Source organism: Isoptericola aurantiacus, assembly GCF_044769875.1.
Classification (GTDB): Bacteria; Actinomycetota; Actinomycetes; order Actinomycetales; family Cellulomonadaceae; genus Isoptericola; species Isoptericola aurantiacus.
This window is the reverse complement of sequence record NZ_JBJBAE010000002.1, coordinates 225,779-336,810: the sequence shown is the minus strand read 5'-3', so window position 1 is coordinate 336,810 and position 111,032 is coordinate 225,779. Positions and strand designations below refer to the sequence as shown.

At 73.5% G+C, this 111,032-nt stretch carries 119 protein-coding genes and 1 riboswitch (2 of these 120 running past the window's edge); of the genes, 36 read left to right on the top strand and 83 right to left on the bottom strand.

The features are described 5' to 3' along the window. On the bottom strand, positions 1-997 hold the 5' portion of the coding sequence (gene ald / locus ACIQLL_RS08380) for an alanine dehydrogenase (RefSeq protein WP_402465423.1). 116 nt of this gene lie to the left of the window's left edge; only the first 997 of its 1,113 coding nucleotides appear in the window; it begins with the start codon at positions 995-997; its stop codon lies off the left edge, out of view. Positions 998-1,206: 209 nt separating this feature from the next. Between ald and ACIQLL_RS08375 the strand changes: the two genes are divergently transcribed. Beyond that, positions 1,207-1,680 carry an Lrp/AsnC family transcriptional regulator gene (locus tag ACIQLL_RS08375; RefSeq protein WP_402465421.1) on the top strand — a complete coding sequence of 158 codons (474 nt, stop codon included), beginning with the start codon at positions 1,207-1,209 and terminating at the stop codon, positions 1,678-1,680. Between the two features lie 25 nt (positions 1,681-1,705). Here ACIQLL_RS08375 and ACIQLL_RS08370 read toward each other — a convergent pair whose 3' ends face one another. The 5 genes from ACIQLL_RS08370 to ACIQLL_RS08350 all read right to left on the bottom strand — a co-directional run bounded on the left by ACIQLL_RS08370 (position 1,706) and on the right by ACIQLL_RS08350 (position 6,501). Continuing rightward, positions 1,706-2,596: an alpha/beta fold hydrolase gene (locus ACIQLL_RS08370; RefSeq protein ID WP_402465418.1), complete on the bottom strand. Its 891-nt coding sequence runs from the start codon at positions 2,594-2,596 to the stop codon at positions 1,706-1,708. Continuing rightward, positions 2,593-3,594 carry a DNA-binding protein gene (locus ACIQLL_RS08365; RefSeq protein ID WP_402465417.1) on the bottom strand — a complete coding sequence of 334 codons (1,002 nt, stop codon included), beginning with the start codon at positions 3,592-3,594 and terminating at the stop codon, positions 2,593-2,595. Before ACIQLL_RS08365 ends, ACIQLL_RS08370 begins: the two co-directional genes overlap by 4 nt. 135 nt (positions 3,595-3,729) lie before the next feature. Then, on the bottom strand, positions 3,730-5,187 hold the full coding sequence (locus tag ACIQLL_RS08360) for a tyrosine-type recombinase/integrase (RefSeq protein WP_402465414.1): 1,458 nt from the start codon (positions 5,185-5,187) through the stop codon (positions 3,730-3,732). A gap of 56 nt (positions 5,188-5,243) precedes the next feature. After that, positions 5,244-5,918 carry a hypothetical protein gene (locus ACIQLL_RS08355; RefSeq protein ID WP_402465412.1) on the bottom strand — a complete coding sequence of 225 codons (675 nt, stop codon included), beginning with the start codon at positions 5,916-5,918 and terminating at the stop codon, positions 5,244-5,246. A gap of 55 nt (positions 5,919-5,973) precedes the next feature. After that, positions 5,974-6,501 (bottom strand): GNAT family N-acetyltransferase, encoded by a 528-nt coding sequence (locus ACIQLL_RS08350; RefSeq protein WP_402465409.1) that lies wholly within the window; start codon positions 6,499-6,501, stop codon positions 5,974-5,976. Here ACIQLL_RS08350 and ACIQLL_RS08345 point away from each other — a divergent pair. From ACIQLL_RS08345 to ACIQLL_RS08335, 3 genes are all read left to right on the top strand, one after another. Further along, positions 6,500-7,000: a DUF3291 domain-containing protein gene (locus ACIQLL_RS08345; protein ID WP_402465406.1), complete on the top strand. Its 501-nt coding sequence runs from the start codon at positions 6,500-6,502 to the stop codon at positions 6,998-7,000. The genes ACIQLL_RS08350 and ACIQLL_RS08345 overlap by 2 nt on opposite strands. Positions 7,001-7,089: 89 nt before the next feature. Beyond that, positions 7,090-7,911, top strand: coding sequence for an alpha/beta fold hydrolase (locus ACIQLL_RS08340; protein WP_402465404.1), 822 nt, complete (start codon positions 7,090-7,092; stop codon positions 7,909-7,911). Continuing rightward, positions 7,908-9,362 carry a PP2C family protein-serine/threonine phosphatase gene (locus tag ACIQLL_RS08335; RefSeq protein ID WP_402465401.1) on the top strand — a complete coding sequence of 485 codons (1,455 nt, stop codon included), beginning with the start codon at positions 7,908-7,910 and terminating at the stop codon, positions 9,360-9,362. Before ACIQLL_RS08340 ends, ACIQLL_RS08335 begins: the two co-directional genes overlap by 4 nt. A gap of 2 nt (positions 9,363-9,364) precedes the next feature. Here the strand turns inward: ACIQLL_RS08335 and ACIQLL_RS08330 are convergent, their stop codons facing one another. Next, complete coding sequence (locus ACIQLL_RS08330) at positions 9,365-10,156, bottom strand: alpha/beta fold hydrolase (protein WP_402465399.1); 792 nt, start codon at positions 10,154-10,156, stop codon at positions 9,365-9,367. 101 nt (positions 10,157-10,257) lie between these two features. On the opposite strand from ACIQLL_RS08330, the gene ACIQLL_RS08325 reads away from it, so the two are divergent. Further along, complete coding sequence (locus ACIQLL_RS08325; RefSeq protein ID WP_402466275.1) at positions 10,258-11,277, top strand: LLM class flavin-dependent oxidoreductase; 1,020 nt, start codon at positions 10,258-10,260, stop codon at positions 11,275-11,277. 17 nt (positions 11,278-11,294) lie between these two features. Here ACIQLL_RS08325 and ACIQLL_RS08320 read toward each other — a convergent pair whose 3' ends face one another. Continuing rightward, a complete protein-coding gene (locus ACIQLL_RS08320) occupies positions 11,295-12,161 on the bottom strand; it encodes a phosphotransferase (protein ID WP_402465396.1) in 867 nt (288 codons plus the stop codon). A 168-nt stretch (positions 12,162-12,329) separates the two neighbouring features. Here ACIQLL_RS08320 and ACIQLL_RS08315 point away from each other — a divergent pair, with 168 nt between their 5' ends. The 11 genes from ACIQLL_RS08315 to ACIQLL_RS08265 all read left to right on the top strand — a co-directional run bounded on the left by ACIQLL_RS08315 (position 12,330) and on the right by ACIQLL_RS08265 (position 21,328). Continuing rightward, a complete protein-coding gene (locus ACIQLL_RS08315) occupies positions 12,330-13,712 on the top strand; it encodes an NAD-dependent malic enzyme (RefSeq protein ID WP_402465394.1) in 1,383 nt (460 codons plus the stop codon). Between the two features lie 19 nt (positions 13,713-13,731). Next, positions 13,732-14,151, top strand: coding sequence for an META domain-containing protein (locus ACIQLL_RS08310; protein ID WP_402465392.1), 420 nt, complete (start codon positions 13,732-13,734; stop codon positions 14,149-14,151). Next, positions 14,148-15,095: a methylenetetrahydrofolate reductase gene (locus ACIQLL_RS08305; protein WP_402465389.1), complete on the top strand. Its 948-nt coding sequence runs from the start codon at positions 14,148-14,150 to the stop codon at positions 15,093-15,095. The genes ACIQLL_RS08310 and ACIQLL_RS08305 overlap by 4 nt, the downstream gene beginning before the upstream one ends. A 97-nt stretch (positions 15,096-15,192) precedes the next feature. After that, the gene (locus ACIQLL_RS08300) at positions 15,193-15,834 is read left to right on the top strand and encodes a YitT family protein (RefSeq protein WP_402465387.1); all 642 of its coding nucleotides are present in this window, start codon (positions 15,193-15,195) and stop codon (positions 15,832-15,834) included. A gap of 50 nt (positions 15,835-15,884) precedes the next feature. Beyond that, a complete protein-coding gene (locus tag ACIQLL_RS08295; RefSeq protein ID WP_402465384.1) occupies positions 15,885-16,328 on the top strand; it encodes a helix-turn-helix transcriptional regulator in 444 nt (147 codons plus the stop codon). Positions 16,329-16,338: 10 nt separating this feature from the next. Next, entirely contained in the window at positions 16,339-16,749 is a 411-nt protein-coding gene (locus ACIQLL_RS08290; protein ID WP_402465381.1) for a VOC family protein, read from the top strand. 55 nt (positions 16,750-16,804) lie between these two features. Then, the gene (locus ACIQLL_RS08285) at positions 16,805-19,195 is read left to right on the top strand and encodes an ATP-binding cassette domain-containing protein (RefSeq protein WP_402465378.1); all 2,391 of its coding nucleotides are present in this window, start codon (positions 16,805-16,807) and stop codon (positions 19,193-19,195) included. Then, positions 19,192-19,704, top strand: coding sequence for a GNAT family N-acetyltransferase (locus ACIQLL_RS08280; protein WP_402465376.1), 513 nt, complete (start codon positions 19,192-19,194; stop codon positions 19,702-19,704). Before ACIQLL_RS08285 ends, ACIQLL_RS08280 begins: the two co-directional genes overlap by 4 nt. A 4-nt stretch (positions 19,705-19,708) precedes the next feature. Then, entirely contained in the window at positions 19,709-20,581 is an 873-nt protein-coding gene (locus tag ACIQLL_RS08275) for a phosphotransferase family protein (protein ID WP_402465373.1), read from the top strand. Between the two features lie 67 nt (positions 20,582-20,648). Beyond that, complete coding sequence (locus tag ACIQLL_RS08270; protein WP_402465370.1) at positions 20,649-20,942, top strand: ArsR/SmtB family transcription factor; 294 nt, start codon at positions 20,649-20,651, stop codon at positions 20,940-20,942. Further along, the gene (locus ACIQLL_RS08265) at positions 20,939-21,328 is read left to right on the top strand and encodes a VOC family protein (protein ID WP_402465368.1); all 390 of its coding nucleotides are present in this window, start codon (positions 20,939-20,941) and stop codon (positions 21,326-21,328) included. The genes ACIQLL_RS08270 and ACIQLL_RS08265 overlap by 4 nt, the downstream gene beginning before the upstream one ends. Before the next feature lie 15 nt (positions 21,329-21,343). Here the strand turns inward: ACIQLL_RS08265 and ACIQLL_RS08260 are convergent, their stop codons facing one another. Together ACIQLL_RS08260 and ACIQLL_RS08255 are read right to left on the bottom strand one after the other, a co-directional pair. After that, a complete protein-coding gene (locus ACIQLL_RS08260; RefSeq protein ID WP_402465365.1) occupies positions 21,344-21,715 on the bottom strand; it encodes a VOC family protein in 372 nt (123 codons plus the stop codon). Between the two features lie 61 nt (positions 21,716-21,776). Beyond that, positions 21,777-22,166 (bottom strand): DUF6578 domain-containing protein, encoded by a 390-nt coding sequence (locus ACIQLL_RS08255; RefSeq protein ID WP_402465362.1) that lies wholly within the window; start codon positions 22,164-22,166, stop codon positions 21,777-21,779. A gap of 113 nt (positions 22,167-22,279) precedes the next feature. Between ACIQLL_RS08255 and ACIQLL_RS08250 the strand changes: the two genes are divergently transcribed. After that, positions 22,280-22,621 (top strand): YciI family protein, encoded by a 342-nt coding sequence (locus tag ACIQLL_RS08250; RefSeq protein ID WP_402465359.1) that lies wholly within the window; start codon positions 22,280-22,282, stop codon positions 22,619-22,621. A gap of 95 nt (positions 22,622-22,716) precedes the next feature. Here ACIQLL_RS08250 and ACIQLL_RS08245 read toward each other — a convergent pair whose 3' ends face one another. Continuing rightward, positions 22,717-23,034 carry a DMT family transporter gene (locus ACIQLL_RS08245; protein ID WP_402465356.1) on the bottom strand — a complete coding sequence of 106 codons (318 nt, stop codon included), beginning with the start codon at positions 23,032-23,034 and terminating at the stop codon, positions 22,717-22,719. A 12-nt stretch (positions 23,035-23,046) separates the two neighbouring features. Beyond that, positions 23,047-23,110: riboswitch (guanidine-III (ykkC-III) riboswitch) on the bottom strand. Between the two features lie 218 nt (positions 23,111-23,328). Here ACIQLL_RS08245 and ACIQLL_RS08240 point away from each other — a divergent pair. Both ACIQLL_RS08240 and ACIQLL_RS08235 read left to right on the top strand, forming a co-directional pair. After that, on the top strand, positions 23,329-24,453 hold the full coding sequence (locus ACIQLL_RS08240; protein ID WP_402465353.1) for a tyrosine-type recombinase/integrase: 1,125 nt from the start codon (positions 23,329-23,331) through the stop codon (positions 24,451-24,453). 4 nt (positions 24,454-24,457) lie between these two features. Further along, entirely contained in the window at positions 24,458-25,741 is a 1,284-nt protein-coding gene (locus ACIQLL_RS08235; protein WP_402465350.1) for a phospholipase D-like domain-containing protein, read from the top strand. A gap of 120 nt (positions 25,742-25,861) precedes the next feature. Here the strand turns inward: ACIQLL_RS08235 and ACIQLL_RS08230 are convergent, their stop codons facing one another. The 8 genes from ACIQLL_RS08230 to ACIQLL_RS08195 all read right to left on the bottom strand — a co-directional run bounded on the left by ACIQLL_RS08230 (position 25,862) and on the right by ACIQLL_RS08195 (position 31,566). Beyond that, on the bottom strand, positions 25,862-26,452 hold the full coding sequence (locus ACIQLL_RS08230) for a MerR family transcriptional regulator (RefSeq protein ID WP_402465347.1): 591 nt from the start codon (positions 26,450-26,452) through the stop codon (positions 25,862-25,864). Positions 26,453-26,638: 186 nt separating this feature from the next. Further along, on the bottom strand, positions 26,639-27,151 hold the full coding sequence (locus tag ACIQLL_RS08225) for a bifunctional nuclease family protein (protein ID WP_402466272.1): 513 nt from the start codon (positions 27,149-27,151) through the stop codon (positions 26,639-26,641). A gap of 87 nt (positions 27,152-27,238) precedes the next feature. Further along, entirely contained in the window at positions 27,239-27,895 is a 657-nt protein-coding gene (gene ftsR / locus ACIQLL_RS08220) for a transcriptional regulator FtsR (protein ID WP_402465345.1), read from the bottom strand. A gap of 83 nt (positions 27,896-27,978) precedes the next feature. Beyond that, positions 27,979-28,455 (bottom strand): FHA domain-containing protein, encoded by a 477-nt coding sequence (locus tag ACIQLL_RS08215; protein ID WP_402465343.1) that lies wholly within the window; start codon positions 28,453-28,455, stop codon positions 27,979-27,981. Positions 28,456-28,545: 90 nt separating this feature from the next. Continuing rightward, on the bottom strand, positions 28,546-29,787 hold the full coding sequence (locus ACIQLL_RS08210) for a DUF881 domain-containing protein (protein WP_402465340.1): 1,242 nt from the start codon (positions 29,785-29,787) through the stop codon (positions 28,546-28,548). 2 nt (positions 29,788-29,789) lie between these two features. Beyond that, on the bottom strand, positions 29,790-30,122 hold the full coding sequence (locus ACIQLL_RS08205) for a small basic family protein (RefSeq protein WP_402465337.1): 333 nt from the start codon (positions 30,120-30,122) through the stop codon (positions 29,790-29,792). Further along, the gene (locus tag ACIQLL_RS08200; protein WP_402465334.1) at positions 30,119-30,988 is read right to left on the bottom strand and encodes a DUF881 domain-containing protein; all 870 of its coding nucleotides are present in this window, start codon (positions 30,986-30,988) and stop codon (positions 30,119-30,121) included. Before ACIQLL_RS08200 ends, ACIQLL_RS08205 begins: the two co-directional genes overlap by 4 nt. Next, complete coding sequence (locus tag ACIQLL_RS08195; protein WP_402465332.1) at positions 30,985-31,566, bottom strand: CDP-alcohol phosphatidyltransferase family protein; 582 nt, start codon at positions 31,564-31,566, stop codon at positions 30,985-30,987. The genes ACIQLL_RS08200 and ACIQLL_RS08195 overlap by 4 nt, the downstream gene beginning before the upstream one ends. Before the next feature lie 305 nt (positions 31,567-31,871). On the opposite strand from ACIQLL_RS08195, the gene ACIQLL_RS08190 reads away from it, so the two are divergent. Continuing rightward, positions 31,872-33,650, top strand: a complete 1,779-nt coding sequence (locus ACIQLL_RS08190; protein WP_402465329.1) for a DEAD/DEAH box helicase — start codon at positions 31,872-31,874, stop codon at positions 33,648-33,650. A gap of 12 nt (positions 33,651-33,662) precedes the next feature. Here ACIQLL_RS08190 and ACIQLL_RS08185 read toward each other — a convergent pair whose 3' ends face one another. The 5 genes from ACIQLL_RS08185 to rpe all read right to left on the bottom strand — a co-directional run bounded on the left by ACIQLL_RS08185 (position 33,663) and on the right by rpe (position 36,336). Beyond that, a complete protein-coding gene (locus tag ACIQLL_RS08185) occupies positions 33,663-34,121 on the bottom strand; it encodes a PH domain-containing protein (RefSeq protein ID WP_402465327.1) in 459 nt (152 codons plus the stop codon). Positions 34,122-34,123: 2 nt separating this feature from the next. Then, positions 34,124-34,972 carry an ATP phosphoribosyltransferase gene (gene hisG, locus ACIQLL_RS08180; protein WP_402465324.1) on the bottom strand — a complete coding sequence of 283 codons (849 nt, stop codon included), beginning with the start codon at positions 34,970-34,972 and terminating at the stop codon, positions 34,124-34,126. Between the two features lie 94 nt (positions 34,973-35,066). Beyond that, positions 35,067-35,330, bottom strand: a complete 264-nt coding sequence (locus ACIQLL_RS08175; protein ID WP_402465322.1) for a phosphoribosyl-ATP diphosphatase — start codon at positions 35,328-35,330, stop codon at positions 35,067-35,069. Positions 35,331-35,415: 85 nt separating this feature from the next. Then, positions 35,416-35,634 carry a hypothetical protein gene (locus ACIQLL_RS08170; RefSeq protein WP_402465319.1) on the bottom strand — a complete coding sequence of 73 codons (219 nt, stop codon included), beginning with the start codon at positions 35,632-35,634 and terminating at the stop codon, positions 35,416-35,418. Positions 35,635-35,673: 39 nt separating this feature from the next. Further along, positions 35,674-36,336 carry a ribulose-phosphate 3-epimerase gene (gene rpe, locus ACIQLL_RS08165; protein WP_402465316.1) on the bottom strand — a complete coding sequence of 221 codons (663 nt, stop codon included), beginning with the start codon at positions 36,334-36,336 and terminating at the stop codon, positions 35,674-35,676. A 53-nt stretch (positions 36,337-36,389) separates the two neighbouring features. Between rpe and ACIQLL_RS08160 the strand changes: the two genes are divergently transcribed. Further along, on the top strand, positions 36,390-36,815 hold the full coding sequence (locus tag ACIQLL_RS08160; RefSeq protein ID WP_402465313.1) for a DUF1761 domain-containing protein: 426 nt from the start codon (positions 36,390-36,392) through the stop codon (positions 36,813-36,815). On the opposite strand, the gene ACIQLL_RS08155 is transcribed toward ACIQLL_RS08160, so the two are convergent. After that, positions 36,812-37,993, bottom strand: a complete 1,182-nt coding sequence (locus tag ACIQLL_RS08155; protein ID WP_402465309.1) for an RNA polymerase sigma factor — start codon at positions 37,991-37,993, stop codon at positions 36,812-36,814. The two genes, ACIQLL_RS08160 and ACIQLL_RS08155, sit on opposite strands and share 4 nt — an antisense overlap. A gap of 6 nt (positions 37,994-37,999) precedes the next feature. Continuing rightward, positions 38,000-38,407 (bottom strand): YciI family protein, encoded by a 408-nt coding sequence (locus ACIQLL_RS08150; protein WP_402465307.1) that lies wholly within the window; start codon positions 38,405-38,407, stop codon positions 38,000-38,002. A 122-nt stretch (positions 38,408-38,529) separates the two neighbouring features. On the opposite strand from ACIQLL_RS08150, the gene ACIQLL_RS08145 reads away from it, so the two are divergent. Then, the gene (locus tag ACIQLL_RS08145) at positions 38,530-39,075 is read left to right on the top strand and encodes a GNAT family N-acetyltransferase (protein WP_402465304.1); all 546 of its coding nucleotides are present in this window, start codon (positions 38,530-38,532) and stop codon (positions 39,073-39,075) included. A 19-nt stretch (positions 39,076-39,094) separates the two neighbouring features. Here the strand turns inward: ACIQLL_RS08145 and ACIQLL_RS08140 are convergent, their stop codons facing one another. The 23 genes from ACIQLL_RS08140 to ACIQLL_RS08030 form a co-directional block, all read right to left on the bottom strand. Continuing rightward, positions 39,095-40,375 carry a type II toxin-antitoxin system HipA family toxin gene (locus tag ACIQLL_RS08140; RefSeq protein WP_402465303.1) on the bottom strand — a complete coding sequence of 427 codons (1,281 nt, stop codon included), beginning with the start codon at positions 40,373-40,375 and terminating at the stop codon, positions 39,095-39,097. Continuing rightward, entirely contained in the window at positions 40,362-40,610 is a 249-nt protein-coding gene (locus ACIQLL_RS08135; protein WP_402465301.1) for a helix-turn-helix transcriptional regulator, read from the bottom strand. The genes ACIQLL_RS08140 and ACIQLL_RS08135 overlap by 14 nt, the downstream gene beginning before the upstream one ends. A 94-nt stretch (positions 40,611-40,704) precedes the next feature. Next, positions 40,705-42,243 carry an RsmB/NOP family class I SAM-dependent RNA methyltransferase gene (locus ACIQLL_RS08130; RefSeq protein WP_402465299.1) on the bottom strand — a complete coding sequence of 513 codons (1,539 nt, stop codon included), beginning with the start codon at positions 42,241-42,243 and terminating at the stop codon, positions 40,705-40,707. Continuing rightward, positions 42,240-43,193 (bottom strand): methionyl-tRNA formyltransferase, encoded by a 954-nt coding sequence (gene fmt / locus ACIQLL_RS08125; protein ID WP_402465296.1) that lies wholly within the window; start codon positions 43,191-43,193, stop codon positions 42,240-42,242. The genes ACIQLL_RS08130 and fmt overlap by 4 nt, the downstream gene beginning before the upstream one ends. Positions 43,194-43,223: 30 nt before the next feature. Next, entirely contained in the window at positions 43,224-43,901 is a 678-nt protein-coding gene (locus ACIQLL_RS08120) for an HAD family hydrolase (protein ID WP_402465294.1), read from the bottom strand. After that, the gene (locus ACIQLL_RS08115; protein ID WP_402465292.1) at positions 43,901-46,021 is read right to left on the bottom strand and encodes a primosomal protein N' family DNA-binding protein; all 2,121 of its coding nucleotides are present in this window, start codon (positions 46,019-46,021) and stop codon (positions 43,901-43,903) included. Before ACIQLL_RS08115 ends, ACIQLL_RS08120 begins: the two co-directional genes overlap by 1 nt. Positions 46,022-46,077: 56 nt before the next feature. Beyond that, complete coding sequence (gene metK / locus ACIQLL_RS08110) at positions 46,078-47,286, bottom strand: methionine adenosyltransferase (protein ID WP_402465289.1); 1,209 nt, start codon at positions 47,284-47,286, stop codon at positions 46,078-46,080. A gap of 75 nt (positions 47,287-47,361) precedes the next feature. Further along, entirely contained in the window at positions 47,362-48,594 is a 1,233-nt protein-coding gene (gene coaBC, locus ACIQLL_RS08105; protein ID WP_402465286.1) for a bifunctional phosphopantothenoylcysteine decarboxylase/phosphopantothenate--cysteine ligase CoaBC, read from the bottom strand. Positions 48,595-48,610: 16 nt separating this feature from the next. Then, complete coding sequence (rpoZ, locus tag ACIQLL_RS08100) at positions 48,611-48,964, bottom strand: DNA-directed RNA polymerase subunit omega (protein WP_402465283.1); 354 nt, start codon at positions 48,962-48,964, stop codon at positions 48,611-48,613. Positions 48,965-49,050: 86 nt separating this feature from the next. Further along, a complete protein-coding gene (gene gmk, locus ACIQLL_RS08095) occupies positions 49,051-49,701 on the bottom strand; it encodes a guanylate kinase (protein WP_402465280.1) in 651 nt (216 codons plus the stop codon). A gap of 22 nt (positions 49,702-49,723) precedes the next feature. Next, positions 49,724-50,035, bottom strand: a complete 312-nt coding sequence (mihF, locus tag ACIQLL_RS08090) for an integration host factor, actinobacterial type (protein ID WP_402465277.1) — start codon at positions 50,033-50,035, stop codon at positions 49,724-49,726. A gap of 207 nt (positions 50,036-50,242) precedes the next feature. Next, positions 50,243-51,061 (bottom strand): orotidine-5'-phosphate decarboxylase, encoded by an 819-nt coding sequence (gene pyrF / locus ACIQLL_RS08085; protein WP_402466270.1) that lies wholly within the window; start codon positions 51,059-51,061, stop codon positions 50,243-50,245. A 32-nt stretch (positions 51,062-51,093) separates the two neighbouring features. After that, entirely contained in the window at positions 51,094-54,513 is a 3,420-nt protein-coding gene (gene carB, locus ACIQLL_RS08080) for a carbamoyl-phosphate synthase large subunit (RefSeq protein WP_402465275.1), read from the bottom strand. Then, positions 54,513-55,790, bottom strand: coding sequence for a glutamine-hydrolyzing carbamoyl-phosphate synthase small subunit (gene carA, locus ACIQLL_RS08075; protein ID WP_402465272.1), 1,278 nt, complete (start codon positions 55,788-55,790; stop codon positions 54,513-54,515). Before carA ends, carB begins: the two co-directional genes overlap by 1 nt. Then, positions 55,787-56,359, bottom strand: a complete 573-nt coding sequence (locus ACIQLL_RS08070; RefSeq protein WP_402465269.1) for a PH-like domain-containing protein — start codon at positions 56,357-56,359, stop codon at positions 55,787-55,789. Before ACIQLL_RS08070 ends, carA begins: the two co-directional genes overlap by 4 nt. Then, entirely contained in the window at positions 56,356-57,699 is a 1,344-nt protein-coding gene (locus ACIQLL_RS08065) for a dihydroorotase (protein WP_402465268.1), read from the bottom strand. The genes ACIQLL_RS08070 and ACIQLL_RS08065 overlap by 4 nt, the downstream gene beginning before the upstream one ends. Next, complete coding sequence (locus ACIQLL_RS08060; RefSeq protein WP_402465265.1) at positions 57,696-58,697, bottom strand: aspartate carbamoyltransferase catalytic subunit; 1,002 nt, start codon at positions 58,695-58,697, stop codon at positions 57,696-57,698. Before ACIQLL_RS08060 ends, ACIQLL_RS08065 begins: the two co-directional genes overlap by 4 nt. Beyond that, positions 58,694-59,305: a bifunctional pyr operon transcriptional regulator/uracil phosphoribosyltransferase PyrR gene (pyrR, locus tag ACIQLL_RS08055; protein WP_402465264.1), complete on the bottom strand. Its 612-nt coding sequence runs from the start codon at positions 59,303-59,305 to the stop codon at positions 58,694-58,696. Before pyrR ends, ACIQLL_RS08060 begins: the two co-directional genes overlap by 4 nt. 219 nt (positions 59,306-59,524) lie before the next feature. Further along, positions 59,525-59,941 carry a transcription antitermination factor NusB gene (gene nusB, locus ACIQLL_RS08050; RefSeq protein WP_402465261.1) on the bottom strand — a complete coding sequence of 139 codons (417 nt, stop codon included), beginning with the start codon at positions 59,939-59,941 and terminating at the stop codon, positions 59,525-59,527. A gap of 1 nt (position 59,942) precedes the next feature. Beyond that, positions 59,943-60,506, bottom strand: coding sequence for an elongation factor P (gene efp, locus ACIQLL_RS08045; protein WP_402465258.1), 564 nt, complete (start codon positions 60,504-60,506; stop codon positions 59,943-59,945). A 63-nt stretch (positions 60,507-60,569) separates the two neighbouring features. Continuing rightward, positions 60,570-60,941, bottom strand: coding sequence for a hypothetical protein (locus ACIQLL_RS08040; RefSeq protein WP_402465256.1), 372 nt, complete (start codon positions 60,939-60,941; stop codon positions 60,570-60,572). Then, a complete protein-coding gene (locus ACIQLL_RS08035; protein ID WP_402465253.1) occupies positions 60,934-61,629 on the bottom strand; it encodes a hypothetical protein in 696 nt (231 codons plus the stop codon). The genes ACIQLL_RS08040 and ACIQLL_RS08035 overlap by 8 nt, the downstream gene beginning before the upstream one ends. A 66-nt stretch (positions 61,630-61,695) precedes the next feature. Continuing rightward, positions 61,696-62,148: a type II 3-dehydroquinate dehydratase gene (locus ACIQLL_RS08030; RefSeq protein WP_402465250.1), complete on the bottom strand. Its 453-nt coding sequence runs from the start codon at positions 62,146-62,148 to the stop codon at positions 61,696-61,698. A 171-nt stretch (positions 62,149-62,319) separates the two neighbouring features. Here ACIQLL_RS08030 and ACIQLL_RS08025 point away from each other — a divergent pair, with 171 nt between their 5' ends. After that, a complete protein-coding gene (locus ACIQLL_RS08025) occupies positions 62,320-63,708 on the top strand; it encodes an FAD-binding oxidoreductase (protein ID WP_402465247.1) in 1,389 nt (462 codons plus the stop codon). A gap of 14 nt (positions 63,709-63,722) precedes the next feature. Here the strand turns inward: ACIQLL_RS08025 and ACIQLL_RS08020 are convergent, their stop codons facing one another. Genes ACIQLL_RS08020 through ACIQLL_RS08005 form a run of 4 tightly spaced genes read right to left on the bottom strand, consistent with a single transcriptional unit; the run spans position 63,723 to position 65,999 of the window. After that, entirely contained in the window at positions 63,723-64,154 is a 432-nt protein-coding gene (locus tag ACIQLL_RS08020) for a TIGR03668 family PPOX class F420-dependent oxidoreductase (protein ID WP_402466267.1), read from the bottom strand. A 2-nt stretch (positions 64,155-64,156) separates the two neighbouring features. After that, positions 64,157-64,513: an iron chaperone gene (locus tag ACIQLL_RS08015; RefSeq protein WP_402465246.1), complete on the bottom strand. Its 357-nt coding sequence runs from the start codon at positions 64,511-64,513 to the stop codon at positions 64,157-64,159. A gap of 43 nt (positions 64,514-64,556) precedes the next feature. Further along, on the bottom strand, positions 64,557-64,808 hold the full coding sequence (locus ACIQLL_RS08010) for a hypothetical protein (protein WP_402465243.1): 252 nt from the start codon (positions 64,806-64,808) through the stop codon (positions 64,557-64,559). A gap of 15 nt (positions 64,809-64,823) precedes the next feature. Then, positions 64,824-65,999, bottom strand: a complete 1,176-nt coding sequence (locus ACIQLL_RS08005; protein WP_402465240.1) for an inorganic phosphate transporter — start codon at positions 65,997-65,999, stop codon at positions 64,824-64,826. 89 nt (positions 66,000-66,088) lie between these two features. Here ACIQLL_RS08005 and ACIQLL_RS08000 point away from each other — a divergent pair, with 89 nt between their 5' ends. Then, entirely contained in the window at positions 66,089-67,066 is a 978-nt protein-coding gene (locus ACIQLL_RS08000; RefSeq protein WP_402465238.1) for a sigma-70 family RNA polymerase sigma factor, read from the top strand. Here the strand turns inward: ACIQLL_RS08000 and ACIQLL_RS07995 are convergent. Further along, positions 67,032-68,411, bottom strand: coding sequence for an MFS transporter (locus ACIQLL_RS07995; RefSeq protein WP_402465236.1), 1,380 nt, complete (start codon positions 68,409-68,411; stop codon positions 67,032-67,034). The two genes, ACIQLL_RS08000 and ACIQLL_RS07995, sit on opposite strands and share 35 nt — an antisense overlap. Positions 68,412-68,501: 90 nt before the next feature. Here ACIQLL_RS07995 and ACIQLL_RS07990 point away from each other — a divergent pair, with 90 nt between their 5' ends. After that, positions 68,502-69,518: an alpha/beta hydrolase gene (locus ACIQLL_RS07990; protein WP_402465234.1), complete on the top strand. Its 1,017-nt coding sequence runs from the start codon at positions 68,502-68,504 to the stop codon at positions 69,516-69,518. After that, a complete protein-coding gene (locus ACIQLL_RS07985) occupies positions 69,515-70,330 on the top strand; it encodes a glycerophosphodiester phosphodiesterase family protein (protein ID WP_402465231.1) in 816 nt (271 codons plus the stop codon). Before ACIQLL_RS07990 ends, ACIQLL_RS07985 begins: the two co-directional genes overlap by 4 nt. A gap of 2 nt (positions 70,331-70,332) precedes the next feature. On the opposite strand, the gene ACIQLL_RS07980 is transcribed toward ACIQLL_RS07985, so the two are convergent. The 12 genes from ACIQLL_RS07980 to ACIQLL_RS07925 all read right to left on the bottom strand — a co-directional run bounded on the left by ACIQLL_RS07980 (position 70,333) and on the right by ACIQLL_RS07925 (position 82,696). Beyond that, a complete protein-coding gene (locus tag ACIQLL_RS07980; protein ID WP_402465228.1) occupies positions 70,333-71,241 on the bottom strand; it encodes an oxygenase MpaB family protein in 909 nt (302 codons plus the stop codon). A 63-nt stretch (positions 71,242-71,304) separates the two neighbouring features. Next, positions 71,305-72,447 (bottom strand): 3-dehydroquinate synthase, encoded by a 1,143-nt coding sequence (gene aroB / locus ACIQLL_RS07975; RefSeq protein ID WP_402465225.1) that lies wholly within the window; start codon positions 72,445-72,447, stop codon positions 71,305-71,307. Further along, positions 72,444-72,971 carry a shikimate kinase gene (locus ACIQLL_RS07970; RefSeq protein WP_402465223.1) on the bottom strand — a complete coding sequence of 176 codons (528 nt, stop codon included), beginning with the start codon at positions 72,969-72,971 and terminating at the stop codon, positions 72,444-72,446. Before ACIQLL_RS07970 ends, aroB begins: the two co-directional genes overlap by 4 nt. Continuing rightward, a complete protein-coding gene (aroC, locus tag ACIQLL_RS07965) occupies positions 72,968-74,185 on the bottom strand; it encodes a chorismate synthase (protein ID WP_402465221.1) in 1,218 nt (405 codons plus the stop codon). Before aroC ends, ACIQLL_RS07970 begins: the two co-directional genes overlap by 4 nt. 81 nt (positions 74,186-74,266) lie before the next feature. Continuing rightward, a complete protein-coding gene (locus tag ACIQLL_RS07960; protein WP_402465218.1) occupies positions 74,267-75,148 on the bottom strand; it encodes a shikimate dehydrogenase in 882 nt (293 codons plus the stop codon). Next, positions 75,148-76,299: an endolytic transglycosylase MltG gene (gene mltG, locus ACIQLL_RS07955; protein WP_402465216.1), complete on the bottom strand. Its 1,152-nt coding sequence runs from the start codon at positions 76,297-76,299 to the stop codon at positions 75,148-75,150. The genes ACIQLL_RS07960 and mltG overlap by 1 nt, the downstream gene beginning before the upstream one ends. Before the next feature lie 63 nt (positions 76,300-76,362). Further along, positions 76,363-76,869, bottom strand: coding sequence for a Holliday junction resolvase RuvX (gene ruvX, locus ACIQLL_RS07950; protein ID WP_402465214.1), 507 nt, complete (start codon positions 76,867-76,869; stop codon positions 76,363-76,365). After that, positions 76,862-79,558, bottom strand: coding sequence for an alanine--tRNA ligase (alaS, locus tag ACIQLL_RS07945; protein WP_402465211.1), 2,697 nt, complete (start codon positions 79,556-79,558; stop codon positions 76,862-76,864). Before alaS ends, ruvX begins: the two co-directional genes overlap by 8 nt. 87 nt (positions 79,559-79,645) lie before the next feature. Further along, positions 79,646-79,999: a hypothetical protein gene (locus tag ACIQLL_RS07940; protein WP_402465208.1), complete on the bottom strand. Its 354-nt coding sequence runs from the start codon at positions 79,997-79,999 to the stop codon at positions 79,646-79,648. Beyond that, positions 79,996-80,379 carry a DUF948 domain-containing protein gene (locus ACIQLL_RS07935; RefSeq protein ID WP_402465205.1) on the bottom strand — a complete coding sequence of 128 codons (384 nt, stop codon included), beginning with the start codon at positions 80,377-80,379 and terminating at the stop codon, positions 79,996-79,998. The genes ACIQLL_RS07940 and ACIQLL_RS07935 overlap by 4 nt, the downstream gene beginning before the upstream one ends. A 104-nt stretch (positions 80,380-80,483) precedes the next feature. After that, positions 80,484-81,110, bottom strand: coding sequence for a 30S ribosomal protein S4 (gene rpsD / locus ACIQLL_RS07930; protein WP_402465202.1), 627 nt, complete (start codon positions 81,108-81,110; stop codon positions 80,484-80,486). Between the two features lie 188 nt (positions 81,111-81,298). Further along, positions 81,299-82,696 carry a replication-associated recombination protein A gene (locus tag ACIQLL_RS07925; protein ID WP_402465199.1) on the bottom strand — a complete coding sequence of 466 codons (1,398 nt, stop codon included), beginning with the start codon at positions 82,694-82,696 and terminating at the stop codon, positions 81,299-81,301. A gap of 178 nt (positions 82,697-82,874) precedes the next feature. Here ACIQLL_RS07925 and ACIQLL_RS07920 point away from each other — a divergent pair, with 178 nt between their 5' ends. From ACIQLL_RS07920 to ACIQLL_RS07910, 3 genes are read left to right on the top strand one after another with little or no spacing between them, the layout of a single operon-like run. Continuing rightward, the gene (locus ACIQLL_RS07920; protein WP_402465196.1) at positions 82,875-84,656 is read left to right on the top strand and encodes an SLC13 family permease; all 1,782 of its coding nucleotides are present in this window, start codon (positions 82,875-82,877) and stop codon (positions 84,654-84,656) included. 10 nt (positions 84,657-84,666) lie between these two features. Next, complete coding sequence (locus tag ACIQLL_RS07915; RefSeq protein WP_402465193.1) at positions 84,667-84,948, top strand: FAD-dependent monooxygenase; 282 nt, start codon at positions 84,667-84,669, stop codon at positions 84,946-84,948. Then, positions 84,900-85,181, top strand: a complete 282-nt coding sequence (locus ACIQLL_RS07910) for a hypothetical protein (protein ID WP_402466304.1) — start codon at positions 84,900-84,902, stop codon at positions 85,179-85,181. The genes ACIQLL_RS07915 and ACIQLL_RS07910 overlap by 49 nt, the downstream gene beginning before the upstream one ends. Positions 85,182-85,185: 4 nt before the next feature. Here the strand turns inward: ACIQLL_RS07910 and aspS are convergent, their stop codons facing one another. After that, a complete protein-coding gene (aspS, locus tag ACIQLL_RS07905; protein ID WP_402465190.1) occupies positions 85,186-86,967 on the bottom strand; it encodes an aspartate--tRNA ligase in 1,782 nt (593 codons plus the stop codon). 116 nt (positions 86,968-87,083) lie between these two features. On the opposite strand from aspS, the gene ACIQLL_RS07900 reads away from it, so the two are divergent. Beyond that, positions 87,084-87,557, top strand: a complete 474-nt coding sequence (locus tag ACIQLL_RS07900) for a PPOX class F420-dependent oxidoreductase (protein ID WP_402465188.1) — start codon at positions 87,084-87,086, stop codon at positions 87,555-87,557. A gap of 21 nt (positions 87,558-87,578) precedes the next feature. On the opposite strand, the gene ACIQLL_RS07895 is transcribed toward ACIQLL_RS07900, so the two are convergent. After that, positions 87,579-88,649: a hypothetical protein gene (locus tag ACIQLL_RS07895; RefSeq protein WP_402465185.1), complete on the bottom strand. Its 1,071-nt coding sequence runs from the start codon at positions 88,647-88,649 to the stop codon at positions 87,579-87,581. A 43-nt stretch (positions 88,650-88,692) separates the two neighbouring features. Further along, entirely contained in the window at positions 88,693-89,802 is a 1,110-nt protein-coding gene (locus tag ACIQLL_RS07890; RefSeq protein WP_402465182.1) for an Rv2578c family radical SAM protein, read from the bottom strand. 121 nt (positions 89,803-89,923) lie between these two features. Here ACIQLL_RS07890 and ACIQLL_RS07885 point away from each other — a divergent pair, with 121 nt between their 5' ends. Continuing rightward, positions 89,924-90,307 (top strand): VOC family protein, encoded by a 384-nt coding sequence (locus tag ACIQLL_RS07885; protein ID WP_402465180.1) that lies wholly within the window; start codon positions 89,924-89,926, stop codon positions 90,305-90,307. A gap of 39 nt (positions 90,308-90,346) precedes the next feature. Here ACIQLL_RS07885 and hisS read toward each other — a convergent pair whose 3' ends face one another. Both hisS and ACIQLL_RS07875 read right to left on the bottom strand, forming a co-directional pair. Beyond that, complete coding sequence (gene hisS, locus ACIQLL_RS07880) at positions 90,347-91,717, bottom strand: histidine--tRNA ligase (RefSeq protein ID WP_402465176.1); 1,371 nt, start codon at positions 91,715-91,717, stop codon at positions 90,347-90,349. Between the two features lie 53 nt (positions 91,718-91,770). Then, positions 91,771-92,517: an MBL fold metallo-hydrolase gene (locus tag ACIQLL_RS07875; RefSeq protein ID WP_402465173.1), complete on the bottom strand. Its 747-nt coding sequence runs from the start codon at positions 92,515-92,517 to the stop codon at positions 91,771-91,773. A gap of 183 nt (positions 92,518-92,700) precedes the next feature. On the opposite strand from ACIQLL_RS07875, the gene ACIQLL_RS07870 reads away from it, so the two are divergent. The 4 genes from ACIQLL_RS07870 (at position 92,701) to ligD (ending at position 96,955) form a co-directional block, all read left to right on the top strand. Beyond that, positions 92,701-93,498 carry a peptidylprolyl isomerase gene (locus ACIQLL_RS07870; RefSeq protein WP_402465170.1) on the top strand — a complete coding sequence of 266 codons (798 nt, stop codon included), beginning with the start codon at positions 92,701-92,703 and terminating at the stop codon, positions 93,496-93,498. Beyond that, entirely contained in the window at positions 93,495-95,126 is a 1,632-nt protein-coding gene (locus ACIQLL_RS07865; RefSeq protein WP_402465167.1) for a DUF349 domain-containing protein, read from the top strand. The genes ACIQLL_RS07870 and ACIQLL_RS07865 overlap by 4 nt, the downstream gene beginning before the upstream one ends. A gap of 115 nt (positions 95,127-95,241) precedes the next feature. Further along, positions 95,242-95,871, top strand: coding sequence for a hypothetical protein (locus tag ACIQLL_RS07860; protein ID WP_402465164.1), 630 nt, complete (start codon positions 95,242-95,244; stop codon positions 95,869-95,871). 10 nt (positions 95,872-95,881) lie between these two features. Continuing rightward, positions 95,882-96,955: a non-homologous end-joining DNA ligase gene (gene ligD / locus ACIQLL_RS07855; protein ID WP_402465161.1), complete on the top strand. Its 1,074-nt coding sequence runs from the start codon at positions 95,882-95,884 to the stop codon at positions 96,953-96,955. A gap of 4 nt (positions 96,956-96,959) precedes the next feature. Here the strand turns inward: ligD and ACIQLL_RS07850 are convergent, their stop codons facing one another. From ACIQLL_RS07850 to pdxT, 12 genes are all read right to left on the bottom strand, one after another. Continuing rightward, the gene (locus ACIQLL_RS07850; RefSeq protein ID WP_402465159.1) at positions 96,960-97,508 is read right to left on the bottom strand and encodes a dihydrofolate reductase family protein; all 549 of its coding nucleotides are present in this window, start codon (positions 97,506-97,508) and stop codon (positions 96,960-96,962) included. 30 nt (positions 97,509-97,538) lie between these two features. Then, positions 97,539-98,705 carry an ATP-dependent DNA ligase gene (locus tag ACIQLL_RS07845; protein ID WP_402465157.1) on the bottom strand — a complete coding sequence of 389 codons (1,167 nt, stop codon included), beginning with the start codon at positions 98,703-98,705 and terminating at the stop codon, positions 97,539-97,541. A gap of 40 nt (positions 98,706-98,745) precedes the next feature. After that, positions 98,746-101,073, bottom strand: a complete 2,328-nt coding sequence (locus tag ACIQLL_RS07840; RefSeq protein ID WP_402466265.1) for a RelA/SpoT family protein — start codon at positions 101,071-101,073, stop codon at positions 98,746-98,748. Between the two features lie 59 nt (positions 101,074-101,132). Beyond that, entirely contained in the window at positions 101,133-101,726 is a 594-nt protein-coding gene (locus ACIQLL_RS07835; RefSeq protein ID WP_402465155.1) for an adenine phosphoribosyltransferase, read from the bottom strand. Then, positions 101,723-102,826 carry a protein translocase subunit SecF gene (gene secF / locus ACIQLL_RS07830; RefSeq protein ID WP_402465153.1) on the bottom strand — a complete coding sequence of 368 codons (1,104 nt, stop codon included), beginning with the start codon at positions 102,824-102,826 and terminating at the stop codon, positions 101,723-101,725. The genes ACIQLL_RS07835 and secF overlap by 4 nt, the downstream gene beginning before the upstream one ends. Next, positions 102,826-104,805 (bottom strand): protein translocase subunit SecD, encoded by a 1,980-nt coding sequence (gene secD / locus ACIQLL_RS07825; RefSeq protein ID WP_402465151.1) that lies wholly within the window; start codon positions 104,803-104,805, stop codon positions 102,826-102,828. The genes secF and secD overlap by 1 nt, the downstream gene beginning before the upstream one ends. Positions 104,806-104,888: 83 nt before the next feature. Then, positions 104,889-105,311, bottom strand: coding sequence for a preprotein translocase subunit YajC (gene yajC, locus ACIQLL_RS07820; RefSeq protein ID WP_402465148.1), 423 nt, complete (start codon positions 105,309-105,311; stop codon positions 104,889-104,891). A gap of 69 nt (positions 105,312-105,380) precedes the next feature. Continuing rightward, positions 105,381-106,484, bottom strand: a complete 1,104-nt coding sequence (gene ruvB, locus ACIQLL_RS07815) for a Holliday junction branch migration DNA helicase RuvB (protein WP_402465146.1) — start codon at positions 106,482-106,484, stop codon at positions 105,381-105,383. Continuing rightward, positions 106,477-107,094 carry a Holliday junction branch migration protein RuvA gene (gene ruvA, locus ACIQLL_RS07810; RefSeq protein ID WP_402465143.1) on the bottom strand — a complete coding sequence of 206 codons (618 nt, stop codon included), beginning with the start codon at positions 107,092-107,094 and terminating at the stop codon, positions 106,477-106,479. The genes ruvB and ruvA overlap by 8 nt, the downstream gene beginning before the upstream one ends. Next, positions 107,091-107,690 (bottom strand): crossover junction endodeoxyribonuclease RuvC, encoded by a 600-nt coding sequence (gene ruvC, locus ACIQLL_RS07805; protein ID WP_402465140.1) that lies wholly within the window; start codon positions 107,688-107,690, stop codon positions 107,091-107,093. The genes ruvA and ruvC overlap by 4 nt, the downstream gene beginning before the upstream one ends. 232 nt (positions 107,691-107,922) lie before the next feature. Next, positions 107,923-108,684, bottom strand: coding sequence for a YebC/PmpR family DNA-binding transcriptional regulator (locus tag ACIQLL_RS07800; RefSeq protein WP_402465138.1), 762 nt, complete (start codon positions 108,682-108,684; stop codon positions 107,923-107,925). Positions 108,685-108,691: 7 nt separating this feature from the next. After that, positions 108,692-109,336 (bottom strand): pyridoxal 5'-phosphate synthase glutaminase subunit PdxT, encoded by a 645-nt coding sequence (gene pdxT, locus ACIQLL_RS07795; RefSeq protein WP_402465135.1) that lies wholly within the window; start codon positions 109,334-109,336, stop codon positions 108,692-108,694. Between the two features lie 70 nt (positions 109,337-109,406). Here pdxT and ACIQLL_RS07790 point away from each other — a divergent pair, with 70 nt between their 5' ends. Beyond that, positions 109,407-111,032: the 5' portion of a chloride channel protein gene (locus ACIQLL_RS07790; RefSeq protein ID WP_402465133.1), read on the top strand. It continues 171 nt past the right edge of the window; only the first 1,626 of its 1,797 coding nucleotides appear in the window; the start codon lies at positions 109,407-109,409; its stop codon lies beyond the right edge, outside the window.

Sequence of the window (111,032 nt, the reverse complement as noted above, 5' to 3'; positions counted from 1 at the left end):
GGGCCTCGCGCCACCCGGCGTCGGCCAGCGCCACCGCGTAGGGCAGGGTGACGTTGGTCAGTGCGTAGGTCGAGGTGCGGGGCACAGCGCCGGGCATGTTCGCCACGCAGTAGAACACGGTGTCGTGCACCGGGTAGGTGGGGCGGTCGTGGGTGGTGGGCCGGGAGTCGGCGAAGCACCCGCCCTGGTCGATGGCGATGTCGACGAGCACGGCGCCCGGTCGCATCTGGGCCACCAGCTCGTTCGGCACCAGCACGGGGGCCTTGGCTCCGGGCACCAGGACGGCGCCGACGACGAGGTCGGCCTCGAGCACCGCCTCGCGCAGGCTGAGCCGGTTGGAGGTGAGGGTCTGCACCCGGCCGCCGAGCTCCCGGTCGGCGGCGCGCAGCACGTCGACGTCGGTGTCCAGCAGGGTGACGCGTGCGCCCATGCCGACGGCGACACGGGCGGCGTTCATGCCCGAGGTCCCCGCCCCGATGACGACGACGTGGCCCGCGGCGACGCCGGGCACCCCGCCGAGCAGCACGCCGCGGCCGCCGGCGGCGTTTTGCAGCGTGGCGGCGCCGACCTGGGTGGCCAGCCGCCCGGCGACCTCGGACATCGGCGCCAGCAGCGGCAGTGATCCGCCGGCGGTCTGCACGGTCTCGTAGGCGATCGCGGTGACGCGGCGCGCGAGCAGCTCCTCGGTGAGCGCCTTGTCCGCGGCCAGGTGCAGGTAGGTGAACAGCACCTGTCCCGGGCGCAGGTGGTCGTACTCGGAGTCGACGGGCTCCTTGACCTTGAGCACCATCTCGCCGGCGGCCCAGGTGGCGGCGGCACCGTCGACCAAGCGGGCGCCCTCGGCGGCGTACTGGGCGTCCTCGATGCCGGCGCCGCGCCCGGCGCCGGCCTGGACGTGCACGGTGTGGCCGCGGGTGACCAGCTCGTGGACGCCGGCCGGGGTGATCGCCACCCGGTCCTCGTGGTTCTTGACTTCCTGCGGGACCGCGATGTCCATGGGTGTCGCCTCCGGTGGGGTGGGGTCGGTAGCGCTGTGCGAGGTCGGGGGTGTGACCGCGCTCACCACCAGTGTGGAACGACGGGCGGGCAGCGGACGGTCAGCTGGTCGATCGTTCGGTATTCTGGCGAGATGTCGTCCAGATCTTCGGTTCCGAGCCGTCAGGGCCTCCTGCGTCGCAGGATCTGCGGCCGGACCCCGGTGCCGGGTTGGAACGTCGCCCGCGGGACACCGTGCGCCTGGACGCGATCGACCACCGGCTGCTGACCGTCCTGGCCTCCGACGCCCGCATCCCCAACAGCACGCTGGCGGCGCGGGCGGGCATCGCTGCGTCGACGTGCCTGGCACGCGTGCGGCGGCTGCGCGAGGAGGGCGTCATCCGAGGGTTCCACGCGGACGTCGACCCCGCGCTGGCCGGGCGTCCTCTCCAGGCGATCATCGCGGTGCGCATGCAGGGGGCCGCCCGCTCGCACCTGCCGGCGTTCTCCCGCGAGCTGGCCCGGCTCCCCGGCGTGCTGGACGTCTACCTCATCGGGGGAGCGCACGACTTCTTCGTGCACGTGACGGCACCGGACTCGGACGTGCTCAACGACTTCGTCATCGAGAACCTGTCGGCCAACCCGGGCGTGGCGCTGACCGAGACCAACCTCATCTTTCGCCACACCCGTGGCGGGTGGCACTGATCGGCCGGTCGACGCCGGGCACCGGTCAGGTCGCCGACGCCAACCACCGGTGCAGCTCGGTGGCCAGGGCCACGGGTGCGTCGAGCTGGACCAGGTGCCCGGCGTCCGGGACGGTCACCACCGTGCTGCCCGGGATCGCCGCGGCGAGCCGATGCGCACGGTCGACGGGGATCCAGGTGTCCTGCTCGCCCCACACGATACGGGTCGGGACGTCGAGGGAGGCCAGGAGCGGTTCGAGCTCGGCGGTCCAGCGCTCGTCGGCCTGGGCGATCTGCCGGTAGAACGCCGCCTGGCCGGCCTCGCCGAGCCACGGGGACACCAGCGCCTCCAGGTCGTCGGGGCGCAGGTCGCGGTGGGCGGCGCCGGCGACGTAGGCGGACAGCGCACCACGGTGCACAGCCTCGGGCAGGTCACCGAAGACGTCGGCGTGCTCGCCCACGAGCCGGAAGTAGTCCGAGCCCCACGGGCGCAGGGCCACGACGTCGACCAGGCACAGCGAGCCGTACCGGTGCCCGTGCAGCAGCGCCGCCCGCAGGCAGACCGCCCCGCCGTAGTCGTGGGCGACGACGTGGGGTCGCCAGGCGCCCTGCCCGACCTTCGCGTGGTGCTCGCCCCAGTGCTCCAGCAGGGCGGCCAGCACCTCGCCCTGCACGCCGAGGTCGACGTCGTGGTGCGGGTGCCGTGAGGAGGCGCCGTAGCCGGGCATGTCCCACAGGTAGACCGTGAAGTCGGCGGCGAGCGCCCGCGCGTACGGCTCCCACAGCCACGACGACCACGGCGTGCCGTGGCAGAACACCAGCGGCGGACCCGACCCGAGCACGGTCCAGGCCACCGACCGGCCCCGCCACGCGAAGACCCGATCGAGCACGACACCGGTCCCGACCTGCGCCGCGGTCGTGCCGTGGGCGGCGCTCACCGGTCCTGCACCGCGGCCGCCAGGGCCTCGCGCAGGCCGGCGGCCTCACCCTCGGCCTGGGCCCGGGCGGCGAGCTGCTCGGCGCGGTCACGCTCGGCGTCCGACGCCTGCGCGCGGGCGGACTGCAGCGCCTCGCGCAGCGCGGTTACCTCGCCCTCCAGGCGGCGCGCGGTGCCCAGCGCGCCCTCGCGCTCGCTCTCGGCGCGCACGCGGTCGTGGTGCGCGCGGGCGGACTCCGTGCGGGCCGCCTCCAGTGACGTCCGGGTCTCGGCGAGGGACTCCTGCAGGCCGGCCGCCGTCCCCTGAGCCTGCGCGCGCGCCTCGGCCTCGCCGGCCCGCGCCCGCTCGGCGGCGCCGACCTCCCGTCGCAGCTCCTCGATCCGGTCCCGGCTGCGCTCCAGGGCCTCGTGCAGCTCGTCGGCGCGCCCGAGCGCGCGCTCACCGGCGGCGGTGGCGGCCGAGAGCGCCTGCGACTCCGCCGTGAGCCGGCCGGTGAGGCGTTCGACGTCGGACCGGGTCGTGCGCAGCTCCTCCTCGACGGCGCCGCGCTCCGCGTGGGCGGCGTCCAGCGCGCCGGCCAGCCGGTCGGCGTCCTGGCGCAGGGCGGTCGCCAGCTGCTCGGCGTCCGTGCGCTCGTCGTCGTGCTCACGGCGCGCCGCGTGCACGGCCTGACGCCACAGGCCCGCGACACCCCGCTCGACGAGCGCGGCCACCTCGCGCGGGAGCTCCGGCAGGCGGGCGGCCTCGGCACGGGCCTCGGCCTGCTCGCTGCGCCAGGCCCGCAGGTGGGTGGTCGCCACCGCGTTCGAGCAGCCCGCCCGGTCACGGACGGTCGTCACGGTGATCGGCGTGCCGGCGGCGAGCAGCGCGTCGGCCGCCGCGAAGACCCGCTCGCGCCCCGTACGCGGCGCTGCCGGCTCCTCGGACGCCTCGGCGTCGTGCGGGGGCACGGGCTCACGGGGCGCTGCGGGCGCGGGGGAGGTGGACAGGACGCTCATGGTGCTCCAGCAGTAGTCGTCGCAGGAATAGCCGCAAACTACTCCTACTCCTCCTGTTCATCCATAGACACCCGCTTTTCCAAAGCGGGTGTGCACAGGTGGCACGAACGGGTCCAGAGTGGGTGTCGTCCCAGGTCATCGCGCCACACGGGCGGTCAGTTCGACCACCCCGGGCGGCACCGTGCCGTCGCCGGTGAGCACATCGTGAGCAGGGCCCGTCGGTTCGTGCGCCGCGAACTGCGCCGACATCGACTCCCCGAGCCGGTCGAGGTCGTCCTCGAACAGCCCGGCGTAGGTGCGCAGCGTCAGCACGGGCGACTCGTGCCCGAGCATCCGCTGGACGGCCTTGACCGACGCCCCGCCCGCGATCGCGAGCGAGGCGGCGGTGTGCCGCAGGTCGTGCAACGTCAGGGTGGGGAAGTCCTCGGCCCCGGCGCGCAGCGTCACCCGGGACGTCGCGGCCAGCCGGCGCGTCCGGGCGATCTTCTCCCCGCGCGTCATGGCCTCGCGGCGGTCCCGGTCGGCGGTGGTGAGCGCCGCCCACGTCGAGGCGTCCACGACGCCGGTCACCGCCAGGCCATGCTCGGCCTGGACACGCCGCACCGCGGTCAGGGTGGTCGTGTCGTACACACCGGTGACGGGCACCGCCAGCAGCTCCTGGGCGATGGCCACCGCGGTGCCGGCGGCACGGACCGCCGGGCGGAACGCGTGCCGGTCGAAGGACTCGCGCCGCAACGGCCCGCCGTCGCGCCCGGTGAACAGCAGGGCCGACGTCTCGCGGCCGCCGATGCGCTCGACGAGCGCGTGCTCCAGCACGCCGGGCAGCGGCACCTCGCGCCGGGCGTGGGTCTTGGTGTCCCCGAGCAGCAGGGTGCCGTCGTCCAGCCGCGTCCAGGCCCGCTCCACCGTGACGCGGCGGCGCAGCAGGTCCACGTCGCCGGTGCGCAGTGCCGAGACCTCGCCCCAGCGCAGACCGGTCAGCCCGGCCAGCAGCACCAGCGTGCGGGACTGTTGCGCCGCCGTCGCGTCGGCCACGCGACGCAGCTGCTCGTGGGAGAGGTAGCGGTGCGCCTTGGTCTTCGGCGCCCGGGGCAGCGACGGCACCCGGCCCGACGGCGTGCGCGCCGGGTTGCTGGTCAGGCGGCGGGCGTCCACGGCCGCGTCCAGCAACGCCACGAGCAGCCGCACGGCATCGCGCCGCCGCGCCGCGGAGGCCGGTTCGCTGCGCGTCGGGCCCCGCATCTGCACGGCCCAGCGCGCGACGTCGTCGTGGGCGAGCCGGCGCAACGCCGCCCCGCCGAAGGTGGGGGCCACCAGGGAGCGGAAGCGTTCGCGCTCGGACTCCAGGGTGCGGGGCGCCCGGTCGGCGCGCGCGGCCTGCCACGCCTCGAACCACTCGGCCACCGTGATCGTGCCGGCGCGCGGGTCGACCCACTCGCCGCGCTTGCCGGCCTCCTCCGCCCGGCGGGCCTCGGCCAGCGCGTCGCGCCGGGCGCGGAACGCCCGGGTGCTGCGCAGCCGCCCGTCGACGCGGAAACGCCCCACGTACGACGTCGCCCCGCCGGTGCCGCTGCGCTTCTCCGTGTAGGCCATGGCGCGAGACTACCGACGCCGACGGCGCGGTGACCTGCGACGACGTCAGGATCGGGTCAACGCTCGAGCGCGGACAGCTCCGTGGCGACGTCGACGGCCAGCTCCATGCGCTCCTGCGGCGTGCCCGCGGCGCCCGCCACCACGTGCACCGAGCTCACGCGGCCGGCGCGGCAGCTCTCGGCGATCACGGAGTGCCTGCCGGCCTCCTGCGGGATGAACGTCGCCGTGGCCGAACGTGCGGGGTCGACGTACGTCCCCACGTGATCCGGCAGCTCGCGGCCCAGGACCACGGCCTGGAAGACCTCGCAGGCCGTGACGCGATCCAGATCCATGCCGGCCTTGAGGCGTCGCCCCGCCTCGGCCAGCACCCCCGGATCCACCCCGGTCCGGCGTTCGCTGCCCGCCAGGTCGTCCAGGGCCCCGGGATCCTGCTGCAACCACTGCGAGACCGAGTACCGGCTCAGCACGATGCCGTCACCGTCCGGCGTGACCCACTGACAGGCGGGGAAGACCACGGTGGCGTCACGCGGACCGGAGAGCTCGCCCGGCACGAGCACCGACAGGAGCGAGGCATCGACCTCGCACGGGCCGGACGGCTCGCCGCTGGACGACGGGTACTCGGGCGACGGCGCCGCCGCCACGTCGTCGTCGCCCCCGGCCGGCGAGCAGGCTGCCGCCACGGCAAGGACCGCTGCGACGACGACGGCGGCGATGCAGTGCCCACGGAGCATCGGTGCACTCAACACCATGCCGGGAGCCCCCGGCAAGGTCCCGGAGCGCAGGAGCTCAGCGCGATGCGCCGGAGCGCGCCAGTGCGAGCGTCATGAACACGCTGTTCGGGTCCGGGCCGTAGGCCGCGAACGGCTCGCACTCGACGAACCCGGCCCGGGCGTACATGCCCCGCGCCGTGACGAACAGATCCTCGACGCCGGTCTCCAGGCTCAGACGCGCATAGCCGCGCTCACGGCACAGCCCGACGAGGTGGGCCAGCACGGCGGTGGCCACGCCCCGGCCGCGGGCCGCGAGCGCCGTGCGCATCGACTTGAGCTCGCCGTGCCCGCCGGGGCCGGGCCGCAGCTCGCTGAGGGCTCCGCACCCGAGCAGCGTGCCGTCGTCGTCGCGGGCCGTGACGAACGTGATGTGGGCGGCGGCGAGCGCCGCGGCGTCGAGGGCGTGCACGGACTCGGGCGGGCTGGTGGCGCGCATCTCCTCGAGGTGCTCGTCCAGCAGGGCGCGCACGTCGGCGCGCGCGGGGGAGTCGGGACCGATGTTCACGGTCCCATGATCTGTCACGTGTGGCACCCTTCGGGACATGTCGACGTCGCACGAGCTCGCCCAGGTCAACGTCGCGCGGCTGCGCGCTCCCCTCGACAGCGCGCAGCTGGCGGACTTCGTGGACCTCCTGGACCCGGTCAACTCCCTCGCCGAGCGGTCGGACGGATTCGTGTGGCGGCTGCAGAGCGAGGGGGGCGACGCGACCGACATCGAGGGGTTCGGCTTCGACGTCGACGGCTCGCCCGGCGTGATCGTCAACATGTCGGTGTGGCGGGACGTCGAGGCGTTGTCGGCCTTCGTCTACGGCGGGCTGCACCGGGAGGTCCTGGCCCGACGACGCGAGTGGTTCGAGCGGATGGCGCAGGCGTACACCGCCTGCTGGTGGGTCCCGGCCGGGCACCGACCGGACGTGCCCGAGGCGGAGCAGCGGGTGCTGCACCTGCGTCGGCACGGGCCGACGCCGCACGCCTTCACCCTGCACCGGCCCGTCGCGGCCGACGACGCACCGGTCGACGGCCTCGCCGGACGTCCGCTCTGAGCGCGGCCGCACCACGGGGCCGCGGCCGCGCGCGGCTTCACCCCGGCGAACCCGTGCGCAGGTCAGCGGTGTGCGTCTAGGGTGAACGCGTGAGTCCTCGCGAGCGGCACCACGTGCAGGTCCTCGGGCGGGCGGACGGCCCGACGTTGGTGCTGGCGCACGGGCTGGGGTGCGACCAGTCCATGTGGCGCCGCGTGGTGCCGGCACTGGCTGCCGAGTACCGGGTGGTGCTGTTCGACCACGCCGGCTCGGGGTCCGCGCACCCCGCCGCGTTCGACCCGTCGCGGCACGGCTCGCTGGAGGGGTACGCGCAGGACGTCGCCGAGCTGCTGGACGACCTCGCGCTCGGCCCGGTGGTGCTGGTGGGTCACTCGGTGAGCGCCACGATCGCGCTGCTGGTGGCGGCGGACCGCCCCGATCTGGTGGACCGTCTGGTGCTGGTGGGCCCCAGCCCGCGCTACATCGACACCGAGGACTACCGCGGGGGGTTCACCGCGGCCGAGATCGACGAGCTCCTGGCCACGATGGAGGCGAACTACCTCGGCTGGTCGACGGCGATGGCGCCGGTGATCGTGGGCAACCCGGACCGCCCCGAGCTGGGCGAGGAGCTCACCGAGTCCTTCGTGCGCACCGACCCGCGCGCGACGCGAGCCTTCGCCCGTGCCACGTTCCTGTCGGACAACCGGGCCGACCTGGCCCGGGTGTCCACGCCGAGCCTGGTGGTGCAGTGCCGCGACGACGCCATCGCACCGCCGCAGGTGGGACGTTACGTCCACGAGCGCCTGACCGGATCGACGTTCGTCCTGATCGACGCGGTGGGGCACTGCCCGCAGCTCAGCGCCCCCCAGGCGCTCCTGGGCGCGATGCTCGACTACCTGCGAGTCGGCGACCACGCCCGACAGGGTCGATGACCGCGGCGCCGCAGGAGTGGCCGGCGTCACCCGCGGGCCTGGCCCGGCTCGACGCGGACGGCTACGTCCTGGCGGCCAACGACACGCTGCTCGGGTGGGTCGCCCCGCCCGAGGACGCCGAGGGAGCCGCGCACCGGGTGCTGGGCCGGCGCGTCGGGGACCTGCTCACCGCAGGGGGACGGATCTACTGGGACACGCACGTGGTGCCCACCCTGGTGCTGGCCGGGACGGTGGAGTCCGTAGCCCTGGGCCTGCGGACCGCGGCCGGGACGCTGCCGGTGATGCTGACCGCGCGGACCGACGCGGCCGCCGGCACCGTGGAGGTCGCGATGATGGCGGTGCGCGAGCGCGCCGAGTTCCACCAGACCCTGATGCGCTCGCACGCCGCGGCCGAACGCTGGGCCGAACGCCTGCGCTGGGTCCAGGACGCCACCGCGGCGCTGTCGCGGGCCGTCGGCGTCCCGCAGGTGCGCGACGCCCTCCTGGACGCCGTCGCGCGCCACCCGTCGGTGGCCGCCGTCGCGCTGCGCCGCCCCCTGCCGGACCCGGCCCCCGACGGTGCCCCGCAGCGCACGACGCCGGGACGGATCGTCGTGGCGGTCGTCGGCGCCTCCGGGTCCCACGGAGACCTGGTGGTGACCACGCACGACCGCGCCGGTGACGCGTCCCTCGACGTGGACGCGCTGGGCACGATCGCCCAGCAGGGAGCGGTGGCCCTGGACCGCGCGCACCTGCACGAGCAGAACGCCTCGGTGGCCCACGAGCTGCAGCACGCCATGCTCACCGTCGACCTGCCCCGGCACCCGGGCCTGCGAATGGCGGCGGAGTACCGGCCGGCGGAGCGGGGCCTGGAGGTCGGCGGCGACTGGTACGACGCGTTCTGGCTGGACACCACCCGGGTGGCCGTCGTGATCGGCGACGTCGTGGGGCACGGCCTGGCCGCGGCGACCGCGATGGGCCAGCTGCGCACCGCGACGCGGGCGCTGGCGGCGCCGGACTGCGGCCCGGAGGTCGTCGTCGACCTCGTGGACCGGTTCGTGGCCGACCGGCACGTCGGCTTCGGCTCCACGGTCGCCTACGGCGTGCTGGACCTGGAGTCCTCGCGGTTCTCGTACGCCTGCGCCGGCCACCTGCCGCCGTTGCTCGTGCGCGCCACCGGCGGCTGCGAGTTCCTGCGGGGTGGACGGTCCACACCGCTGGGCGTGCGCGCCGTCGGCGCCCGCACGCGCGGGCAGGTCCGGCTCGATCCCGGCGACACGGTCCTGCTGTACACCGACGGCGTGGTCGAGCGGCGTGACCAGTCCCTGCCGGACGGGCTGAACGAGCTCGCGCTGGCCGCTGTGACCCACGCGCGTGCCGGCACCCTGGGCACCGGGATCGTGCAGAGCGGCGGGGACGGGCGCGACGACGCCTGCGTGCTGGCCCTGACGTGGGGTGCTCCGCCCGCCTGAGATCAGGGGGCGTGCACGGTGGGGTCGTCGCGCAGCACGTCGAGCAGCAGCGGCTCGATCGCGTCGGGGTCCTCGAGGGTGGGCAGGTGCCCGGCCCAGTCGAGGTCCAGCCGCTCGGCCCCGGGCACGGTGGCCACCAGATGGTCGGCGACGGCGCGGAAGTGGCCCATGTCGTGCCCACCCGACACCACGAGCGTCGGCACGGCCACGTGCTCGGGGCGGACCGTCACGTGCCGCGGTCGGCCCGGGGCGAGACCGCGTTCGGCGGCGTCGGCCTCCGCAGCGAGCTGGACCTCGACGGCGCGGCGCTGCATCGCGGTCAGCGCCGCCCGGGCGGCGTCGTCCGCCCGTGGCCCGAGCCAGGTGTCGACGTTGAGGGCGACCGCGGCCTCGACGTCACCGGCCTCGAGCAGCGCCTCCTCACGGGCCCCGAAGGCCAGCAGGTCGGGGCCGGGCTCGGCCTCGCGCAGCGCCGGGGACACCAGCACCAGCTCGCGCACCCGCTCGGGGTGGCGGGCGGTGAGCTCGAGGGCCACCCGTCCGCCGAGACTGTTGCCGACCACGACGGCGTCAGCGATGCCCAGGTGGTCCAGCACGGCGGCGACGTCGTCGGCGTCGACGTACTCCTCGGCGGGCAGGGGGGAGTCCCCGAAGCCGCGCAGGTCGGGGCGCACCACGCGGAACACCTGGCTCAGGCCGTCCACGACGGGGTCCCACATGCGCCGGTCGGCCACCCCGGCGTGCAGCAGGACGACCGAGGGGCCGCCGCCGGAGTCGTCGTGAGCGAGGATCACAAGCCCGAGGCTACGCCATGGCCCGCACGGCCGTCGGCGCCCCGGCGCGGCCGTCCCCGACCCCGTGGGAATGCCCCGGCGGTCCATCCGTTGTCATGGACATGAAGCGCATCGGGTTCCTGTCCTTCGGTCACTGGACCGACCACCCCTCCTCGGCCACCCGCAGCGCCGCGGACGTGCTGACGCAGTCCATCGAGCTCGCCGAGGCGGTCGAGGACCTGGGGGCCGACGGCGCGTACTTCCGGGTGCACCACTTCGCCCGCCAGCTCGCCTCGCCGTTCCCGCTGCTGGCCGCGGTGGGCGCGCGCACGCGCCGCATCGAGATCGGCACCGGGGTCATCGACATGCGCTACGAGAACCCGGCGTACCTGACCGAGGACGCCGGAGCAGCGGACCTGATCTCCGGCGGGCGGCTGCAGCTCGGCATCTCGCGGGGCTCACCCGAGCAGGTGGTCGAGGGCTACCGGCACTTCGGTCACGACCCCGCGGCGGGGGAGTCGGACGCCGACATGGCCCGGCGGCACACGGCGCGCTTCCTGGAGCTGCTCGCGGGGGAGGGCTTCGCCGAACCCAGCCCGCGGCCCATGTTCCCCAACCCGCCGGGGCTGCTGCGCCTGGAGCCGCACTCGCCCGGGCTGCGCGAGCGCATCTGGTGGGGAGCCGGCTCGCGGGCCACCGCCGAGTGGACGGCCGCCCAGGGCATGAACCTCATGAGCTCGACGCTGCTGACCGAGGACACCGGCGTGCCGTTCCACGCCCTGCAGGCCGAGCAGATCCAGCGGTTCCGCGACGCCTGGGAAGCAGCCGGGCACACCCGCCGGCCCCGGGTGTCGGTCTCCCGCTCGATCTTCCCGATCACCGACGACCGCGACCGCGCCTACTTCGGCGCCGAGACCGGCTCGAGCGACCAGGTCGGCATCATCGACGGCGGGCGGGCACGGTTCGGCAAGACGTACGCCGGCGAGATCGACGAGATCGTCGACGCCCTGGCGGGCGACACCGCCGTGGCCGCCGCGGACACGCTGCTGCTGACGGTGCCCAACCAGCTCGGGGTGGACTACAACGCCCACGTCGTGGAGAACGTCGTCACGCACGTGGCGCCGGCGCTCGGCTGGCGCTGACCGGACCCGTCGGCCGGTCAGAGCGCCGCAGGCTCCCCGGCGTCCAGCGCCGCCGCGATCATCCGACGACCGCGGGCCTCGGACGCCCCGTCTCCGACCCGGTGGGCCCACACCGCGGTGCCGATCGCCTCGCGCACGAGGATGCGCCGCCACGCCGGTCCGCCCCGCGGGTCGGCGCCGTAGCCGTCGACGAACGCCGCCGCCAGGTCCGGGCGGCCGATCCACTGCTGGGCGTCCAGGCGCGCCAGGTCCGTGGCCGGGGGCCGCCACGCGAACCGGCCGAAGTCGATGACCCTCACGATCCCTTCGTCGTCGATCACCCAGCTGCGCGGCCGGAAGTCGCCGTGGCAGGGCACCACCCGCACCGGTGGGTGCGCGTGCGTGCCGATCACCTCCCGCAGCCGGGACACCACCGGCGGGGCGATCCCGTGCGCTCCGGCCAGCCGCGCCAGAGCCCGCGCGTCCTGGGCCGCCTCCCAGTCGCCGTCCACCCGCGCACCGGTGGCGTGCAGGCGGGCCAGCACGGCGCCCGCCTGCCGGTAGGTCTCCGGGTCTCCGGCAGCGGCTGCACCCTCGACCACGTCACCCGGCAGCCACGTCGTGGCCAGCAGGCGGCGCTCGAGGTCGGCGTGCAGCAGCCGCGGTGTGCGGCCGTGCCCCGCCAGCCGCGCCAGCACCTGCTCGTGGGCGTCGAGCTCCCGGTCGCCGTGGTGGACGTCGGCGCCGTAGATCGTGAGGGCGATGTCGCCGACGCCGGCGCGCAGGTGCAGCACCCGGGTGCCGGTCGGCCCGCCGGGACAGCTGCCCACCAGGTCGACCGGACCGAACCAGGAGGCGACGACGTCTTGCCCGGCAGGGTCGAGCCAGGGAAGATCGGTGCTCATCGGGCGAACGCTACCGGCCACCACCACCGGTGAGACGCCGTCGCTCGTCGTGCTCCGGCGGGACCTGACGACCCAGGATCGTCCGGGCGGCCACCCGGCCGCGGGATACTGGAGCCGGCACACCCGCTCGACCGGCCGGCACCGACGCCGCCGACGAAGGAAGGCACCGTGGCACTCCCCAGCCCCAGCTACACCATCACCCTGCGCGTGCAGGTCCCCGCCTCCCAGCGCGCCACGAGCACCGTGGTCGGTGCGGTGGCCGACGCCGGCGCGGCCGTCACCGGTGTCGACATCGCCCACTCCACGCCGGAGGGGCTGGTCGTCGACGTCACCTGCGACACCGTCGACACCCAGCACGGCGAGCAGGTGGTGGCCACCCTCGAGGCGCTCGAGGGCGTGCACGTGCTCAAGTGGTCCGACTCGACCTTCCTGCTGCACCTGGGCGGCAAGATCGAGGTCGCCCTCAAGGCGCCCATCCGCAACCGCCGCGACCTGTCCCGCTCCTACACCCCGGGGGTGGCGCGGGTGTGCACCGCCATCGCCGAGAACCCCGAGGACGCGCGCCGCCTGACGATCAAGCGCAACACCGTGGCCGTGGTCACCGACGGCACCGCCGTGCTGGGCCTGGGCGACATCGGACCGGCCGCCGCGCTGCCCGTCATGGAGGGCAAGGCAGCGCTGTTCAAGCAGTTCGCCGGGGTGGACGCCTGGCCGGTGTGCCTGGACACCACCGACACCGAGGAGATCATCGCCGTCGTCAAGGCCATCGCACCGGTGTACGGGGGAGTCAACCTCGAGGACATCTCCGCACCGCGCTGCTTCGAGATCGAGGCGCGGCTGCGCGACGAGCTCGACATCCCCGTCTTCCACGACGACCAGCACGGCACCGCCATCGTGGTGCTCGCCGCCCTGGTCAACGCGCTCAAGGTCGTGGACAAGAAGCTCGCCGAGGTGCGCATCGTCGTCTCCGGGGTCGGCGCGGCCGGCACCGCCATCATCCGGCTGCTCAAGGCGCAGGGTGCTGAGCACATCGTCGCGTTCGGGCGCGGCGGCGCGCTGCACCCCGGGACGCTGAACGGCGACCCCCACCGCAACTGGATCGCCGAGAACACCAACGCCGGACGCTTCGAGGGCACCCTCACCGAGGGGCTGGCCGGCGCCGACGTCTTCATCGGCGTCTCGGCGGGGGACATCCTCACCGGCGCCGACGTCGCCACGATGGCGCCCGACGCCGTCGTGTTCGCCCTGGCCAACCCCACCCCCGAGGTCGACCCCGTCGCGGCGGCCGAGACCGCTGCCGTCGTGGCCACCGGCCGCTCGGACCACCCCAACCAGATCAACAACGTGCTCGCGTTCCCGGGGCTGTTCCGCGGACTGCTCGACGTCGGCGCCACCGAGATCACCACCGAGCTCATGCGGGTCGCGGCCCTGGCCATCGCCGACGTCGTCGCCGACGACGAGCTCAACAGCGCGTTCGTCATCCCCGGCGTGTTCGACCACCGCGTGGCCGAGGCCGTGGCCGAGGCGGTGCGCGCCGTCGCCGACGCCTGAGCCCCACTACCCTGGGCGCGTGACCGTCGCCCGCACCCCGCACCGCACCCTCCTGCTCCTCGTGGCCCTGGCCGCGCTCGCGGCCTGCAGCCCGTCCGGCACCGACGTCGCCGGCAAGACGTTCGTGTCCACCGACGTCACCGGTCACGAGCTGGCCGAGGGATCCCAGATCGTGGTGGCGTTCACCGAGGACGCGGTGGGCGCCCGCCCCGGCTGCAACAGCATGTCCGCGCCTGCGACCTGGGACGACGGCACGTTGCAGCTCACCGCCGCACTGAGCTCGACGAAGATGGCCTGCCCGGACGCGCTCCTGGACCAGGACGCCTGGTTCGGCGACCTGCTGGGCGCCGGACCCACCCTCGAGCTCGACGGGCAGACGCTGACGATCACGGGACCGGAGGCCACCGTCGTGCTCGACGAGGAGGCCGAGGCCTCGTGACGGGCACCCGGCACGCACCCGGGGCGCCGCTCGGCCGTCCCGGCGCGGACCGCCCCCTGCTGTGCTTCGCGATCACCCCGCCACGGCGCACCACCGCGCCCCCGGACGCGGCCCGCATCGCCAGGCGCACCGTGGAACGCCTCGACGGCCTCGACCTGGACGCCCTGGTGCTCTACGACATCGACGACGAGGCCGACCGCAACCCCGAGGACCGGCCGTTCCCGTACCTGCCCACCCTGGACCCCGGCGACTTCCACACCACCTACCTGACCGACTGGGACCGTCCCGTGGTCGTCTACCGCAGTGCCGGCAAGCACGACCCCGACGACCTCGCCGCCTGGTTCGCCGCCCAGGACCCCGCCCGTGTCAGCACCGTCCTGGTGGGCGCCTCGTCCCGCCACAGCGCGGTGCGCACCACCCTGCCCGAGGCGCAGCGCCTGTGCCGCCGGCACGCACCCGGCCTCCCGCTCGGGGGAGTGGCCATCCCCGAGCGCCACGAGTCCGGCGACGACGAGCACCAGCGCATGCGGCGCAAGCAGGCCGCCGGGGTCGGGTTCTTCATCACCCAGGTCGTCTACGACGTCGGCGCCGCCAAGTCCATGGTCTCCGACTACCACTACGCCTGCCGTGACGACGGCACCGACCCCGCGCCCGTGGTGTTCACCCTGTCGGTGTGCGGTTCGCGCAAGACGTTGGAGTTCCTGGAGTGGCTCGGGGTGCACGTGCCCCGCTGGATGCGCAACGACCTGCGCCACGCCGCCGACCCCCTGGCCACCTCCTACGACCAGTGCGTCGCCATCGCCGCCGACCTGGCCGACTTCTGCACCCGGCACGCCATCCCGTACGGCTTCAACGTGGAGTCCGTCTCGATCCGCCGCGCCGAGATCGAGGCGTCCGTGCGCCTCGCCGCCCACCTGCGCCGCCAGATCGACGCCCGCACCTGACCCCCGGCGGCGCGCCGCGCCGGACGTGGCAGCATGGCTCGGGCGCGGTCACCCCGCGCCCCGACCGTCCACGGACCCACAAGGACCACACGCACCGATGCCCACCACGCCGCCCGCACCCGTCGACCGGCCCGGCACCTCCGCCGGGGTCAAGCACTCACCGCTCGAGGACGCCCTGGGGATCCTCACCGGCACCTTCGTCGTCTCGCTGGGACTGTTCCTGCTCGAGTCCGTCTCCGCGGTCACCGGCGGCACCGCCGGGCTGTCCCTGCTGGTCAGCTACGTCGCCCCGCTGCCGTTCGCCGTGCTGTTCGCCGCCGTGAACCTGCCGTTCTTCCTGCTGGCCATCACCAAGAAGGGCTGGAGCTTCACGCTGCGCACCGGCGCCGCCATCGCCCTGGTCTCCGGGTTCTCGCTGCTGCACCCGGCCGTGTTCGGCACCCTCGAGCTGCCCCCGCTGTACGGGGTCCTGGCCGGCAACACCCTCGCCGGCGTGGGCCTGCTCATCCTGTTCCGGCACCGCTCCAGCCTCGGCGGCTTCAACATCCTGGCCCTCATCGCCCAGGAACGGCTCGGCTGGCGCGCCGGCTACGTCCAGATGGCCCTGGACACCGCCGTCGTGCTCACCGCACTGACCGTCGTGCCCGCCACCACCGTGCTGGTGTCCGCCCTCGGCGCCGTGCTGCTGAACCTCATCCTGGCCGTGAACCACCGCCCCGGGCGCTACACCGGCTACTGAACCCGCCGGTCGGGCACCGCCCGGGCCACGCGAGGTGGCAGCATCAGGACATGGCCCGCACCGCCCACGACCAGCACCTGCGCGACCTGGCGCTCCTGCGCCGCGTCCGCGACCGCATCGACCGCGAGCACGCAGCACCCCTGGACGTCGAGGCGCTCGCCGCCGGCGTCGGGATGTCGGCCGGGCACCTGAGCCGGCAGTTCAAGGCGGCGTTCGGCGAGTCGCCCTACAGCTACCTGATGACGCGGCGGGTCGAACGCGCGATGGCGCTGCTGCGCCGCGGTGACCTCAGCGTCACCGAGGTCTGCTTCACCGTCGGCTCCTCCTCGCTGGGCACCTTCACCACCCGGTTCACCGAGCTGGTCGGCATGCCGCCCGGCGAGTACCGGCGTCGTGCCCGCACCGCGCAGGCCGCCGAGCTGCCGTCCTGCGTGACCAAGCAGGTCACCCGACCGATCAGGAATCGAGAAGCGCCGCCTTCGACGAGTGCCTAGGTTGACGGACATGGACATCACCATCCACACCACGTTCCTTCCGCACACCGACCCCGAGGCCTCCCTGGCCTTCTACCGCGACCAGCTCGGCTTCGACCTCGTCCAGGACGTCGGCTCCGGCGCCATGCGCTGGTTGACCCTGGTCGCGCCCTCCCAGCCCGACGTCCGCCTCGTCCTGGCGCCGCCAGCCGCCGACCCCGGCGTGACCGACGACGAGCGGCGCACCATCACCGAGCTCATGGCCAAGGGCAGCTACCAGTCGATCATCCTGGCCACGGCCGACCTCGACGGCGCGTTCGCGCAGCTGCAGGCCGCCGACGTCGAGGTCGTCTCCGAACCCACCGAGCAGCCCTGGGGGGTGCGCGACTGCGCCTTCCGTGACCCCGCCGGCAACATGGTCCGCATCGACGAGGTGCGCTGACCGTCCGCCGCTAGCCTGAAGCCCACCGCTGCTGCGACGAAGGAGACTCCCGCGCATGGCCCCGAGCACCCCGCCCCCACCGACCGGCACCCACCCCGCCGACGCCCACGACGTCATCCGCGTCTCCGGTGCGCGGGAGAACAACCTGCGCGACGTCAGCGTCGATCTGCCCAAACGTCGCCTGACGGTGTTCACCGGCGTGTCCGGCTCGGGCAAGAGCTCGCTGGTCTTCGCGACCGTCGCCGCGGAGTCGCGCCGGCTGATCGACGAGACGTACTCGACCTTCGTGCAGGGGTTCATGCCCTCCCTGCCGCGTCCCGACGTGGACCACCTGTCCGGCATCACCACGGCGATCCTGGTGGACCAGGAACGCATGGGCGCCAACGTGCGCTCGACCGTCGGCACCGTCACCGACGCCCATGCCATGCTGCGCAGCCTGTTCAGCCGCATCGGCGACCCGTACGTCGGCCCGCCCACCGCGTTCTCCTTCAACGTGCCCACCTCCAGGGCCTCCGGGGTGATGAGCACTGAGAAGGCCGGCGGGGGGACCGAGAAGAAGATCGTGCGCGAGCAGGTCTACCTGGGTGGGATGTGCCCCGAGTGCGAGGGGCGCGGCACCGTCTCCGACCTCGACCTGTCGGTGATCGTCGACGAGTCGAAGTCCCTGAACGACGGCGCCATCCTCGTGCCCGGCTACAAGGCCGACGGCTGGATGGTGCGGGGCTTCTCCGAGTCCGGGTTCGTCGACGGCGACACGCCGGTGCGCGACTACACCGACACCGAGCGGCACGACTTCCTCTACCGGGACAAGGGCAAGGTCAAGGCCCTGGGCATGAACATGACTTATCAAGGCCTCATCCCGAAGCTGCGCGAGTCGATGTTCTCCAAGGACCCCGAATCGCTGCAGCCCCACGTGCGCCGGTTCGTCGAGCGTGCCGCCGTCTTCGGACCGTGTCCCGCGTGCGGGGGCACCAGGCTCAACGACTCGGCCCGCTCAGCCGTCGTCGCCGGCCGCACCATTGCCGACGTCGCCGCGATGCAGATCACCGACGCCGCCGCCTGGGTACGCGGCATCGACGACCCCGGCGTGGCACCCCTGACCGGGGCGCTGGAGCACCTGTTCGACTCCTTCGTCGAGATCGGCCTCGGCTACCTCTCCCTGGACCGCCCCGCCGGCACCCTGTCCGGGGGAGAGGCGCAACGGGTCAAGATGATCCGACACCTCGGCTCCGCCCTGACCGACGTCACCTACGTCTTCGACGAGCCCACCATCGGCCTGCACCCCCACGACATCGCCCGGATGAACCAGCTCCTGGTCGACCTGCGCGACAAGGGCAACACGGTGCTGGTCGTCGAGCACAAGCCCGAGGCCATCGCCGTCGCCGACCACGTCGTCGACCTCGGACCCGGTGCCGGCACCGACGGCGGCACGATCTGCTACGAGGGCACCGTCGACGGCCTGCGTGCCAGCGGGACCCTCACCGGCAAGCACCTCGACGACCGCGTCGCCGTCAAGGACACCGTCCGGCAGCCCACCGGCGCCCTGGAGATCCGCGGCGCGAACCAGAACAACCTGCAGGGGATCGACGTCGACATCCCCACCGGGGTGCTCACCGTCGTCACCGGCGTCGCCGGCTCCGGCAAGAGCTCGCTCATCCACGGCAACCTCGCCGGCCGCGACGGCGTCGTCGTCGTCGACCAGGGCGCCATCAAGGGCTCCCGCCGCTCCAACCCCGCCACCTACACCGGGCTGCTCGAACCGATCCGCAAGGCCTTCGCGAAGGCCAATGGCGTCAAGCCCGCCCTGTTCAGCGCCAACTCCGAAGGCGCCTGCCCCACCTGCAAGGGCAACGGGCGCATCTACACCGAGCTCGGCTTCATGGAGACCGTCGAGACGCCCTGCGAGGACTGCGGCGGCAAGCGATTCCAGGCCGCCGTGCTCGACTACACCCTGGGCGGCAAGAACATCGCCGAGGTCCTCGACCTCTCCGTCGCCCAGGCCCACGACTTCTTCTCCGCCGGTGACGCCAAGGTACCCGCCGTCACCACCACCCTGACGCACCTGCGCGACGTCGGACTCGGCTACCTGCACCTCGGCCAGCCGCTCAACACCCTGTCCGGGGGAGAGCGCCAACGCCTCAAGCTCGCCATGCACATGGGCGACCCCGGCGGCACCTACGTCCTCGACGAACCCACCACGGGCCTGCACCTCGCCGACGTCGCCAACCTGCTGTCGCTGCTCGACCAGCTCGTCGACGCCGGCAAGACCGTCATCGTCATCGAGCACCACCAGGCCGTCATGGCCCACGCCGACCACCTCATCGACCTCGGCCCCGGCGCCGGGAACGACGGCGGCGCCGTGGTCTTCGAAGGCACCCCCGCCGAGCTCGTCGCCTCCCGGTCCACCCTCACCGGCGAGCACCTCGCCGAGTACGTCGACGCATGAGCACACCCGCCCCCACGTTCCTCGTCCGACCGGCGCTCGCGGACGACGTCGGCGCCATGGCCCGCATCCACGTGCGCTGCTGGCAGCAGGCATACCGCGAGCTCGTGCCCGACCACGTCCTGGACGACCCCGGGTTCGTCGACGCCCGCGAACGGCTGTGGCGGGCGGTCACGACCGACGAGCGCTACGCCGCGAACCGCGCCGTCGTGGCGGAGACCGACGGCCACGTCATCGGCATCGCCATGACCGGACCACCGTCCGACGACGACGCGACCTGGGACCGCCAGATCTTCGTGCTCTATCTCGACGCCGCCCACCACGGCAGCGGCGCCGGCACCGGACTGCTGGACGGCGTCCTCGACCCGCACCAGACCGCCGCACTGTGGGTCGCCGATCCCAACCCCCGCGCCCAGGCCTTCTACCGCAAGCACGGCTTCACCCCCGACGGCGTCAGCACCGTCGAGGACGGCGTCACCGAGCTGCGCATGCTGCGCATCCCGACGGCCTGACCACATGGCACACGAGACCCGCTACCCCCGCCCCGACCAGCCCACGCTGGACGCCCTCGTCACCACGGCGCTCGCGGACTTCGGCACGCCGCCCCACGAGCCCGAGTGGGTCGAGCACGGATCGAACACCCTGGTGGCGCTCACCGACCGGGTGGCGGTCCGCATCGCGCGGCAACGACAGGCCGGGGGAGAGGTGCTCCGGTCGCAACGACTCGTGGACGCCCTGCCCGACCTGCCCTTCGACGTACCACGGTCGCTTGCCGCGCCCGTCGAGATCGACGGCCACGTCGCCGTCGCCACTCGTCGCCTGCTCGGCAGCCCCCAGCCGACCACACGCCCCGACGCCGGCGCGCTGCGCGAGGTGCTCGACGCCGTGCACGGCGTCGACGCACCCGCGCTCGAGCCCCACCTGGCCCCGCGCCGGGCGTTCTGCGGGGGAGAGGACTGGGAAGCGACGCTCCGCGACCGCGTCGTGCCCCTGCTCGCCGCCGATCTGCACGACGAGGCCCTCCGACGCATCGACGCGCTCGCCGCCGTCGAGCAGGCACCCCGTACCGTCAACCACGGAGACCTCGGCAGCAGCAACGTCCTGTGGCACGGCGACCGCGTCGGTGCGCTGCTCGACTGGGACCTCACCGCGCTCGAGGACCCCGCCGAGGACGTCGCCACCGCCGCCACCTCATTCGGGCTGTGGCCCTCGGTCGAACACCTCGCCACCATCGCCATTGCCCGGCGAGCGCGGGCCTTCGCCGGCACGTTCCCCCTGCAGATCGTCGCGTTCAGCGTCCGGAACCGGCGACCCACCGACGAGCTCCGGCGAACGCTCGCCCGCGCACACCGCGCGCTGCAGAAGCCGGCGCTGACCGGGGGCGCCTGACACCGCGGCCACAACGGGGGAGCCGCAGCACTGGACAGGCAAGCATAAACTTGCCTATCGTGACGTCGTGACCGACGGCCTGTACAAGGCGCTCGCGGACCCGACGCGGCGGACGATCCTCGACGAGCTGACCGAGCAGTCCGGCCAGACCCTGTTCGAGATCGTCACCCGCCTGACCATGAAGCACGGCTCGTCCATGTCCCGCCAGGCCGTCTCGCAGCATCTCGCCGTGCTCGAGTCGGCAGGTCTGGTCACCACCCGCCGCGAAGGCCGCTACAAGTTCCACGACCTCGACACCGCACCGCTACGCCAGATCGTCGAGCGGTGGCCCGTACCCGACACCCCGGAGGACGAGTCATGAAGATCCACCTGACCAGCATCTTCGTCGACGACCAGGAGAAGGCGCGGCAGTTCTACACCGACGTCCTCGGGTTCGTCGTCAAGCACGACATCCCGATGGGGGAGCACCGGTGGCTCACCGTGGTCGCATCCGAGGACCCGGACGGCGTCGAGCTGCTCCTGGAGCCCTCCGACCACCCGGCTGTGGGCCCCTTCAAGGACGCGTTGGTCGACGACGGCATTCCCGCCGCGCAGTTCGCCGTCGACGACGTCCACGCGGAGCACGAGCGCCTGCGCGGGCTCGGCGTGCGGTTCACCCAGGAGCCGCTGTCGATGGGGCCGGTGACCACGGCCGTCCTGGACGACACCTGCGGCAACCTCGTCCAGATCGCCGCGACGGCCGAGTAGTCCGGGCGCCTGGCGTCACACGTGCTGGTCGACCAGCACCGGGTTCCCGTCCGGGTCGACGAGGACGAAGCTGCCGGGACCGCTGCCGGACTCGTCGACCTCGCTGGTCGGCTCGGCACCGGCCTCCTTGAGCCGGCGTTGCAGCTCGCGCACGTCGGTGAATTCACCCACGGGGCGTGCCTGCTGGTCCCACCCCGGGTTGAACGTGAGGATGTTGCGCTCGAACATGCCCTGGAACAGTCCGATGACGCGGTCGCCGTTGCGCAGCATGAGCCAGCTCTCGTCGGCGTTCCCCCCGAACACGGTGAAGCCGAGGCGCTCGTAGAACTCGCGCGACGCCCCGAGGTCCCGCACGGCCAGGCTGACGGAGAATGCTCCGAGGTCCATGAGGGCTCCTGTTCGTGGACCGACGACGTGGTCCAGTGTGCACCGCTGGTGCCGGGCATGCTCAGGCGAGGTCGAGGGCGACGAGGTGGCCCCGCGCGTGCAGAGGTCCGCCGGGATCGTGCCGGTCGTCCGGGAACCGGGGCGCGGTCGCGACGTCCCGAAGAACCGTCGTACCGCCGACGCGGACGAGCGACACGCCGTCCTCGAGCAACCGTTCACGACACGAGACACGTCGGATCCGGGTCACGACGCCCTGAACGCGGGGGAGCGGCGGCTCCTCGTGCTCCATGCGGACCGCGCCCACCTGCGCCGTCAGGTCGGCCCCCAGCAGCGCCGTCAGGTACTCGACGTCGACCTCGTGGCGGCTGAGCGCCCAGTCGACGCGGTCACCGATCGAGAACTCGTCGCCGCAGCAGTCGTGCTCCCACTGGGCGTACCACACCAGGATCATCCGGACATCACACGCGACGTGCCCAGGTCCCGCAAGCCCGTACGACAGGACATTCGGCGGCGCACGCGGGATCCTGGCGGGAGGTCGCTCTCACGCGGACCCGAGGAGACGTCATGACCAAGTACCTGATCTCGTTCCCGAGCGCGGCGATGGACGTAGGACCCGACGAGCTGCCGGGGGTCGCCGAGGCGGCGCACGCGGTGGTGCGCGAGGCCCAGGACGCCGGCGTGTGGGTGTTCGGCGGCGGGATCGACGAGAGCGTCGCGCCGGTCAGGGTCGACGGCCGCGGGACGGTGTCCGCGGGCACGTATCCGCAGACGACGCACATCGACGGCGGATACTCGGTGCTCGAGCTGCCGACCTACGACGCGGCGCTCGAGTGGGCCGCGAAGATCGCGACGGCCTGTCGGTGCGCCCAGGAGGTTCGCGCGTTCGGGGAGGACGCCGAGGCCTGACGGACAGCGCTCCTCGCTGGATTCGACCCCGAACCGATAATGCACATTATGTCATTACGGCACGGGAACACGACCGGAAGCGGTCCCCTGCGCGGTCAGTGTGCGGTCACCTTGAGGCCGGCCACGCAGCCGACGATCCCGAGGATCAGCAGGATGCGCACCACGGTGACCGGTTCGGCCCCGGTGAGCATCGCGTAGCCGGCCGTCAGCGTCGCACCGATGCCGACCCAGACGGCGTACGCCGTGCCGACGGGCAGCTCGCGCAGCGCGTACGCCAGGCCGACCATGCTGGCGGCCAGCGCGACGCCGAAGACGATCGACGGTCCCAGGCGAGAGAAACCCTCGGAGCGCCCCAGGGCCGTCGCCCAGACGGCCTCCAGCACACCGGACGCGACCAGGATGAGCCAGGACATGAGATCCACTCCCCGATGCCGTCTTGTCGCGTTCCGGGTACGGCATCCCTCGTCCGGGGGTCCTGTCGGGCCCTGCCCCGATGATGTCACGCGCTGCCGGCCCGGTAACCCCCGGGACCGGTGAGACTCGCCACCACACGCGCTCCGGTGCGGGTGGCGCTATCCTGGAAACGGACATCTGACCCAAACCATTGTGTTTAGTGCAACACCATGGTTTCGTGCGAGACCCCGATGTCGGTGGCCCGCCCTAGCCTGGAACACGTCATCCCAGGTCACAGAAGGGACAGCCCACCCGTGGTCGCACCTCCCCGGCTCGAACGGATCAGCGTCGCCCGCGCGGGCGACCGGTACCTGTCCTCCGTCCACGTCGAGTCGGTGCGCGGTGTCCTCTCCCCCACGACGGAGCGCTCCTACCGCCGCGACGTGACCGAGCTCGTCCGCCTGCTCGGACCGGACCGCGTGCTCGACGACGTCACGGGAGACGACGTCGACGACGCGCTGGTGCGCTATCAGGCCGCCGACGACGGTCGGTACGCGGACCCGGGTCGCAAGCCCGGCCCCGGTCGCTCGACCGCGACGGTCAACCGGTTCCGGCAGTCCGTGCGGCGGTTCTTCTCCCACGCGGTGAGGCAGTGCTGGGTGCAGGCCGACCCGATGCAGTGGGCCGCTCCCCCGGCCAAGATCCGCGAACAGCTGCGGGTCGAACGCACCGCGCTGTCCGCCTCGGCGGCCCAGTCCCTGCTGACCACGGTGCGGGCGCCGTCGGCCGGCGGAGGCGTGCCGGAGAATCAGCCTCCGATCCGGCGCGGCGACCAGCGGCTCGCGGCCCGGGACCGTCTCGTGGTCGCTCTGCTGCTCGTGCTCGGACCCCGCGTGTCCGAGCTGGCTCGTGCCGACGTCGCCCACCTGGCCCGCGAGCCCGGCGAGACCCGATGGCGGATCGTGGGCAAGGGCGGCACGCATCGCACGGTCGCGCTGAGCGCGCCGCTGGCCGACGCGCTCGAGGACTACCTCACCACCCTGCGGCCCCGTCTGGCCGCTCGCCGCCCGGACGACGCCGACGCGCAGCGCGCCCTGCTGCTGTCCTGGCGCGGCCGCCGCATCGACACCCAGGCGATCCGTGGCCTGCTGACTCGCGCCGTGGGCCGCATGCCCGAGGCCTACCGGCGTCCGGCGACCCCGCACGCGCTCCGGCACACGACCGCGACGCTTCTGGTGGCGGACGGATGGGACGTCAAGGTGGTGGCCGAGCTGCTGGGCCATGCGTCCATCGCCACGACGGGTGCCTACCTCGACCGGATCGACGGCGAGCTCGCCGCGGCGATCCGCACCCATCCCCTGACCGGCGCGCTGTCGGAGGATTCACACGACCTTTCGGTCGAATCGTCGGGCGCGAACGCGCCGTCGCCGCTACCGTGAGTGCGTGCCCAGACCGCAGCAGCGTGCTTCCCTCTCACCGGTCAACATCCAGGTCGACTGGCGCCGCATCCGCAGGATGGCCGGACGCGCCGCCGTGGTCGCGGCAGCGATACCGCTGACGGCGGGGGCCACGGTCATGGCAGCGGACAAGATCCGTGGCCAGCGCTACCCGTTGAACAAGAAGTTCCCCACCGCCGAGCCGAAGTCGGTGGGGATCGACGGCAACGAGGCGATCGTCTTCACCTACGGCGCGGATCTGTACGACTCGATGATCGAGGCGATCGAGGCGGCGGAGCACACCGTCTTCCTGGAGTCGTACATCTGGAAGGGCGACGCCACCGGCGAGCGGTTCAAGCAGGCGCTGTCCGCCGCGGCACGGCGTGGCGTGCAGGTGTACGTGATCTACGACGGTTTCGCCAACCTCGTCGTGCCGCAGGCCTTCTACACGTTCCCTCCGCAGGTGCAGGTGCTGCGCTTCCCGGCCCTGCGTGCGGGACTGCTGACGCTCAACCTGCGCCGCTCGGGCCGGGACCACCGCAAGATCCTGGTGGTCGACGACGAGGTCGCGTTCGTCGGCGGGTACAACATCGGCGAGGAGTACGCCACCAAGTGGCGCGACACGCACCTGCGTCTGGAGGGGCCTGCCGCCTGGGAGCTGCGCAACGCGTTCGTCGACTTCTGGAACAGGTGGCGCACCGGCAAGCACCCGGTGCTGCAGGACAAGGGTGCCGAACACTGGCAGCCGGGGCTGCGGGCGGCCCGCAACTCACCCAGCGACCTGGTCTTCCCCATCCGTGGGATCTATCTGGACGCCATCGACCGGGCGACCAGCCACATCTACATCACGCAGGCCTACTTCATCCCGGACCGGGACATCCTGGACTCGCTGCTGGAAGCGGCCGCCCGCGGTGTCGACGTGCGGGTCCTGGTCCCCGAGCGCTCGAACCACTCGCTGGCGGACTGGCTGGCCCGCGGCCGCTACACGAAGCTCTTGCGCGGCGGTGTGCGGATCATGCTCTACGAGGGCGCGATGGTCCACGCCAAGACCGCGACGATCGACGGCCGCTGGGCGACGGTGGGGACGGCCAACATCGACCGGCTGAGCCTGACGGGGAACTACGAGATCAATCTCGAGATCGTCGACGCCGACCTGGCGCGCACGCTCGAGGACGTCTTCCGTATGGACGAGTCGAACTGTCACGAGCTGACGTTCGAGGACTGGCGGAGCCGATCGTTCCTGACGAAGATCGGCGAGCGTGTCCTGGAGCCGCTCGAGCCGCTGCTCTGAGTCGGACCGCCGGACGGTCGACCGGACCGCGACCGGGCGCGCTGGGCACGGCACCGTTCCCGCGTCCGCCGGCTGCTGCACGACGACGGACGTCCCCCTGGGGACGTCGCTCGCGCGGACTCAGCCGGCGTTGCGCGCCCGTCGGCGGGCCGCGAGCTCGTCGCCGGCCTGCACCAGGTCGTCAGGGACCTCGTCCTCGAGCGACTCGGTGGGCATCTGGGACAGCGTGCCCTCGATCTCGCGCCACACACGGCCCACGGCGATACCGAAGACACCCTGGCCGCCCTGGACCAGGTCGACGACCTCGTCCGGTGAGGTGCACTCGTACACCGAGGCGCCGTCGCTCATCAGGGTGATCTGCGCGAGGTCCTCGACCCCGCGCTGTCGCAGATGTGTCACCGCGGTGCGGATCTGCTGCAGGGAGACGCCGGTGTCCAGGAGACGCTTGACGATCTTGAGCACCAGCACGTCGCGGAAGCTGTACAGCCGGTGGGTGCCCGATCCGGTGGCGGGACGGATCGACGGCTCGACGAGGCCGGTGCGCGCCCAGTAGTCGAGCTGACGGTAGGTGATGCCCGCCACGCGGCACGCCGTCGTGCCCCGGTACCCGGTCCCTGCGTCCTGCTCCGTGAGGTCCTCGCCGAAGAGAAGCCCTTGAGCACCGACCGGGGGTGCGCCGACCTGGGCGCTGGCCTCACCCGTGCTGTCCACTGTTCCTCCCGAGATGTCACTGCCACGCTATGGCGCCCTCTGGGGGCCGTCAACGACGTCGCCCCTGAGCACGTCGGCGTGTCGCGCCGGCGAGGTCCGTGTCGTGGTCCGCACCTGCAGCCCCGACCCTGCGGCCGAAGATCGTGCTCCCACGGTACGCCCCCGTCACGAGATCGCGTCCGAGGCTCACGGTGGAGTGTCGTCGCCCACGTCGGGCTCGTGCGGTCCTCCCGCGGCCGTGAAGTCCTCGGCGGTGACGTGGTCGAGGAAGTCGCGGAACTTCTCCATCTCCCGCTGCTGGGACATGTCGACGACCTCGACCCCCGCCGCGGCGACCACCTCGGCCGAGCACAGCACGGGGCTCCCGGTCCGCACGGCCAGCGCGATCGCGTCCGACGCCCGGGAGTCCAGCCGGACGCCGGTGGACAGCACCAGCTCGGCGAAGAACACCCCGCCGTCCAGGGCCACGATCTCGATCCGGTCGAGGTCGACCCCCACGGCGCCGAGCAGGTCGCGCAGCAGGTCGTGGGTCATGGGCCGCGGGGTGGCGACGCCGGCCTGGGCCATGGCGATCGCCGAGGCTTCGCGGGCGCCGATGACGATGGGCACGGCCAGCTCTGCCGCGGTGTCGAGCAGCAGCACCACGATCTCCTGATCGCGCTCCTGCTGCCGCACCCCGAGCACCTCGACCGGAACCATCGGGGCTTGCGCCTCGTCCTCACGTCCCACCCGTCCACGGTACGACGGCGCGGGCGCACCCGCGCCGGGAACGGGCGGCCCGGGCCGTCAACCCAGGTCGGCGGTGCCCTGCCGGATCCAGGTGCCGTGCAGCCGGGCCAGGAGGTCGCCCAGCTCGTCGGCGAGCTCGTCGGCGCGTGCCCGGCCCGCGGAGGTCTGCTGGCTGCGGTACGGGGCCACGACCTGGTCCACCAGTCCCACGTGACGTTCGGCCGACGCCCGCAGCGGCCGCAGATGCCGGGGTTCGATGCCGTGCTCGGACAGCTGCACCACCAACCGGACGACGTCCGGTGCGGTGGCGTCGAGCGAGCCGGAGACCGTCCGCAGCACCCCGGCGTCGACGAGCGAGCGCACCAGTGAGGTCGTGGCCCCCGTGGCCTCGGCGACCGACTCGACGGTCCACCGCCGACGGCCCGCATCACCGGGCACACCCTCCGACGCGGGCCGCGGGGCAGGCCGTGGGCCGTCCTCGCCCGTGTCCATCGCGGCCAGACGTTCCTTGATCACCTTCAGGGGCAGGTAGGAGTCGCGCTGCTCGGCCAGGACGAACCGCAGCCGCTCGACGTCCGCGGCACTGTACTGGCGGTAGCCGGCGGCGGTGCGCACCGGCGTGATGAGTCCCTGCTCCTCGAGGAACCGCAGCTTGGAGTGCGACACCGCCGGGAAGTCGCCCCGCAGCTGGGCCAGCACCTGCGAGATCCGCATGTCCGGCTGCCGGGAGATCCCCCGGGGCCAGGGTTCAGGCAGGTCCGCCGGCTCCGGGCTGCTCCGGGCCTCGGCCCTCCCGGTCACGGGGTCGGCGCCTGGACGTCCCGTGGCGCCTGCGGGCTCGCGTGGAAGGACATCCGGAACTTGCCGATCTGGACCTCGTCGCCGGTGACGAGCTCAGCGGCGTCGATACGGTCGCGGTTCACGTAGGTCCCGTTCAGCGAACCGATGTCCCGCACGACGAACCGTTCCCCGTCCCGCACGAACTCGGCGTGCTTGCGCGAGACCGTCACGTCGTCCAGGAACACGTCCGCGTGCTCGCTACGGCCGGCCACCGTGCGGTCCGAGTCGAGCAGGAACCGCTCCCCCACCGCACCGGAGCCGTACTGGACCACCAGCAGGGCCGAGTGCCGCGGCAGCGCCGACACCGCCGCGGCCTCCTCCGCCGTCAACGGAATCCGCGGGTTCTGCTCCTCCGCCGAAGCGCCGATCCTGCCGAGGTGGGCCGTGGTGTCGGCTCCTGCCTCACGCGGCGGGAGTGCGCCAGGGTCCGTCATCAGTCCTCCTGCTGGATCGAGCGTTCCGACGTGCACCGTCGTCCGCTCAACCTACCCCGTCGGAAGCCGTCGCGGGAAGCCAGGACAGGATCACTCGTCGGGGCGCTGCGGCGTGGCGTACTGCGGCTCGGCAGGCTCGCGTACCGCGGTGACCTCGACGACGTCCTTCGCGTTCGTGGTCGCCTCGGCGCCCTCCGTGCGCACCGTCGCCAACGCTCCGCCGGGAATCTCCAACGCAGGACTCAGCGTCGCGGGGTCCCCGATCACCGTCCACCGGTACGGGGACTGCAACCGGACACCGTCGACCAGGATCCCGCCGTCGGCGTCGAGGAACCACGTCGAGGTCACCAGCCGCAGTCCGTTCAGCTCCACGACCTCCGCGCCCGCGTTGCGCAGCTCCTCCAGGACGTTGAACATCTTGGCCGCGGGGAGCAGACCGTCCGGGTCCGAGATCACGATCTCCAGCCCGGGCCCCGTCGCGGGCAACCGCCCCGACAGGATCCCCTCGGACGCGGCCCGCTCCTCGGCCAGGTCCACCGCGGCCTGCGCCTGGCCGCTGCCCGACCGCAGCTCGTCCCGGGTCTGCGACAGCTCGACGACCTCGTCCTCGAGCTGCTCCGAGCGCTGGGTGACCTCGTCGAGCAGTCGCACCAGGTCGTCCTGACGTGCCGAGCTCAAGGGATCCTGCGACGACTGCTGCACCTGGACCACCAGGGCGAACCCCAGTGCCGCGCACAGCAGCATCACCAGCACCTGGGACCTGTTCGCACGCGGTCGCGTCGTGCCCAGCAGGGCGTGCCAGCCCCTGGGCCGCTCCGCCGCCGAGGGTGCGGCGTCACCGTCCGGGGATCGACGCTCGAGCCCGTCAGGGAACGGGTCCGGCTCGCCCCGGTCGTCCGGGCCGGCAGCCAGTGGGTCCGGTCCCGCGGCGGCGTCCTGCTCGACACCTCCCTGCGGGTCCGCCGGGTCGCCGTCGGCCACGGCGGCGCTCGCGGCGGAGGCGTCCCACAGCTGGTCGTCGTCCACGGCGAGCTCGGAGACCGGTACGGACAGATCCAGCGGGTCCGCCGGGGTGGTCGCGGCCTCGGGCGTCGGCGGCTCCTGGTCCGGTTCGACGGCGCGATCCGCCGCGACAGGTCCGGCGGCGACGTGCCCCGCCGCGCCGGCCTCGACGTCGTCGTCGTCGCTCGGCACGTCGTCGCTCGGCTGGTCCGTCGGCGTTCCCGGGTCCTGAGCCGGCGGCACGTCGAGGGCCTCGACGTCGTCACCCGGTGTCCGGGCCGACGCAGCGGACTCGTCGGTGTGCTGTCCGGGCTCGTGCTCCTCGTTCATCGTCACGCCTTGAACAGGTGCCGGCGGATCGCGGCAGCGTTGGAGAAGATCCGGATGCCGAGCACCACCACCACCGCGGTGGACAGCTGCGACCCGACCCCGAGCTGGTCGCCGAGGAACACGATGAAGGCCGCGACCACGACGTTCGACAGGAAGGACACGACGAAGACCTTGTCGTCGAACAGGCCGTCGAGCTTGGCCCGCAGGCCGCCGAAGAGCGCATCCAGGGCGGCGACCACGGCGATCGGCAGGTAGGGCTGCAGGAAGACCGGGACGGTCGGCTCGAGCACGAGACCGACGACCACGCCGATCGCGAGACCGACGACGGCGATCATGAGTTCTCCTCCGGGGTCGAGTCGTCCGACGGGTCCTTACCCATCGGCTCCGCATACCGCAACAGCTGGTTGCCGATGCTGGGCAGGGTCAGCTCGGAGGCCGTCCCCAGCGTCGTCGTGATCCCGTATCCGGAGGACAACAGCTGCGTGTAGGCGGGCGCACCGGTCCGAGCGTACGCGGCCTGCATCTCCTCGGGGTCACCCACGGCCCGCACGACGTAGCTCGGACCGGGCAACGGCACCAGATCGACCATGACGGCCTCCCCGGCATGGCGGATCGCGGACAACGACGTCAGGCGCTGGTCGCCGACGCTGATCGCCTCGGCCCCGGAGGCCCACAGCGCGTTGACGACCGTCTGCAGGTCCACGGCCTGCACCCGGGCGTCCGAGGCGTCCGCGTCCTCCCCCAGGTCGGCGCCGCCGTCGGTCATCGTGACCTCGAGACCCGGGCCCGTGACAGCCATCGACCCGGTGACCACCGCGTCGAGCAGCATCTGGTCCTGCGTCGCCTGGTCCTGGCCCGCCAGCGCATCGGCCTGCAGCGCGTCGATCTCCTCGTTGAGGGCGACGGACCGGTCGCGCAGGGCCTCGGCCTCCGCCTGCCGGTCGGTGATCTCGTCGGCGAGGAGCTCACGGGCCGACAGGCCCTGGGCCGGCACCCGCAGCTGCTGGGCGGCCAGGACCGTCATCAGCCCCAGGAGCACCGCCACGAGACCCAGCAGGAAGAGCGACGGCCTGCTCGGACGTCGCTGGCCGGCCTCGCGCCGCCGAGCCGCCTCGGCGTAACCGGGGTCGAGCGGCTTCTCCATCACCTCGACCAGCAGGGTCATCGACTCGTCCGGCCTTCTCGTCGGGGTCGACGTCATGACTCCACCCGCCCCGGGCCGCCCGCGTCGGCGGCGACCAGGCGTCGGGTCTGCACGAGGTACTGCAGGCCGGCCAACCAGTACAGGCCGACGCCCCACCAGGCGAAGGCCCAGCCCACCACCTGGGCGACCGCGCCGACCGTACCGGGCGACTGCGCCAGCAGCAGCAGCGGGAACGCGTACAGCAGCGCGAACGTGCCCCCCTTGCCCACGAAGCCGACCTGCAGCGGACCGTAGCCGTGCCGCGACAGGACGGGGGCCAGGCAGGCGAGCATCACGTCACGCGCCACGACCACCACCAGCACCCACAGCGGCACCACGCCGCGCCACGTCAGACCGATCAGCGTCACCACGATGAACAGCCGGTCGGCCGCCGGGTCCAGGACCTGCCCCAACCTCGACACCTGGTCCAGCCGCCGAGCCAGGAAGCCGTCGAGCCAGTCGCTCGCTCCCGAGGCCGCGAGGACCACCAGCGCCCACAGGTCCTCCCCCGTCACGATCAGCACGGCGAACACGGGCACCATGGCCAGGCGCACCATGCTGATGACGTTCGGGACCGTCCACACGGCCGAGCTCACCTGCCGACCTGCCTGCACGTCCACCGCCCGCGTCCACCGGATCCACTGCCCCAAACATCCTACGCATGACGGGCCACGACGGGGCGCAGTGGGCAAACTCACCGCGCCGTGCCCTGCCACGTCCCGGGCGCGACACGTACGATGGGACCAATCCATTCGGAGTTCGTCGTCTTCCCGCGTGTTCGTAGGCCCTGGCAGCAGTCGAGCAGTATCGAGCCAGGTGCAGGTGTGTGTCCGGGACCGAGCGACCGCCCCGCCCCCGGCGTGGCAGGACTCCCCCGCACCGACGAAACGGTCACCTCACCATGAGCACCCCTGACTCCACGCTGCCCACCGACGCCCAGCCCACGTTCTCCGACCTGAACCTGCCCGCACCGCTGCAGAAGGCCGTCGACGACCAGGGCTTCACCACCCCCTCGCCCATCCAGGCCGAGGCCATCCCCGCACTGCTCTCCGGCCGCGACATCACCGGCGTCGCCCAGACCGGCACCGGCAAGACCGCCGCGTTCGCGCTGCCGCTGCTCGCCGCCGTCGACACCGCCGTCGACGTCTCGCGCGGCCACGTCCAGGCCCTCGTGCTCGCCCCCACCCGGGAGCTCGCCATGCAGGTCGCCGACGCCGTCGAGTCCTTCGCCGCCCACCTGCCCGGGGTCAAGGTCCTGCCCGTGTACGGCGGCTCGCCCTACGTCCCCCAGCAGCGCGCCCTGCGCGACGGCGTCCACGTCGTCGTCGGCACCCCCGGACGCGTCATGGACCACATGGAGCGCTCCGCGCTGTCCCTGCAGGACGTCAAGTTCCTCGTCCTCGACGAGGCCGACGAGATGCTGCGCATGGGCTTCGCCGAGGACGTCGAGAAGATCTTCGGCCAGGCACCCGCGCAGCGCCAGGTCGCGCTGTTCTCCGCCACCATGCCGCCCGCGATCCGCGCCGTCGCCGACACCCACATGACCGACCCGGTCCAGATCGCCGTCAGCCGGCAGTCCAGCACCGTCACCACCGTCGAGCAGACCTACGCCGTCGTGCCGTTCCGCCACAAGGTCGGCTCCCTCGTGCGCGTCCTGGCCACCTCCGACGCCGACGCCACCATCGTGTTCACCCGCACCCGCGCCGCCGCCGAGGAGGTCGGCGTCGCGCTGGTCGAACGCGGCGTCTCCGCGGCCACCATCTCCGGCGACGTCGCCCAGAAGGAGCGCGAGAAGATCGTCGAGCGCCTGCGCAACGGCTCCCTCGACGTCCTCGTCGCCACCGACGTCGCCGCCCGCGGGCTCGACGTCGACCGCATCGGGCTCGTCGTCAACTTCGACATCCCCCGCGAGGCCGAGGCGTACGTCCACCGCATCGGTCGCACCGGCCGCGCCGGGCGCACCGGCAAGGCGCTCTCCTTCGTGACCCCCCACGAGCGCGGCAAGCTCAAGCACATCGAGCGCACGATCCGCACCCGCCTCGTCGAGGCCGAGATCCCCTCCCCCCGCGACGTCTCCGCCCACCGAGCCCGCACCATCCTCGGCACCGTGCCCGCCCGGCTCGAGGCCGGACGCCTCGACCTGTACAGCGAGCTCCTCGCCGAGCACCTCGCGCCCCGCGAGGACGGCACCGCGCCCGACGCCGCCCAGGTCGCAGCAGCGCTCCTGGCGCTCGCGGTCGGTGACGACGGCCCCGCCTACCTCGCCGCCCAGGAGGCGCACGAGAAGGAGCGTGCCGAGGTCAAGGGCGGGCGCACGCGCGAGACCCAGCGCGCCGAGCGGGGCGACCGCCAGAGCGACCACGCTCGCCGCGGCATCCGCCGGCCCGCGGAGGGCACCCGCTACCGCATCTCCGTCGGTCACACGCACGGCGCGCAGCCCCGCGGCATCGTCGGTGCGCTGACGAACGAGGGCGGACTGCGCGGTGCCGACATCGGCAAGATCGACATCTTCGGGAACTTCTCCCTGGTGGACATCACCAAGCCGCTCGACGACGCGACCATGCACCGCATCGGCCGCGCCAACGTCGCCGGACGCCAGCTGCGCATCTCGGTCGACAAGGGTGCGCCGGAGCGCCGCGCACCCCGCACCGAGCGGCGTCCCGCCCACGCGGCACGCTGAGATCCTGCGGGGTCAGGGTCGTTCGGGGGCCTCGCCGAGCTGACGGGTCAGATCCTGCAGCCGGCGGGCCTCCGCCATCCCCCGTTCGCCGTCGGCGCGCTGGATGCCCATGACGGCCAGCGTCCCGCCGTCGGACAGGTCCAGCGTCACCCACGGATCGTTCATGGTCAGCCGGACGCCCACGATCTGGGCCCAGGCGACCCGCCGGGTGCGGACCACGTTGCGCACGGTGAGACCGTCGGGGTCCGGGCGGGCGTGCACGCCGCCGAGCCGCCACAGCAACCATGCGACCCCGACGGCGAAAGCCACGAACGCCACGCGTGTGCCGTCGTCGAGCAGCATCCCGTCGTCGGCGCCGAGGCCCACCACCAGGCTCCCGCCGACGGCGACGGCCCCGGTCACCACGACAGCGACGCGGGCCCACAGCGGCCGGAAGGTCCGGAAGCGGTCCCGCGTGCCGTCGTCGGACATCGTCAGAGGCGGCAGGCGTGGATCGAGGTCACGAGGATGCCGCGGGCCCCGACGTCGTACAGCGCGTCCATGACCTGGTTCGTCTCGGCGCGACGGACCATCGACCGCACGGCCGCCGACTGCCCGTTGTGCAGCGGGGACACCGTGGGCGACTCGAAGCCGGGGGTGACCGCGACGGCGGCGTCCAGCAGGTCCATCGGCACGTCGTAGTCGAGGAGCACGTACTCCCGGGCGGTGATGACGCCCTGCAGCCGGCGGGTGAGGATGTCCACCCCGGCCGGCAGCCCGGTGCCGGCGCGGCGGATCAGCACGGCCTCGGAGCGCAGGATGGGCTCTCCGAAGACCTCGAGCCCGGCGGCCCGCAGGGTGGTCCCGGTCTCGACGACGTCGGCGATGACGTCGGCGACGCCAAGGCGCACCGAGCTCTCGACCGCACCGTCGAGGTGGACGATCGCGGCCGGCTCGACGCCGCGCTCGGCCAGGTGCGCTCGCACGAGCGTCGTGTACGACGAGGCGACGCGCTTGCCGACGATCTGCGCCACGTCGTCGACGGTGCCCGCCGGCGCCGCGAAGCGGAACGTCGAGCCGGCGAACCCGAGCGGCAGGTGCTCGACCGCGTCCGCGTCGGAGTCCAGGAGCAGGTCGCGGCCGGTGATGCCCACGTCGACCGTCCCGGCGCCGACGTAGACGGCCACGTCGCGCGGGCGGAGGAAGAAGAACTCGACCCCGTTGTCGGCGTCGGCGAGCACGAGCTCACGGGTGTCACGGCGCTGGCGGTAGCCGGCCTCGCGCAGCATGTCGGTGGCGGGCGTGGACAGCGAGCCCTTGTTGGGGACGGCGATGCGGAGCAACGGGGAACCTCGTTCGGATCGGGTGGGACGACGGCGGTGGTGCGGACCGGAGCGCGCGCGGCGGTCCTGCGTCGGACGACGCAGGACCGGGCGCTCACAGATGCGCGTACACGTCCTCCAGGGTGAACCCCTTGGCGACCATCAGCACCTGCAGGTGGTACAGCAGCTGCGAGATCTCCTCCGCCGCCGCCTCGTCCGACTCGTGCTCGGCGGCCATCCACACCTCGGCGGCCTCCTCGACGATCTTCTTGCCGATCGCATGGACGCCGGCGTCCAGCTGGGCGACGGTCCCCGACCCGGCAGGTCGGGTCCGGGACTTCTCGGACAGCTCGGCGAACAGGGACTCGAAGGTCTTCACCCCTCCAGCCTAGACGCCACCCCCGGCTGTCAGGGCCTTGTCCCGGTGTGCGGGACGCCAGGGTCGTGGTTTCACGCTTGGCACACTATTTTTCATCGAACACTCTGCGGTGCTCGGCGGGCCGGCGAGCGGGCAGATCGCCGGCCGGCCCCGGGGCGACCACCCCGTCGAAGGGCGTGACCGTGCGCAACCCGTGGTCGGCGTCGTCATGCAGGATCAGGACCACCTCTCCCGTCACGTCCAGCGGATCCCCCTGCGGGTACGCGCCGCTCCCCTCGTGGCAGGTCTGCGGGGTCGAGAGCACCTCGATCCGCCCGCCCCCTGCGGGACCAGATCCTTGCCGTCAGTGCGTGTGCCGGCTCGCCAGGTCCCGCAGCACACCGATCTCCGCCGGGACGTCGTCGGCCCCGTACACCGCGGAGCCCGCGACGAACACGTTCGCGCCCGCCTCGGCCGCCCTCTCGATCGTCGTGCGCGACACTCCCCCGTCGACCTGGATGTGCACGTCCAGGTCGAGCTCGCTGATCCTGTCCCGCGCGCGCCGGATCTTGGGCAGAGTGCCCTCGATGAACGACTGCCCGCCGAAGCCCGGTTCGACCGTCATGACCAGGATCATGTCGACCTCGGCCAGGAGGTCGAGGAACGGCTCCACGGGCGTGGCCGGCCGCAGCGCGACCCCCGCTCGTGCCCCGAGCCGCCGCAGCTCCCGGGCGAGCCGCACCGGCGCCTGCGCGGCCTCGGCGTGGAACGTGACGGACGAGGCTCCCGCCTCGGCGTAGGCAGGGGCCCAGCGGTCCGGGTCCTCGATCATGAGATGCCCGTCCACCGGGACCGGGGAGATCTGCGTGAGCCGTTCGAAGACGGGCAGGCCGAGCGTGAGGTTGGGCACGAAGTGGTTGTCCATGACGTCGACGTGCGCGGCGTCGGCGGTCGCGATGAGCTGCAGGTCGCGCTCGAGGTTCGCGAAGTCGGCCGACAGGATGCTCGGGTTGATCAGGGCTGCCATGATGCCCAGCGTAGAGCCGGTCACCGGCCGGCACGTGCGCAGAGGAGCACCGCATGGTTCCCGAGATCAACTACTGGGCCGTCGTGGTCGCCACGGTCTCGACGATGGTCGTCGGCTCGGTCTGGTACACGCCCCGGGTGTTCGGGACGGCGTGGATGCGGCTGGCGCGGATCGACCGCGAGTCCCAGGGCAGCGCCGTCGGACCGATCGCCGTCACCGTGGTGGTCAGCTTCGTGTCCGCGTGGGTGCTGGCCGGGGCGACCTACATCGCGTGGGAGTTCTACGGCGGCGGGTTCGTCGGTGCCGCTCTGGCGACCGCGGGGTTCCTGTGGGCCGGCTTCACCGCCGCACGGTTCGTCACCCACGACGCGTTCGAGGGCCGGCCGGTCGCGCTGACCGCCATGAACGTGGCCCACGAGCTGGTGACGTTCGCCGTCATGGCCGTGATCATCGGCGTGTGGCCCCCGGCGGGCGTCTAGGAGCCGTCGACGCCGGCGCTCGCGTCCGTCGTCCGGCCGTCCGCACGGGCGTTGATCCGGGACGCCTGTCGCAGGAGGTGGTCGCGCTCCGGAATGCTGGTCGCCTCGCGGGCCGCCTCGGCGTAGAGCCGCGCCGCGGTCACCGGGTCACCGTCCCGCTCGTGCAGGTACGCGGCAGCGGCGGTCCGGCGCGGGAGGCCGGGATCGACCTCCTCCAGCGCCCGCAGGCCCGCCCGGGGGCCGTCGGCCTCCCCGACGGCGACGGCACGGTTGAGGCGGACGACGGGGCTGTCGTGGAGTCGCAGCAGCTCCTCGTACCACTCGACGATCTGCACCCAGTCCGTCTCCTCGACCGACGGGGCATCGGCGTGGAGCGCCGCGACAGCGGCCTGCGCCTGGAGCTCGCCGAGCCGGTCACGAGCTAGTGCCGCCTGCAGCACGGTGACACCCTCGGTGATCTTCGCGGTGTCCCACCGGCTCCGGTCCTGCTCGGCGAGGGGCACGAGGCGGCCGTCGGCATCGGTCCGGGCTGCGCGGCGGGCGTCGTGCAGCAGCATCAGCGCCAGCAGGCCCGCGACCTCCGGGTGATCGACCAGGGCCGCCAGCTCCCGCGTGAGCCGGATCGCCTCGCGGACCAGGTCGACGTCCCCGGAGTACCCCTCGTTGAAGACGAGGTACAGCACCCGCAGCACCGTGGCGACGTCGCCGGGTTCGTCGAGCCGCACCGAGGCAACGGTGCGCTTGGCCCGGCTGATCCGCTGGGCCATCGTGGCCTCGGGCACCAGGTAGGCCTGCGCGATCTGCCGCGTGGTGAGCCCGCCCACCGCACGCAGCGTCAGGGCGACCGCCGAGGCCGGGGTCAACGACGGGTGCGCGCACAGGAAGTACAGCCTCAGCGTGTCGTCGGACTCCCCTCCGGGCAGCGGGAGCGGCTCGGCCCCCGCGCGCAGCTCGCGGCGCCGGCGAGCCGTCTCGGCCCGTGCGGCGTCGAGGAACTTGCGCCACGCCACCGTCACGAGCCACCCCTGGGGTTCCCGCGGAGGGTCGTCCGGCCACACGCGCAGCGCTTCGACCAACGCCTCCTGCACCGCGTCCTCTGCCGCCGCGAAGTCCGCACCGCGGCGGCAGAGGACGCCGATGACGGTGGGGGTGAGGCTCCGTAGCCGGTCCTCGTCCACCGTGCGTCAGTCCGTGGTGGTCGTGTGCGCACCCAGGAACGGGCGCACCTCGAGCCACTCGTGGATCGGCCGGCCACCGGCACCGGGGGCCGCCGAGAGCTCGCCGGCGAGCTCGACCGCCCTGTCCTGGCTCTCGACGTCGATCACCATCCACCCGGCGATGAGGTCCTTGGTCTCCGGGAAGGGCCCGTCCGTGACCGGCGGACGCCCCTCGCCGTCGTAGCGCACGAACATCCCCTCCGGCGACAGGGCCTGACCGTCGACGTACTCGCCGGTCCCCTCGAGCCGGCGGGCGAAGTCGTCCATGTACTGCAGGTGGGCCGAGACCTCCTCCGGCGTCCAGCGGTCCATCGGGACGTCGTTCACCGCGGCCGGGGCTCCGCGGTAGTGCTTGAGCAGCAGGTACTTGGTCATCAGGATCTCCTTCGGCGGTACGGCCCAGGGTGGCCGTCTCACCCCAGGGACGGAGCCGCAGCCGCATACTCGACATCGTGGCACCAGAATGCCGCGGCAGGTCCCGGGACTACGCTCGCGCCGTGGAATCCACCGCTGACGCCTCCCGCCGGACCGACGACGCCGCGCGTCCGGCGATCCGCCCCGCCACGGAGCGCGACCTGCCCGCCGTGGCGGAGATCCTCGCGCCCTACGTGCTCCGCACGGCGGTGACCTTCGACGAGGTGCCGCCCGACGCCTCCGCCTGGACCACCCGGCTGGACGAGCTGCGCGAGCTCGGGCTGCCGTTCCTCGTGGCCGAGATCGACGACGACGTCGTCGGCTACGCCTACGCCGCCCCGTGGCGCCCCAAGGCGGCCTACCGGCACACCGTCGAGTCCACGATCTACCTCTCCCCCGCCGCGCAACGCCGCGGGGTGGGCACCCGACTGCTCTCCGCCCTCCTGGACGCCTGCTCGCTCGGCGGCGTGCAGCAGGTGATCGCCGTGGTCGCCGACGACCCCGCCGCCGCGGGGTCGCTGCCGCTGCACCGCCGGCTCGGCTTCGAGGTGGCCGGCGTGCTGCGTGACGTCGGGGTCAAGCACGGCCGCCGGGTCAGCACGATGCTGCTGCAGCGCACCCTGCGCTGACGCGCAGCGGCCTCGGGGGTCAGAGCAGGTCGGCGCGCAGCGCGTCCGTGCGCTGCTCCACCGTGCGCCAGGCGGGACCGCCCACGCCGGGGTGCGCGTCGCGGTCGATCTCTCCCAGCGCTGCGCGCAGGTCGTCCAGCGTCGTGGCGACGACGCGCGCCGACCGACGCTGCGGAAGACCCCACGAGACGCCCTCCGCGACGAGGTCGGTTCCGCCGATGGCGTCCATGTCCCGCCGTCCGGCGACGTCCATCGCGAAGACCCGGGACGCGTGGTCGTGGTGCAGGTGCATGGAGATGTCGTAGGCGGGCGCCAGCGTCACCGTGCCGTCGGCACGACGCAGCATCGAGACGTTCTTGGCATGGGCGTCGGTGTTGCCGAGGGCCAGGTTGAGCGTCGTCAGGGCGAGCAGCCGGTCCGGGCGGGTACCGTCGTCGCGCAGCACCTGGGCGATCGCCCGCAGCGACGGGATCGCGCGTCCGTGCTGGAACTTGCGCTCGGGGTCGCGGGTGTTGATGCCGAGCGCCTGGGCGGCGTCCTCCTGGTGGATGCGGCGCAGTCCGCCGGGTGCGACGGCGTCGGGCACGCGGTCGTAGCGGGACACCACCAGGCAGCGCACGTCCTCGAACGTCTCCACGTGCGCCCGGATCGTGGTGAGCCCGATGCGGCGCGCGAGGTCGAGGGCGGCCGCCTCGGTGTCCACGAGGTCGGCCGTCGGCGAGTCCGCGTCGCGGGCGACCTTGAGGATGTGCGTGGTCGCCTCGTCGGGGGCGGCGCGCCACCAGGCGCCGTCGTCGCGCACGAGCCCGATCTTCGGCTCCATCCCGGGCAACGAGCTCGTGAGGCGCTGGCTGCGAGCCTGTCCCCCGGCGCGAGCGATGCTCGCGCGCAGCAGGTCCGCGACCCCGGCGTCGTCGAGACGCGCCGCCTCGCGGTCGTGGTCCCGCGGTTCGGCCCCCACGGCGACGAACCGGAGCGCGCCGACGGTGTCCCCGCCGTACGCGCCGAAGAAGCCGACCGGGTCGTCGGGGTCGACGCCGACGTCCATGGCCATGTGGTCGCGGACACGGCCCTCGGGCATCAGCCCGTCGAGCCAGGCCGTGACCCGGGCCGGCGCGGGCGCGGCGTCGGGATCCATGGGCAGCAGGTGGGACAGGACCCGCGAGCCGTAGCCCCACCGGTCGACCGCGCCGGGGTCCCACTCGAGCTCCACGCGCCGGGCGCCGCGACCGGTGTCCCGCGCGGAGAACCGGGCGATGCGGCGGCCGTAGAGCCAGGCATCCAGCTCAGGCGCGATCATCGCTGCCCCGCTGCTCGAGGCGGACCTCGATCCCCAGCTCGTCGAACATCTCGAAGAGTCGCGTGATGTAGAGGTTGCCGACGCCGGACTCGACCTCGGAGACGTACTGCCGCGTCAGGCCGAGCTCGTCCGCGAGCGCCGCCTGGCTGAGTCCGTGGTGCTTGCGGGCTTGTCGGACGTAGCGGCCGAGGTCGCGGGGGCCGCGGGCGTGGGTCCAGCGGTCGGTGGTGGTCACGTCGCCTCCGTTGTCAGGTTTTTCTGACTGAGTAGAGTGTCAGAGTATCCCGACAATGAAATAGACGCAAGGAATTCCTGTCAGCCGTCGATCCTCAGGACGTGCGCCGCAGCAGCGTCAGGTGCATGGCGTCCGTGCCGTGCACGTGCGGCCAGAGCTGGACGTCCAGGCCGTCCGCACCGCCGTCGTCGGCGCCGAGGTCGATCGGCGCGCCGGGTACCAGCACCGCGCGCACGGCCGCGCGGGCGTCGAGGCGCTCGACGTCGTCGCGCCGGCGCAGGACGTCGTCGACGACGAGCCGGGTCTCGGCCAGGTGGGGCGAGCACGTGACGTAGGCGACCACTCCCCCGGGGCGCACGGCGTCGAGGGCGGAGCCGAGCAGCTCGCCCTGCAGGCCGGTGAGCGAGCCGAGGTCGGCGGGGGTGCGCCGCCAGCGGGACTCGGGTCGACGCCGCAGCGCCCCCAGGCCGGTGCAGGGGGCGTCCACGAGCACGCGGTCATAGGCTCCGGGCTCCTCGGCCCCGACCTCCCGGCCGTCACCGGTGCGGACAGCCTCCACCGCGCCGTCGGGCAGGGAACGCAGACCCTGGCGCACCAGGCGCGTGCGGTGCGGCTGCACCTCGTTGGCCACGAGCCGTGCACCACGCTGCGCCGCCAGGGCGCCCAGGAGCGCCGCCTTGCCACCCGGGCCGGCGCACAGGTCGAGCCACCGCGCGTCGGCTCCCTCCAGCGGCACCTCGGCCAGGGCGAGCGTGACCAGCTGCGAGCCCTCGTCCTGGACGCCGGCGCGGCCGTCGGCGACGGCGGCCAGCGCCGCCGGGTCGGTGCCCGAGCCCAGCACGCGTGCGGTGGGCGCCCAGCGCCCCGGCTCCAGGCGCACGTCCGCGGCGCCGTCGCCGAGCGCCTCGGGGTCCGTCAGCCCGGGTCGGGCGACGAGCGTGACGCGGGGGGCAGTGTTGTCGGCCTCGAGGAGGTCGGCGATCTCGCCGGCGTCGCGGCCGTGCCCGTGCAGCGCCTCGCGCAGCGCGCGGGTGATCCACACGGGGTGCGAGCCGGTCCGGGCGAGCTCGGTGACGACGTCGGGGGCGTCGGCGCGCACCTCGGCGAGCCAGTCGTCCAGCGGGCGCCGTCCGACGGCGCGCAGCACGGCGTTGACCATCTGGGCGGGGCCGGCGCCGACGCGGTCGCGGCACAGCCCCACGGTCTCGGAGACGGCGGCGTGGGCGGGCACCCGCATGCCGAGCACCTGGTGCGCGCCGAGCCGCAGCACGTCCAGCACCTCGGGGTCGAGCTGGTCCAGCGGGCGGCTGACGCACCGGCTCAGGATCGCGTCGTAGCGGCCGCGCAGCCGCAGGGTGCCGTAGGCGAGCTCCGTGGCGAACCCGGCGTCGCGTCCGGTGATGCCGCGCTCGCGCAGCAGCGGCGGCAGCACGAGGTTGGCGTAGGCGTCCGAGGTGTCGACCTCGCGCAGCACGTCGTAGGCCGCGGTGCGCGCCGGGTCGGTGGTCCGTCGGCGCTGCGAGGGCGCCCGGGCGGTGCGGTGGCCCTGGCCGCGGGACCGGGCGGCGCCGCGCTGGCGGCCCCGTGCGTCGCGTCGGTCGTCCTGGTGCCCGTCGCGTCGGTCCGCGCTCATCGGTCGCCCCCCAGGACGGCGTCGACGACGGCGCGGCCGGCGCCGCGGGCCCAGTCGGCCGCCGCCATGGGTTTCTTGCCCACGGGCTGCACCGTGCCGAGGGCGACGGCGTGGGTCCCGGTGCCCACGAGCACCTCGGCCTTGGTCGCGCGCACCTGTCCGGGACCGAGGTCGGTGGTCTCGGGACGCGGCGTGACCGGCCCGATCCCGAGCCGCGCGGCGTCGCCGTCGGGCCCCGGGGGCAGCGTGGTCCAGGCTCCCGGTGCCGGGGTGACCGCCCGGACGCGCCGGTCGACGGCGAGCGCCGGGTCGGCCCAGCGCACCAGGGCGTCCTCGCGGGTGATCTTGGGGGCCACGGAGACGCCGTCGCCCGGTTGCGGCTGCGGGGCGAGGGTGCCGGCGGCCAGGGCGTCGAGGGCGGCCACCAGCAGCCCGGCACCGGAGGTGGCGAGCCGGTCGAGCAGGTCCCCCGAGGTGTCGCGGGGCCGGATCGTCTCGGTGGCGGTGCCCAGCACGGGGCCGGTGTCCATGCCCTGGTCGAGCAGGAAGGTGGTGGCGCCGGTGACCTCGTCCCCGGCGAGGATCGCGTGCTGGACGGGGGCGGCGCCGCGCCAGGCCGGCAGCACCGAGAAGTGCAGGTTGACCCAGCCCAGGCGGGGAACGGCCAGGACGTCGGGGCGCAGCAGGTGGCCGTAGGCGACCACGGGGGCGGCGTCGACGTCGAGCTCGCGCAGGCGCGCCACGAACTCCTCGCCGCGGGGGACGTCGGTGAGCACGGGGATGCCGGCCTCCTCGGCGGCGGTCCGTACGGGGCTGGGGACCAGCCGACGGCCCCGTCCGGCGCGGGCGTCGGCCCGGGTCAGGACGGCGACGACCTCGTGGTCGGAGTCGAGCAGGGCGCGCAGGGCGGGGACGGCGGGTTCAGGGGTTCCGGCGAAGAGAAGACGCACCGGGCAAGTCTAGGCGGGAGCCGCGGGCACTCACCCGTGCTGCGGCGTCGCCGGAGGCCTGGTCACGGGGAGCCCGAGGTCGGCGAGCGCCGTGCGCAGGGCGGGCGTGCCGGTGAAGTGCACGGCGCGGAAGCCGACGGCGCGGGCCGCCTCGACGTTGGCGGCGGTGTCGTCGACGAACACGGTGCGCTGCGGCCGCAGGTCGAAGCGGGACGCGGCGAGGCGGAAGATCTCGGGGTCGGGTTTGGCCAGGCCGACCCGGCCGGAGACCAGGACGTCGCGCAGGCGGCCGATGGCGGGCGCCGCGGGCTCGGCGTGGTGGTAGGTGTCCGCGGCCCAGTTCGTCAGCCCGTACAGCGCCACGCCCCCGGCGTCGAGCTCGTCCACCACGTCGGCCGCGCCGGGCACGGGTCCGGTCAGGGTCCGGCGGTACCGGCGGGCGTAGTGCTCGGCGAGCCCTGCCAGGTGCGGGCGGGTGACCTGCAGGTGGGCGACGGCGTCGGACCAGCTGCGGCCGGCGTCCTGGGCCCGGTTGAAGCGGGCGAAGTCCACCTCGGTCATCCAGGCGTCGACCTCGGCGCGGTCCAGGCCGGCGAACGCCCCGTACGGGTCCCAGCCGACCAGCACGTTGCCCAGGTCGAAGAGCACGGCGTCGACGGTGCCGTCGGGGAGCGGCGCCGTGGGGCGCTGCGGGACGGGGTCGGTCATCAGAGCATCTCCGCGGGGTCGAGCTGGACACGGACGGTACCGCCCTCGCGACGGGCCGATCGCACGGCCATCGAGGCGCGCAGCTGGCGGGCGAGCTCGACCCCGTGGGCCAGGGGGACGCGCACCACGACGCGCACGGACGCCTCGAACCGCCGGCCGTCGTCGGGCAGGTCGACGGGACCGAGCACGGAGTCGCCGGTGGCGAGGTCGACCCGGTCGACGACGGCGCGCACGGCGTCGGCCTGACCGGTCACGGCCGCGACGCGCACGGCGGGCGGCAGGTCGAGCTCGCGCCGCTCGGCCAGCTCCCGTTCGGCCAGGCCCGAGGGGTCGAAGCGCACCAGCGCTCCGGTGGGGGCCGGTGCCGCGTCCCCGACGAGGAGGACCTGACCGGCCGGGCCGGGCCGCACCAGGGCGGCCGCGGCGAGCCACCGGTGCAGCGCGCTCGTGGCCATGGCCAGCGAGGTGCCCGCGGTCGACGTCGCGGCGTCGAGCAGCAGCGCCGCGCTGTAGCCGTCCGCGGCGACGGGCTCGGCACCGGGGGTGGCCACCACCAGCGCGGGCGCGGCCGGCACGGTGTCCAGGACCCCGCCGGGCGCCGAGGAGGCCGAGACCCGCACCGGCACGCCGGGGAAGGCGCGCCCGAGCTCCTCGGCGGTGCGTTCGGACCCCACCCGGACCGCCCGCACCCGGTCGTGACCGCACTCGTCGCAGCGCCATCCTCCGGCCAGCCGCCCGCACCACGTGCACTGCGGGATCGAGCCCGCTCCGTGCAGGCCCAGCGGGCCGTGGCAGTGCGCGCAGCGCGCGGCCGTGCGGCAGGCGGCGCAGGCCACCACCGGCAGGTAGCCGGTGCGGGGCACCTGGACGAGCACCGGGCCGTGGGTCAGGGCGTCCTTGGCGGCCCGCCAGGCGGCCGTGGGCAGCCGGGCGGCCGCCCCGGGTCCCTCGCGGGCCAGCTCGACCGAGGTCAGGGCACGTACGCGCGGGGCCCGCGCGCGCAGCACCTCGCGGGGTGCCGCGATCTCGGCGGCCCAGCCGCGTGCGAGCATCGCCTGCGCCTGCACCGTACGGCCCGGGGAGGCGAGCAGGAACGCCGCCCCGGCGGCCTCGGAGCGCAGCGCCAGCACCTCGCGCACCTGCGGGTACGGGGCGTGGGGCTCGGTCAGCGTCTCCTCGCCGTCGCCCCACAGCACCACCAGCCCCAGGTCGGGCACCGGGGCGAACATCGCCGCCCGGGTGCCGACCACCACCGCGGCCAGCCCGTGCCGGGCGCGCAGGAAGGCCCGGTACCGCGGGGCCGGCCCGTCGTCGGCCTGCAGCCGCACGACGTCGTCGACCCCCGCCGCCGCCAGCGCCGCCGCGAGGCGCTCGACGTCCCGGGCGTCGGGGGCCACGACCAGAGCACGGCGGCCCCCCGAGAGACTCGCGCGCACCGCCTGCGTCACGGCGGCGGCCCAGTGCGGCGTGCCCGCGGCACCGTCGCCGCCCGGGGCGGTCTCCAGGCCCGGCAGGGGGCTCCACACCGCCCGCGGCGCCTGCCCGGCGAGCACCCGTCGGCAGAACGCGTCCCCGCCCCGGTACGGCGTCCACGTGCCCGCGAAGCCCTCGCCCGTGGGCTGGGCCGGGGCGGTCGGGGCCGCCGGGTCCAGGGAGCCGAGGACCTCGGCCTCGACGCGGGCGTGCCGCGGCGGCACGGCCAGCCGCAGCACGTCCGAGAGCGTCCCGGCGTACCGTTCGGCCACCTGCCGGGCCAGGGCGAGCACCTCGGCGGACAGCACCGGGTCGGGCGAGACCACCCGCTTGAGCGGCACCAGGCGGCCCTCGTGGTCGGAGGAGGCGGTGCGGGCCACCACGAACCCCGAGACCTCCTGCGCCCCGAACCGGGCGCGCACCCGCGCCCCGGGCACGGCGTCGTCGGCCATCGTGGCCGGCACCAGGTAGTCGTACTCGCGGTCCAGGTGCGCCGGCGCCAGGTCCAGGACCACCCGGGCCACCGGGTCGACGTCCGCCGGCGGGACGGGGCCCCTCGGCCGGCGGGCACGCCGGCCCGACCGGGGGGCCGGGACGTCGTCGAGCCCGAGCAGCGCGGGCTGCTCGGGCTCGTCGTGGGTGGTCACGGCGCTATGCAACCACGGACCACCGACCCGCGGGGCGACCGGGTGCTCGCCACGCGTCAGACGGCGGCGCGCAGCGCGTCGACACGGTCCGTACGTTCCCAGGTGAAGGCGTCCAGCTCGCGGCCGAAGTGCCCGTAGGCGGCGGTCGCGGCGTAGATCGGGCGCAGCAGGTCCAGGTCGCGGATGATCGCCGCCGGCCGCAGGTCGAAGACCTCGCGGATCGCGGCCTCGATCCGCGCCGGGTCCACGGTGGCGGTCCCGAACGTCTCGACGTAGAGGCCCACGGGGTGCGCCCGGCCGATGGCGTAGGCCACCTGGACCTCGCAACGGCGGGCCAGACCCGCGGCCACCACGTTCTTGGCCACCCAGCGCATCGCGTAGGCCGCCGACCGGTCCACCTTCGAGGGGTCCTTGCCGGAGAACGCGCCCCCGCCGTGGCGGGCCATGCCGCCGTAGGTGTCGACGATGATCTTGCGCCCCGTCAGGCCGGCGTCCCCCTGCGGCCCACCGACCACGAACTTCCCGGTCGGGTTCACGATGAGGCTGGCCGCGGCCACGTCCAGACCGATCTCCGCGGCCACCAGCCCCACGACCGGCTCGACCACGTGGTCGGCGATCTCCCGGGCCAGCTTGTCCTGCTCGATGTCGGCGTCGTGCTGGGTGGACAGCACCACGGTGTCCAGGCGCACCGGCCGGTCGCCGTCGTAGCCCACCGTGACCTGCGTCTTGCCGTCCGGCCGCAGGCCCACGACCTCCTCGGTCCGGCGCACGTCGGACAGCCGTTCGGCGAGCCGGTGCGCCAGGAAGACCGGCAGCGGCATCAGGGTCGGGGTCTCGTCGGTGGCGTAGCCGAACATCAGCCCCTGGTCGCCGGCGCCCTGGCCGTCCAGCGGGTCCACGTCGTCGGCGCGCGTGCGTCGCTCCAGCGCCGTGTCCACGCCCTGGGCGATGTCCGGCGACTGCTGGCCGATCGAGACCGAGACCCCGCACGAGTCGCCGTCGAACCCGATCGCCGAGGAGGTGTAGCCGATGCCACGGACCACCTCGCGCACGATCTGCGGGATCTCGACGTAGGCGTCCTCGGTGGTGACCTCCCCGGCGACGTGCACCAGGCCCGTGGTCACCATGGTCTCGACCGCCACCCGCGCCCGCGGGTCCTGCGCGATGAGGGCGTCCAGGATCGCGTCGGAGATCTGGTCGCACACCTTGTCCGGGTGGCCCTCGGTCACGGACTCGGAGGTGAACAGGCGCAGCGCATCGGTCATGGGGACCACCCTACGACCGCGCGGCGCTGCGGAGCGCACCCCTCACCCGAAATCGTCTCGCATGGTGAGAACTTCTCACATGTCGGACAGGATCTTCGCCACCGCGTCCCACAGACCGTCCGCCACCTGGCGCTTCGTCCCGGCCGCGCTCGCGACCGTCGCGCCCTGGGCGTCCAGGACGGTCACCTCGTTGACGTCGGTGCCGAAGCCCACCGCCTCGCCCACCTCGTTGACCGCCAGCAGATCGGCGCCCTTGCGACGCGCCTTGGCCCGGCCGTGGTCCAGCACGCTGCCGGTCGCGTCGCCCGTCTCGGCCGCGAACCCGACCACCACCTGACCCGCGCGCACCCGGCGGGCCGCCAGCTCGGCCAGCACGTCCGGGTTCTCCACCAGCTCGATCGCGGCCGGCGACCCGCCCGGCACCTTCTTGATCTTGGCCCCCGGCACCTGCGCCGGACGGAAGTCCGCCACCGCGGCGGCCATGACGACCGCGTCGGCGTCCGCCGCGGCCGCGCGCACCGCCTCACGCAGCTCGCGGGTGCTGGAGACGTCGACCACCTCGACACCCGCGGCGACCAGGGGCTGCGTCGAGGCGGCCTCGAGGTTCGCCGCGACCAGCGTCACGCGGGCCCCGCGGTCACGCGCCGCCGAGGCCAGGGCGACACCCTGGCGGCCGCTGGAGCGGTTGCCGATGAACCGCACCGGATCGATGGGCTCCCGCGTCCCCCCGGCCGAGACCACCACGTGCCGGCCTGCCAGGTCCGGCGACGACGGCGGCCCGGACCGCGCCGCCACCTCCAGCGCGACGCGGGCGATCTCCTCGGGCTCCGGCAGGCGGCCCGGACCCGAGTCGTCACCGGTCAGGCGCCCGCTGTCGGGGTCGACGACGTGCACGCCCCGCGCGCGCAGCGTGGCCACGTTGGCCCGGGTCGCGGCGTGCTCCCACATCTCGGTGTGCATCGCCGGGGCCATCACCACCGGACAGCTCACCGTCAGCAGCGTCGAGGTCAGCAGGTCGTCGGCGCGACCGGACGCGGCACGCGCCAGCAGGTCCGCCGTCGCCGGGGCCACCACCACCAGGTCCGCGCCGCGGCCGAGGGCCACGTGCTGCACGCCCGGCACGTCGTCGAACACCTCGGTGGTGACCGGTTCTCCCGACAGCGCCTCGAACGTGGGCGCGCCGACGAACCGCAGCGCGGCCGCCGTCGGCACGACCCGCACGGCGTGGCCCTGCTCGCGCAGCAGGCGCAGCAGCAGCACCGCCTTGTACGCGGCGATCCCTCCGCCGACCCCCAGCAGGATCCTCATCGGCGCAGCGCGCAGGTCAGACGATCTCGTCGCCCACGACGTGCTCGGAGGCCGACGGCTCCTCGCCGGCGGCCTCGTCCGCGGAGACCCGCAGCGGCACGTCGACCGGCTCGGCCGCGGGCTCCGCGGTGAGCAGGCCCTCGTTGATCTCGCGCATCGCGATCGACAGCGGCTTCTCCTGGTTGCGCGTCTCGACGAGCGGTCCCACGTTCTCCAGCAGGCCCTCGTTGAGCTGGGAGTAGTAGGCGTTGATCTGCCGCGCGCGCTTGGCCGCGTACAGCACCAGGCCGTACTTGGACTCGCTGTGCTGCAGCAGGTCGTCGATGGGCGGGTCGGTGATGCCGATGGGCTGGGGCACGGTTCCGGCCATGTGTGTCACTCCAAGCAGACGTACGGACCGGTGGCGGTGGCCACCGGGAAGTCATCAGGGGTATCGACAGACCATCCTACCCGCCGTCAGCGCGCTGCCTGCGATGCGGTGCGAGTGGCGCCCGTCTCGTCCACGCCCAGCAGCCGGGCGAGCTCGTCGGTGGCCCGGGTGACGTCGTCGTTGACGATCGTCACGTCGAACTCGGCCTCCGCGGCCATCTCGACGCGTGCGGTGGACAGACGCCGCTCACGCTCGGCCGCGTCCTCGGTGCCCCGGCCCACCAGCCGCCGCACCAGCTCCTCGAAGCTGGGCGGGGACAGGAAGACGAACTGGGCCTCCAGCGAGCTGTTCCGCACCGCGTCGCGCACCTGCCGCGCGCCCTGCAGGTCGATCTCGAGCAGCGTGGGCCGACCGGCCGCCAGGTGCTCGACCACCGGGCCGCGCGGAGTGCCGTACCGGTGCCGACCGTGCACGACGGCCCACTCCAGCATCTCGCCGGCCGCCACCATGCGGTCGAACTCCTCCGGCTGCACGAACAGGTAGTGCACGCCGTGCACCTCTCCCGGGCGCGGGGGTCGGGTGGTGGCCGACACCGACAACCAGACCTGCGGGTAGCGCGCGCGGATGTCGGCCGAGACGGTGCCCTTGCCGACCGCGGTGGGTCCGGCCAGCACCGTCAGCCGCGCCGGGCCGCGGGCCGCGTCGTCGTCGTCACGGGGGCCACGGGGAGCCGGCACGCCGGCGGATGGTGCGGAAATCTCAGCCAAACCTCTCGATCAGCGCCGTGGCCTGGTGCGGCCCCAGGCCGCGGACCCGACGGGTCTCGGCGATCCCGATCTCTTCCATGATCGCCCGAGCCTTCACCTTACCGACTCCGGGGAGCGACTCGAGCAGCGAGACGACCTTGAGCTTGCCCACGACGTCGTCCTTCTGGCCCTGCTCGATGACCTCCTTGAGCGAGCCCTGGGAGTACTTCAGACGGTTCTTGATCTCCGCCCGGACGCGCCGCGCCTCGGCGGCCTTCTCGAGGGCCGCCGCACGCTGCTCCGGGGTGAGGGGAGGAAGAGCCACGCAAGTCACCTGCTTCGTCGAGCCGATAGGGGGTACTGCTCCCTCGAAAGTAGCCACGACCTGCGCAAGCGGCAATCGCTGGGGGCCCGTCTGCGAGAAAGACCACCCGTCGGCGCGGGACAATCGCCCCGTAGTCGCCCGTACCGGACGACCCGGTGTCCCGGTCGGTGCCGGCACCGGGTCGCGCGGACCCGGCGCGAGCACAGGTCAGCGTGCCCCGCGCAGCGCGCCACGGACCTGCGCGACGGCGTCCCCCGCCGCCCGGCGCAGGCCCGCCGGGTCCGGGCCGGCCGCCAGCACGCCGCGCGACGACGACGCCAGCACCTGCGAGCGGGCCGCGCCGAAGACCTCGGCGAGCTCGGCCGCGCCGGCGCCCTGCGCCCCGACACCCGGCGCGAGCAGCGGCCCGTTGACGGCCTCCAGGTCCGTGCCGGTGGCGCGCACCGCGTCGCCGACCGTCGCCCCGACCACCAGGCCCACCGAACCCATCGGCGCGGCGCCGCTGTTGAGCACGGCCGCCTGCGCGGCGATCGACGCCGCCACGCTGACCCCGTCGGCGCCCACGGCGTGCTGCACCTCGTGCCCCTCCTTGTTGGAGGTCAGACACAGCACGAACACCCCGCGCCCCGACGCGGCGGCCCGCTCCAGCGCGGGCCCGAGCGACCCGAAGCCCAGGTACGGCGACACCGTCACCGCGTCCCCGGCGAGCGGGGAGCCGTCCGCCAGGAACGCGTCGCCGTACCCGGCCATCGTCGAGCCGATGTCACCGCGCTTGGCGTCCACCACCGTCAGGGTCCCGGCCGCACGCGAGGCCGCCAGGACCTCCTCCAGGACGGCCAGACCCGCCGCGCCGTGGCGCTCGAAGAACGCCGCCTGCGGCTTGAACGCCGCGACCCGGCCGCCCAGGGACTCCACCACGCGCAGCGAGAACTCCCGCAGCCCGCTCACGTCGTCGTCCAGCCCCCAGGCCGTCAGCAGCTCGGCGTGCGGGTCGATGCCCACGCACAGCGGACCGAGGCTGTCCATCGCGGCGGCGAGGCGAGCGCCGAAGGCGAGGCTCACGTGAGCACCTCCGTGGCGACCGCCGGCACCGGGGCGGGCGGCCCGGCCTGCGGCGGTGCCTCGCCCGCGCGGCGCGCCACGGTCGCGGCGGTGTGCTCCTGGAGGCTGGCGACGTCGTACGGCCCGCCGCGCACCGCCTCGATGCCCTGCACCGCGGCCGCCAGCTGGTCGACCGTGGTCACCATCGGGCGGTCCGCGGCCGTCGTGGCGGCCCGGATCTCGTAGCCGTCCGCGCGGGCGCCCTGGCCCGACGGGGAGTTCACCACGAGGTCGACCCTGCCGGCCGTGATGAGGTCCACGATCGTCGGCTCCCCGGACTCCCCCGCGCCCTGGGAGTACTTGCGCACCGGGGTCGCCGCGATCCCGTTGCGCGCCAGGACCTGGGCCGTGCCCGCCGTGGCGAGGATCTCGAACCCGATGTCCGCCAGCCGCTTGACCGGGAAGACGATCGAGCGCTTGTCGCGGTCGGCCACCGAGACGAACACCGTGCCCGCCGTCGGCAGCCCGCCGAAGGCCGCCGTCTGCGACTTGGCGAACGCGTGCGGGAAGTCCTTGTCGAACCCCATGACCTCGCCGGTGGAACGCATCTCGGGACCCAGGACGGTGTCGACCACGTGCCCCTCGGCGGTGCGGAACCGCTTGAACGGCAGGACCGCCTCCTTGACGGCCAGCGGGGCGCCCAGGTCGAGCGTGCCGCCGTCCCCCTCGGCCGGGAGCACGCCGTCGAGGCGCAGGTCAGCGATCGACTCGCCGACCATGATGCGCGCCGCCGCCTTGGCCAGCGACGCCCCCGTCGCCTTGGACACGAACGGCACCGTGCGCGAGGCGCGCGGGTTGGCCTCCAGCACGTAGAGCACGTCCGAGACCAGGGCGTACTGGACGTTGAGCAGACCGCGCACGCCCACGCCCCGCGCGATCGCCTCGGTCGAGCGGCGGATGCGCTCGATCTCGGCCTCGCTCAGCGAGACCGGGGGCAGCACGCACGCGGAGTCGCCCGAGTGGATCCCCGCCTCCTCGATGTGCTCCATGACCCCGCCGAGGAAGAGCTCGTCCCCGTCGTACAGGGCGTCGACGTCGATCTCCATCGCGTCGTCGAGGAACCGGTCGATGAGCAGCGGGGCGGGCAGCGTGCCCGGGGCGCGCGAGGTCAGCGCCTGTGCGGCGGCGGCCTCCAGCGCCCGCTCGACGTAGCCCGTGAGCTGGTCGGCGGAGTACACGATCTCCATGCCGCGCCCGCCGAGCACGTAGGAGGGGCGCACCAGCACCGGGTAGCCGATGCGCTCGGCGACCTCGGTGGCCTGCCCCAGCGAGCGGGCGGTGCCGAAGGCGGGGGCCGGCAGCCCGGCGTCGGCCAGCACCTGGCCGAAGATCCCGCGGTCCTCGGCCGCGTCGATCGCCTCGGGGCTGGTGCCCAGGATCGGCAGGCCAGCGTCCGCGAGCCGCTGGGCCAGCGCGAGCGGCGTCTGGCCGCCGAGCTGGACGATGATGCCCTTGACCGGGCCCGCGGCGAGCTCGGCCTGGTAGACCTCCAGCACGTCCTCGAACGTCAGCGGCTCGAAGTACAGCCGGTCCGAGGTGTCGTAGTCGGTCGAGACCGTCTCGGGGTTGCAGTTGATCATGACGGTCTCGTAGGTGCCCTTGAGCGTCAGGGCCGCGTGCACGCACGAGTAGTCGAACTCGATGCCCTGCCCGATCCGGTTGGGGCCCGACCCGAGGATGATGACCGCCTCGCGCTCGCGGGGGGCCACCTCCGTCTCGGTGTCGTAGGAGGAGTAGTGGTACGGCGTGGCCGCCGCGAACTCCGCGGCGCAGGTGTCGACCGTCTTGTAGACCGGGCGCACGCCGTGGGCGTGCCGCGCCTCGCGGACGGCGGCCTCCCCGCCCGGACCCATGCCGCGCAGCGCTGCCACCTGGACGTCGGACAGCCCGTGCCGCTTGGCGCGGCGCAGGACGTCCGCCGTGAGCGTCTCCGACGCCGCCGTGGCCGCGGCGACCTCGTTCATCAGCAGGATCTGGTCGAGGAACCACGGGTCGATCTTGGTGGCCTCGAAGACGTCCTCGAGCGTCGCGTGCCCGGCGACGACGGAGCGCAGCGCCTGCTGGACGCCGACGAGCCGCAGCTCGGTGGGGCGACGGATCTCGTCCAGCAGCGCCGCGAGCTCGTCGCCCGCGGGCGCCTCGCCGGTCCAGTGGAAGTCCACGCCGCCCTTGTCGATGCTGCGCAGCGCCTTGCCGAGCGCCTCGGTGAAGTTGCGGCCCAGGGCCATCGCCTCGCCGACGGACTTCATCGTGGTCGTCAGGGTGTCGTCGGCCGCCGGGAACTTCTCGAAGGCGAACCGCGGCACCTTGACCACCACGTAGTCCAGCGTCGGCTCGAAGCTCGCCGGGGTGACCTGGGTGATGTCGTTGGGGATCTCGTCGAGCGTGTAGCCGACCGCCAGCTTGGCGGCGATCTTCGCGATCGGGAACCCGGTGGCCTTGGAGGCCAGCGCCGAGGACCGCGACACGCGGGGGTTCATCTCGATGACCACGACGCGCCCGGTGTCGGGCTCGACGGCGAACTGGATGTTGCAGCCGCCGGTGTCGACGCCGACCTCACGGATGACGGCGATGCCGATGTCGCGCAGGTTCTGGTACTCGCGGTCCGTCAGCGTCATGGCCGGCGCCACCGTGACCGAGTCGCCCGTGTGCACGCCGACCGGGTCGACGTTCTCGATCGAGCAGACCACCACGACGTTGTCGTCGCGGTCGCGCATGAGCTCGAGCTCGTACTCCTTCCAGCCGAGGATCGACTCCTCCAGGAGCACCTCGGTGGTCGGCGAGTAGTGCAGGCCCTGGCCGACGATGCGACGCAGGTCGGTCTCGTCGTAGGCCAGGCCGGAGCCGAGGCCGCCCATCGTGAACGACGGACGCACGACCATGGGGTAGCCGAGGTCCTCGGCGGCCGCGAGCGCCTCGTCGACGGTGTGGATGATCTTCGAGCGGGCGGACTCGCCGCCGCAGATCTCGACGACGCCCTTGAACTGCTCGCGGTCCTCGCCCTTGCGGATGGCGGGGATGTTGGCGCCGATGAGCTCGACGCCGTACTCGTCCAGGACGCCGGCCTCGTGCAGCTCGATGGCGGCGTTGAGGGCGGTCTGCCCGCCGAGGGTGGGCAGCAGCGCGTCGGGGCGTTCCTTGGCGATGATCGAGGTAAGCACCTCGCGGCTGATCGGCTCGACGTAGGTGGCGTCGGCGAACTCCGGGTCGGTCATGATCGTGGCCGGGTTGGAGTTGACCAGGATGACGCGCAGGCCCTCCTCCTTGAGCACGCGGCAGGCCTGGGTGCCGGAGTAGTCGAACTCGCAGGCCTGGCCGATGACGATCGGGCCGGACCCGATGACCAGGACGGAGGAGAGGTCGGAACGGCGGGGCATCAGTTCTCCTTCTCGCCGGACGTGGCGCCGGGGGCGGCCAGGGCGTCCAGGGCTTCGGCGGGCACGGTCACGGGCTCGCGGGTGGTCATGAGCTCGATGAAGCGGTCGAACAGGTAGGCGCTGTCGTGTGGTCCGGCGGCGGCCTCGGGGTGGTACTGCACGGAGAACGCCGGCAGGTCGAGCGCGGTGAGCCCCTCGACGACCTGGTCGTTGAGCCCGAGGTGGCTGACGATGACCCGGCCGTACCGGACGTCGTCCTCGCGCCGGTCGTCGTGCGGGGCGGTGCTGACGGCGTCCACGGGGGCGTCGACGGCGAACCCGTGGTTGTGGGCGGTGACCTCGACCTTGTCGGTGGTGCGGTCCATCACGGGCTGGTTGATGCCGCGGTGGCCGTAGCCGAGCTTGTAGGTGCCGTAGCCGAGGGCCCGGCCGAGCAGCTGGTTGCCGAAGCAGATGCCGAAGAACGGGATGCGGCGGTCGAGCACCTCGCGCAGCAGGTCGATCTCGGCGGTGGCGGCCGAGGGGTCGCCGGGGCCGTTGGAGAAGAACACGCCGGCCGGCCCGTCGGCGGGCAGCAGGGCCTCGACGTCGGCGAACGTGGACGACTGCGGCACCACGTGCACCCGGACGCCCCGTTCGGCGAGCCGCGCCGGCGTCATGGCCTTGATGCCGAGGTCGACGGCGACGACGGTCGCCACCGGGTCGGCGCCGGCGAACTCTCCGCTGGGCTCGACCGTGTAGGGCTGCGTGGTGCTGACCTCGCGGGCCAGGTCGGCGCCGGCCATGGGCGGTGCGCCCTTGACCTCGGCGACCAGGTCGGCGGTGGCGCGTTCGGCGCCGTCCACGACCAGGGCGTCGCCGGAGAAGATGCCGGCGCGCATGACGCCCAGCTCGCGCAGGTGGCGCGTGAGGAACCGGGTGTCGACCTCGGCGATGCCGACGACGTCCTGGGCGGCGAGCTCGTCACCCAGGTCGCCGGTGGAGCGCCAGTTGGACGCGCGCCGGGCCGGGTCGCGCAGGACGTAGCCGGCCACCCAGATGCGACGGGACTCCGGGTCGTCCGCGTTGATGCCGGTGTTACCGACGTGCGGCGCGGTCATCACCACGATCTGGCGGTGGTAGGACGGGTCGGTGAGGGTCTCCTGGTAGCCGGTCATCCCGGTGGAGAAGACGATCTCGCCGACGCTGGAGCCGCGGGCGCCGTAGGCGACGCCGCGCACGACGGTGCCGTCCTCGAGGACGAGGACCGCCGGGTCGGTGCTGGTGCTGGAGGTCACTTCGTGTCCTTCGTGGTCGGGGTGGACGGGTGGGGCGGGGCGCTCGGCGTGAGCAGACTGCGAGCTGTCTCGAGCAGACGCGGGGTGTCGGCGCGGTAGCGGGTGCGCAGCCCGGTGTCGAGCACGACGGCGTCGGTGGCGCCGTCGGTGGGCACCTCCCAGGTGAGCACGACCAGGCCGTCGCGGCCGACGTACTTGCCCGCCATGCCGGGCGCGGTGCCGACGTCGCGCAGCGCGGCGGCGGGGACCAGCAGCGGTGTCCCGCCGGCGCGGTCGACGACGACGCCGCCGGACCAGACGGTGACCTCGGCGGCGCTGCGGTCGCCGAGCCCGTGCGCGCCGACCCGGGCGAGCCAGTCGCCGGACAGGGTGCTGGAGACGTAGGTGGCCTCGACCGGGCCGAGGAGCGTCGCACCGAGCGCGCCCTCGGCCTCGGGCGGGGCGGGGGGCGCCGGCACCACCCGGCGGGTGCGCGTGGCCAGCCGGCGGCGACCCGTCAGGACGAGGAGCAGCAGCACGAGCCCGAGGGCGACCCAGATGCCGACGGCCACGGGGACGGGGAGGTTCATCGGGCGCTCACCGTCCCGCCGGCCGGTACCGGGGCGCCGTCCAGGACGGTGGCGCGGCCGCGCAGGAACGTCGCGACCACGCGGCCGGGCAGCTCCCGCCCGGCGAACGGGGTGTTGGCGCTGGCCGTGACCTGCTGGGCGCCGGAGACGGTGCGGGTGGCGGCCGGGTCGAGCAGGGTCAGGTTCGCCGGCTCGCCCTCGGCGATCGGGCGGCCCTGCGCGTGCGGCCCGGAGTCGACACGGCCGATCCGGGCGGGCGTGGCCGAGAGGACGCGGGCGACGTCGCTCCAGCCGAGGCGTCCGGTGTCGACCATCGTGGCCTGCACGACGGCGAGCGCCGTCTCCAGCCCGGTCATGCCGAACGCGGCCGCTCCCCACTCGCAGTCCTTGTCCTCGCGGGTGTGCGGGGCGTGGTCGGTCGCCACGATGTCGATGGTGCCGTCCGCCAGCCCGGCCCGCACGGCCTCGACGTCGGCGGCGGTGCGCAGCGGCGGGTTGACCTTGTAGGCGGGGTCGTAGGTGCGAGCCAGGTCGTCGGTCAGGATCAGGTGGTGCGGCGTCACCTCGGCCGTGACGTCGATCCCGCGTGACTTGGCCCAGCGGACGATCTCGACCGACCCGGCGGTGGACAGGTGGCACACGTGCAGCCGGGAGCCGACGTGCTCGGCCAGGAGCACGTCGCGGGCGATGATCGCCTCCTCGGCCACCGCGGGCCAGCCCGTCAGCCCGATCTCGGCGGACACGACGCCCTCGTTCATCTGGGCGCCCTCGGTCAGGCGGGGCTCCTGCGCGTGCTGGGCGACCACGCCGTCGAACGACTTGACGTACTCCAGGGCCCGGCGCATCAGCACGGGGTCGGACACGCACTTGCCGTCGTCGGAGAAGACGCGCACGCGCGCCGCGGAGTCGGCCATCGCCCCGAGCTCGGCGAGGCGGTCGCCGGCGAGCCCGACGGTCACGGCCCCGACGGGGTGGACGTCGACCCAGCCGGCCTGGTCCCCCAGCCGGCGGACCTGCTCGACGACGCCGGCGGTGTCGGCCACCGGTGAGGTGTTGGCCATGGCGTGCACGGCGGTGAACCCGCCCGCGGCGGCGGCGCGGGTCCCGGAGGCGACCGTCTCGGCGTCCTCGCGGCCGGGTTCGCGCAGGTGGGTGTGCAGGTCCACCAGCCCCGGGAGCAGGACGTGGTCGGCCGCGTCGATCACCTCGGCGCCGTCGACCGCGGCGGCCCCGGGGGCGGTGATGCCGGTGATCACGCCGTCGGCCAGGACGACGTCGGCGGGGTCGCCGCCCAGCGGTCGCACCCCTCGCAGGACGTAGCGGGTGGCGTCGGTGCTCACAGGTCGCTCCCTTCCGCCGAGGTGTCCCCGGCCATCAGCAGGTACAGGGCCGCCATGCGCACCGCGACGCCGTTGGCGACCTGCTCGACGATGACCGCCCTGTCGGAGTCGGCCGCCTCGGCGGAGATCTCCAGACCACGGTTCATCGGGCCGGGGTGCATGACGATCGCGTGGTCGTCCAGCATGCCGAGCCGCCGCGCGTCGAGCCCGTAGTAGCGCGTGTACTCCAGGGTGCTGGGGAAGAACGCTCCGGCCCCGCCGGACATCCGCTCGCGCTGCACGCGCAGCATCATCACGGCGTCGGGGCGCCACCCGTCCAGCGTGGCGTCCAGGTCGTAGGAGACCTGGCACGGCCAGGCCTCCACCCCGACGGGCACGAGCGTGGGCGGGGCCACCAGCGTCACCTGCGCGCCCAGGGTGTGCAGGAGCGCGACGTTGGCGCGCGCCACCCGGGAGTGCAGCACGTCGCCGACGATCGCCACCTTCAGGCCGGCCAGGTCGGCACCGACGCCGTCGGGTGCCCCGGCGTGCAGGCCGCCGCCGCGCCCGGCCAGGTGCCGGCGGATCGTGTAGGCGTCCAGCAGCGCCTGGGTGGGGTGCTGGTGGGTCCCGTCGCCGGCGTTGAGGACCGCGGCGTCGAGCCAGCCGGCGTTGGCGAGCTGGTAGGGCGCACCGGAGGCCCAGTGCCGCACGACGACGGCGTCGGCGCCCATGGCGTGCAGGGTCAGCGCCGTGTCCTTGAGCGACTCGCCCTTGGAGACGCTCGATCCCTTGGCGGAGAAGTTGATGACGTCGGCGGACAGCCGCTTGGCGGCGGTCTCGAAGGAGATCCGCGTGCGCGTGGAGTCCTCGAAGAACAGGTTGACCACGGTGCGGCCCCGCAGCGTGGGCAGCTTCTTGATCTCGCGGGACTGGGTGGCGGCCATCTGCGCGGACGTGTCCAGCAGCAGCACGGCCTCGTCCTTGCTCAGGTCCGCCGTGGACAGCAGGTGCTTCATCGCGCTCCCCCCGGCGTCGCGTCGGCGTCCCGGCCGGAGATCACCACGGCGTCGTCGTCGCCGTCGACCTCCCCGAGGCGGACGCGGACGCGTTCGGCCTGGGCCGTGGGCAGGTTCTTGCCCACGAAGTCGGGGCGGATGGGCAGCTCGCGGTGGCCGCGGTCGACCAGGCAGGCCAGCCGCACGACGCGGGGCCGGCCGAGGTCGCCCAGGGCGTCCAGGGCGGCCCGGATGGTCCGTCCGGAGAAGAGCACGTCGTCGACCAGCACGACCGTGCGGCCCTCGATGCCGGCCTGCGGCAGGCGGGTGACGCCGACGGCGCGGGTCGGCTGGCGGTGCAGGTCGTCGCGGTACATCGTGACGTCGAGCTCGCCGGTGCAGGCCTCGGCGTCGAAGTCGGGGTCGATCTGCGCCAGGCGCTGGGCGAGCCGGCGGGCCAGCGGGACGCCGCGGGTGGGGATGCCCAGCAGGACCACGTCGCCGGCGCCCTTGGAGCGTTCGACGATCTCGTGGGCGATGCGGGTCAGGGCGCGTGCGACGTCGCTCGCGCCGAGGACGACGGTGCCGTCCGGTCCGGGTGCTGCGGGCAGGGCAGGTTCAGTGCTCAACGGGACTCCTTGTCCGCCTCACGGGACGGGATTAAAGGGTGTCTGTCTCGGCCCACCCTAGCCCGTGAGCCGGCGTGCCACGCCCGCAGGACCGCATGCTGGGCGTCGCCTGCGTCACAACCGCCCCCGCGAGCGTTGTGGGCATGAAATATGCGGCCCTGCCGGGTGGCAGGGCCGCATATTTCATGCCCACAACGCTCGAACGCTCGAACGGGGCGGTCAGTCGAGCAGGGTGGGCTTGATCTCGAGCAGCCGGCCGAGCAGGCCGTTGACGAAACCCGGGGACTCGTCGGTCGACAGCGCGCGCGCCAGGTCGACCGCCTCGTCCACGGCGACCACGTCGGGGACGTCGTCGTTGTAGAGCAGCTCGAAGGCACCGACGCGCAGCAGCGCCCGGTCGACGGCGGGCATGCGGGCGATCGTCCATTCGCGCGAGTAGGTCTCCAGCAGCTCGTCGATGCGCTCGCGGTGCGCGACCACACCCTCCACGAGCTCGACGGAGTACTGCGGGACGGACGCCTCGTGGTGCGGCTCGATCACCCGGTCGGCCAGCAGGACCAGCGGGTCGACGCCGCGCTGCTCGGCCTCGAACAGGATGTCGGCGGCGCGCCGGCGTGCCTTCGTGCGTGCGCCCACGTCAGTCGTTCACGCGGCCCAGGTACGACCCGTCGCGGGTGTCGACCTTGACCTTGGTGCCCTGCTCGAGGAACAGCGGGACCTGGATCTCCGCGCCGGTCTCGAGGGTGGCGGGCTTGGTGCCGCCGGTGGAGCGGTCGCCCTGCAGGCCCGGCTCGGTGTACGTGATCTCCAGCACCACGGACGACGGCAGCTCGATGTACAGCGGCGTGCCCTCGTTCTGGGCGATCATGACGCTCATGCCCTCGAGCATGTAGTTCTTCGCGTCGCCGACCGTGCCCGGCTGGACCGGGATCTGGTCGTAGGTGTCGGTGTCCATGAAGACGAAGTCCTCGCCGTCCATGTACAGGTACTGGTAGTCGCGGCGGTCGACGTTGGCCGTCTCGATCTTGGCGCCGGCGTTGAAGGTCTTGTCGACGACCTTGCCCGAGAGCACGTTCTTCATCTTCGTGCGGACGAACGCGCCACCCTTGCCCGGCTTGACGTGCTGGAACTCGAGGATCGACCAGAGCTGACCGTCGATGCGGAGCACGGTGCCGTTCTTGATGTCGTTGGAGGTAGCCACGTTCTTGTACGTCCTCGGCAGGTCTCGGGGTCGGGTGAAAGCCGCAGAACGGCCCGGCACAGTCTACAGCGAGACCAGGAGTGCGTGGCCCGCCAGGCCGAGAGAGGCTGCCCACACCAGAGAGGCGAGGCTGCCGACGACGAACCGCTCCCCCGCCACCGGGTGCTCCCGCAGCTCCGGCAGGCGTCCCAGCGCCTTGACCGCGACGACGACGGCGACACCCTCGGGATAGCCGGCCAGGACCGTCCCGGTGATCGCGAACCGCTCCAGCAGGCCGATCCAGGTGCCGTTGCCCAGCACGGCCAGGGCTTCCGCCCGGGCCTGCACCTCGGACTCGGCGTGCCGCAGGACGAGCGGCACGAGCCAGGACCCCGCAGCGACGCTGACCGCCAGTGCCGCCACGGCGACCAGCACGCCCGCCAGGACCTCATTCATCCACGCTCTCCTCGTCGTCCGTGTCGCGCGCGGTGGCCGCGGTGTCGGCCGCCCGCAGGAGCCGGGCGGCCAGCGGCCGTGTCGCGGACTCCTCGGCCCACAGCGCCGTGCGCAACCGCTGGCTCACGGCCTGCTCGCTGACCCCGAGCGCCTCGGCCGTGGCCCGCTGCGGCGCGTTCGACCCCGTGTGCGCCGCGAGCGTATCGACCGCCTCCCACCCGGCGTCGGAGCGACGCGCGGCCACCGCACCCAGGAGCCGCAGCAACGCCTGGGCGTCCGCGCTGATGGTGGCGGCCGGCTCGTCGTCGGAGCCGACGACGGCGAGCGGCACGGCACTCCCCCGACCCTTGGCCTGCTCGACGGCGGCACGGGCCCGGACGAAGGCGGGCCCGGCGGCCTCCCTCGAGGACGGCGGCAGGGGCTGGTCCACCGCCCCGACCCCCACGCCGACCGTCCACCCGCCGTCGCGCAGCAGGTCGGCGGCGACGTCGACAGCCAACCGGGCACCGTCCTCACCGGCGAGCACGGCCTGCACCTCGTCGCCCACCGTGCGCTCGAAGGGCCGCTCGAGCCCGGTGACGGCCGCGCCGTCGCGAGCGTGCGTCCGTCGGGCCAGCAGCTCGAGCACCTGGGGCACCAGGTCGCCCCGGGTGGTGCTGGCGCGCTGGTCCACGGTCATGACGATCATGTATCAATCATAGGGACTTGATAAGAATGGATCAAGCCTCTGCACTAGATACGACCGTATCCAGTCTCAGATCTTGTTCTTCACGGCCTCGAGCGCCAGTCGGTAGGAGTCGAACCCGAAGCCCGCCACCGTGCCGGTGGCGATCCCTGCCACCACCGAGTAGTGGCGGAACGACTCCCGCGCGGCCGGGTTGGACAGGTGGACCTCCACCAGCAGCAGCCCCGACGACGTCACCTGGGCCGCGGCGTCGCGCAGCGCGTAGCTGTAGTGGGTGAAGGCAGCAGGGTTGAGCACCACGTGCGCGCGGGTGTCGACCGCCTCGTGCAACCAGCCGACCAGCTCGGACTCGTCGTCGGTCTGGCGCACCTCGACCTGCAGCCCCAACGCGCTCCCCCAACCGGCCCCCTCCCGTTCCAGGTCCGCCATCGAGGCGTGCCCGTAGATCTCGGGCTCACGGACACCGAGCCGCCCGAGGTTGGGGCCGTTGAGGATCATCACGCGCACGTCGTCGACAGTCATGAGCGTGAGCGTACTCATCCGCCCCGATGCCGGGACCCTCGACCTCGGGCGTGGTGGAGGTCCGACGCTGTGCTCGTCGACGGTGCGGCGTGCGCCGGCTCCGATGAGAACGCCCCCGCCCGATGGTCCACCAGAGGTCCCCCGCTCCCCTGCGCTCCCCCGGAGGAAGACATGTCCCTCACGCTCGACCACACCGCCCTGCGGGCCGCCGCCGACGGGGCCGCGCTCGTCCTCGCCCCCGCGGACGCGGGCTTCGACGCCGCCCAGCAGATCCTGGCGGGCGGCGTGCGATCCACGCCCGGCGCCGTCGTCCGCCCTGCCGACGCCGGCGGCGTGGCCCGCGCGATCCGGTTCGCCCGGGAGCACGACGTCGAGCTCGTGGTCCGCAGCGGAGGCCACTCCGCGCTGGGGCGCGGCCGGCACGACGGCGCGCTCGTGCTCGACCTGCGCGGGCTCGACGCGGTCACGATCGACCCCTCGACCCGCACCGCGACCGCCGGCGGCGGCGTCACCGCGGCGTCCTACACAGCGGCGGCGGCCGAGCACGGGCTGGCCACCCCCTTCGGGGACACCGGCACCGTCGGCGTCGCCGGCATCACCCTGGGCGGCGGCGTCGGGTTCCTGTCCCGCCGCCTCGGCATGACCGTCGACTCCCTGCGGTCCGCCGAGGTCGTCACCGCCGACGGCGAGACCCTGCACGCCGACTCACGCGAGCACCCCGACCTGTTCTGGGGGCTGCGCGGCGGTGGCGGGAATCTCGGCGTGGTCACCCGCCTCACCTTCGACCTGCACGCGCAGGGCGAGATCGTCGGCGGGCCGCTCGTCCTGGCGGCCACCGCCGCGTCCGTCGCCGGCGTGATCACCGCGCTGCGGGAGGCGCCCCGCGAGCTGGCCGCCGTCGTCATGGTGATGGTGGCCCCGCCCATGCCGTTCCTGCCGCCCGAGGTCCACGGGCGGCTGATCTGTCTGGTCAACCTCTGCTGGTCCGGAGCACCCGACGCCGCGGAGTCCGCAGTGGCCCCGCTGCGCGCGATCGGCGCCGACGCCGGTGGGGTGCTGGCCGACCTGGTCCGGACCGGTCCCTACCTCGGCCTGCTCGAGGGGCCCGAGGGACCGCCCTTCGCCACGCGGCTGCGCTCGTTCTTCGCCGACGACCTCGACGAGGCCGTCGCGTCCGAGCTCGTGGCGGCCCTGGAGTCCGGCACCGCGCCGATGCGGGCCGTCCAGCTGCGCGTGCTCGGCGGCGCCGTGGCCGACGTCGCCGAGGACGCGACCGCGTTCGCGCACCGCGACGCCGTGCTCACCGGCGCGGTCCTGGCGGCCGCACCGACCCCCGAGCAGGCCGACGAGCACACGGGGTGGGTGGGCGACCTCGCCGACCGGATCCGCGCCGGCCGGCCGGGCGCCTACGTGAACTTCGTCCCCGACGGCGACCCGGCGCTGCTCGCGGAGGCCTACCCCGGGCGCACGGGCACCCGCCTGGCCCAGGTCAAGGCCGCCTACGACCCGCAGAACCTGTTCCGCGGCAACCTCAACGTGCCGCCGTCCCGGAGCGCCTGAGCAGCGGCCGAGGGTCAGCGCGCCGTCCACCCGCGCCAGCGCCGCACGGCCACCCGCAGCAGGGGTCCCTCGGGGCGGCGTGCGCGGTAGGGCTCGTACCGGGCCGCGAGCGCCGTCAGGGCGTCCTCGCGCGGGGCGCCGGCCTCCTCGACCTGCGCGACGCCGTCGGCGCGCACCCACCACAGGCGCGACCAGTCGTCGTCGTAGGTGTCCACCAGCAGGCTGACGACCGGGTTGGCGACGGCGTTGCGCAGGCGGCGCAGGTCGGTGGTGGTCTTGGGCTTGTGGTCGACGGCGGAGACCACCTCGGGCCCGTCGGGTCCGTCGAGCAGGGCGAAGGTCACGGGCACGACGTGGGGGACGCCGTCGGTGTCGGCGGTGGCGAGGTGGGCGTGGCGGGCGGCGGCGAACCAGCGGCGGCACTCGTCGGGGTCGAGCGCGGGCATCGTCACCGTGCGCGCATGGCGTCGATCTCGTCGCGGCGCAGCGTCACGAGGCGGTCGACCACGTCGTCGGGCAACGGCCGGTCGGGGGCGAACCCGATCGATCCCTTGGTGACGCGGAAGCCGTCGAGCTCGCCGGCGAGCGCCTCGACGACGGGCGGGCTGAACGGGTAGACGCCCACGTGCTTCTTCGTGAGCACCGCGCTGATCAGGGGACTGTCCCGGTAGCGCAGGGCGGGCATGCCGTAGCTGGTGCCCTCGACGGCGTCGGGCACGATCGTCCGCGCCCGCTCGACGATCGCGCCGACGGCCGTCCGTGCCGGTTCGTCCAACGACGCGACGTACTCGCTGACCTCGTCCATGGCCCCATCCTGCAGGTCGGGGCGCCGTCGCGCCCCTCGTGGCTCATCCACCGACGACGATCAGCACGACTCCCCCGACCGCGAGCGCCGCGACGAGCCCGAAGCATCCGGCGGCGAGCGCACCGCCGAGCGGGGTGGCGGGTGCGGCGTAGGCCTCGCCGTCGTCGGTCCGGGGCCGTCCGAGCCCGAGCGCGGCCATGCCGGCGGCGAAGAGCACGGGGGCGCCCACCCCGAGGACGAGTCCGCCCAGGGTGACCCGCCACAGCGCGTCCAGCTCGTCGAGGATCAGGTCCACGGTGGCACCTCCGGGTCATTCCCGGGCCGAGGCGGGGGCGAGCCGGCCGTCCCAGTCCTCGGTGACGTTGGTCAGGTCGACCTTCTCGCGCTGGGCGCGCAGCCACATCACGGTGGCGAAGGCGAGCAGGAGGCCGAACACGAGCAGGGGTCCGGCGGTGCCGCCGATCCAGGTCATGAGCAGCCAGCACGCGGCGCCGGCTGCCGCAGCGGCCGGCAGCGTGATGAGCCAGGCGGCGCCCATGCGCCGCGCCAGGCCCCAGCGCACCTCGGAGCCCCGCGAGCCCAGGCCGGTCCCCAGGATCGACCCGGTGGCCACCTGCGTGGTGGACAGGGCCATGCCGAGGCTGCTGGAGGACAGGATGATGGCGGCCGAGGAGGCCTCGGCCGCCATGCCCTGGGGCGGGGTGAGCTCGACGAGACCCTTGCCCATCGTGCGGATGACGCGCCAGCCGCCGAGGTAGGTGCCGGACGCGATCGCGAGCGCGCACGAGATCTTGACCCAGACCGGGATGGCGTCCAGGTCGGTCCAGGAGCCGTAGCCGATCAGGGCCAGGGTGATGATGCCCATCGTCTTCTGGGCGTCGTTGGTGCCGTGGGACAGGGCGACGAGCGAGGCGGTGCCGATCTGGCCCCAGCGGAAGCCGGCGGCCCGGGTGCCGGCCGGTACGCGCGCGGTGATGCGCAGGACGCACCAGATCGCCAGAGCGGCCACGAGCATCGCGACGAACGGCGCGACGAGGGCGGGCACGACGATGTCGTCGAGCACGCCCTCCCACTGGACCCCGGAGACGCCGATGGCCACGAGCGCGGCGCCGATGAGCCCCCCGAACAGGGCGTGCGAGGAGCTGGAGGGCAGGCCGAGGAGCCAGGTCACGAGGTTCCAGGCGATCGCCCCGACGAGCCCGGCGAGCAGGATCTCCAGGATGGGGACGCCCATGAGCCCGTCCACCGGGGTGCCGTCGTCGTCCTGGATGTTCAGCACGTCGTTGGTGACGGTGAGGGCCACCTGGACGGACAGGAACGCGCCGACGAGGTTGAGGCCGGCGGCGAGCGCGACCGCCGCGCGCGGGGACAGCGCTCTGGTGGCGATCGAGGTGGCCATCGCGTTGGCCGTGTCGTGGAACCCGTTGGTGAAGTCGAAGGCGAGGGCCGTGGCGACCACCACCAGCAACAGCACGAGCTCGGTCATCGCGCCAGTATCGACACAGGGTCGCCGGCGCCGCGCGGTGAACCGGGCGGGGACGTGCCACCGGTGCGCCGACGCGCCAGGATGGTGGCATGACCTCCGATGCCGTGCTGGCCGACCTCGGTCGCGTCGCGTTCGGCGTGGCCTACCGGATGCTGGGTTCCGTGGCGGACGCCGAGGACGTGGCCCAGGAGACGCTGGTGCGGATGTCCGACGCCGACCGGACCGGACCGGTGGACCGTCCGGCGGCGTACGCCACGACCGTCGCGGGACGGCTGGCCCTGGACGAGCTGCGCTCGGCGCGGGCACGTCGGGAGCGGTACGTCGGCCCGTGGCTGCCCGAGCCGCTGGTCGGCGCGGTGGGGCCCGCGGTCGCCGTCGGGTCCGTGGCCGGCGACGGCGCGGCGCAGGCGGAGCTGGCCGAGGACGTCTCGGTGGCCTTCCTGGTGCTGCTCGAGACGCTCGCGCCCCGGGAGCGGGCCGCGTTCGTGCTGCACGACGTGCTGGGCCACCCGCACCAGGTGGTCGCCGACGCCCTCGGGACCTCGGTGCCGGCGGCGCGGCAGGTGGCCTCGCGTGCCCGCCGCAAGGTCGCGGCGGTCCGGGGCGACGACGTCGGGCCGGCACCGGCGGCGGCGCGTGCCGTCGTCGAACGGTTCCGCGACGCGATCGCCACCGGGGACGCGGAGGTGCTGCTGGAGGTGCTCGACGCCGGGGTGTCCTTCACCGGCGACGGCGACGGGAACGTGCCGCCCGGCCTCTCGGTCTCGAAACCCGTCGGCGGGTCGGTGCCGGTGGCCCGGCTGCTCGCCGGATTCGTCCGGCGCGGCGCCCCGGCCCGTCTGGAGGTGGGCGACGTCGGCGGACGGCCCGGCCTGCTGGCCTTCGCCGACGAGTCCGTGGGCGGGGGGCTCGTCGGCGTCTACGCCGTGGCGGTCACGGGCGGCCGCGTCGTCGCGGTGCACGGCGTGCTCAACCCCGACAAGCTCGGCCACACCGGGCCGCTGGCGGACCTGGACCGGTTCGCGGCGGGGTTCAGCGCTCGGCGGGATCGGTCACCACGAGCATGAGCACCAGGCCGGCCAGGAGCACGGCCACGATGGCCAGCACGCCCCAGATGGTGGCCCCGGTGATCGCGATGACGGCGCCCCACAACGCCGGCGTCACGAAGGACACCGCTCGGCCGGTGGTCGCGTAGAGCCCGAAGATCTCCGACTCCTGCCCGGTGGGCGTCAGCCGGGCCAGGAAGGACCGCGACGCCGTCTGCGCCGGTCCCACGAAGCAGGTCAGGGCCAGACCGGCCACCCAGAACACCGGAGCGCCGAACGGGTGCAGCGCCACGACGACCAGTCCGCACGTGACCAGGGCGGTCAGGGACCACACGATGACGCTGCGCGCCCCGAGCCGGTCGTCGAGCCGGCCGGCCAGGATGGTGCTCGCGCCGGCGAGCAGGTTCGCGGCGATACCGAAGGTGATCACCTGGCTGTCGGAGAACCGGAACGACACGGCCGCCACGATCGCCCCGAAGGTGAACACGCCCGCCAGGCCGTCGCGGTAGACGGCGCTGGCCAGCAGGAACCAGAACGTGGTGCGCGAGGTGCGGAAGAGGGCCACGACGTCGTGCCACAGCTCGACGTACCCGGCGAAGAACCCGACGCGGGGTCGGTCCGCGGCCGGTGGCGCCTCGGGAACGTTCTTGAACAGCGGCCAGGCGAACACGACCGCCCACAGGCCGCACCCCACGGCGATGGCCCGGTAGGCCAGGCCGTCGTCGGTCGGCATCCCCCAGAAGTCGGCACCCTGCGCGACGACGACGAGCAGGAGCGCGACGATCCCACCCACGTAGCCGAGGCCCCAGCCGAGCCCGGAGACCTTGCCGACGGTGCTCGGCGTGGAGACCTGGGTGAGCATCGCGTTGTAGTTCACGCCGGCGATCTCGCTGGCCACGCTGCCCAGCGAGATCAGCACCGCTCCGAGCACGAAGTAGGCCGGGTCGGCACGCACGAACCCCAGGCCGAACATGCAGGCCACCAGCAGGATCGTGCCCGCGCCCAGCCAGGCCTTGCGGCGACCGGTCACGTCCGCCCGGCGGCCCAGCACCGGGGCGAGCAGGGCCACGAGCACGCCGCCGACCGCGATCCAGGCGCCCAGACCGCTCGTGAGGCCGGCCAGCGCCCGGTCGTACGCCGGGTCGTCCTCGCCCAGCGCGGCGACCGCCGGGTCGATGAACGAGTCCTTGGTCAGGTACAGGGCCGTGAAGACGAACGTGAGCACCACGGTGTTGAAGGGCTGCGTGGCCCAGTCCCACAGCGCCCAGGACCGCACGCGACGACGGCGCTCCCGCGGCTCGAGCGCGTCGAACGGGTGGACGGCGGTGTCGTGGCCCGACGGCGTCGTGGGCGTGGGGTCGCTCATGTCGGACGAGTCTGCCGTACCCGGGTGAACGGGGGGTAGCCCCACCACGTCTCGGTGTCGCCAACCGCTCGGGGCCACTAGGTTCGGAGGGTGACCACCGCCGCGACCGGACCTCAGATCGACCACCGGGACCTGGCCTGGGCACCGGACGAGCTGCTCGACGGCTACGAGTCCGCACCCCTGGGTCCCGCCACGCTGGTGCGGCGCACCGGGCGCCCCGCAGCACCGCGCGGCGTCGTGCTGCACGTGCACGGCTACAACGACTACTTCTTCCAGGCCCACCTGGCAGACGCCCTGAACGATGCCGGCTACGTGTTCTACGCCGTGGACCTGCGGCGGGCCGGCAGGTCGCTGCTGCGCCCGGTGCCGGTGGCCGACGGCGGCGTCGGCCCGCTGCGGCCGCCGCACTTCACCACGTCGCTGCGGGAGTTCGGCCTGGACCTGGACGCCGCGAGCGCCGCCGTCCGCGACGCCGAGCCGGGCCTGCCGCTGGCAGTGCACGCCCATTCCACCGGCGGCCTGACGAGCGCCATGTGGGCGCACGCGCACGCCACCGACGGCGACGGCGGCGGGCCGGACGCGCTGGTGCTGGACTCGCCGTTCCTGGACCTGACCGGGTCGTGGCTGTCGCGACAGGTCAGCTCCGGGGTGCTGGGTGTGCTGGGGCGGATGCGCCCCCTGGCGGTCCTGAGCACCCATCCCTCGACGTACGCGACGTTCCAGCTCGCCGCCAACGGGGGGCGGTGGGACTTCGACACACGGTTGAAGAAGCCGGAGGGTCAGCCCGCGCGGGCAGGGTGGCTGCGGGCGGTGCGCCGCGCGCACGGACGGCTGGTCCGCGGGCTGGGCATCACCGTGCCCGTGCTGGTGGCCCGGTCGGCCTCCTCCGGTCCCGACTGCCTGGACAACCCGGACCTGGACCGCCAGGACACCGTGCTGGACACCGTGCGCATCGGGCACCTGGCGCCGCGCGTGGGCTCGGACGTCACCGAGCTGCTGGTGCCCGACGGCGTCCACGACCTGTGCCTGTCGCGCGAGGAACCCCGCGCCCTCTACCTGACGGCCGTCACCGAGTTCCTCGACGCCGGCCTGGGTCGGGACGCGTGAGCACCAGGCCCCGGGCGCACCCGTACTTCGGCCGGCCCGACGACGGCACTCCGGGTGTGCGACCGGTCGTCGCCCTGGCGCACCGGGGGTTCTCCCACGGGCACGCCAACCTCGAGAACTCGATGGCGGCGTTCGCCGCCGCGGTCGATCTGGGCTACCGGTACGTGGAGACCGACGCTCACGGCACCCACGACGGCGTGGCCGTCGCCCTGCACGACGCGTCCCTGGACCGGACCACGGACGGCAGCGGGCTCGTCGCGGACCTGACGTGGGCCGAGGTGTCCACGGCCCGCATCGGCGGCACCGAGCCGGTCCCGCTGCTGACCGACGTGCTCGGCACGTGGCCCGACCTGCGGGTCAACATCGATGTCAAGGGCACCTCGGGCGTGGTGCCGGTGGCCGAGGCGATCGAGCGCACGGCGAGCCACGACCGGGTGTGCGTCACGTCGTTCTCCCGGCGGCGGCGGCGTGCCACCCTCGCGAGGCTGTCCCGGCCGGTCGCCACCAGCGCCGGTACGGTCGAGGTGATCGGCTTCCTCGCCGGCGGGCGGCTGCGCTGCCCGCCCCTGGTGCGCGGCGCGCTGCGTGACGTCGACGCCGTCCAGGTCCCCGTGGCGCAGCGCGGGCTCACCGTGGTCGACGCCCGCACCGTCGCCGCGGCGCACGCCGCAGGGCGGCACGTGCACGTCTGGACGATCAACGACCCGGCCGAGATGCGTCGCCTGCTCGACCTCGGCGTCGACGGGCTCGTCACCGACCGGGCCGACCTGCTGCGCGACGTCCTGCGTGAACGCGGTCTCTGGGCCGCCTGAGGTCACGGCCGCCCGAGCGCCTCGTCACGCGTCCCGGGGTCAGGTGTACGGGGTGGCGGGTCGCCCGCGAGCGCCCACCGGATCGCCCGGGTGGCCAGGTGCCCTCCGCCGCGCACCGGCGCGGGCTCGCCGCGCAGCGGCCAGGGTGCGGGCACCAGCTGCTGGGCCCACCGCGGCAGGGACCCGTACGAGGCGGCGGCGAGCAGACTGTACGGGGCGCGGGCGGCCCACGGCAGGGGCGGCTCGGCGAGCAGGAAGCGGGCGACGTCGTCGGACGCGGCCGTGGGCTCGAGCTCGCCGCGGTACTCCTGCAGGGCGCGCTCCAGGGCGGTCACGGACCGCGGCGGGTCCTGCGCGCCGAGGCGCGCCGCGACGTCGGCCGCCTCGTCCAGGTAGGCGTCGCACCCGGCGGCGTCCAGGGGCCGGGCGCCATACCGCTGGTGCGAGGCCAGGAAGCTGTCCACCTCGGCCACGTGCACCCAGCGCAGCAGCCACGGGTCGTCGGCGCGGTACGGGCGCCCGTCGTGGGCGGTGCCCCGGACGTGCCGGTGCACCGCCTTGACCACGTCGACGGCCTGCTGGGACTGCTCGGCGGTGGCGAACGTGGTCTGCGCGAGGAACGTGCTGGTGCGCCCGAGCCGTCCCCACGGGTCACCCCGGTAGCCGGAGTGGTCGGCGACGGCCGCCATCGCCAGCGGGTGCAGGGACTGCAGCAGCAGGGCCCGCAGCCCGCCGACGAACATCGAGGCGTCGCCGTGCACACGCACGATCGCCGAGTCCGCGGCGAACCAGCGCGGGCCGGGTGTGCCGTGGATGCGCTCGCGCTCGACGCGGCCGGCCGAGCCGCCCGAAACCTGCTCGAACAGCACGCGGCCGGCGCGGACCTGCAGTCTCCTCAGCGGACCGTTCACCCGTCCATGGTGCCGCATCCGCGCGACGCCCGGGACCGGGCGCCGCGCATCAGGCACCGATCGTCAGAGACTCAGCGTCACCGGCACGCCGGGGTTGCCCGACGGCGGCTCGGCGGAGATCTCGGCGTAGGCGGCGGCGAGCACCGTCGGGTCGGGGCCCTCCAGGCGCACCGGCGCGGCGACGTCGTCCAGGACGACGAACCGCAGCAGATCACCACGGGCCTTCTTGTCCCGGCGCATCGCGGCCAGCAGCTGGTCCCAGCGGTCGCCGCGGTACGTCGTCGGCAGGCCGACGGCGGTGAGCAGCTCGCGGTGCCGGTCCACGACGGCGTCGTCCAGCTTGCCGCCCAGGCGTCCCAGCTCGGCCGCGAACACCATGCCGACGGCCACCGCGGCGCCGTGCCGGAGCTGGTAGCGCTCCACGAGCTCGATCGCGTGCCCGAGGGTGTGCCCGTAGTTGAGGATCTCGCGCAGACCCTGCTCGGTGAGGTCCTCGCCCACCACCCGGGCCTTGACCCGCACGGAGCGCTCGATGAGCTCGGTGAGCACCGCCCAGGTCTCCTCCGAGGCGCCGGCCCCGGCCCACTCGCGGATCTCGTCGGCGTGCTCGGCGACCAGCTCGAGGATGCGCTCGTCGGCGATGAACCCCGTCTTGATCACCTCGGCCATGCCGGCCACGAGGTCCCACCGGTCCAACGACTCCAGGGCGGCCAGGTCGCACAGCACTCCCGCCGGCGGGTGGAACGCCCCCACGAGATTCTTGCCCTCGGCGGTGTTGATGCCCGTCTTGCCGCCCACGGCCGCGTCGACCATCGCCAGCAGCGTGGTGGGCACGTGCACGACCTTGATCCCCCGCAGCCAGGTCGCTGCGACGAACCCGGCCAGGTCCGTCGTCGCGCCGCCGCCCACCGACACGATGGCGTCCGAGCGTGTGAAGTCGGCCTGGCCCATCACCTGCCAGCAGAACGCCGCGACCTGGGCGGTCTTCTGCTCCTCGGCGTCCGGCAGCTCCGCGGCGAACGCCTGGTAGCCGGAGGCCACCAGGTCCTCCCGTACCGCCTCGCCGGTCGCCTCCAGCGACGCCGGGTGCATCACGAGCACCCGCCGCACGTCGGGGCCGAGCAGTCCCGGCAGCTCGCCGAGCAGGTGCCGCCCGATCACGACGTCGTAGGGCTCGTCCCCGGTCACGCTCACGCGGACCGTCATGGCTGTACCTCCTGGTGGATCTCGGCGGCGACCTCGTGCGCCGTGCGGGCGTCGGAGAGCACGCGCAGCGTGGCCAACCGTTCGTAGGTGGGGCGCCTGGCCTCCATGAGCTCGGCCCAGCGCGCCCGCGGGTTGCCGACCAGCAGCGGCCGCGCCTGGTTGAACCCCACCCGGGGCGCGGCGTGCGCCAGCGACACGTCGAGGAAGACGACGGTGCCGCCGTCGGACACGTACCCGGCCAGCGCGCTCTGTGTGTGGGCGTCCATCACGGCGCCGCCCCCGAGCGCGAGGACGCCGTCGTGGGTGGCCAGCGCCGTGGTGACGGCCTCGCGCTCCAGCTCGCGGAAGTGCGGCTCGCCGTCGGTGACGAAGATGTCCGCCACCGGCTTGCCGGCGGTGCGTTCGACGTCGGCGTCGGTGTCCCGGAACGCCACGGACAACTTGCGGGCCAGGATGGTGCCGACGGTCGTCTTGCCGCTGCCGGGCGGGCCCATCAGCACCACGCGTGGACGGGTGCCCGTCATCGCAGCAGCTCGGGGATCGAGGCCAGGTAGGCCTCGGCGTTGCGCCGGACCTCGGCCACGGAGTCCCCGCCGAACTTCTCCAGGGCGGCCTGGGCGAGCTCGAGGGCCACCATGGCCTCCACGACGACGGCGGCCGGCGGCACGGCGCACACGTCCGAGCGCTGGTGGTGCGCCGTGACCGCCTCCCCCGTGGCGACGTCCACCGTGGCCAGGGCCCGCGGGACCGTGGAGATCGGCTTCATCGCCGCAGAGACCCGCAGCACCTCACCGTTGGACATCCCGCCCTCGATGCCCCCCGCACGGTTGGAGCGGCGCCGGATGCGGCCGTCGTCGTCGCGCTCGATCTCGTCGTGCGCGGCCGAGCCGCGGCGTCGGGCGGTGCGGAAGCCGTCCCCCACGCCCACGCCCTTGATCGCCTGCACGCCCATCAGCGCGCCGGCCAGGCGGGCATCCAGACGCCGGTCGGAGTGCGCGTAGGTGCCCAGCCCGGTCGGCACGCCGTAGGCGAGGACCTCCACCACTCCGCCGAGGGTGTCGCCGTCCTTGCGGCACGCGTCGATCTCGGCGACCATCGCCTCGCTCGTCGCACCGTCGAAGCAGCGCACCGGGTCGGCGTCCAGGGCCGCGACGTCGTCGGGCGTCGGCAGGTCGGCGTCCTCGGGGACCTCCACCGGGCCGATCGCCGTGACGTGGCTGACCAGCCGCACGCCGAGCGCCTGCTCCAGGAACTTCGCGGCGGCCACGCCGAGCGCGACGCGGGTGGCCGTCTCGCGGGCGCTCGCGCGCTCCAGGACCGGCCGCGCGTCGTCGAACCCGTACTTGCGCATCCCGACCAGGTCGGCGTGCCCGGGGCGCGGGCGGGTGAGCGGACGGTTGCGGGCGATCTCCCGCTCGTCACCCGTGCCGGCGTCGATCGTGAGCGCCTCGGGCTCGACCGGGTCGGCCGACATGACGTCGACCCACTTGGGCCACTCGGTGTTGCCCACCTCGATCGCCAGCGGGCCACCCTGCGTGACGCCGTGGCGCAGACCACCCAGGACGCGGACCTCGTCCTTCTCGAACTTCATCCGTGCACCGCGGCCGTAGCCGAGCCGACGGCGCGCCAGGGCGTCCTGGATGTCGGCGGTGAGGAGCTCGACGCCGGCGGGCAGCCCTTCCATGACGCCCACGAGGGCCTGGCCGTGCGACTCTCCCGAGGTCAACCAACGCAGCATGGTGGCGATTCTTTCACGCCGTCCCGGCCCGGCACGCATCCGGCCGGATGCCGGACGGCGGGTACGGCAGCCCTGCCGGGTTCAGGCTGCCGGGACGGACAGCGCGCTCCGCAGGGCCGCGTCCATCGCCGCGAGCGGAGCCGGGCGGCCGGTCATGAGGCGGACCTGCTCGACAGCCTGGTGCAGCAGCATGCGTTCCCCGCCGACGACGGTCCCACCGGTGGCGGCCCAGGCCTGCGACAACGCGGTGGGCCGCGGGTCGTAGACGACGTCGAGCAGCACGCCGGACGGTCCGACGCCCCGGGAGCGCAGCGCCTCGGCGACCGGGTCGGCGGCGTGGGCGGGCATCGTGGAGACCACCACGTCCGCGGCGGCGAGCAGCTCCGGTGCAGACGCCGCGTCCAGCACCTCGAACCGCGGGGACACCCCCATCCGCGCGGCGGCCTCCTGCAACCCGGCCGTGCGCGCGAGGCTGCGGACCAGGACCCGCGGCGTCGTGCACCCGAGCTCGCCGAGGGCGGCCAGCGTCGAGGCCGCCGTCGCTCCCCCGCCCAGCACGACGGCGTCGCCCACGGGGACGCCGTCGGAGCCGTGGCGCTCGACGAGCCCCTCCCGGAGCGCGGCGACCAGCCCGTAGACGTCGGTGTTCGTGCCGGTCAGGGTCACCCCGCTCTGCGCGGGTGCGACCAGGACCGTGTTGACGGCCCCCACGGCCCGCGCGGACGGCTCGACGTGGTCGACCAGGTCCATCACGGCGTGCTTGAGAGGCATCGTCACGCTGAGACCGGCCCACCCGAGGTCCAGGTCACGGACCCGCTCGCCCAGCTGCTCGACAGTGGTGTCGATCGCGCTGTACTGCCAGCCGTCCAGACCGAGGGCCGCATAGGCGGCGGTGTGCAGGGTGGGCGAGAGCGAGTGCGCGACCGGATGCCCGAGGACGGCCGCGCGACGGGTCGCGGGCATCAGCCGTTCTCCGACTGCCAGGCCTGGTACTCCGCCTTGAACTGCTCGAACTCGCTGTAGCTGTCCGTGAACTTGGTCTCCCCCGTGTCGAGGTTCACCGTCACATACCAGATCCAGTCCCCCTGAGGCGGATCGACCACTGCTTCGACAGACGCCGCCCCAGGATTGCTGATCGCCGTCGGCGGGAGACCGACCCGCTGACGCGAGGCGTAGGGGAAGTCGGCGTCGTTGAACTCCGAGACGGTGATCTCGGACGCCGGCTTGCCGCGGCCGTAGGCGTCGACGGCGTCCATCCCCAGCGGCGAATCGCGGTCCAGGCGGTTCTCGATGACCCGCGCCACCTCGCCGCGATAGCCCTCCGGTGCTTCCTTCTCGACGATGGACGCCTTGATCAGCACGTCCTGGCGATCCTCCGACGGGACATCGAGGTTGTCGAGCTCGGCCGTTGTCTGGTCGACCATCGTGGACAGCAGGTCCACCGCGTCGTCGTCGGGCTGGACCGTGTAGGTCTTGGGGAACAGCCAGCCCTCGGCGTTGCCGTCCGCCTGGCCCGGCAGGCCGATCTTCTTCGGCTTGTCCAGCGCCGCCTCGAGCTCCTTGCGGGTGATCGGCGTGACCGAGGCGATCTTGTCGATGATCTGGTCGACCGTGTATCCCTCGGGGATCGTCACGTTCGTCTCGACCTTCTCGTTGGCGACGAGCGCCTGGACCGCCCCGGCAGCGCTCATCCGCGTGCTGAGCTCGTAGGTGCCCGGCTGGATGCCCGCCGCGCCGGGGGTCGTCTCGAACGCGTCGGTGAACGCGCCCACGCTGGCCACGACGCCCGCATCCGCGAGCACCTGGCCCATCGTCGCGCCCGTGGCCCCGTCGGGGATCTCGATCTGGACCGGGTCCTCCCCGGGGCCCGGGTAGTCCTCCGGCGCGGAGTCGAAGGAGAAGTCGAAGCCGGCCAGCGTGCCCCCGAGCCGGTCGATCAGGTAGTACCCGCCCACGCCGAGGATGCCGAGCAGCAGCACCAGGATGAACGCGGTGCGCCGCTGCCGCTTGCGCCGGCGCTTGCGTGCCGCCCGCTTGCTCGCCGCCGATCGCCCCCGGGACGGCGGCAGCGCCGCGTGCCGCTGGGCGGTGGAGGGCTCGAAGAGGTCCGTCACGCCGGAATCATCCTTCGGGTCGTTGCGGTCAGGGTCGGTTCGCTCACGGTCGCGCCGCCGTTCTCAGCTCACGTCGACGTGCTCGCCGGCCCGGTCGCCCGAGGCCCGCTCCACGTCGAGAGCGTGTTGCAGAATGATAACGGCTGCCGCCTGGTCGATGACAGGCCTGTGCTTGGCGGTTCGCTGACCCGCCGCCCGCAGCTGCGCGTGCGCCGTGACCGTCGTCATCCGCTCGTCCACCAGGAACACGGGCACCGGCGCGATCTCGTGCGCCAGACGCCCGGCGAACCCGCGGGCGTCCGTCGTGGCCGCGCCCTCGTTGCCCGACAGGTGGCGTGGCAGGCCCACGTAGACGACGGCGGCGGACCGGTCGGCAGCCTCGGCCGCGATCCGCGCGACGTCAGCGGTGACGGCCGGCGTGCCGTCCGGCGTCGTCGGCCCCGTCAGGACACGCGCGACCGTCTCGACCGGCGTGGCGACCAGCCCGTCGGGGTCCGAGCCGGCCAACCCGATCCGAGCCTTGCCGACGTCGACCCCGAGGCGTGCGCCCCGCGGCAGCGCATCACTCACCGACGGACTCCCGCACCCCGTTCGTCACGCCCTGCAGCGCCATCGGCACCGCGGTCGCGTCGGAGCCGCCGCCCTGGGCCAGGTCCGGCTTGCCGCCGCCACCGCCGCCCAGCGTCTTGGCCGCGGCCTTGACGAAGTCGCCGGCGCGCAGGCCGGCGTCGCGGGCCCCGGCGTTCGTGGCGACCACCACGAGCGGACGGCCGTTCGCCACGCCCGCCACGGCCACCACCGCCGGATCGGCCTCGCCGAGCCGTCCGCGCACGTCGAGGACGAGCGCACGCAGGTCGTCCGCCGAGGCGACCTCCCCGGCGTCGTGCGTCACGACGCGCACCGTGCCGACCGTCCGGGCCTCCGCAGCCAGGTTGCCGGCGGTCGCCAGCAGCCGGCCCTGGCGCAGCGTGGCGAGCTCCTTCTCCGACTCCTTGAGGCGGGTCAGCAACGAACCCACGCGGTCCGACAGCTCCTCGGCACGCACGTTGAGCATCCCGGTGAGCTGTCCCACCAGAGCGTGCTCCTTGGCGTGGAAGCCGTAGGCGCCGTCACCGACGAGGGCGTCGACGCGGCGCACGCCGGAACCGATCGACGACTCGCCGAGCAGCGCCACCCGGCCCAGCTCGCCGGTGGCGCGCACGTGCGTGCCACCGCACAGCTCGCGGGACCAGTCCCCGCCGATCGAGACGACGCGCACGTTCTCGCCGTACTTCTCGCCGAACAGCGCCATCGCACCCAGCGCCTTGGCCTCCGCCAGCGGCATCGTCGTGTCCGTGACCTCGAGGTTCTCGGTCAGGCGCGTGTTGACCCGCTCCTCGATCTCGGTCAGGGCCGACGGCGAGACGGCCGACGGCGACCGGAAGTCGAGGCGCAGACGACTCGGCGCGTTCTCCGAACCAGCCTGCGTGCGGTCCTCGCCGACCATCTCGTGCAACGCCTTGTGGATCATGTGCGTCGCCGAGTGCGCGCGGCTGATCGCCACGCGGCGCGTGGTGTCGATCGACGCCGTGCCGGGGTCGCCCAGCGCCACCGTGCCCTCGGTCAGGCGCCCACGGTGGACGGACAGCCCGGCGACCGGTCGCTGGACGTCGTCGACCTCGATGACCGCACCGGTGTCCAGCACGATCGTGCCCTGGTCGGCCAGCTGACCGCCCGCCTCGGCGTAGAACGGCGTGCGGTCCAGCACGACCTCGACGTCCGCGGGCGCCGTGGCCGCGGGCGCCGCGCCGCCGTCGGCCAGGAGACCCACGACGTGCACGGCGGCCTGGGTGTCCGTGTAGCCCAGGAACTCCACCGGAGCACCGAGGTCCTTGGACAGGTCCTCGTACGCACGCAGGTCCGCGTGCCCCGTCTTCTTCGCCAGCGCGTCGGCCCGGGCGCGCTGCTTCTGCTGCGCCATCAGGTCGCGGAACGCCTGCTCGTCGACCTGAACGCCCTGCTCGGCCGCCATCTCCAGGGTCAGGTCGATCGGGAAGCCGTAGGTGTCGTGCAACGCGAACGCCTCGTCGCCGCCCAGCACGACGGCGCCGCTGCCCGCCTTCTTCTTGGCGCGGCTCACGGCCGTGTCCAGGATCGTCGTACCCGCCGCCAGCGTCCGGCGGAACGCCTCCTCCTCGCCGTACGCGACGTCGCTGATCCGGGCGAAGTCCGTCTCGAGCTCCGGGTAGGACGCCTTCATCGCGTCCCTGGACACCGGCAGCAGAGCCGGCAGCGCCACGTCGTCGACCCCGAGGAGGCGCACCGAGCGGACCGCGCGACGGATGAGGCGGCGCAGGACGTACCCGCGGCCCTCGTTCGCCGGACGGACGCCGTCGCCGATCACCATGAGCGCCGAACGCACGTGGTCCGCGACGACGCGCATGAGCACGTCGTCCTCGCCGTTCACGCCGTACCGCTTGCCCGTCATCTCCTCGACGGTCGCGATCACCGGGAAGACCTCGTCGATCTCGTAGAGGTTCTCCTTGCCCTGCAGGAGATACGCGATGCGCTCCAGGCCGGCGCCCGTGTCGATGCTCTTGTGCTCGAGCTCGCCGAGCAGCGGGTAGTCCTTGCCCTGACCCTCACCGCGGACGAACTGGTCGAACACCAGGTTCCAGATCTCGAGGTACCGGTCGCCGCCCGGGTCGACCGACCCGCCCTCGGCCTCCGGCCCGTACGCCGGTCCCCGGTCGTAGTGCCACTCCGCGCAGGGGCCCGCCGGGCCCGGCTGACCGGTGTCCCAGAAGTTCTCCTCGCGCGGCAGGCGCACGATGTGCTTCGGGTCCAGGCCCACACCCTTGGTCAGGGCGTCGTAGGCCTCGTCGTCCTGCTCCCAGATGGTGACCCACAGTCGGTCACCGTCCAGGCCGTAGCCGCCCGCGGACTGCGACGTGGTCAGCAGCTCCCAGGCGAAGTCCACGGCCTCGCGCTTGAAGTAGTCGCCGAACGAGAAGTTGCCGTTCATCTGGAAGAACGTGCCGTGGCGCGTCGTGCGGCCCACGTTCTCGATGTCGTTGGTACGGATGCACTTCTGCACGCTGGCCGCCCGCGGCCACGGGGCCGCCTCCGTGCCGAGGATGTACGGGATGAACGGCACCATGCCGGCGATCGTGAACAGGATCGACGGGTCCGGCGAGACCAGGGGGACGCTGGGCACGATCTCGTGGTCCTTGGACCGGAAGTAGTCGAGCCAACGCTGGCGGATGTCGGCGGTGCGCATGGTGTCCTTCGTGGGGTGTGGTGATGCCGGGAACGGTCCAGGGACCATTGTCCCGCGCGCTGCGGGGTGCTCCGGCGCGGGCCGGGCTCAGAACGAGTAGCCGAGCTCTTCCTCGTCGGCGCGCGTGGCGGCCTCCGGGTCCGGCGCGGCGGCGTGCCGACCGTGGGCCGAGCGGCGCGCACGGACCTCGTCCGGGTGCGGCTGACCCTCCGCCAGGAGTGCTGCGACGAGCTCGGCCTCGCGCGCGGACCGGGCCGCGGTGAACTCCCGGCGGAACGTGGTGACGAACGTCGCCGACCGGCGGGAGACGTCGCGGCCCAGGTCGCCGGCGCGTTCCGCGACGGCCTCGGGCGTGTAGCGGGCCACGACCCGGCGGCCGCGCCGGATCACGACGATCGTGATCGTGACACCGACGCCGACCCAGAAGAGCCGGCGGGTCACCGGTCGGCCCCGCCCTCGTCGGAGGACTGCCGGCCCCAGGCACGCGCGAACGCCTGGCGCACGCCGTAGGAGAAGGCCGCCACCTTGACGAGCGGACGCCCGAACGTCGACGCGTACAGCCCCGTCAGCGCGGAGACGTTCTCGCTGACCTGGGCGGCCGAGGTGGTGATCGTGTCGACCTTGACGAGCTGGTCGTTCGTCGAGGCCACCGTGGTGGCGGCCTCGTCGAGGATCGGCACCGAGTGCTCCGTCAGCTCACGGATGCTGCGGGAGGTCTCGTCCAGGGCGCGGCCGAGCTTCACGAGCGGGACCGCCAGGAAGCCCACGAGCAGGACGAACGCGATGGCGGCCACGAGACCGGCCACGTCGCCAACGGACATCTGTCATCTCCTCGGTCGGGGTGCGTCGCCACCCTATCCAACGACGGACGCCCCGTCCCGGATCGGGGCGGGGCGTCCGTCGGCCGTACGCGATCAGGGTCTGATCAGCGGGCGTAGTACTCGACGACCATCTGGACGTCGCAGGTCACGGGGACCTCGGCCCGCTTCGGGGCACGGGTCAGCGTGGCCGACAGCTTCTCCAGGCTGACGTCCAGGTAGCCCGGGAGCTCCGGCAGCACGTCGCGGTGGGCACCGGCCGCGGCGACCTGGAACGGCGTCGTCGTCTGCGACTTCGGCTTGACCTGCAGGGTCTGGCCGGGCTTGACGCGGAACGACGGGCGGTCGACGATCTTGCCGTCGACGAGGATGTGGCGGTGCGTGACGGCCTGGCGCGCCTGCAGGATGGTGCGGGCGAAGCCGGCGCGCAGCACGAGCGCGTCGATGCGGGTCTCCAGGTCCTCGACCATGACCTCACCGGTCAGGCCCGGGTGCTTGCGGGCGACCTCGTAGACCTTGAGCAGCTGCTTCTCGCGCAGCGCGTACTGGGCGCGCAGACGCTGCTTCTCGCGGAGGCGGACCGCGTAGTCCGACTCGGTGCGGCGACGGGCGCGGCCGTGCTCGCCCGGGGGGTACGGACGCTTCTCGAAGTGCTTGACGGCCTTGGGCGTCAGGGGGATGCCGAGCTTGCGGCTGAGGCGCACCTGGCGGCGCGACTTGGTGACAGAGGTCACTGTGCTTCCTGTCCTGTGGTTGCGGATGAAGGTCACACCCGAGACGCACCACGACCTGGCGGCCGAGGAGATCGGGTGCGGGACCAGCCGACGGGGCGCTCGGGACCGGCGGTGCAGCCGGTCCGTCAGGGTGCCCACGGGGCCGAGGTCCCAGGCGGTCGCCGTGAAGGCAACCCCACCATGCTACCTCATCGCTGCTGCCCCTGGCCCCCCGCCAGGATCTCCCGGATCCCCCGCAGCCGTTCGGCCACCTGCCGCTCGAACCCCCGGTCCGAGGGCTCGTAGTAGCGCCGGCCCGCCAGCTCGTCCGGGAGGTACTGCTGGCCGGCCACCCCGTGCGGGGCGTCGTGGGCGTACTGGTAGCCGGTCCCGTGACCGAGCTTCTCGGCCCCCGCGTAGTGGGAGTCACGCAGGTGCGCGGGCACGACGCCGACCCGCCCGGCCTGCACGTCGGCCAGCGCGGCGCCGATCCCGGCATAGGCCCGGTTCGACTTCGGCGCCGTGGCCAGGTGCACGACCGCCTCGGCCAGGACGATCCGCCCCTCCGGCATGCCGATGAGCTGGACCGCCTGCGCCGCGGCGACGGCCGTCTGCAGGGCGGAGGGGTCCGCCATGCCGACGTCCTCCGCCGCCGAGATGACCAGCCGGCGTGCGATGAATCGCGGGTCCTCCCCCGCCGCAACCATCCGGGCCAGGTAGTGCAGCGCGGCGTCGACGTCGGAGCCGCGGATCGACTTGATGAACGCCGAGACGACGTCGTAGTGCTGGTCGCCGTCGCGGTCGTAACGCACCGCGGCGACGTCGACCGCCCGTTCGATCGCCGCGAGGTCGACGGTGGCCGGTGCCGACGCATCGGGCCGCGCATCGCCGAGCACCGCACCCGCGGCGGCCTCCAGGACCGTCAGCGCCTTGCGGGCGTCACCCCCGGCCATGCGCACCAGCTGGTTCTCGGCGTCGTCGGCGAGCGCCACCGCGCCGTCGAGACCACGCTCGTCGACGACGGCCCGGCGCACCAGCGCACGGACGTCGTCGGCCGTCAGGGGTCTGAGAGTCAGGAGCAGGGAGCGGGAGAGCAGGGGCGAGTTGACCGAGAACGAGGGGTTCTCCGTGGTGGCGGCCACCAGCGTGACCCACCGGTTCTCGACGCTCGGCAGCAGGGCGTCCTGCTGGGTCTTGGAGAAGCGGTGCACCTCGTCGATGAACAGCACCGTCTCCTCGCCGCCGGTGGCCAGCCGACGACGCGCGTCCTCGATCACCTGCCGGACGTCCTTGACCCCGGCGGTCACGGCCGAGAGCTCGACGAACCGTCGTCCGGAGCTGGTCGCCACGAGGTAGGCCAGCGTCGTCTTGCCGACCCCGGGGGGACCCCACAGGATGACCGACCCGGGCGCGGCGCGGCGGGCCCACTCGTCCGCGGGGTCCACCAACCGGCGCAACGGGGAACCGGCCACCAGCAGGTGGTCCTGCCCCGACACCTCCTCGAGACGGGCCGGCCGCATGCGCACGGCCAGCGGAGCCCCCGGCCCGGGGCGGGTCGTCACCGGCGTGCCGTGCCGACCGGTGGTCGCGGTGTCGAACAGGTCCATGGACGGGAGCCTAGTTCGGTGCACCCGCGGTCGCACACCTGTTCGATCCCGGCGCGCCGAGATCGTGCGCCCTTGCGCCCCCGCGTGGGCACCGCTGCTAGCCTGTCGCGGCGGCACCGGCCACCCGGCGCCCCGGGGTGCGGGCCCGCCACCTCCACATCGCACGACAGACGGGGACGTGACCGTGACGCTCGACGCCTGGCTGACCCTCGCCGTCGTCCTCGGAGTGCTCGCCCTGCTCGTCCGGGGCAGGGTCTCGCCCGCCGTGACGGTGTTCGCGGGCGCCGTCGCCGTCATGATCCTCGGCGTGGTGACGCCCGAGGAGGCGTTCTCCGGCTTCTCCAACCCCGCGCCGATCACGGTCGCGGCCCTCTACGTGCTCGCGGCCGGCATCGAGAAGACGGGGGCCCTCACCCCCCTCATGCAACGGACCCTCGGGGACAAGGGCACCTACCGGCTGCCGCTGCTGCGCACGCTGTCGCCGACGATGGCGGCCTCCGCCTTCCTCAACAACACACCCATCGTGGCGATGCTGGTGCCCCAGGTCACGTCGTGGGCGAACCGACGGCGCCTGGCCGTGTCCAAGATCCTCATGCCCGTGTCGTTCGCCGCGGTGCTGGGCGGGCTGCTGACCGTCATCGGGACGTCCACCAACCTCGTCGTCTCCGGCCAGATGTCCGCGCTGGGACTCCAGGAGATCGGGTTCTTCGAGATCGGCAAGCTCGGCCTGCCCATCGCGCTCGTCGGGTTCGTCGCGCTCGTCACGCTGTCCCCCGTGCTGCTGCCCGACCGCCGCTCGGCGCGAGCGGAGATCGAGGAGGAGGGGCGCCGGTTCTCCTTCGAGATGATCGTCGAACCCGGCGGGCCCGTCGACGGCAGGACAGTCGGCGAGGCCAGGCTCCGGGACCTGTCCGGACTCTTCCTGGCCTCGGTCGACCGCGGCGACACGACGATCGCACCGGTCCGGCCCGAGACGGTGCTGCGCGGCGGCAACCGCCTGCACTTCGTCGGTCCCGTCGACCGCGTGGTGAACCTGCACGAGCTGCGCGGCCTGCGCTCGGCCGAGATGGAGCACGTCCTGGACCTCGCCGAACCCTCGGTGCGGTACTACGAGGCCGTCGTCGGGTCCCGCTCCCCCCTGGTCGGACGCACCCTCAAGGACGTGGGCTTCCGCGCCACCTACCAGGCGGCCGTGCTGGCCATCCACCGCTCCGGCCAGCTCGTCGAGAGCCGCCTCGGCACGGAACGCATCCGGCTGGGCGACACCCTCATCCTCGTCAGCGACCCCGACTTCCGTGACCGGTGGCGCGACCGCGCGGACTTCCTGCTGGTGGCCGAGCTCGACGGGCGTCCGCCGTCCCCCACGCCCCGGGGCTGGATCCCCGTCGGGCTGCTGGCCGCCGTCGTCGTGCTGGCCGCCACCGGGCTCGTGCCCATCCTGCAGGGTTCGCTGGTGGCCGCCATCGTCCTCGTGGCGACCAAGGTCCTCTCGCCCCTGGAGGCCCGGCGCGCGATCGACCTCGAGGTGATCATCGTCATCGCCTCGGCGTTCGGCCTGGCGGCGGCGATGAGCGCCTCCGGCCTGGCCGGGTCCGTCGCCGACGGGCTCGTGGGGCTGTTCGGCGGGTTCGCGCCCTACGGGGTGCTGCTCGGGCTCGTGCTGGCGACCGTGCTGCTCACCGAGCTGGTGACCAACAACGCCGCCGCCCTGCTCATGCTCCCGGTCGCCGTCAGCACGGCCTCCGCGGCCGGGCTCGATCCACGCGGTGCGGCGATCGCCGTCGCCGTCGCCGCGTCCGCCTCGTTCCTGTCGCCCATCGGCTACCAGACGAACATGATGGTCTACGGACCCGGTGGCTACCGGTTCACCGACTACGCGCGGCTCGGGTGGGTGCTGACCCTGCTCACCGTCGTCGCCACCGTGGTGCTGGTACCGACGCTGTGGCCGGCGGGCGGCTGACCCCTTCGCGGTGCACGCCCGCAGCCTCGAGGTCCTCGACGCCCGCGGGCTCGCCGACCCGCTGTCGGCCACCGGGACGCGCGTGCCGACGGTCCGCCTCTTCTCCCGGCTCGAGGTCCCCCTGGACGGGCTGCCCGGCCGGTTCCCGTTCGTCCTGGTCACCCCGCAGGACGAGGTGGAGCGGTTGCTGCGGTCCGCGCCGCCGTCGGCCTCGACTTCCCGGGCCAGACCGTCGTCTCGGCGATGGTCCTGGCCGACGTCCGGCTGCGCGAGGAACCCCCGGACGTGCTGACCGTGTCCGCGCGCGAGGACGGGTTCGGGTTCCTGGCGCCGTTCGGGAACGGCTGGTACCGGTTCATCGGCTGGCACGGCGAGACGGACCTCGACGACACCGTCGACCTCGCCGAGGCGCGTGCGGCCGGACGGCTACCTGGCCGCCGTCGCGGCGCCCTCGGCACCGCAGCGACCGTGAGAGCCCGCCCCGCGGCCGGGGCGGGCTCTCACGGTCGGCGTGCGGAGATCTGAGGCGTCAGGCCTCCTCGGCCTCCGGGACGGCGTCGACTCCCGCTTCCTTGCGCTGCTCGGGCGAGATGGGCGCCGGGGCGTCGGTCAGCGGGTCGTACCCGCCGCCCGACTTCGGGAACGCGATGACGTCGCGGATCGACGGCGCACCCGTCAGCAGCGCGACGATCCGGTCCCAGCCGAATGCGATGCCGCCGTGCGGCGGGGCACCGAACTTGAACGCGTCCAGCAGGAACCCGAACTTCTCCTGGGCCTCGGCCGGTCCGATGCCCATGACGTCGAACACACGCTCCTGGACGTCGCGGCGGTGGATACGGATGGAGCCGCCGCCGATCTCGTTGCCGTTGCAGACGATGTCGTAGGCGTACGCCAGGGCGTGGCCCGGGTCCGACTCGAAGGAGTCCAGCCACTCGGGCTTGGGCGAGGTGAAGGCGTGGTGCACAGCCGTCCAGGCGGAGGTCCCCAGGGCGACGTCGCCCTCGGCGGCCGCCTCGCCCGTGGACTTGAACAGCGGCGCGTCCACGATCCAGACGAACGCCCAGGCGTCGTCGTCGATCTGTCCGGTGCGCTCGGCGATCTCGACGCGAGCCGCACCCAGGAGGGCACGGGAGTCGGACGTCTTGCCGGCGGCGAAGAACACGGCGTCGCCCGGCTGGGCACCGGTCGCGGCGGCGAGGCCCTCCCGCTCGGCGTCCGAGAGGTTCTTCGCGACCGGGCCGCCCAGCGTGCCGTCGTCCGCGAAGGTCACGTAGGCGAGGCCGCGAGCGCCGCGCTGCTTGGCCCAGTCCTGCCAGGCGTCGAACTGCCGGCGCGGCTGCGAGGCCCCGCCGGGCATGACGACGGCGCCGACGTACTCGTTCTGGAAGACCCGGAACGGGGTGTCGGCGAAGTACTCGGTGAGCTCGACCAGGGGGTTCGCGAAGCGCAGGTCGGGCTTGTCCGTGCCGTACAGGCGCATGGCGTCGGCGTAGGTCATGCGCTCGATCGGGGTGGGGATCCGGACGTCGATCAGGTTCCAGATCTCGGCGAGCAGCTCCTCGGTCAGCGCGATGACGTCGTCCTGGTCGACGAAGCTCATCTCGACGTCGAGCTGGGTGAACTCCGGCTGCCGGTCCGCGCGGAAGTCCTCGTCGCGGTAGCAACGGGCGATCTGGTAGTACCGCTCGAGGCCGCCGACCATGAGGAGCTGCTTGAAGAGCTGCGGGGACTGCGGCAGCGCATACCAGGAGCCGGGCGCGAGCCGGGCAGGCACGAGGAAGTCGCGCGCGCCCTCGGGCGTGGACCGCGTCAGCGTCGGCGTCTCGACCTCGACGAACTCGTGGCCGTCCAGCACGCGACGCGCCGCCTGGCTGACCTTGGACCGCAGGCGGAGCGCGGCGGCGGGCGCGGGCCGGCGCAGGTCGAGGTAGCGGTGCGCCAGCCGGGCCTCCTCGCCGATGGTCTCGGTGTCGGCCAGGGCGGTGGAGACCTGGAACGGCAGCGGTGCCGACTCGTTGAGCACGACGACGTCGGTGGCGATCACCTCGATGTCACCGGTGGCGAGGTTGGCGTTCGCGTTGCCCTCGGGGCGCCCCGACACCTCGCCGGTGACCTGCAGGACGAACTCCGAGCGCAACGGGTGCGCGACGGCCTCGTCGCGGATGACGACCTGCGCGATGCCGGAGGCGTCGCGCAGGTCGATGAAGGCCACTCCCCCGTGATCCCGCCGTCGGTCGACCCAGCCCGTGAGGGTGACGGTCTGGCCGATGTGCTCGGCCCGCAGTGAGCCGGCCGTGTGGGTGCGGAGCACGAAGGGGTCCTTTCGAACGGTTCGGGGTGCCGCCGTCGGCGTCCCGACGGCGTGGGCGTACGCGACGCCCGTGACATCCTAGTGCGGCACCACCGTCCCGCAGCGAGGAGATTCTCATGGCACGGCAGATTGCGACGAACACCACGGCGTCCCGGGACGAGCTGCTCGCGTTCCTGCGCTCCCGTCACAACGGCGTGCTGGTCACGACGCGGGACGACGGACGGCCCCAGCTGAGCCCGGTGACCTACGGCGTCGACGGCGAGGGACGCGTCGTCGTGTCGACGTACCCGGAGCGGGCCAAGGCGGTCAACCTGCGCAAGCGCCCCCAGGCCTCGTTCATGTCCCAGGGCGACGACTTCGGCGACGCCTGGGTCCAGGTCGACGGGACCGCCGAGGTCCTCGACCTGCCGGACTCGCTGGAGCCCCTGGTCGAGTACTACCGCGCGGCGGCGGGCACGGAGCACCCCGACTGGGACGAGTACCGCGCGGCGATGGTCTCCCAGGGCAAGTCCGTGGTGCGCCTCACGATCGAGCGCTGGGGGCCGATCGCCACGGGCGGGTTCCCGGCACGGCTCGCCGAGCAGGACTGATCGGGCCGGCGGGGCCGAGGCTCAGCCGCGCAGACGTCCGACGGCCCGGCGGGCGCGCTCGCTGACCGCCGGACGGCGGGAGCGCGTCTCGGCGAGCAGCGCCACCATCGCCTCGATGGCCGCAGCGGTGACCTGCCCCGGCAGGGGTGCGTCCGGGTCGACCCGGTCCGCCGGGGGCTCGGCGGGGTGCAGGTCGGCGAGGTCGCCGTGGATCCGGACGCCTCGTTGCCGAGCCCACCGCATCCAGGACTCGCTGCGCTCGACGACCCACGGGTGGTCCTGCGGGCCGACGGTGATCCGCGGCGAGCGCCGCGGTGCCAGCCCTTCCGGCACGACGACGGTCTCCAGGAGCGGCGCGTACGTCCCGCCCCGCCGGGTCTCGTCGCCGAGGCGGCTGTTCAGGCGCCGCAGCAGCTTCACCTCCGGCACCCCCAGGGACTCGTTGGCACGGGTCGCCTCGAGCGGCCCCCAGCCGGGCTCGGCGCCGACGGCCTCGAGGAACCGGCTCCACAGGTCGCCTCGCGCACCGCCGGGTCCCGGGGCGGTGACCAGGTGCAGCCGGTCGGCCGGCAGGTCGGCACCCCAGGTCGTGAGCACTCCCTGCACGTCGAACGACCGCATGAACTCGAGCCGGCCGCGACGTGCCCGCCGCATGTAGGTGCCGAAGGGCATGACGCTGCCGAACTTCACCATCTCCTGCCATCCGCTGGTCAGCTCTCGCGACAGGTCCCGGGCGGTCATGACCACGTGCACCTCCGCCCCGGTGCCGTGGAGGTCGTCCAGCACGCGCCGCGCCTGCTCGGCGGTCGCCGACGACAGGATCTCGTGACCGAGCACGACGTCGCCCGCGGCCCGGCGGCAAGCGCGCAGCAGCCGTGGCCAGGCGTCGCGCAACGACTCAGGATCGAGCCCGTGGTCCTTCCCGACCACCGAGAGCGCGCCCCAGTAGTGGATGCGCGGATCGCGCAGGCGGCCCAGCGGGTAGGTCAGCCCGTGACGACGCAGCTGGCGCTGGTTGGCGAGCAGTCGCGACTGGAGATACGTGGTGCCCGACTTCGGGGCCCCGACGTGGAGGTGGATTCGCCTCGGCATGGACTCACGATGGCACATGGCGCGGCCGTCGCGTCCCAGCGGGTCAGAACAGCGGTTCCTCCTCGCGTGTGCCGACCACGGAGCCGCTCGCCGGCCGCCCCGGCACCATCGCGCCGGCAGGGTAGTCGGCGTCCTCGTGCGGACGGAGCGCGTCCTCGGGACGTCCTGTCGCACCCGAGCCGGCGCGGTGGCCCGATCCCGCGAAGCCACGCTCCTCGAGCAGCGGCCGCACCCGTGACCAGAGCCAGTCCCGGTACCCACGGTGGGCGTCGGCACCGCGGGCGAACACCCGCCCGTAGCCCGCGAGCCGGTCCGGGTGCTCCCGCTCCAACCACTGCAGGTACCACTCGCGGGTGCCGGGCTTGAGACGCAGCGGGATCACCGTGACCCCCGTGGCACCGGCCTCGGCGATCGCGTCCAGGAGTCGGGTGAGGTGGCCGACGGAGTCGGTCAGCCACGGCAGCACCGGAGCCACCATGACCCCGCACGGCAGCCCGGCCGACCGCACCGCGCGCACCAGGTCGAGGCGCGCCTTGGGTGTGGGGGTACCGGGCTCGACCGACTGCTGGAGCGCGGCGTCGGCGAAGGACAACGACACACCGAGGCCGACCTCGACGTGGCGCGCGGCGGCCGCGATCAGCGGCAGGTCGCGGCGCAGCAGCGTGCCCTTGGTGAGGATCGAGAACGGCGTGCGCGAGTCCGCGAGCGCCCCGATGATGCCGGGCATCAGGCGGTACCTGCCCTCGGCCCGCTGATACGGGTCGGTGTTGGTGCCCAGCGCGACTGGCTCACGGCGCCACGAGGGCCGGGCCAGCTCCGCGCGGAGCACCTGGTCGACGTTCGTCTTGACCACGACCTGCGAGTCGAAGTCCGCCCCGGCGTCGAGGTCGAGGTACTCGTGCGTGGGCCGGGCGAAGCAGTAGGCACAGGCATGACTGCACCCTCGGTACGGGTTGACCGTCCAGCCGAACGGCATCCGTGAGGCGGCGGGGACCTTGGACAGCGCGCTCTTGGCCAGCACCTCGTGGAACGTCACCCCGGCGAAGTCGGGTGTGCGGACGCTGCGGACCAGCCCGAGGCGTGCGAGGCCGGACCTCTCCAGTCCCGGCAACGCGCCGTCGTCGGCACCTGCTGCCTGCCCGTCCCATCGCATGCACCGATTCGAACAGGTGTTCGTACTGCTGTCAAGGACGCCGATGAGTTGCCGGTCCCGCACGGGTCTTCCTGGACGGGGACACGAGCCGATCCCCCGCCACGACCGACGAGGAGGAACCATGGTCCAGGTCCAGCAGGCCTTCAGCAGCTACTCCGTCGACGACCTCGACACCGCCGAGAACTTCTACCGCGACCGCCTCGGGCTCGAGGTGCGGCGCACGCCCATGGGGCTCGAGCTCGACGTCACCGGGGGCTCCCCGGTCTTCGTCTACCCCAAGGGCGCGGCCCACCGGCCGGCGAACCACACCGTGCTCAACCTCCAGGTGGCCGACATCGACGCCGCGGTCTTCGAGCTGGCGGCCGCGGGCGTGGACCTGCTCCGCTACCCGGACTTCCCGCACGACGACGCCGGGGTGGTGCGCAGCGACGACCCCGGTTCCGGTCCGACGATCGCCTGGTTCACCGACCCGGCGCGGAACGTCATCGGTCTGATCCAGGCCTGACGGCCACGCGGTCCCTCGACCAGGACGCGTGCCGCGCGATCAGTCCGCCGCGACGACCCGCGGGTGCAGGTCCGCCGACGGCGGCTGCCACGCCGACGGGTCGGCCTCCACCTGGTCACCGGACCGGATGTCCTTGACCTGGTGCACCTCACCGGGGAACCACACGAACGGGATGCCGCGCCGGTCGGCGACCTTGATCTGCTTGCCGAACTTCGCCGCCGTCGGCGCGACGTCGGCCGGGACGCCGCGAGAACGCAAAGCGGCGGCGACGGCGTCCGACGTCGCACGGTGCTCCTCGTCGCTCACGGCGACCAGCACGGCGGTGGGCACCCCGCGGGTGGCGGTCACCAGCCCCCCGGAGAGCAGCCGGGAGACCAGTCGCGTCACGCCGATCGAGAGCCCGACGCCGGGATAGGTGTTCTTGCCGTCCGAGGCCAGAGTGTCGTACCGGCCGCCCGAGCAGATCGACCCGAGCGCCTCGTGACCGACGAGGAACGTCTCGTAGACCGAGCCCGTGTAGTAGTCCAGCCCGCGGGCGATCTTCAGGTCCGCCACCACGACGCCGGGGGCCCGGACCGCGGCGGCCGCCACCAGCGCCCCGAGCTCGTCCAGGCCCGTCTCCAACAGGTCGGTCACGGCTCCACGTGCCGCGGCGAGCTCACGCACGCGGTCGACGACCCCGACGTCGTCGCCGTGGATCGCGGCGAGGTCCAGGCAGGCTGCCGCCTGCTCCGGCGTCGCCCCCTGCTCGGCGACCAGCAACGCCGCGACCTTCTCGGCACCGATCTTGTCGAGCTTGTCGATCTGCCGCAGCACACCCTCGACGTCGTCCAGCCCCAGGCCGCGGTAGAACCCCTCGGCCACCTTGCGGTTGTTGACCAGGATCCGGACCTCGGGCACACCGATCTCCCGCAGCGCGCCCAGCGCCTCGGCCATCACCAGCGGGAGCTCGACCTCGAAATGGTAGGGCAGCTCCCCGGCGCCGACGACGTCGATGTCCGCCTGGACGAACTCGCGGAAGCGGCCGTCCTGCGGCCGCTCACCACGCCAGACCTTCTGGATCTGGTACCGCTTGAACGGGAAGGCGAGCCGACCGGCGTTCTCCAGCACGTAGCGCGCGAACGGGACCGTGAGGTCGAAGTGCAGCCCCAGCTGCTTCTCCCCGCGACCGGCGTCCGGACCCGCCGCCTCGGTGTCGTCCTCCGCCTGGAGGCGACGCAGCACGTAGACCTCCTTGGAGGTCTCGCCCTTGCGCAGGAGCTGGTCGAGCGGCTCGACGGCGCGGGTCTCGACGCCGGCGAACCCGTGCAGCTCGAAGGTCCGCCGCAGCACGTCCAGGACGTGCTGCTCCACGACGCGGCCGTCGGGAAGCCATTCGGGGAAGCCGGAGAGAGGGGTGACGCGAGCCATGGGCACGATCCTGCCAGATCGCCGACGGCGCCGCGGACACGTCCGCGGCGGCCTCAGCGCGGCAGGAACGGGTTGGTCGCCAGCTCCCGCGCGACGGTCGTGGTGGGGCCGTGACCGGGCACGACCTGCCACGCGGGGTCCAGGCCGCCGACGACGTCGCGCAGCGTGGCGAGCATCGCGTCGACGTCCGCGCCGGGCAGGTCCGTGCGTCCCACCCCGCCGGCGAACAGCACGTCACCGCTGAGCACGACGCCCCGACCCGGGCCCGGGCCGATACCGGCCCCGGCCAGGAGGTACAGGGTGGATCCCTCGGTGTGTCCCGCCGCGTGCAGAGCACGGATCGTCACCGCACCGGCCGCCAGGTCGACGACGGCGCCGTCGAACGGTTCGACGACCGGCGCCGCACGGTAGTCCCGTGGCGTACGGCCGTAGTCCGCCAGCGCCTGCGTGAGCGCCGCGCTCACGCTCGTGGCGGGCCCGCCGAGCCCGGCGACACCCAGGCCGAGGCTGCCGAACGGGTCCGTGACGCGGTGGACGTCGGCCGCGTGCAGACGCAGCGGCACGTCGTGGCGCACGCACAGCTCGGCGGCGTCCCAGGTGTGGTCGACGTGGCCGTGGGTGGCGAGCACCGCTCGCGGGGCCAGGCCGTGCTGGACCACCAGCCGGGTCACCGCCTCGGCGGTGCCCGCGCCAGGATCGACCACGACGCAGTCCCGGCGTCCGTCGGCATCGACGGCGTCGGCCACCACGACGCAGCAGTTGGTCCCGAACACGGGAGCGACGACCACGTGCAGCTCCATGGCGACCACCGTAGCCGGTGCCCGCCGGCCCCGTCCGTGCCGTCCACAGGGCGCCGTGACGGCTCTCGAGCGGTTGACCCCGGTGCCGCGCCCTAGACTGTGCGCACGCGCGGTCGGCCCGCGCGCGGGCACGGCCCGCACCCGGCAGGTACGGCAGGCACGGCACGAGGAGGACGACCGACGGTGGCGCCCAGCAAGCGCGAACGCGACTACGCCCGCAAGCGCCAGGAGAAGTGGGACGAGCGTCGGCGCGCCCGGAAGGACCGGCAGCGCCGGATCGGCGTGATCATCGCCATCGGCGCGATCCTCGCCCTGGTGGCCGGCGGCGCCGTCGTCGCCGGGCTGTCGTCCTCGTCGTCGGAACCCGCAGCGATCGCGACCCCCGGGACCGAGCCCGCCGGCGGCGCCTGCCCGCCCGGCTCCACCGAGGCACGCGACGGCGGCGACCTGCCCGACCCGTCGGTCGCCGAGGACCGCACGTGGACCGCCGCCCTGGACCTGTGCGTCGACGGTGCCGCCGAGACCGTCCGGCTCGAGCTCGACGGGGCAGCGGCACCGCAGGCCGTCGCCAGCTTCGTCGCGCTGGCCCAGCAGGGCTACTTCGACGACACGTCGTGCCACCGCCTCACCACGCAGGGCATCTACGTGCTCCAGTGCGGCGACCCCACGGCCACCGGCACCGGTGGGCCCGGGTACTCGTTCGGACCGGTGGAGAACGCCCCGGAGGACGACGTCTACCCGGCCGGCACGCTCGCCATGGCCCGTCGCGGCGGGGACGCCGCCTCGATGGGCTCGCAGTTCTTCCTGGTGTACCAGGACTCGACCATCCCGTCCGACGCAGTCGGCGGGTACACGGTGTTCGGCACCGTGTCGTCCGGCCTGGACGCCGTCCAGGCAGTCGCTGACGCGGGCACGGCCGAGGGATCCGGAGACGGCTCCCCCGTCAGCCCCGTCATCATCGAAGGAGTGGAGACCCAGTGAGCGAGAGCACCCCCGGCTCGACCGGCCCCGAGGACGTCGAGGTCGCCGCCGAGCAGGCGCAGGCCGAAACTCCTCCCCCCGAGCCCGAGCCGGCTCCCGGACCGGAGACCGAGGCGGCCGACGGGGCCCCCGCCCCGGCCACCGAGACCGCCGGTGACACCCCGGCCACCAAGACCGCCGGTGACGCCCCGGCCGCGGAGTCGACCACGACCTCCCCGAGCCCCGCCCGTCCCCGGCCCGCCAAGCCGGCGCCTCCGCGGCCGGGAGTGCCCAAGCCGTCGGCGATCCGTCCGCAGGCGGCCACGCCCCGCACCGCGCCGAAGCCCGCCGCGGCCGCGGTCGTGCCACCCGTGGCCGACGACGCCGAGGCCGTCGCCGCAGCGGCGGCGTTCGGCCGCGTGGACGACGACGGCACCGTCTACGTCCGGGAGTCCGCGGGGGAACGCGCCGTGGGCCAGTACCCGGGTGTGTCCGGGGACGAGGCGCAGAGCCTGTACGTGCGCCGCTACCTGGACCTGGTCGCCAAGGTCGCCCTGTTCGAGGCTCGCCTCGGCAGCGCGGACCTGTCCGTCCGCGAGATCGACCAGACCCTGACGAAGCTGACCGAGGAGACCGCGGAGCCCGCCGCCGTCGGCGATCTCGACTCCCTGCGGGACCGGGTCGAACGGCTGCGCACCCAGGCCGCCGAGCGCCGTGCCGCGCTGGAGCGCGAGCGGGCCGCCGCCAAGGAGCGGGCCGTCGAGGCACGCACCGAGATCGTCGAGGCCGCCGAGAAGGTCGCGGCGACCGACCCGGCCAAGATGCAGTGGCGGCCGGCCGGCGAGGAGCTGCGAGCGCTGCTCGACCGCTGGAAGGAGTCGCAGCGCAACGGTCCGCGCATCGACAGGCCGACCGAGGAGGCGCTCTGGAAGCGGTTCAGCCACGCGCGTACCGCCTTCGACCGCGAGCGACGCCACTTCTTCGCCGAGCTCGAGCAGCGCAACAGCGAGGCCAAGGCGGTCAAGGAGAAGCTCGTCGCCGAGGCCGAGGCCGTGCAGCACTCCACGGACTGGGGGGCCACGTCGGGTGTCTACCGCGACCTCATGGCCCGGTGGAAGGCGGCCGGACGCGCCAACCGCAAGGACGACGACGCGCTGTGGGCGCGGTTCCGCGCCGCACAGGACGTCTTCTTCGGCGCCCGGGACGCGGCCAACGCCGAGATCGACGCCGAGTACGGCGAGAACCTCAAGGTCAAGGAGGCGCTGCTGGTCGAGGCGGAGGGACTGCTCCCGGTCACGGACCTCGCGGCCGCCAAGGAGGCGCTGCGGGGTATCCAGGACCGCTGGGAGGACGCCGGCAAGGTGCCTCGGGGTGACCTGCAGCGCGTCGAGGGGCGGATGCGGGCCGTCGAGAGCGCGGTGCGTGACGCCGAGGACGCGAAGTGGAAGCGGACGAACCCCGAGACGCAGGCGCGCGCCGAGGGCGCGGCCGCGCAGCTCGAGGACGCGATCTCGGGTCTGGAGGCGGATCTCGCCGCCGCGCAGAAGTCCGGTGACCAGCGCACGGTCGAGGAGCTGACCACGGCGATCGCCGCACGTCGCGCCTGGTTGGAGCAGGTCGTCAAGGCGGCCGAGGACTCCCGGGGCTGACCCGACCGCTGTGGACGGCCGAGGCCGTCCACAGCAGGTCGCCCGGCTGCCGGGCGCGGGGGTCCGGCGCGCTAGGTTCGGTGGACGTCCGAGCTCGCCGCCCGCGGAGGCCACCATGTCCGTCCTCGTCCCCGAACGGCCCCTGCGCGACCTGGTCGCCGGTCCGCCGTCGCCGCGGTCGGTGCTGCGACCGCCCGACGTCGGTGGGACGGCTGCCTGGCAGGTGCTGGTGCGCGACGGCGCGGTCCGTGTCCTGCGGGGCGACGCCGGGTGCCGGCCCGACGTCGTCGTCGGCCCCGCGCTGCGCGCCGGTCTGGTGGCGTCCGAGGTGCCGACCGGCGCCGTCGTGACCGGCCGCACGGCCGTCTGGATCCACACGGGCGCCGGCGACGGCGAGCACCTGGACCTGACCTGCGCGGCCGGGCGGCACCGGCCGGACCGGCCGGTGGGTGCCAGGCTGTGGCAGTCTCCGCTGCTCGCGGCGGACACCGTCGTCATCGCCGGCGCACCCGTCACCGTTGCCGAGCGCACCGCCGTCGAGCTCGCCCTGCACGACGACGACCCGGTGCGGTTGCTCGTCGCCCTGGCGCAGCACGGCACGGACCTCGACCGCGTCCGGCGCCGGCTCGAGCTGCGGCACCGCGCGGTCGGTCGACCGCGGGCCCGGCGTCACCTCGAGGCGGCGCGAGAAGCGCTCGGGCCGACGCCGGCGACACCGCGCGCACGAGCCCGCGGCCAGGCGTAACGTGACCGGCATGGCCACCTCGAAAGCCGTCGAGCTGGACGTCGGCGACCGCACCGTCCGGGTGTCCAGTCCCGACCGGGTCGTGTTCCCCGATCTGGGCGTGACCAAACGACAGGTCGTGGAGTACTACCTCGCGGTGGGCGACGGCATCCTGGGCGCCCTGCTGGACCGCCCCACGACGCTGGAACGGTGGCCCCGGGGCGTGTTCGAGGGTGCGGTCATGGCCACCCGGAGCGACTCCCACGGCGACGCCTTCTACCAGAAGCGGGTCCCGAAGGGTGCACCCGACTTCGTGCGCACCGCGCGGATCGCGTTCCCGTCCGGACGGACCGCCGACGAGGTGGCGCCGCACGAGCTGGCCGTGGTGGCCTGGGCGGCGCAGCTCGGCACCCTCACCTTCCACCCCTGGCCCGTGCGGCGGGACGACGTCGAGTCCGTCGACCAGCTGCGCATCGATCTGGACCCGCAGCCGGGCACCGACTACGCCGACGCGGCACAGGTCTCGCTCACGCTGCGGGAGGTGCTCGACGAGCTCGACCTGACCGGCTGTCCCAAGACCTCGGGTGGCCGCGGGCTGCACGTGTTCGTCCCGCTGCAACCCCGGTGGTCGTTCCAGCAGGCACGGCGCGCCACGATCGCCGTCGGGCGGGAGCTGGAGCGCCGTCTGCCGCAGCGCGTGACCACCAGGTGGTGGAAGGAGGAACGCGGGGAGAAGATCTTCGTCGACTACAACCAGATGGCCCGGGACCGGACGATCGCCTCGGCCTACTCCCTGCGCCCCAACCGTCGAGCCACCGTGTCCACGCCGCTGACATGGGACGAGGTCACCGAGGTCCATCCCGACGACTTCACGATCGCGACCGTGCCGGACCGGTTCGCCGAGCGCGGCGACCTGTTCGCGACGCTGCGCTCCGACCGCGACCCGGCGTCGAACTGCTCGCTGGAGCCCGCGCTGGCGCTCGCGCACCGTGACGAGGAGGAGCACGGGCTCGGTGACCTGCCGTACCCGCCCGAGTACCCCAAGCAGCCCGGTGAGCCGAAACGCGTCCAGCCGAGCCGTGCCAAGGCCGACGGGGGCAGCTGACGGCTCAGGCCCGCCGGTAGCCCAGGTAGACCGCCCCGTCGGCGAAGCGGCGGCTGTCCACCAGCGCCAGCGCCGTGTGCATGCCCTCCGGCAGCGCGTGCAGCCCGCCACCGAGCACCTGGGGAAGCACGAACAGGTCGATCTCGTCGACCAGCCCCTCCCGCAGCGCGTCGGCGGCCGTCGTCGGCCCGGAGACCTCGACGACGCCGTCCGTCGCCGCGACGATCTGGGCCAGCCGGTCCACGGTCAGGCGCGGTTCGAGCGTCGTCCGGGGCGCCGACACGCTGCCGAGCGAGTCGGAGCACACGATCTTGTCGGTCGCTGCCCACAGGCCGGCGAACTCCTCCTCCACGGCAGAACCCGCCGGCCAGTCGTCCCAGACGCGCAGGGTGGCGTACATCCGTCGGCCCATCACGAGCGTGCGCGCCGCGCGGAACCGCCCGTTGACGAAGGCGTGCATCTCGTCGCTCGGCGCGCTCCATCCGATGTTCCCGGCGGCGTCCGTCACCCGGCCGTCGAGCGAGCACGTCATCCCGAACCTGAGCGTTCCCATGCCTCTACCGACCTCCCGCGGCCACCGGACTCATCGCTCGTGCGTCCCGGGCGCACCGGGCAGCAGGGCCGCCAGGTCGTAGCCCACGGGCTCGGCGAGCTGGGCATAGGTGCACGACGACGGATCGCGGTCCGGGCGCCACCGCTTGAGCTGCGCCGTGTGCCGGAAACGGTCACCCTCCATGTGGTCGTACCCGACCTCGAGCACCCGTTCGACCCGCAACGGGGTGAACGACAGGTCCTTCCCCGCGCTCCAGCGGGACTGTGCTCCGGGCCGCCGCTCCCCCGCCGTGCCGTCCGCGACCGCGGGGTCGTGCCAGTCCGCCCACGGGTGCTCCGCCGCGCCGCCCGTGCCGGGCTGCACGACGAGGGGTGCGAGCTCGTCGTACAGACTCGCCCGCCGCGCGGCGGAGAACGACGCCGCCACGCCCACGAACTGCAACGATGACGCCGGTCCCGCGGCCTCGTCGCGGTACAGGCCGAGCAGGAGCGACCCGACGAGCGGCCGCTGCGCCGTCGACGCCTTGTGCTCACGCAGGCCCGCCAGGACGACGTCGGCCGTCCGGGCGTGCTTGATCTTGAGCCAGCCGCGCTTGTTCGGCTGGTACGGGGCGTCGGCAGGCTTCGCGACCACGCCGTCCAGCCCGGCCCCCTCGAACGACTCGAACCACTGCCGAGCGGTGCCGGCGTCGGGGGTGCGGGGCGTGGCGTGCACCTGCGGACCGGACAGCTCCATGCCGTCGAGCACCCGGAGCCTCTCGATCAGGGGACGGTCGGTGAGGTCGTCGTCGTCGAGCGCGAGGACGTCGAAGACGACCAGGCTGGCGGGCGTCTCGCTCGCGAGCCGGCGGACCCGGGACTCGGCCGGGTGGATGCGCTGGCTCAGGCTGTCGAAGTCGAGGTGGGCGGCGTCCTGCCCGTCCGCACCCGGACGGGCCAGCACGATCTCGCCGTCGACCACACACCGTCGCGGTAGCGCCGTCAGCACGGCCTCGACGATCTCCGGGAAGTAGCGCTGCATCGGCCGGCAGCTGCGCGAGTCGATCCTGACGTCGTCGCCGTCGCGGTACACGACCGCCCGGAAGCCGTCCCACTTCGGCTCGTAGACCCAGCCCGCGGCGTCGCCGGGCTGATCAGGCACCGTCGCCACCGAGCGTGCCAGCATCGGACGGACGGGTGACTCGATCGGCAGGCTCATGGGAGCGAACCTAGCCCTCCGCCCGGAACGTCGCCCGCCGTCACGACCCGACCGGTGCCTCCTGCGCCGTCGAGCCGACCTCGGAGGCCTTCGTGCCGGTGATGCGGTAGACGTCGAACACACCGTCGATCTTGCGTGCGGCGGCGAGCACCTGCTGCAGGTGGGCCGGCTCGGCCATCTCGAAGACGAACCGCGAGATCGCGATGCGGTCGGTCGACGTGGAGACCGTCGCCGACAGGATGTTGACGTGATGGTCGGACAGCACGCGCGTGACGTCCGACAGCAGCCGGGAGCGGTCGAGCGCCTCCACCTGGATCTGCACGAGGAACATCGTGTTCGCCCCGTTCGTCCAGGAGACGTCGACGATCCGTTCCGGCTGCGAACGCAGCTGGGCGATGTTCGCGCAGTCCTGGCGGTGCACGCTCACCCCGGCGCCGCGGGTCACGAACCCGAGGATCTCGTCCCCGGGCACCGGGGTGCAGCACTTGGCGAGCTTGACCCAGACGTCCTCCACGCCCTTGACCGCGACCCCCGGGTCCCCGGTCGAGCGCGAGCGGCGGGCGGAGTGGCCGGGCCGGGCGGCCTCGGCGGTGTCCTCGGCGGTGCCGTCCTCGCCGCCGAGCGACTTCACCAGCGACTCGACGACGTGCTGGGCCGAGACGTTGTTCTCCCCCACCGCGGCGTACAGCGCCGAGACGTCGTCGTAGTGCAGCTCGTTGGCGAGACCCACCAGGGTCTCGTGGCTCAGCAGGCGCTGGATCGGCAGGTTCTGCTTGCGCATCGCCTTGGTGATCGCGTCCTTGCCGCGCTCGATCGCCTCCTCGCGGCGCTCCTTGGTGAACCACTGACGGATCTTGTTGCGCGCCCGCCCGGACTTCACGAAGTTCAGCCAGTCGTGCGACGGTCCCGCCGTATCGGCCTTCGAGGTCAGGACCTCGACGACGTCGCCGTTCTGCAGCGGGGAGTCGAGCGGCACGAGGCGGCCGTTGACGCGCGCGCCCATGGTGCGATGACCCACCTCGGTGTGCACCGAGTAGGCGAAGTCCACCGGGGTGGCCCCGGCGGGCAGCGCCATGACCTCGCCCTTGGGCGTGAAGACGTAGACCTCTGCGGCGCCGATCTCGTAGCGCAGCGAGTCGAGGAACTCCCCGGGGTCGGCCGTCTCCCGCTGCCAGTCCACGAGCTGACGCAGCCACGCCATGTCGTTGGCCCGCGGGTCCTTCGGCGCCGCCTTGCCGGTACGCTCCTTGTACTTCCAGTGCGCCGCGACGCCGTACTCGGCCCGCCGGTGCATGTCGTGCGTGCGGATCTGGATCTCGACCGGCTTGCCGCCCGGACCCACGACCGTCGTGTGCAGCGACTGGTACATGTTGAACTTGGGCATCGCGATGTAGTCCTTGAACCGGCCGGGTACCGGGTTCCACCGCGCGTGCAGCGCGCCGAGCGCCGCGTAGCAGTCGCGCACCGAGTCCACCAGGACACGCGTGCCGACCAGGTCGTAGATCTCCGCGAAGTCGTGGCCGCGCACGATCATCTTCTGGTAGATCGAGTAGTAGTGCTTGGGACGGCCGGTGACCGTCGCGCGGATCTTGGCGCCCCGCAGGTCGGCCGAGATCTGCTCGCGCACCACGCCGAGGTATTCCTCGCGGGCCGGGGCGCGCTCGGCCACGAGATGGACGATCTCGTCGTACACCTTCGGGTAGAGCGTCTGGAAGGACAGGTCCTCCAGCTCCCACTTGATCGTGTTCATCCCGAGCCGGTGCGCCAGCGGGGCGTAGATCTCCAGCGTCTCGCGAGCCTTGCGCGACGCCGAGGCCCCGGAGACGTACTTCCACGTGCGGGCGTTGTGCAGCCGGTCGGCGAGCTTGATGACCAGCACGCGGATGTCCTTGGCCATCGCCACGACCATCTTGCGCACGGTCTCGGCCTGGGCCGCGTCGCCGTAGGTCACCTTGTCGAGCTTGGTGACGCCGTCCACCAGCATCGCGATCTCGCTGCCGTAGTCGGCCGTGAGGTCGTCCAGGGAGTACTCGGTGTCCTCCACCGTGTCGTGCAGCAGCGCGGCCGCCAGGGTCGCACCGTCGAACCCCAGCTCGGCGAGGATCGTCGCGACGGCCACCGGATGGGTGATGTACGGGTCGCCCGACTTGCGCTGCTGACCACGGTGGGCGTCCTCGGCCGTGGCGTAGGCCCGCTCGAGCACGCTCAGGTCGCTCTTGGGATGATTGGTGCGCACGGCCTGCAGCACCGGCTCCAGGGCGGGCGTGCTCACGGGGGCGCCACGCACCCCCAGCCGTACCAGACGGTTGCGCACCCGGTTGCCCGTCCCGGACGGCCGGGGCGCGTCCGCGGCACTCCTGACCTGCATGTCGTCGCTCACGGGCACCTCCTTCGACCAGCGTCCAGCGGACGTCCGGGAGGGCAAGTCTACGACTCCACGCGCAGCAGGGTCTCGACCGTCCGCCCGGCGAGCCGCTCGCGGCCGCCGAGCGCCGCGAGCTCCATCAGGAACGCGAGCCCCGCCACCAGGCCGCCGCACCGTTCGACGAGCCGGACGGCCGCCTGTGCCGTGCCCCCGGTGGCGAGCACGTCGTCCACCACCAGAACACGCGCACCGGGGGTCAGTGTTCCCGCCGAGAGCTCGATGGAGGCCGACCCGTACTCGAGCTCGAACGCCTCGCTCTCCACCGGCGGGGGGAGCTTGCCGGCCTTGCGCAGCGGGACGAACCCGACGCCCAGGCGGGTCGCGAGCGGCGCACCGAGCAGGAACCCGCGAGCCTCCATCCCGACCACGACGTCGACCGCGTCCGTGTCGGCCTCCACGAGCCGGGCGAAGGCCTCGACGACGTCGCGCAACGCGGCACCGTCCGCCAGCAGGGGCGTGATGTCGCGGAACACGACCGGAGGGTGCGGGTAGTCCGGGACGTCGCGGATGAGCGACCGGATCTCGGCCGCGCGGACGGGACCGAGCCCGTCCAGCGCGACCGAGGAGATGTCGTCACCCCCGAAGGGTGTCGTCATCGGCCGCTGCGCCGACGCCGCGGCTGGGCCGCGGTCCCCTGGTGGTGGCCCGGGATGAGCTGTGCCCGGCCGGCGGCCGCCGCGGCCAGCTCGGCGTCGTGGCCGCCCGAGGCGGCCAGCGTCGCGCGCTCGGTGAGGACGCGCTGCGTGTGCTCGCGGTACTTGGGCTCCCGCTCGCGCAACGACACGTCCAGCGGCGTCGCCAGGAAGATCGACGACGCCGCGCCCACTGCGATACCGACGAACAGCGACAGCGACAGGTCACGCAGCGTGCCGGCCCCCAGCCACAGCGCACCGAGGAACAGGATGCCCGCGACCGGCAGCAGCGCCACCACCGACGTGTTGATGGAGCGCACCAGGGTCTGGTTGACCGCCAGGTTGGCCCGCTCGGAGTACGTGCTCCGGGACTGCTCCAGCACGCCGGTCGTGTTCTCGCGGACCTTGTCGAAGACGACCATCTTGTCGTACAGCGAGAAGCCGAGGATGGTCAGGAAGCCGATGATCGTGGACGGCGTGACCTCCCAGCCGATCAGCGCGTACACGCCCGCCGAGATGAGCAGGTCGCACAGCATCGCCACGATGCCGGCCACCGACATCCGCCAGGCGCGGAAGTAGATCGCCATGAACCCCGCGGCGAGCAGGACGAACACGACGACGCCCCACAGGGCGCGCTCCGAGACCGCCGCGCCCCAGGTCGGGCCGACGAACGAGGCGTCGACGTCGGCCGGGTCCACTCCGTAGCCTGCGGCCAGCGCGTCGACGACGGCCGCCTCTTCGTCGCCCTCCACCTGCGAGGTCTGCACACGCACCGAGTCGCCGCCGACCACGGCCACCCGCGGCTCGTCGTCGGGCAGCACCTCGTCGACGGCGTCGATCGCCACCGACTGCTCGGTGGTGGTCGCCTGGTTGACGGTGAACTCCGAACCGCCCCGGAAGTCGATGCCGAGCACGAGGCCCTTCGTCGACAGGATGAGGATCGAGGCCAGGCCGAGAACGCCGACGATCGAGAACCAGACGCGCCGCCGGGGCACGATCGGGTAGGAGCGGCGACCCGTGTACAGGTCGTTGCCCCACTGGGCGAAGGTCATGCTGCCGGCCATCAGCGGCTCTCCTCGTTCTCGCCGGACACGGCGTCGTCGATGCGTCGGCCCACCGCCCCGGGATCGTCCCCGGGTCCGTCGTCGGAGGCCGCCGCGGCCTTGCGCTCGGCGGCACGCCGCTCCGCGATCGTCAGGCGACGACCGGAGTCGTCGGTGGTCGCGGCGGGCCGCGGACCGACGGCACCCGCCAGGGCGGGCTCGGGCTCCGGCACGTCGACCGTCGTGCCCGTGGGCTCCGCGGTCTCGACCCGCCCGGCGCCCTTGTACCGGACCCCGCCGCTGGCGCGCAGACGCTCCGGGGAGAGCCCGGACCACGGGTGCCCGTCGCGGAAGAACGGCACCTTCGTCAGCAGCTGCAGCATCGGGTGGGTGAACCAGAAGACCACGGCGATGTCGATCACCGTCGTCAGGCCGAGCGTGAAGGCGAAGCCCTGCACACCGCCGACGGCCAGGAAGTACAGCACGACCGCCGAGATCAGCGTCACCGACTTGGCGGCCAGGACGGTCCGCTTGGCGCGCCGCCAGCCGCGCTCGACGGCCATGGACATGGATCGCCCGTCACGCATCTCGTCCCGGATGCGTTCGAAGTACACGATGAACGAGTCGGCGGTGAACCCGATCGCCACGATCAGACCCGCGACGCCGGCCAGCGAGAGCCGGTAGTCGATGCCCCAGGAGAGCAACGCGATCGAGACGTAGGTGACCAGTCCCGCGATGAGCAGCGAGCCCACCGTCACGAGACCGAGCGTGCGGTACTGGAAGAGCGAGTACACGACGACCAGGGCCATGCCCACCAGACCGGCGAGCAGGCCGTTGCGGAGCTGCTCGGAACCGAGGGTCGCCGAGATCGTCTCCTGGCTCTGCACCTCGTAGGCGATCGGCAGCGAGCCGAAGCTCAGCTGGTTGGCCAGCGTGGCGGCCGAGTCCCGCGTGAAGCTGCCCGAGATCTGCGGGTTGCCGTCGGTGATGATGACGCCGGGGTCGAGCGAGGGCGCCGAGACCACCAGGCCGTCGAGCACGATCCCGAACTGGTTGCGGGGCGACTCGAGGCCCTGCAGGCGCTCGGTGGTCGCGGCGAACTCCTTGGTGCCCTCGGAGTCGAGCTCGATGAAGACGCCCCACTCGTTGGTGACCGAGCCGTTCGGCCCCGGGACCAGGCCGGAGCTCGCGGTGGTGATGTGGGTGCCGTCGACCTCCATCGGGCCGAGGACGTACTTCAGCAGGCTGCCGTCGTTGGAGCAGGTGACCAGGACCTGGTCGGGGTCGTCACCGCCCCCGCCGACGAGGTTCGCCGGGTCGGTGCAGTCCAGCGCGTCGAACTTCTCCTGCACCGCCGGGGTGATCTGCGCGAGGTCCGAGGGGTCGGTCGGGTCGACGTCGGCGGCCTCCTCGGCGATCTTGGCGTCGAGCTCGTCCATGTCCGGGGTGGCGGATCCCTCCGAGGTGTCGGAGCCCTCGTCGCCGCCCTTCTTGGCGTCGCCGTTCTCGCCGTCGCCGGACGCGTCGTCGCCGGCCTCCGGGGAGGCCGCGTCCGTCGACTCGTCCGGCGGCAGCCCGACGTCGTAGGTCAGCACGGGGCGGAAGCGCAGCTGCGCCGGCTGGGACACCAGGTCGATCGTGGACTGGTCGACCTCACCCGGGATGCTGACGACGATGTTCTCGCCGCCCTGGTTGACGATCTCCGCCTCGACGACGCCGGACGAGTCGATCCGCTGCCGGATCACGTTGATGGACTCGTCGATCGCCTCGTCGGTGATCTCCGAACCGTCCGTCGACTCCGGGGTCAGGATGACCTGGGTCCCACCCTGCAGGTCGAGCGCCAACCCGGGGGCCAGACTCGCTCCCCCGGGGTTCTCGTCGGTCTTGGGATCGAGGTACGTCCCCGCGACGAGCGCCACGAACGGCAGCACCATCGACAGGAGTGCGAAGACCACGAGCGTGCGTACCGGACGCGAGCGCCGCGTGCTGGAGTTGGCCACTTGGTTCTCTTCCGTAGTGCGCGCCGCCGCCATGGCGGACGCGTGATGGCGGCGGACCGGTCAGTACCGGCCGCCGCGATGGGTCACTTGTCCTCGGTGTCGCCGTTCTCCCGACGCTTGTTCTCCTGGTACTCCCGCTGGGCGGTGTCCAGGCCCGAGAGGTCGTCCGGAACGTCGACGTCACCGTCTGCGGAGGCGATGCTACCTGCATCCGAGGTGTCGTCCGCCACCCCGGTCACGTCGTCCGCGACGGAGGTGTCCGTCCGCTTGGCGATCGCGGCGCGCAACCACCGCGTCTGCGCGCCGGGCGTGGACTCGATCGTGACGATGTCGGCTTCCTCGTCGACGTCGACCACCGTGCCGACCATGCCGGAACCCGTCATGACCTCCTGCCCCGGCTCGAGGGAGGAGCGGAACTCCGCCTGCTGCTTCTGCTGCTTGCGCGTGCGCGAGCTCATGAAGATCATGAGTGCGGCGAGCACGCCGAAGAGGATGATGAGTTCCACGTGGGTTCAGTCCTTCGTTCCGAGGGGTTGCGGGATCGTCCTTCACAGTCTAGGTGCCGCGTGGCGGACCTAGGCCTCGTCGAACAACGTCCGCGACCCGCGCGAGGTTCCCGGTTCCACGGTCGGCGCCCCGGACGCCCAGGTGCCCGGCGGCGGTTCGAGCCCCAGGTGCTCCCAGGCGTCGGCCGTCGCGACGCGTCCGCGAGGGGTCCGGGCCACCAGCCCCTCGCGCACCAGGTAGGGCTCGGCCACGGTCTCGACCGTCTCGCCCTCCTCCCCCACCGTCATGGCCAGGGTCGTCAGCCCGACGGGGCCGCCGGCGAACCGGCGGCACAACGCCTCCAGGACCGCGCGGTCGAGCCGGTCCAGCCCGATCGGGTCCACCTCGTAGACCTCCAGGGCCGCGCGCGCCGCCCGCAGGTCCAACGACCCGTCGCCACGCACCTGTGCCCAGTCCCGCACGCGCCGCAGCAACCGGTTGGCGATCCGCGGCGTGCCCCGCGAGCGCCCGGCGATCTCGTGGGCGGCCTCGTGCCGGATCTCGACGCCGAGGAGCGCGGCCGAGCGCAGCACCACCCGCTCCAGCTCGCCCGCCGAGTAGAAGTCGAGGTGCCCGGTGAAACCGAACCTGTCGCGCAGCGGCGCGGGGAGCAACCCGGAGCGCGTCGTCGCGCCGACCACGGTGAACGGTGGCAGCGCCAGCGGGATCGCGCTGGCCCCGGCGCCCTTGCCGACCACGACGTCGACCCGGAAGTCCTCCATCGCGACGTAGAGCAGCTCCTCGGCCGGGCGGGCGAGGCGGTGGATCTCGTCGATGAAGAGCACCTCCCCCTCCTCCAGGGAGGACAGGACGGCGGCCAGGTCGCCGGCGTGCTGGATCGCCGGACCGCTGGTGACCCGCAACGACGTGCCCAGCTCGGAGGCGATGATCATCGCCAGCGTCGTCTTGCCCAGTCCCGGCGGACCGGAGAGCAGGACGTGGTCCGGCGCGGCGTCACGGCCGAGCGAGGCCTGCAGCACGAGCGAGAGCTGGTCGCGGACCACCTGCTGGCCGACGAAGTCGTCGAGCCGCTTCGGGCGCAGCGCCGCCTCGGCCGCGCGCTCGACCTCGTCGGCGCCCGCCCCCACGAGGCGGCCGCCGAGCTCCTGCGGATCGATCTCGCCCTCAGCCACGAGGGCCCAGCCGTCGCAGGGCGGCACGCAGCGTGGCGGGGACCTCGGCCTCGACCACGACGTCGGACCCGGCCTCGGCGAGCACCTTGCCGACCGCGTCCTCGGCCACCTTCGCCGACCAGCCCAGCCCGACGAGGGCCTCCACGACGTGGCCGCGACCGTCCGGCACCGCCGCCGCGTGCGGGACCGAGGAACCGCCGTCGGGCGCCGGAGCGGCGAGCTTGCCGGACAGCTCGAGCACGATGCGCTGCGCGCTCTTGGCCCCGATCCCGGGCACGCGGCGCAGCACCGCGGTGTCCTCCGCGTCGATGGCGCGGCGCAGGGCGTCCGGCGTCAGCACCGCCAGCATCGCCAACGCGATCCGTGGGCCGACGCCGGAGACGGACTGGGCGACCTCGAAGACCTCGCGCTCGTCGGCCTCCGCGAACCCGTAGACCGTCATCGAGTCCTCGCGGACGACGAGCGTGGTGTGCAGCCGGACGTCCTCCCCCACGCGCAGCCCGGCGAGGGTCGCCGGTGTGGCGTGCACGAGATAGCCGACCCCGCCGACGTCGAGCACGGCGCGGTCCAGCGACACCTGAGCGACCGTGCCGGTCAGGGATGCGATCACCGGGGCGACTCCTTTCCTCGAACATCCGTACGGTACCGCGACGAGGTCTGGGCGCGGCGTTCCGCCGCCGCCCAGGCGCGTTGCGCCGGGGTCACCTGGTGCCGGTCACCGCCCTGCAGCGCGCCCGCCGGCCGCCACAGGTGCGTGATCGCCAGGGCCAGGGCGTCGGCGGCGTCGGCCGGCTGCGGCGCGCTCGGCAGCCGCAGGATGTTCGCCACCATGCGCTGCACCTGCTCCTTGCCGGCACGCCCCGATCCGGTCACCGCGGCCTTGACCTCGCTCGGGGTGTGCAGCGCGACCGGGACGCCCCGTCGGGCGGCCGCGACCATGGCCAGACCCGCGACCTGGGCGGTCCCCATCACGGTGCCGCGGTTGTTCTGGGCGAAGACGCGTTCCACGGCCACGACGTCCGGCGTGTGCTCGGTGAGCCACGTCTCCAGACCCTCGGAGATCCGCAGCAGGCGGAGGTCGGTGCTCGTCTCCGGCGACGACGTCAGGACGCCGACGCCCACCAGCTCGGCCCGGCGCCCGGACAGGGAGTCGACCACCCCGACACCGCACCGGGTCAGTCCCGGATCCACTCCCAGCACACGCACGGCGTCACTGTCTCACGCAGGACCGACACCGGCTCCGAGGCGCGCGCGGGCGAGAGAGTCCACGGTCGAACCGACCCTGCGCTGCGCTCCGGCTCAGTCCTCGGACACACGGTCGGACCGACCCTGCGCTCCGCTGCGGGCGAGCTGCCTCGTCCCTCGGCCCTCACCCTGCGCTGCGCTCCGGCTCAGTCCTCCGACACACGATCGGACCGACCCTGCGCTGCGCTCCGGCTCAGTCCTCGGTGTCGAGGGCGGCCATGACCTCGTCGGAGGCGTCGAAGTTCGCGTAGACGTTCTGCACGTCGTCGCTGTCCTCGAGCGCGTCGATGAGGCGCATGATCTTGCGTGCGCCCTCGACGTCGACCTCCACCTGCATGGAGGGGTGCCAGATCGAGTCGGCGGAGTCGTACTCGATCCCGGCCGCCACGATCGCCGATCGCACGTCCACCAGGTCCGTGGCCTCCGAGAGCACCTCGATGTAGTCACCGAGGTCGGTGACCTCCTCCGCCCCGGCGTCCAGGGCGGCGAGCATCACGTCGTCCTCGGTGACGCCGTCGGCCTTCGGCACGACGACCAGGCCCTTGCGGGAGAACAGGTACGACACCGAGCCCGGGTCGGCGAGGTTGCCGCCGTTGCGCGTGAAGGCGGTGCGCACCTCGGCCGCGGCACGGTTCTTGTTGTCGGTGAGGCACTCCACCAGGACGGCGATGCCGTTGGTGCCGTAGCCCTCGTACATGATCGTCTGGTAGTCGACGGCGTCGGCGCCCTCGCCCGACCCGCGCTTGAGCGCACGATCGATGTTGTCGTTGGGGACCGACGACTTCTTCGCCTTCTGGATGGCGTCGAACAGGGTCGGGTTGCCGGCCGGGTCACCGCCTCCGGTGCGGGCGGCGACCTCGATGTTCTTGATCAGCTTCGCGAAGAGCTTGCCGCGCTTGGCGTCGATCGCCGCCTTCTTGTGCTTGGTCGTGGCCCACTTCGAGTGACCGGACATGGCCTGACTAACTCCTTCGCGATGCGGTGGCTTCACGGACGAACAGCGCGTGCACGCGAACGTCCCCGGTCATCTCCGGGTGGAACGCGGTGGCCAGCAGCCGTCCGGAACGAACTGCCACGATCCTACCGGCGGCGTCGCCGAGTCCCGCGCCGTCGGTGGAACGCTCCGGGATCCGGGCCAGGACCTCGACGTCGGGGCCCACGTCCTCGACCCACGGTGCCCGGATGAACACGGTCCGGACCGGACCGCCTCCGGCGTCGCCGGAGACGCCGACGACGTCGAGGTCCGCCTCGAAGGAGTCGACCTGGCGCCCGAACGCGTTGCGGCGCACGGTGACGTCCAGGCCACCCAGGGTCTGCTGACCCTCGATCGAACCCAGGACGCGGTCGGCGAGCAGGATCATGCCGGCGCACGACCCGTACACGGGCAGGCCCTCCGCGACGGCGCGGCGCAGGGGGTCGCGCAGCTCGAACAGGCGCAGCAGCTTGTCGATGGTCGTGGACTCGCCCCCGGGCAGCACCAGCCCGTCGACGGCCTCCAGCTCGGCCGCGCGGCGGACGGGCACGGCGCGCGCGCCGGCCGCCTCGAGCGCGGTCACATGGGCACGGACGTCACCCTGCAGGGCGAGGACTCCGATCGTCGTGGTCACCGGCGCAGTCTAGGCACCCGCGGCGAGACGCCCGGACCGGTGCCCGGGCCGACATTGATAGCCTCCCGTGGTGCCCGCACCAGATCCTCGCCGCCCCGGAGTCCTCGAACCCGCACTGCGCAGCATCCGGTCCGGCACGTTCGGCATCGTCCCCCTCGCGCTCGCGGTCGGCGCCCTCACCGGCCTCGGGGCGATCGGCTTCCGCTGGCTGATCAGCCACGCGACCCTGCTGTTCAGCGGCACCACCGACGTCGCCGCGGCCGCGCCCGGGACGCACCCGACCCACCCCGGCCTGCCCTGGCTCGGCATCTGGTTCATCGTCCTGGCCCCCGTGGTCGGTGGGCTGATCTACGGCCCGTTGCTCCAGCGGTTCGCCCCCGAGGCCCGCGGCCACGGCGTGCCGGAGGTGATGCTGGCCGTCTCCCGCCACGGCGGACGCATCCGGCCCCGGGTGGCGGCGGTCAAGGCGCTCGCGTCGGCGATCTGCATCGGCTCCGGCGGCAGCGTGGGTCGGGAGGGACCGATCGTGCAGATCGGCTCGGCGCTGGGCAGCACCGTGGCGCAGGTGCTGCGGATGCCGATCGACCGCGTGCGCACCCTGGTGGCCGCCGGGGCCGCCGCCGGCATCGCCGCGACCTTCAACGCCCCGATCGCCGGCGTGCTGTTCGCGCTCGAGCTGATCCTGCGCGAGTTCTCCGCCCGGACGTTCGGCATCGTGGTCCTGTCGTCGGTCACGGCATCGGTCGTGGCCCGTGCCGCCGTCGGGTCCGAGGCGCTCGTGCAGATGCCGGCGCTCACGGTCGACGACGCGCGGACGTACCTGCTGTTCGCCCTGCTCGGCGTCGTGGCCGGTGCCGCGGGCGTCGGGTTCGTCAAGGTGCTGTACGCCGTCGAGGACCTGTGCGACAAGGTCTGGCGGGGGCCGGAGTGGGCTCGCCCGGCCGTGGGCGGCGTCCTGGTGGGGCTGATCCTGCTCGCCCTGCCGCAGCTGTACGGCGTCGGCTACCCGGCGCTCTCGGCCGGCGTCCACGGGGACTACGTCATCGGGTTCCTGCTGCTGCTCATGGTCGGCAAGCTCGTCGCCACGAGCCTGACGCTGGGCGTCGGCGGCTCCGGCGGCGTGTTCGCGCCGTCGCTGTTCGTCGGAGCGATGCTCGGTGCCGCGTTCGGCCAGGCGGCGAACGCGATCGCGCCCGACCTGGCGCCCTCGCCGGCCGCCTTCGCCGTCGTCGGCATGGGGGCGGTCTTCGCCGGGACGGCCCGCGCTCCCCTGACGGCGGTGGTCATGCTCTTCGAGCTGACCGGCGAGTACTCGATCATCCTGCCCCTGATGCTCGCGGTGGCGCTCGCCGCCGGGGTCAGCCACCTGCTCATGAGCCGGGACACGGTCTACACGCTCAAGCTGCGCCGGCGGGGGATCGAGCTCGACGAGCACCCGGCCGACAAGTCCCTGGCGAGCCGGTCGGTCCGCGAGGCCATGGAAGCGGCACCCCCCGTCGTCTCGACGTCGACGCCGCTGCCCCAGGCGGCCCAGCGCCTGCTGGCCAGCGGTCGCTCGTCGCTGCCCGTGGTCGACGACGGCGTCCTGGTCGGCCTGCTGCGGGCCGACCGCGCGGCGGACGCCCTCGAGTCGGACGACGAGGCCGGTGCGGCCACGGTGGAGCTGGTGGTGGACGACATCGCGCGCATCCCGGTG

Coding starts and splice junctions, on each gene's coding strand:
- ACIQLL_RS08365 (WP_402465417.1), bottom strand. CDS start 3,594: ATGAGCGTCCTGTCCACCTCCCCCGCGCCCGCAGCGCCCCGTGAGCCC.
- ACIQLL_RS08360 (WP_402465414.1), bottom strand. CDS start 5,187: ATGGCCTACACGGAGAAGCGCAGCGGCACCGGCGGGGCGACGTCGTAC.
- ACIQLL_RS08355 (WP_402465412.1), bottom strand. CDS start 5,918: ATGCTCCGTGGGCACTGCATCGCCGCCGTCGTCGTCGCAGCGGTCCTT.
- ACIQLL_RS08345 (WP_402465406.1), top strand. CDS start 6,500: ATGTCGACGTCGCACGAGCTCGCCCAGGTCAACGTCGCGCGGCTGCGC.
- ACIQLL_RS08350 (WP_402465409.1), bottom strand. CDS start 6,501: ATGTCCCGAAGGGTGCCACACGTGACAGATCATGGGACCGTGAACATC.
- ACIQLL_RS08335 (WP_402465401.1), top strand. CDS start 7,908: ATGACCGCGGCGCCGCAGGAGTGGCCGGCGTCACCCGCGGGCCTGGCC.
- ACIQLL_RS08325 (WP_402466275.1), top strand. CDS start 10,258: ATGAAGCGCATCGGGTTCCTGTCCTTCGGTCACTGGACCGACCACCCC.
- ACIQLL_RS08320 (WP_402465396.1), bottom strand. CDS start 12,161: ATGAGCACCGATCTTCCCTGGCTCGACCCTGCCGGGCAAGACGTCGTC.
- ACIQLL_RS08300 (WP_402465387.1), top strand. CDS start 15,193: ATGCCCACCACGCCGCCCGCACCCGTCGACCGGCCCGGCACCTCCGCC.
- ACIQLL_RS08295 (WP_402465384.1), top strand. CDS start 15,885: ATGGCCCGCACCGCCCACGACCAGCACCTGCGCGACCTGGCGCTCCTG.
- ACIQLL_RS08290 (WP_402465381.1), top strand. CDS start 16,339: ATGGACATCACCATCCACACCACGTTCCTTCCGCACACCGACCCCGAG.
- ACIQLL_RS08285 (WP_402465378.1), top strand. CDS start 16,805: ATGGCCCCGAGCACCCCGCCCCCACCGACCGGCACCCACCCCGCCGAC.
- ACIQLL_RS08280 (WP_402465376.1), top strand. CDS start 19,192: ATGAGCACACCCGCCCCCACGTTCCTCGTCCGACCGGCGCTCGCGGAC.
- ACIQLL_RS08275 (WP_402465373.1), top strand. CDS start 19,709: ATGGCACACGAGACCCGCTACCCCCGCCCCGACCAGCCCACGCTGGAC.
- ACIQLL_RS08265 (WP_402465368.1), top strand. CDS start 20,939: ATGAAGATCCACCTGACCAGCATCTTCGTCGACGACCAGGAGAAGGCG.
- ACIQLL_RS08260 (WP_402465365.1), bottom strand. CDS start 21,715: ATGGACCTCGGAGCATTCTCCGTCAGCCTGGCCGTGCGGGACCTCGGG.
- ACIQLL_RS08255 (WP_402465362.1), bottom strand. CDS start 22,166: ATGATCCTGGTGTGGTACGCCCAGTGGGAGCACGACTGCTGCGGCGAC.
- ACIQLL_RS08250 (WP_402465359.1), top strand. CDS start 22,280: ATGACCAAGTACCTGATCTCGTTCCCGAGCGCGGCGATGGACGTAGGA.
- ACIQLL_RS08245 (WP_402465356.1), bottom strand. CDS start 23,034: ATGTCCTGGCTCATCCTGGTCGCGTCCGGTGTGCTGGAGGCCGTCTGG.
- ACIQLL_RS08225 (WP_402466272.1), bottom strand. CDS start 27,151: ATGGTTCCGGTCGAGGTGCTCGGGGTGCGGCAGCAGGAGCGCGATCAG.
- ftsR (WP_402465345.1), bottom strand. CDS start 27,895: ATGCGGATCTCGCAGGTGCTGGCCCAGCTGCGGGGCGACTTCCCGGCG.
- ACIQLL_RS08215 (WP_402465343.1), bottom strand. CDS start 28,455: ATGACGGACCCTGGCGCACTCCCGCCGCGTGAGGCAGGAGCCGACACC.
- ACIQLL_RS08210 (WP_402465340.1), bottom strand. CDS start 29,787: ATGAACGAGGAGCACGAGCCCGGACAGCACACCGACGAGTCCGCTGCG.
- ACIQLL_RS08205 (WP_402465337.1), bottom strand. CDS start 30,122: ATGATCGCCGTCGTCGGTCTCGCGATCGGCGTGGTCGTCGGTCTCGTG.
- ACIQLL_RS08200 (WP_402465334.1), bottom strand. CDS start 30,988: ATGACGTCGACCCCGACGAGAAGGCCGGACGAGTCGATGACCCTGCTG.
- ACIQLL_RS08190 (WP_402465329.1), top strand. CDS start 31,872: ATGAGCACCCCTGACTCCACGCTGCCCACCGACGCCCAGCCCACGTTC.
- ACIQLL_RS08185 (WP_402465327.1), bottom strand. CDS start 34,121: ATGTCCGACGACGGCACGCGGGACCGCTTCCGGACCTTCCGGCCGCTG.
- rpe (WP_402465316.1), bottom strand. CDS start 36,336: ATGGCAGCCCTGATCAACCCGAGCATCCTGTCGGCCGACTTCGCGAAC.
- ACIQLL_RS08160 (WP_402465313.1), top strand. CDS start 36,390: ATGGTTCCCGAGATCAACTACTGGGCCGTCGTGGTCGCCACGGTCTCG.
- ACIQLL_RS08150 (WP_402465307.1), bottom strand. CDS start 38,407: ATGACCAAGTACCTGCTGCTCAAGCACTACCGCGGAGCCCCGGCCGCG.
- ACIQLL_RS08140 (WP_402465303.1), bottom strand. CDS start 40,375: ATGATCGCGCCTGAGCTGGATGCCTGGCTCTACGGCCGCCGCATCGCC.
- ACIQLL_RS08130 (WP_402465299.1), bottom strand. CDS start 42,243: ATGAGCGCGGACCGACGCGACGGGCACCAGGACGACCGACGCGACGCA.
- ACIQLL_RS08120 (WP_402465294.1), bottom strand. CDS start 43,901: ATGACCGACCCCGTCCCGCAGCGCCCCACGGCGCCGCTCCCCGACGGC.
- metK (WP_402465289.1), bottom strand. CDS start 47,286: ATGACCGATGCGCTGCGCCTGTTCACCTCCGAGTCCGTGACCGAGGGC.
- coaBC (WP_402465286.1), bottom strand. CDS start 48,594: ATGAGGATCCTGCTGGGGGTCGGCGGAGGGATCGCCGCGTACAAGGCG.
- rpoZ (WP_402465283.1), bottom strand. CDS start 48,964: ATGGCCGGAACCGTGCCCCAGCCCATCGGCATCACCGACCCGCCCATC.
- pyrF (WP_402466270.1), bottom strand. CDS start 51,061: ATGGACAGCCTCGGTCCGCTGTGCGTGGGCATCGACCCGCACGCCGAG.
- carB (WP_402465275.1), bottom strand. CDS start 54,513: ATGCCCCGCCGTTCCGACCTCTCCTCCGTCCTGGTCATCGGGTCCGGC.
- ACIQLL_RS08070 (WP_402465269.1), bottom strand. CDS start 56,359: ATGAACCTCCCCGTCCCCGTGGCCGTCGGCATCTGGGTCGCCCTCGGG.
- ACIQLL_RS08060 (WP_402465265.1), bottom strand. CDS start 58,697: ATGAAGCACCTGCTGTCCACGGCGGACCTGAGCAAGGACGAGGCCGTG.
- ACIQLL_RS08040 (WP_402465256.1), bottom strand. CDS start 60,941: ATGAATGAGGTCCTGGCGGGCGTGCTGGTCGCCGTGGCGGCACTGGCG.
- ACIQLL_RS08035 (WP_402465253.1), bottom strand. CDS start 61,629: ATGATCGTCATGACCGTGGACCAGCGCGCCAGCACCACCCGGGGCGAC.
- ACIQLL_RS08030 (WP_402465250.1), bottom strand. CDS start 62,148: ATGACTGTCGACGACGTGCGCGTGATGATCCTCAACGGCCCCAACCTC.
- ACIQLL_RS08025 (WP_402465247.1), top strand. CDS start 62,320: ATGTCCCTCACGCTCGACCACACCGCCCTGCGGGCCGCCGCCGACGGG.
- ACIQLL_RS08020 (WP_402466267.1), bottom strand. CDS start 64,154: ATGCCCGCGCTCGACCCCGACGAGTGCCGCCGCTGGTTCGCCGCCGCC.
- ACIQLL_RS08015 (WP_402465246.1), bottom strand. CDS start 64,513: ATGGACGAGGTCAGCGAGTACGTCGCGTCGTTGGACGAACCGGCACGG.
- ACIQLL_RS08005 (WP_402465240.1), bottom strand. CDS start 65,999: ATGACCGAGCTCGTGCTGTTGCTGGTGGTGGTCGCCACGGCCCTCGCC.
- ACIQLL_RS08000 (WP_402465238.1), top strand. CDS start 66,089: ATGACCTCCGATGCCGTGCTGGCCGACCTCGGTCGCGTCGCGTTCGGC.
- ACIQLL_RS07995 (WP_402465236.1), bottom strand. CDS start 68,411: ATGAGCGACCCCACGCCCACGACGCCGTCGGGCCACGACACCGCCGTC.
- aroB (WP_402465225.1), bottom strand. CDS start 72,447: ATGACGGTCCGCGTGAGCGTGACCGGGGACGAGCCCTACGACGTCGTG.
- ACIQLL_RS07970 (WP_402465223.1), bottom strand. CDS start 72,971: ATGACGGGCACCCGTCCACGCGTGGTGCTGATGGGCCCGCCCGGCAGC.
- aroC (WP_402465221.1), bottom strand. CDS start 74,185: ATGCTGCGTTGGTTGACCTCGGGAGAGTCGCACGGCCAGGCCCTCGTG.
- ACIQLL_RS07960 (WP_402465218.1), bottom strand. CDS start 75,148: ATGCCCGCGACCCGTCGCGCGGCCGTCCTCGGGCATCCGGTCGCGCAC.
- alaS (WP_402465211.1), bottom strand. CDS start 79,558: ATGCGCACCGCCGACATCCGCCAGCGTTGGCTCGACTACTTCCGGTCC.
- ACIQLL_RS07935 (WP_402465205.1), bottom strand. CDS start 80,379: ATGTCCGTTGGCGACGTGGCCGGTCTCGTGGCCGCCATCGCGTTCGTC.
- ACIQLL_RS07925 (WP_402465199.1), bottom strand. CDS start 82,696: ATGGACCTGTTCGACACCGCGACCACCGGTCGGCACGGCACGCCGGTG.
- ACIQLL_RS07910 (WP_402466304.1), top strand. CDS start 84,900: ATGGTCCTGGCCGACGTCCGGCTGCGCGAGGAACCCCCGGACGTGCTG.
- ACIQLL_RS07900 (WP_402465188.1), top strand. CDS start 87,084: ATGGCACGGCAGATTGCGACGAACACCACGGCGTCCCGGGACGAGCTG.
- ACIQLL_RS07895 (WP_402465185.1), bottom strand. CDS start 88,649: ATGCCGAGGCGAATCCACCTCCACGTCGGGGCCCCGAAGTCGGGCACC.
- ACIQLL_RS07890 (WP_402465182.1), bottom strand. CDS start 89,802: ATGCGATGGGACGGGCAGGCAGCAGGTGCCGACGACGGCGCGTTGCCG.
- ACIQLL_RS07885 (WP_402465180.1), top strand. CDS start 89,924: ATGGTCCAGGTCCAGCAGGCCTTCAGCAGCTACTCCGTCGACGACCTC.
- hisS (WP_402465176.1), bottom strand. CDS start 91,717: ATGGCTCGCGTCACCCCTCTCTCCGGCTTCCCCGAATGGCTTCCCGAC.
- ACIQLL_RS07875 (WP_402465173.1), bottom strand. CDS start 92,517: ATGGAGCTGCACGTGGTCGTCGCTCCCGTGTTCGGGACCAACTGCTGC.
- ACIQLL_RS07860 (WP_402465164.1), top strand. CDS start 95,242: ATGTCCGTCCTCGTCCCCGAACGGCCCCTGCGCGACCTGGTCGCCGGT.
- ligD (WP_402465161.1), top strand. CDS start 95,882: ATGGCCACCTCGAAAGCCGTCGAGCTGGACGTCGGCGACCGCACCGTC.
- ACIQLL_RS07850 (WP_402465159.1), bottom strand. CDS start 97,508: ATGGGAACGCTCAGGTTCGGGATGACGTGCTCGCTCGACGGCCGGGTG.
- ACIQLL_RS07845 (WP_402465157.1), bottom strand. CDS start 98,705: ATGAGCCTGCCGATCGAGTCACCCGTCCGTCCGATGCTGGCACGCTCG.
- ACIQLL_RS07840 (WP_402466265.1), bottom strand. CDS start 101,073: ATGCAGGTCAGGAGTGCCGCGGACGCGCCCCGGCCGTCCGGGACGGGC.
- ACIQLL_RS07835 (WP_402465155.1), bottom strand. CDS start 101,726: ATGACGACACCCTTCGGGGGTGACGACATCTCCTCGGTCGCGCTGGAC.
- secF (WP_402465153.1), bottom strand. CDS start 102,826: ATGGCCGGCAGCATGACCTTCGCCCAGTGGGGCAACGACCTGTACACG.
- ACIQLL_RS07800 (WP_402465138.1), bottom strand. CDS start 108,684: ATGTCCGGTCACTCGAAGTGGGCCACGACCAAGCACAAGAAGGCGGCG.